Source organism: Burkholderia sp. MSMB1498, from assembly GCF_001526245.1.
Lineage (GTDB): Bacteria > Pseudomonadota > Gammaproteobacteria > Burkholderiales > Burkholderiaceae > Burkholderia > Burkholderia savannae.
On record NZ_LOYJ01000090.1, the window covers coordinates 1 to 108872 of the forward strand.

The window sequence follows — 108872 nt, forward strand, 5'->3', positions numbered from 1 at the left end:
ACCGCCAACCGCCAACCGCCAACCGCCAACCGCCAACCGCCAACCGCCAACCGCCGACCGCCAACCGCCAACCGTCAATCAACTCGCCGACCATCCCCAGCCGACCGACGCGACGAGTGATCGAGCGACCGCCCCGCGCATCGACATCCCCAACGCGAACGCCCGCGCGTTACCCGCCGTTCCTGGCCGTCCCCCGCTCGAGGAGCCGCGAGGCGAGAAACCGGTGCTCGGCGGAGAAGAGCCGCCGGTAAGTGCACAGCACCGCGCCGACGGTGCCGAGCGCGGACGCCGCCGCGATCAGGAACATGATGACGATCTGATAGCGGACCGCTTGCAGCGGCGACTGTCCGGCGAGCACCTGGCCCGTCATCATTCCCGGCAGGCTCACGACGCCGACGACGACCATCTGGTTCAGCGTCGGCAGCATGCCGGCGCGCACCGCCTGCCGCGCGGCGTCCTGCGCGGCCTCCCAGCGCGTCGCGCCGAGCGCGAGCGCCGTCTCGACGCGGTCGCGCCGCGCGGTCAATTCCTCCATCATCCGCTCGATGCCGAGCGACACGCCCGTCAGCGTATTGCCGAGAATCATCCCGAGAATCGGGATCGCATATTGCGGCTCGTACCACGGATGGATGCGGATCACGACGAACAGTCCGATCGCCGCGACGAACCAGCTGCTCGCCCAGATCGACAGGACGCTGTCGGCGCGCTGCCCCGCGTAGGTCCGCTTGCCGCGCGCGGCGCCCGCGAAGCCCGCGATCAGCGTCATCAGCGCGACGAGCGGCAGCACGACGTTCCAGCGCGGATGGCCGAACACCCAGCCGAGTACGTAGCCGATCGCGAGCAGTTGGACGACGGTGCGCGCGGCGGCCCATGCGAGCTTGCGGCCGAGGCCGAGCGACAGCGCGGCCGAGATCGCGCCGTTGATCGCGACGAGCGCTGCCGCGATCCCGACGTCGACGAGGCTCAGATCCTGCAGCGGCGCGTTCATCGGGCACCCTCCGTCGCGGCGGCGCCGAGCACGCCGGCGTGCATCGTCAGGCACCGCCTGCCGACGCGCGCCGCCTGCGCCGGATCGTGCGAGATCCACAGCGACGAGCGCGCATGCGGCGCCGCGTCGAACCACGCGGACACGAGCGCCTCGATTGCGCGGGTCGAATCGGGGTCGAGTGCGGAAGTCGGCTCGTCGAGCAGCAGCACGTCCGGATCGAGCTGCAAGACGCGCAGCAGCGCGGCGATCTGCGCCTCGCCGCCCGACAATTCGCTTGCGGCCTTGCGTAGAAAATCGTCGCCTCGGCCGGCCTGCGCGGCGAGGCGCGCGACGCGGGCGCGATCGAAGCGCGCATCGCGGTAGACGGCGAGCGAGTAAGGGTAGCGCAGCAGATCCTCGACGGTGCCGTCGGCCGTCGCCGGGCGTTGCCGAACGTACGCGACGCTGCGCCGGTAGCGCGGAATCGCCGCGCGCGCGACGCGCTTGCCGCACCAGAGCAGCTCGCCGCCGTCGAGCGGATCGAGGAGGGCCAGCGCGCGCAGGAACACGCTCTTGCCCGAGCCCGACGGGCCGGTGAGCGCGATCCGCTCGCCCGGCGCGAGCACGAAATCGGTCGGGGCCAGGAGCGTTTTGCCGCTCGCCGCGTCGCGGCGGGCGATCCGCCGGGCTTCGATCAGGACATCGGCTGTCATAAATGCAAAAAACGCAAAAAACGGTAAATTGGGGACGGTGGCGCGATATCGTGCGCCATAATAACCGTGAGTGGCAGCGTCGCGCACGCTGCGCGGCGTTGCCGGTTCAGGAAGAACAACGACGGAATCTGGCATGACGCTCACCCGTACCCTCGTCAAAACCGCGGCGTGGATCGTCGGCATCTTCGCGGTGCTCACCGCAGCGCTCGGCGTGTTCGTTTTCACGTTCGACTGGAATCGCGCGAAACCTTGGATCAACGAGCAGGCGAGCGCGTCGATCGGCCGCCCGTTCGAGATTCGCGGCGACATCAAGGTTGGCTGGCGGCGCCCGGACGGCGAGGCCGGCTGGCGCGCGTGGGTGCCGTGGCCGGTGTTCTCGGCGAGCCAGGTCGTCATCGGCAATCCGGCCTGGGCGAAGGCCCCCAATTTCGCGACGCTCGACGAAGCGCGCTTCGAGCTCGCGGTGCTGCCGCTCCTCGCACACGAAGTCGTGATTCCGTCGATCGAGCTCGTCAATCCGGCGCTCGACGTCGAGCGCCTCGCCGACGGCCGCAATAACTGGACGTTCGAATTCAAGAAGTCTTCCGGCCCGTCGCCGTGGAAGGTGCAATTGCGCGACTTCGGCTTCGCGAAGGGCACGGTCGCGTATCGCGACGCGATCACGAAAGCCGATCTGACCGTCGCGATCGACACGCTCGGCCAGCCGATCCCGCTCGGCGACGTGCTCGCGCAGCAGGAGCAGACGTCGCGGGCGGCGTCCGCGCAGCGAGTCGGCAAGAAGGGCGCGGCGCAGCTGACCGCGAAGGCGAAGGCCGAGATCGCGTCCGAGGCTTCGGCTGCATCGGCGGCATCGGTCGCGGCGGCGTCCGGAGCAGGCGGCGCGGCCGCGGCGAGCGGCGCGTCGGGCGCGAATGCCGCGGCGTCGGGCGGTAGCGCTGCCGCCGTCGGACGGTCGGCGCAGGGGGCGGAGCAGGCCAACGCGGCGGGCAAGCGCGTTCCGACGGCCGCATCCGGTTCGTCGAAGGCCGCCGCATCGTCCGGCTCGAGCGCCGCGGGCCGGACGTCCGCGCCGGGCGCGGGCGCATCGTCGACGTCGGCTGGCTCGTCCGCGTCGGCCGTCTCGGCGAGCGCGGCCGCTTCGGGGGCAAACGATGCGGCAAGCGGCGGCGCAAGCCGCGCGAGCGCGGCATCGGCCGCGGCCGCGGCGAAGCCGGCCGGCCCGACCTACGCGTTCGGCCTGACCGTCAAGGGCCGCTACAAGGGCGTGCCGATCGACGGCACGGGCAAGATGGGCGGCGTGCTCGCGCTTCAGGACGCGTCGCGGCCGTTCCCGTTGCAGGCCGACGTGAAGGCGGGCGACACGCGGCTCGCGATCGTCGGCACGCTCACCGATCCCGTCCATCTCGCGGCGGTCGACCTGCGCCTGTGGCTGCAAGGCTCGAGCATGTCGCATCTGTATGCGCTCACGGGCGTGACCTTGCCCGACACGCCGCCGTACGCGACCGAAGGGCGGCTTCTCGGCAATTTCAAGCGGCGCGCGAGCACGTTCCGCTACGAGAACTTCAACGGCCGCGTCGGCGGCAGCGATCTGCGCGGCACGCTTGCGTACCAGCAGCGCGAGCCGCGGCCGCTGCTGTCGGGCGAGCTCGTGTCGAACCTGCTGCAGTTCTCCGACCTCGCGCCGATCGTCGGCGCCGACACGGCCGCGAGCAAGGCGCAGCGCGGCGACACGACGAAGCAGCCGCCCGGCCGCGTGCTGCCCGTCGAGACGTTCCGCACCGACCGCTGGCGCGCGCTCGACGCCGACGTCAAGTTCACGGGCCGCAAGCTGATCAAGGGCGCTGCGCTGCCGATCACCGATCTGTACACGCACATCGTGATGACGGACGGGGTGCTGTCGCTCGAGCCGCTGAAGTTCGGCGTCGCGGGCGGCTCGCTCGCGACCACCGCGCGTCTCGACGGCAGCGCCGCGCCGCTCAAGGGCCGCTTTGCGGTCGCCGCGCGACATCTGAAACTCAGGCAGCTGTTCCCGACGCAGAAGGTCATGCAGTCCGCGCTCGGCGAGATCAACGGCGATGCGGCGCTGTCCGCGACCGGCAACTCGCCCGCCGCGCTCGCGGCGACGTCGAACGGCGAAGTGAAGATGATCATGACCAACGGCGCGATCAGCAGGCTGCTGATGGAAGCCGCGGGCCTGAACGTCGCCAACGTCCTCTACGAGAAGATGTTCGGCGGCCACGACGTGAAGATCAATTGCGCGGCCATTGATTTCGTGGCGACCAACGGCTTGCTCGACACGAAGCTGTTTGCGTTCGACACCGACGACGCGCTGATCAACATCGACGGCCCGATCGACTTGCGCAACGAGTCGATGAACCTGAAGGTCCACCCGCATACGAAGGGGTTCCGCGTGTTTTCGCTGCGCTCGCCGCTGTACGTGAAGGGGACGTTCAAGAATCCGGACGTCGGCGTCGATGCGGGCGCGCTTGCGCTGCGCGCGGGCGCGATGGTCGGCCTCGGGCTGCTGAATCCGCTCGCGGCGCTGATCCCGCTGATCGCGCCGAGCAACAACAGGGACGTGCCGTGCTCGGAGCTGTTTGCGCAATTGAAGGCGCCGCAAAAGGCGGCGAGCGCCGGCAAGTGACGGCGGCGCGTGCGGGCCGGATCGACGCGATCGATGCGATCGATGAGATCGACGAGATCGACGAGATCGACGAGATCGACGAGATCGACGAGATCGATGAGATCGATGAGATCGATGAGATCGATGAGATCGATGAGATCGATGAGATCGATGAGATCGATGAGATCGATGAGATCGATGAGATCGATGAGATCGATGAGATCGGCGCGCGGGCGCTTCATCGCTGTCGACGCAGCGGCGTGGCGCGAACGCCCGCATGACGGATCTCGCGCGCTCGATAAGCCGCGGGTGAAGGGGCTCCGCTGCCGCCGGGGTGGCGGTCGTGGCGGCCCGGCAGGCCGGACGGGGCTCGCTGGGCCGGCATGACGCGCAATCCAACTGGCTTTGCGTCACGAGGCTTTCTCCCCGGAGGACATGGCCGTGCCGCGAGCGCGGCGGGCCGGCGATTCGACGCCAATTTTCATGTCGGCCGCCGAAGGAAAAGCGGGCGTATCGCACGCCCGTTTTCGGGGCAAGAAGGACACGCGGCCCTGCGATTCACCGACTCCTGTTAAAATGCCCGGTTTTCCGTCGATCTATCTCTTAACGGGATCTGCCGTGCTTTCTACCGCCAACATCACGATGCAATTCGGGCCCAAGCCCCTGTTCGAGAACATCTCGGTCAAGTTCGGGGAGGGCAACCGCTACGGCCTCATCGGGGCGAACGGCTGCGGCAAGTCGACCTTCATGAAGATCCTGGGCGGCGATCTCGAGCCGTCCGCGGGCAACGTCGCGCTGGAGCCGAACGTTCGTCTCGGCAAGCTGCGCCAGGACCAGTTCGCGTACGAGGACGTGCGCGTGCTCGACGTCGTGATGATGGGCCACACGGAGATGTGGGCCGCGATGACCGAGCGCGATGCGATCTACGCGAACCCCGAGGCGACCGACGACGACTACATGCACGCGGCCGAGCTCGAGGCGAAGTTCGCCGAGTACGGCGGCTACGACGCCGAGGCGCGCGCGGGCGCGCTGCTGCTCGGCATCGGCATCGAGGAGAAATTCCACAGCGGTCCGATGCGCGACGTCGCGCCGGGCTGGAAGCTGCGCGTGCTGCTCGCGCAGGCGCTGTTCTCGAATCCGGACGTGCTGCTGCTCGACGAGCCGACCAACAACCTCGACATCAACTCGATCCGCTGGCTCGAAGACACGCTCAACAACTACGATTCGACGATGATCATCATCTCGCATGATCGTCACTTCCTGAACTCGGTGTGCACGCACATGGCCGACATGGACTACGGCACGCTGAAGGTGTGGCCGGGCAACTACGACGACTACATGCTCGCGTCCGCGCAGGCGCGCGAGCGCCAGGCCGCCGCGAACGCGCGCGCGAAGGAGCGCGTGGCAGAGCTGCAGGACTTCGTGCGCCGCTTCTCGGCGAACAAGTCGAAGGCCCGCCAGGCGACGAGCCGCGCGAAGCAGATCGACAAGATCAAGATCGAGGAATTCAAGCCTTCTTCGCGGCAGAACCCATTCATCCGTTTCGAATTCGAGAAGAAGCTGCACAACATCGCGGTGGTCGCGGATTCGATCACGAAGCGGTACGAGCGTACGATCTTCGAGCACTTCAACCTGTCGGTGCAGCCGGGCGAGCGCATCGCGATCATCGGCGAGAACGGCGCGGGCAAGACGACGCTGCTGCGCGCGCTCGTCGGCAATCTCGCGCTCGATCACGGCACGGTGAAGTGGGCCGAGAACGCGAACGTCGGCTACATGCCGCAGGACACCTACGAGGAGTTCCCGAACGACGTCACGCTGATGGACTGGATCGACCAGTACCGCAAGGACGGCGACGACGAGACGATGGTGCGCGGCACGCTCGGCCGCCTGCTGTTCTCGGCGGACGACATCAAGAAATCGGTGAAGGTGCTGTCGGGCGGCGAGAAGGGCCGCATGATCTGGGGCAAGCTGATGCTCGGCCGCCACAACGTGCTCTTGATGGACGAGCCGACGAACCACATGGACATGGAGTCGATCGAGTCGCTGCAGATCGCGCTCGAGAAGTTCGAAGGCACGCTGATCTTCGTGTCGCACGACCGCGAATTCGTGAGCGGCCTCGCGAACCGGATCATCGAAGTGACGACGGACGGCAAGCTCGTCGACTTCGGCGGGAATTACGAGGATTTCCTCGGGAGCAAGGGTGTGCAGTAATAGCGTCCGCATGCCGGAGCGACAAGCCCGCTTCCTCGGAAGCGGGCTTTTTTCTTTGCGCGACCGGCGTTGCCGGCCGTCGCCGATGCCGGTCAGAACCGACGCCCGTCAGAACCGATGCCGCATGCCGAGATTGACGATGCTTTGCGTGTCGGTGCCGCCGTGTCCGTACGAGCCGATCGACGCCTGCGCGCGCTGCGTGCCGCCGTCGAGGGTGCGTTGCGTGCCCGTCGCGCGTTGCCACGCGCAGACGAGATACAGATCGGTTCGCTTGGGCAGGACGTAATCGGCGCCCGCCGACACCGGGTGATAGGCCGCGCTCGCATCGCCGCGCGCCTTCGTGTAGCGGTATCCGATGCCGACGAGCAGCGCCTGCGTCGCCTGATAGTTCGCGAATCCGCGCCCGGTGTCGTAACGTTGGGTCGTGCGGAACGTCGAGAGCGCATCGGGCTTGTGGCGTGCATTGCTGTAATCGACGCCGGCCGTGAACGGCCCGAAGCGTATTGCACGGCGGCGCGCGCGGTGTCGATCGATTTGGCCGACGCGTACGCGCCGTTGACGAGCGAGCCGTCGAACGTGCCGTCCGACGTGCCGGCCCATGCGTCGCGCGTCCTGCCCGGCGCTGACGCGCTCTGCGCATGGAAATAGCCGCCCGCGACGCTGAGCGGCCCGTTGCCGTACGACAGGCCGGCCGACCAGGTTTGACCCGCGCCCGCCTCGCCGGCGACGCCGCCGAGCGCACACATGCCGACGAACGTGAAGCCCGCGAGCGTGGGCGACGTGTATTTGATCGCATTGCTCGTGCGCGACGACGTATCGTAGTTGTCGACGTCGCCGGGCGTCGCGTAGACACTGCCGAACGAATAGCTGGCGGTGATGGGCCATGCGACGTCGACGAGCGCGTCGTACTGGCGGCCGATCGTGATCGTGCCGAATCGCGCGCTCGCGAGTCCGACGAACGATTGGCGTCCGAACATGCGCCCGTTTTGTCCGAGCGCGCCGGTGTTCGGATTGAAGCCGTTTTCGATCGTGAAGATCGCCTTCAGGCCGCCGCCGAGATCCTCCGCGCCCGTCATCCGCGCGTCATGCGCGAGGGCGTCGATCGCGTCGTCGACGGGTAGAATGTCCGCATTCCACGGAGACAGGAACACCACGATGAAAACCTACGAGCAGTTCTACATCGGCGGCACGTGGCGCCCGAGCGCGGGCAAGGGCGCGATCGACGTGATCGACTCCGGCACGGAGGCCGTGATCGGCCGCATTCCCGAGGGCACGGCGGAGGACGCGAAGGCGGCCGTCGCCGCCGCGCGCGCCGCGTTCGACGGCTGGGCCGCGACGCCGCCCGCCGAGCGCGCCCGCTATCTGCACAAGATCGCCGACAACCTGAAGGCGCGCAGCGAGGAGCTCGCGCAGTCGATCACGGGCGAAGTCGGCATGCCGATCAAGCTGTCGCGCGCGATTCAGGTCGGCGGCCCGGTCTACAACTGGGGCGCGTATGCGAAGCTCGCCGAGACGTTCGCGTTCGAGGAGCAGGTCGGCAATTCGCTTGTCGTGCGGGAGCCCGTCGGCGTCGTCGCGGCGATCACGCCGTGGAATTACCCGCTCAACCAGATCACGCTGAAGGTCGCGGCCGCGCTCGCGGCGGGCTGCACGGTTGCGCTCAAGCCGTCGGAAGTCGCGCCGCTCAATGCGTTCATCCTCGCCGAAGCGATTCACGACGCCGGACTGCCCGCCGGCGTGTTCAACCTCGTGTGCGGTTACGGTCCCGTCGTCGGCGAAGCGCTCGCGAGCGACGCCGGCGTAGACATGGTGTCGTTCACCGGCTCGACGCGCGCGGGCAAGCGCGTCGCCGAGCTCGCCGCGGCCGGCGTGAAGCGCGTCGCGCTCGAGCTGGGCGGCAAGTCGGCGTCGGTGATTCTCGACGACGCCGATTTCGCGGCCGCGGTGAAGGGCACGGTGTCCGCGTGCTATCTGAACGCGGGCCAGACGTGCTCCGCGCACACGCGAATGCTCGTGCCGGAATCGCGTTACGAGGAGGCGCGCGATCTCGCGAAGGCCGCGGCGGAAACCTACGTGGCGGGCGATCCGCGCGCCGACGCGACGCGCCTCGGCGCGCTCGCGTCGGCGGTTCAGCAAGAGCGCGTGCAGGATTACATCCGGCGCGGCATCGACGAAGGCGCGGAGCTTGTCACGGGCGGCCTCGGCCTGCCGGAGGGAATCGCGCGCGGCTTCTTCGTGAAGCCGACCGTGTTCGGCCGCGTGAAGCCCGATGCGACGATCGCGCAGGAAGAGATCTTCGGCCCCGTGCTGTCGATCATCACCTATCGCGACGACGACGACGCGGTGCGGATCGCGAACGATTCGCCGTACGGCCTCGGCGGCGCGGTGTGGTCGGGCAGCGACGAGCGCGCGTTGCGCGTCGCGCGCCGCATTCGCACGGGCCAGATCGACATCAACGGCGGCGCATGGAACATGGCCGCGCCGTTCGGCGGTTTCAAACAGTCGGGGATCGGCCGCGAGAACGGCGTGTACGGGCTCGAGGAATATCTCGAATACAAATCGATGCAGCTGCGTCCGAATAAGAACGCGTGACGGACGCATAAGCACGCATCGAGCGCACCTCTTTTTGTGACGACACGGCATGCGTCCGCGCGGACGCATGCCGTTTTTCTTGACGACGGTCAAGGCGCTTCGTCGGCAATCGCCGATCATCGAGCTCTTTCTGCCGTATCGAGAGGTTGCGATGACCGGTCCCATTCCTTTTCCGCCGCTCAGGATTCGCGGCCGTTCGCTGTTGCCCATCGTGCAGGGCGGGATGGGCGTCGGCATTTCCGCCCATCGGCTCGCCGGAAGCGTCGCGCGCGAAGGCGCGCTCGGCACGATCGCGAGCATCGACTTGCGCCATCACCATACCGATCTGATCGAGCGCTGCCGGCTGCATCCTGATCGCGAGACGATGGAGGCCGCCAATCTCGAAGCGCTCGCGCGCGAGATCCAGCGCGCGAAGACGTGGAGCGAAGGGCGCGGCATGATCGCGGTCAACGTGATGAAGGCGGTGCGCTCGCATGCGGACTACGTGCGCATCGCGTGCGAATTCGGCGCGGACGCGATCGTGATGGGCGCCGGGCTGCCGCTCGATCTGCCGGACATGACGCAGGGGCACGACATCGCGCTGATTCCGATTCTGTCGGACAGCCGCGGGATCGCGCTCGTGCTGAAGAAGTGGATGAAGAAGGGGCGCCTGCCCGATGCGATCGTGATCGAGCATCCGGCGCATGCGGGCGGCCATCTCGGCGTGACGAGCCTCGATGACATGAGCGATCCGCGCTTCGAGTTCGCGCGCGTCATCGACGAAACGCGGCAGACGTTCGCGTCGCTCGGTCTCGAGCGCGAGCGCATTGCGCTCATTGTCGCGGGCGGCATCAACAGCCACGAGGCAGTGCGCGCGGCGCTCGCGGAAGGCGCGAACGGCGTGCAGGTGGGCACACCGTTCGCGGTCACGGAGGAGGGCGACGCACATCCGAACTTCAAGCGCGTGCTCGCGAATGCGACGCCGGAGGACATCGTCGAATTCGTGAGCGTGACGGGCCTGCCCGCGCGGGCGGTGAAGACGCCGTGGCTCGAGCGCTATCTGCGGCACGAGGCGCGCATCCGCGCGAAGATCGGTGCGCTCAAGCAGCGCTGCCCTTCCGCGCTCGAATGCCTGAGCGTGTGCGGATTGCGCGACGGCATCGAGCGCTTCGGCCACTTCTGCATCGATACGCGTCTTGCCGCCGCATTGCGCGGCGACGTCGCGAATGGGCTCTTCTTCCGCGGTCGCGAGTCGCTGCCGTTCGGGCAGGCGATTCGCAGCGTGCGCGACCTGCTCGAGTTGCTGCTCACGGGCACTGCGCCGGAACCTGCGACAAACCGCCCCACTTTCTCGCTGGCGTGACACTTGATGTCGGTCAATATAAGTGGGGAACCATCCCCTGAGAATGAGGCCTGTTCTTAGGGGGTCCTTATCATGCGTCGTCAAACACTTCGTACTTGCACTACCGCCATCGCCTGCGCAGCCGGCCTTGCGATGATTCCGTCGCTGTCGCATGCGGCTTCGCCCGGGGAGGGCATCAATCAAGGCGATATCATCGCGCGCGTTCGCGGGATCAGCATCATGCCGGACGAGCGCACGAGCAATACGTTGTCGGCGCTGAACGTGGGCGTGAACAATGCGATCGTCCCCGAACTCGACTTCACTTACATGATTCGCGATTACCTGGGCGTCGAGCTGATTCTCGGCACGTCGCGGCATCAGCTCACGTCGTCGCTCGGCGATCTCGGCGGCGTCGGCGTGCTGCCGCCGACGCTCTTGCTGCAGTACCACTTCAACCACGCCGGCAAGGTGCGTCCGTATGTCGGCGCGGGCATCAACTACACGCTGTTCTACAACAACGGGTTGCACGCGGGCGGCGAGGGAATCGGGATCAACAATCACAGCTTCGGTCCCGCGCTGCAGTTCGGCGTCGACGTTCAGGTGACGAAGAAGGTGTTCGTCAACGTCGACGTGAAGAAGATCTGGATGCACACCGACGCGACGCTCGGCGGCCAGCCGCTCGGCCGGCTGAACATCGATCCGCTCGTCGTGGGCGTCGGCGTCGGCATGAAGTTCTAAGTATCGAAAGAATCGAAAAGTGTTGGGGTTGGCGGCACGGCTTCTTGCGTGCCGTCCTTTTTTTGTGTCGATTCGTTTCGGTATGCTGATCGAATGTGTTTGCGCCGCATGTGCGGCGCGGCGTGTGCCTATAGCTTGTCGTACTGGAAGCGCATGGCGGTGCCTTCGCGCGTGATGCGCTCCCAGACCGCCTGTTTCTCGGCTTCGGTCATGAACACCCAGTTCGAGACTTCGAGCGCCGTGCGTCCGCAGCCTTTGCAGACTTCGTCGAAGAGCGTCGAGCAGACGCCGATGCAGGGGCTGTCGGGTTTGTCGTGAAGATTCGAGGCCATCGGAGCGTTGAATTCGGTGATCGCCGCGCGAGCGGCAAGCCGCTATGTTAAAGCATGTGCGCGAAACGTCCGCCGAAGCCGATCCGGGCGGGGCAGGCCCGCGGCCAGACCGAAACGTCCAGCCGATTTCGCCGCGACTTTCGAATCGAGCAACCGAACGCCCCATCGAAGAAGTGCCGCCGGCGGCATGCGAATCGGGCCGAGTCCGAGCGGTGCGAGTCGAGCCGATTTCGCCCGCTCACGCCGCGGCGACGATCTGCCAGACGAGCGCGCCGTTCAGCAACAGGATCACGGCGGCGCACGCCCATGCGGCCGCGAGCGGCAGGCCGCGGACCCGCCAGCCGCCCATCAGCTCGCGGCTCGATGCGAACACGACGAGCGGAACCATCGCGAGCGGCAACTGCAGGCTCAGCACCACCTGGCTCGCGACGAGCAACTGATTCGATCCGTGCTGCCCGAAGAGGCCGACTGCGGCGAGCGCGGGCCCGATCGCGAGCGCGCGGGTGAGGAGCGCGCGTTGCCAGCGCGGCAGCGTGAGCTTCAGGAAGCCTTCCATGACCGCCTGGCCGGCGAGCGTGCCCGTCACCGTCGCCGACAGGCCGCACGCGAGCAACGCGGCGGCGAACAACAGGCCCGCCCAGCGGTTGCCGACGAGCGGCTCGATGAGCCGGTGCGCGTCGGCGAGATCGGTGACGTCGCCGTGGCCGCTTGCGTGGAACACGGCCGCCGCGACGATGAGAAGCGCCGCATTGATCACGAACGCGAAACCGAGCGACACGAACGTGTCGAGATTGACGCCGAACAGCGCGCGCCGGATCGACTGCTCGTCGCGCTCGGTCGCGTGGTGCTTGACGAGCATCGAGTGCAGATAGAGGTTGTGCGGCATCACGGTCGCGCCGAGGATGCCCGCCGCGAGCCACAGCATGCCGGCGTCGCGCAGCAGCCGCGGCGACGGCGCGGTACCCGCGAGCGCCGCTCGCCAGTCGGGCCGCGCGAGCGCGACCTCGATCACGAAGCAGAGGCCGACGAAGAGGATGAGCGACGCGATCGCCGCCTCGAGCGAGCGCCGGCCGCGCCGCTCGAGCGCGAGCATCGCGAGCGTGCCGACCGCCGACATCAGCACGCCCGCGGTCAGCGACACGCCGAAGAGCATCTGCAGCGCGACCGCCGCGCCGACGACCTCGGCGACGTCGCACGCGATGATCGCGATTTCGGCGGCGATCCATAGCAGCACGGTCACGCGCGGATCGAAGCGCTCGCGGCAGAGCTGCGCGAGATCGCGCCCGGACACGACGCCGATCCGGGCGGCGAGCCATTGCAGCAGCATCGCCATCAGGCTCGCGGCGACAACGACGCCGAGAAGCGCGTAGCCGTACCCCGCGCCGCCCGCGAGCGCGGTCGCCCAGTTGCCGGGGTCCATGTAGCCGACGGCGACGAGCACGCCCGCGCCGACGAACGTGGCCCAGCGGCGGCCGCCGCCCGGCCCGCCGGCGGAGGGACGGCGCGACGACGTGCGGCGGGCGGCGAGCGGATGACTGTTCATGTTGGCGGTCCGACGAACGGTTCGCCGCGTGCGGCTTAGCGCGGGCGCGGCGTTCGAACGGGCGGGCGGCCCGTCCTTCTATTCGGAACGACGAACGGGCGCCGCCTGAATTTAGGGTAGGTGATCCGTTCGGCGCGCGCGGGCCATTTTTCAGGATGGACACGCGCCGATAACCCGATAAAATTGCGCCCACCTGCTGCGTCGCGGTGCCCCGCCGTGCAATCGAAAAGTGCAAATGTGTTCCGTTTGTACGACAAGGGCGGGAAACTTTTGTGGCAGGGGCGGATTAGTGGTAGCTTTCGGGGTTTTCAAGGGGCGGCGCGAAACGGCGCGCCGCGACGGCGAGGCTGACGGCGATCGAATCGGTTCGATCAGGGAGATACGGGATGAAGGCAAAGGTGGCGGGCCGGTTGACGGCACTTGCGCTCTGCGCGGGCGCATCGGTGGCGGCGGCGAAGGATGCGCAGCTCAACGTCTATAACTGGTCGGACTACATTGCGAAGGACACGATCCCGAACTTCGAGAAGCAGACGGGCGTCAAGGTCCGCTATGACAACTACGACAGCGACGACACGCTGCAGGCGAAGCTCCTGACCGGCAACTCGGGCTACGACATCGTCGTGCCGACGAGCAACTACGCGGGCAAGCAGATCCAGGCCGGCATCTTCGCGCCGCTCGACAAATCGAAGCTGCCGAACCTCAAGTATCTTGATCCGCAACTGATGGCGCTCGTCGCGGGCGCCGATCCGGGCAACAAGTACGTGGTGCCCTGGGCGTACGGCACGACGGGCCTCGGCTACAACGTCGACAAGGCGCAGAAGATCCTCGGCAAGGTGCCGCTCGACAACTGGGACATCCTGTTCAAGCCGGAGAACCTCTCGAAGCTGAAGGCGTGCGGCGTGTCGGTGCTCGACGCGCCCGACCAGATGTTCGCGGCGACGCTCCACTACATCGGCAAAGATCCGATGAGCACGAACCCGGCCGACTACCAGGCCGCGATGCAGGTGCTCAAGAAGATCCGCCCGTACATCACGCAATTCAACTCGTCGGGCTACATCAACGACATGGTCGGCGGCGACATCTGCTTCGCGTTCGGCTGGTCGGGCGACGTCGTGATCGCGAAGCACCGCGCGCTCGAGGCGAAGAAGCCGTACAAGGTCGAGTACTACGTGCCGAAGGGCGGCGCGCCCGTGTGGTTCGACGTGATGGCGATCCCGAAGGACGCGAAGAACAAGGACGCCGCACTGCAATGGATCAACTACATCGAAGATCCGAAGGTTCACGCGGCGATCACGAACGCGGTCTACTACCCGAGCGCGAACGCGGAAGCGCGCAAGTACGTGCGTGCGGACGTCGCGAACGATCCGGCCGTCTACCCGCATCCGGACGTCGTGAAGACGCTGTTCCTGCTCAAGCCGCTGCCGCCTGAGATCCAGCGCCTGCAAACGCGTCTGTGGACCGAGCTGAAATCGGGACGCTGACGCGAAACGCGCCGTATCGCAGCAACCCTTGAGAAGCCCCTGGTACCCCCGGGGGCTTTGTTCGTCAAACGTAGGAGCACAGCAGCACATCATGAATAGTCAGTCGGGCGCGGCGGTGGCGGGCGCGCCGTCCTATGGGCCGCAGACGGGCGCCGACGAGCGCGCCGAAAACTTTGTCCAGATCATCGACGTCGTCAAGAAGTTCGGCGAGACCTTCGCGGTGCGCAACGTCGAGCTGACCGTGCGAAAGGGCGAGCTGTTCGCGCTCCTCGGCAGCTCCGGGTGCGGCAAGTCCACGCTGCTGCGGATGCTCGCCGGCCTCGAGACGATCACGTCGGGCAAGATCCTGATCGACGGCGAGGACCTCGCGCAGATGCCGCCGTACAAGCGGCCCGTGAACATGATGTTCCAGTCGTACGCGCTGTTCCCGCACATGACGGTCGAGGCGAACGTCGCGTTCGGCCTCAAGCAGGAAGGCGTGCCGAAGGCCGAGCTGAAGGAGCGCGTGCGCGACGCTCTCGAGCTCGTGCAGATGGCCCGCTACGCGAGCCGCAAGCCGCACCAGCTCTCGGGCGGCCAGCAGCAGCGGGCCGCGCTCGCGCGCTCGCTCGTCAAGCGGCCGAAGCTGCTCCTGCTCGACGAGCCGATGTCGGCGCTCGACAAGCAGATCCGTCAGCGCACGCAGATCGAGCTCGTCAACATTCTCGAGAAGGTCGGCGTCACCTGCATCATGGTCACGCACGACCAGGAAGAGGCGATGACGATGGCGAGCCGCCTAGCCGTGATGAGCGAAGGCCAGATCGTGCAGATCGGCACGCCGCACGAAGTCTACGAGTATCCGAACTGCCGCTTCTCCGCCGAGTTCATCGGCTCGACGAACCTGTTCGAGGGCGTGACCGTCGAGGACGAGCCCGATCACGTGTTCATCGAATCGCCGGATCTGCCGTGCCGGCTGTACGTGAACCACGGGATCACGGGCCCGCTCGGGATGCCTGTCACGGTGTCGGTGCGCCCGGAGCGGATCGCGCTCACGCGCAAGCCCGCCGACGGCGCGTACAACTGGGGCCACGGCGTCGTCACGAACGTCGCGTACATGGGCGGCTATTCGCTGTATCACGTGAAGCTCGATTCCGGGAAGACGGTGATCGCAAACGTGTCGAGCCTCGCGATCGCCGATCTCGATTCGCCCGCGTACGGCGACGAAATCTACGTGCGCTGGAGCGCCGCCGCCGGCGTGGTGCTGACGTCATGAACGCGCTTTCGTCCCTGCTTGCGTGGCCGGTCAGGAAGTTCGGCCTGACGGGCAGAACGGCCGTGATCGCGGGCCCGTTCTTCTGGCTCGTGCTGTTTTTCCTCGTGCCGTTCATCCTCGTCGTGAAGATCAGCTTCGCGGAGCTGCGGCTCGGCATTCCGCCGTACACGGAGCTGACGTCGCTCGCGGACGGCGTGCTCGGCATCAAGCTGAACCTGCAGCACTACGCGTTCCTCTTCAGCGACAGCCTGTATTTCGCGACCTACGTGAATTCGGTCGTCGTCGCGGCGGTCACGACGCTGCTGTGCCTGCTGATCGGCTATCCGATGGCGTACTACATCGCGCGCTCGAATCCGGGCACGCGCAACATCCTGATGATGGCGGTGATGCTGCCGTTCTGGACGTCGTTCCTGATCCGCGTGTACGCATGGATCGGCATCCTGAAGAACAACGGGCTGCTCAACAACTTTCTGATGTGGACGGGCCTCATCAGCACGCCGATCGAGCTGTACCGCACGAACGTCGGCGTCTACATCGGGATGGTTTATTCGTACCTGCCGTTCCTCGTGATGCCGCTCTACGCGCACCTCGTGAAGATGGACTTGCGCCTGCTCGAAGCCGCGTACGATCTCGGCGCGAAGCCGTGGAAGGCGTTCGTGCAGATCACGCTGCCGCTGTCGAGGAACGGGATCATCGCGGGCTGCCTGCTCGTGTTCATTCCCGCCGTCGGCGAATACGTGATTCCGGAGCTGCTCGGCGGCGCGAACACGCTGATGATCGGTCGCGTGATGTGGAACGAGTTTTTCAACAACGCGGACTGGCCGATGGCGTCGGCCGTGACGTGCGCGATGGTGCTGCTGCTGCTCGTGCCGATGGCGATGTTCCAGTACTTCCAGGCGAAGGAGCAGGAGGGCCGCCGCCGATGAAGCCGAATCGCTATTTGCAGGTGCTGATGCTTGCCATCGGTTTCGGCTTCCTGTACATCCCGATCGCGAGCCTCGTCGTCTATTCGTTCAACGAGTCGAAGCTCGTCACCGTCTGGTCAGGCTTCTCGACGCGCTGGTACACGGCGCTCCTCGAGGACGACGAGCTCATCGCGGCCGCGTGGCTGTCGCTGAAGATCGCGGCGATGACCGCGTTCGCTTCGGTGTTCATCGGCACGTGGGCGGGCTTCGTGCTCGCGCGGATGGGCCGCTTTCGCGGCTTCGCGCTGTACAGCGGGATGATCAACGCGCCGCTCGTGATTCCCGAGGTGATCCAGGGCATCTCGCTGCTGCTGTTGTTCATCGAGCTCGGCAAGTGGTTCGGGTGGCCCGCCGGCCGCGGGATGTTCACGATCTGGCTCGGCCACGTGATGCTGTGCATCTCGTATGTCGCGATCATCGTGCAGTCGCGCGTGCGCGAGCTGAACCCGTCGCTCGAGGAGGCCGCGCTCGATCTCGGCGCGACGCCGTTCAGGGTGTTCTTCTCGATCACGCTGCCGCTGATCTCGCAGGCGCTCGTGTCCGGCTGGCTGCTGTCGTTCACGCTGTCGATCGACGACCTGGTGCTGTCCGCGTTCCTGTCGGGCCCCGGCTCGACGACGCTGCCGCTCGTCGTGTTCTCGCGCGTGCGCCTCGGCCTCAACCCCGAGATGAACGCGCTCGCGACGCTGTTCATCGTCGCGGTGACGATCGGCGTCGTGGCCGCGAACTACGTGATGCTGCGCCAGGAACGCAAGCGGATGGCCGAGGCCGCCTGACGCGCCGGCGCGCCCGCTGCGCGGATGCGGCGTGTCGGCGTGCCGCGCGCTGCCCGATGCCGGTGGCGTCGGCCTGACGGCGGTCCGGGAAGATGCCTGCGGAAAGGTCCTGAGAAAGTGCCCGTGCGGTGAATGCCGCACGGGCTTTTTTGTCTGCGGCGCGAGCCGGCGTGGCCGCTCCTTCGTCGATCGTCGCGGGCGTGCGCCGCGAACGTCCCGCGCCGCGCGCGTTAGGTCGCGCGCGTCAGGCGCCGAGCGCGGCTTTCGCGAAGAGCCGGGCCGCGACGCACATGAGCGCGACGGCGAACCCCATCTGCACATGCCGGGCGGACACGAGGCGCGACACCCAGCGGCCGGCCGCCATGCCGAGCGCGGTCGTCACGGTGAACCACAGCGTGACGTCGAGCGGCGCGGGCGTGCCGCTTGCAATCGTCGCGATCACGCCGCCCGTGCCGACGAGCGCGATCACCATCAGCGACGTCGCGACGATGCCGTGCATCGTCACGTTCGTGAACTTGCGCAGCATCGGCACGATCACGAAGCCGCCGCCGACGCCGAGAAGGCCCGTCATCAGTCCCGTCAGCGCGCCTGTCGACGCGAGCGCGATGCCGGCGGGCCACGACCAGACGAGGCGCCCCGTGCCGGGATCGATGCGGCCGACGCAGAGCGGCGAGCGGCTCTGCGCGCCCGCCGCATGCGCGAGCGCGTGGCGCAGCAGGCGCACCGCGACGGCCAGCATCACGAGCGCGAACAGCGCGAGCAGCACGCGCTGCGGCAGCGCGTGCGCGAGCCGCACGCCGAGCGTCGTCAGCGGCACGCCGGCCGCCGCCATCAGGAGCGCCGCGCGATAGCGGACGAGGCCGCGCCGAAAGCCCTCGAACGCGCCGAGCGCGGCGCTGCCCGCGACCGCGACGAGCGCGACGGGCGTCGCCTGCTGCATCGGCCAGCCCATTCCGACGACGAGCGCCGGCACGGCGAGAATGCCGCCGCCCGCGCCCGTCAGCCCCAGCACCGCGCCGACGATGCTGCCGAGCACCAGAGAAATCAACATGCTGCGTCGTTCCGGTCGATGGTCATCGAAGCGCGGCCGTCAGCCGACGATCTCGGGCTTGGCGAGCCATTCGCGGCCCTTGAGCATTGCCTGCCAGTAGAGGGGCGGCAGCAGCCGCTCCTTGAGCAGCCACGCGAGCCGCGACGGGCGCTTGCCGTCGATGAGCCACGCGGGGAAGGTCGGCGCGAGCTTGCCGCCGTACAGGAACTCGGCGAGCACGATCTTGCCGCGCTCGACCGTGAGCGGGCACGAGCCGTAGCCGTCGTAGGCGGCGTCGCCTTGGGCCTTGCCGAGCGCGGCGAGCACGTTGTGCGCGACGACGGGCGCCTGCTTGCGCGCGGCGGCCGCGGTTTTCGCGTTGGTCGTGTTCGTCACGTCGCCGAGCGCGAATACGTCGGCGTGGCGCTTGTGCCGCAGCGTCGCCGGATCGACGTCGACCCAGCCGGCCGCGTCGGCGAGCGGGCTCGCGCGGACGAAGTCGGGCGCTTTTTGCGGCGGCACGACGTGGATCATGTCGAATTCGCGCGTGACGGCCTCGACGCCGCCTTCCGGCAGCGTGCGCGCGAACGTCGCGAGCTTGCGTGCGCCGTCGATCGCCGTCAGGTTGTGGCCGAAGTTCAGCGCGATATCGTAGCGCTTCACGTATTCCATCAGCGCGGGCACGTAATCGGCGACGCCGAAGAGCGCCGCTCCCGCGTTGAAGAACTCGATGTCGATGCGCTCGAGGCGATGCGTGCGCCGCCAATGGTCGGCCGACAGGTACATCGCCTTTTGCGGCGCGCCCGCGCACTTGATCGGCATCGGCGGCTGCGTGAAGAGCGCGCGGCGGCCGGCGAATTCGCGCACGAGCTGCCACGTGTACGGCGCGAGGTCGTAGCGGTAGTTCGACGTGACGCCGTTCTTGCCGAGCGTCTCGGGCAGGCCGTCGATGCCGTGCCAGTCGAGCTTCAGCCCCGGGCAGACGACGAGCTGCCGGTAGCGCACGCGCCTGCAGCCGTCGAGCACGACCGTATGCGCATCGGGCTCGAACGCGGCGACGGCGGCCTTGATCCAGTGCACGCCGCGCGGCAGCACGGCCGCCATGTCGCGGGCGGTCGTCTGCGGCTGGAACACGCCCGCGCCGACCATCGTCCAGCCGGGCTGGTAGTAGTGCGTGTCGGCCGGATCGATAACGGCGACGTCGAGCGAGGGCTCGCGCGCGAGCAGGCTCGACGCGACCGCGAGCCCCGCCGCGCCCGCGCCGACGATCACGATGTCGTGGCTCGCCTCGACCGTCTGCGTGATCGCGCCCTGGCTGCGCTGCATGATCCGGCGGCCGAGCGCGGCGAGGTCGTAGCCGGCCGCGCGGCCCGCGGCGACGATGTCGTTCAGCGGCCGCAGGCCGGCCTGCGACAGCCCCCAGAGCGTCGCCGAGCGCATCCCGGTGCGGCAGTACGCGAGCACGGGCGCGCCGAGCGTGCCGAGGAGCGCGCCGAACTGTTCGCCCTGCGAATCGGTGACCTTGCCCGAATCGACGGGCAGATAGCGGACCGCGATGCCGAACGGCCTCGCGGCGGCCTCGATCTCGGCGACGGTCGGCTGGTCCGGGCCTTCGCCGTCGGGCCGGTTGCAGATGATCGTGCGAAAACCGGCTTGCGCGATCGCGGGCAGATCGCCGGCGACGAGCTGGGGGGAGACCGACAGCGTGTCGGTCAGCTTGCGGATGTCCATGGTTGGCGTGTCGTGTGTGTCGTGTCGTCGTTGGGGAAGGCGGGCAGGCTCAGATCGCGTCGAGCGGGATCTTCAGGTAGCGCACGCCGTTGTCCTCGGGCTCCGGCAGGCGTCCCGCGCGCATGTTGACCTGCACCGAAGGCAGCATCAGCACCGGCATGTCGAGCGTCGCGTCGCGCGCGGTGCGCATCGCGACGAAGTCGTCTTCGGTGACGCCTTCGCGGATGTGGACGTTCTCGCTCAGCTCGTCGGCGACGGTGCTCACGTACTGCATCGCGCGGCCGTTCGGCTGGTAGTCGTGGCACATGTAGAGGCGCGTGCCGGGCGGCAGGCTCAGCACCTTGCGGATCGACCGGTAGAGCGTGCGCGCGTCGCCGCCGGGGAAGTCGCAGCGCGCGGTGCCGTAGTCGGGCATGAACAGCGTGTCGCCGACGAAGGCGGCCGCCTCGTGCGCGCCGTTTGCCTCGTGCGCCGCGCGCGCGTCGGTCACGACGTAGGTCATGCACGCGGGCGTGTGGCCCGGCGTGTGCATCGCGCGGATCGTGAGCGCGCCGAGCGCGAGCGCGTCGCCGTCGTCGAGCAGGCGGTCGAACTGGCTGCCGTCGTGCGCGAACGCGACTCCCGCGTTGAACAGCTTGCCGAACACGTGCTGCACGCGCGTCACGTGACGGCCGATCGCGATCTCGCCGCCGACGTGCGCTTTCAGGTACGGCGCGGCCGACAGATGGTCGGCGTGCACGTGCGTCTCGAGCAGCCAGCGCACGCGCGCGCCGAGCGCCTGCACGCGCGCGATCAGCTGGTCCGCGTTCGCCGTGCGCGTGCGGCCGGATTTCGGATCGTAGTCGAGCACGCTGTCGATCAGCGCGCATTCGCCGCTGCCGGGATCGAGCAGCAGGTAGCTGATGGTGCACGTCGCCGGATCGAAAAAGCCTTCGACGGTCATCATGGACGCTGTTGTCACGAGGTTTCTCCTGGAGCCGAATCATCGAGTTGGCGATCATTTGAACAAGAACCGTGCCAAGCAGATAGCATTGCCGATCGCCGCGCGCAGGTACTTGATTCAAATCGTGTTTTGCGCAGACGTCCGGCAAGGCGCGCCGCCGCCGAAGCGGCGTTCGTCGCGGTTCGCTGCCATGGTTGGCAGTCTGATGGCAGAATTGGCAGTCGACGCGGCCGTTGGCCGCGCTGCCGGAGCCCAATGCATGGATCAGCACGACGTCATCCCGATCGTTCCCGCTGCGCCGCCCGACGTGGGCGCGCTCGTCTCTTACCTCGAGCAGGACCCGCAGCCGATGATCGTGCTCGATCCGTCATACCGGATACTTGCCGCGAATACCGCGTATCAGCGGCAATTCGGCGTTGCCGGCGAGGCGCACGTCGGGCGCCGCTGCTACCAGGTCTCGCATCACTACGACGTGCCGTGCGACCAGGCGGGCGAGCACTGCCCGATGAAGCCGGCGAGCGAATCGCGCGGCCTGAACCGCGTGCTGCACATCCATCACACGCCGCGCGGGCCCGAGCACGTCGACGTCGAGCTGCGGCCGATCTTCGACGCGCAGGGCGCGGTGATCGCATACGTCGAGCGCCTGACGACCGTGCGCAGCGCGTCGGCCAAGCCGAGCGGCGAGGGGCTCGTCGGCGGCTCGGAGGCGTTCAACGCGGCGCTGTCCGCGCTGCAGCGCGTCGCGCCGTCGATGCTGCCGGTGCTGTTGCTCGGCGAATCGGGCACCGGCAAGGAGCTGTTCGCGCGCGCGCTGCACGAAGCGAGCGCGCGCCCGACGGAGCCGTTCGTCGTCGTCGATTGCTCGGGGATCGCCGAGACGCTGTTCGAAAGCGAGCTGTTCGGCTATGAGAAGGGCGCGTTCACCGGCGCGACCGCGCGCAAGCCCGGCCTCGTCGAAACCGCGCAGGGCGGCACGCTGTTTCTCGACGAGATCGGAGACGTGCCGCCGCCGATGCAGGTGAAGCTGCTGCGCCTCATCGAATCGGGGACGTTCCGGCGGGTGGGCGGCGTCGAGGTGCTGCGCGCGGATTTCCGGCTCGTCGCGGCGACTCACAAGCCGCTCAAGGAGATGATCGGCGACGGCCGGTTCCGGCAGGACCTGTACTACCGGATCAGCGCGTATCCGATTCCGCTGCCCGCCGTGCGCGAGCGCCCGGGCGACATTCCGCTCCTCGTCGATTCGATCCTGCGCCGGATCGCGGCGCTCGTGCCTGCAGCCGGGCAGCGCTTCGCGGTCGCGCCGGAAGCGCTCGCGCGGCTCGAAGCGTATGCGTGGCCGGGCAACATCCGCGAGCTGCGCAACGTGCTCGATCGCGCGTGCCTGTTCGCCGACGACGGCGTGATTCGCGTCGAGCATCTGCCCGACGAAGTCGCGTGCGCGGGCGAAGCGCCGGCGGGGCCCGGCGCGTCGGCGACGCTGTCCGACGACGAGCTCGCGCGGATCGCGCGCGCGTTCGACGGCACGCGGCGCGCGCTCGCCGAGCGCGTCGGGATGAGCGAGCGCACGTTGTACCGGCGGCTGCGCGCGCTCGGGATCGCGACGCGGGATGCGTGAGACCGGCCGGTCCGCGTGCGGGCGGGGCGCAATGCGGGCGGGGCTCGTTCGCGGGGCGACGGTGGGTCGATCGCGCATCGACGATCGTTCGGCGTGAGCGCGTGAAAGCGCGCGAGAACACGAGAACGCGAGAACACGAGAAAGCGAGAAAGCCCGCACGTCGAATGCGACCGCCGTCGCGCCTCGTCGCCGGTTCCTGCCGCTATCCGCCGCTATCCGCCGCTTTCCGTCGCGTTCAGGCGGCGTCGATGCGCGTGAATTCGACGAGCTTGCCGCCGTCGCCGGCGGTCGCGTCGAACTGGTCGGCATACCAGCGGCTGCGGAAATCGCCGCTTTGCCCGGGCAGCAGCGTGCTCCGGCTGAAGCTCGACGATGCGTCGAACGATGCCGCCATGCTCCACACGGCGCCTTCGATCACGCGCGGGCTGCCGGCATTGAGCGAGACGGTCATTTCGCTGCCGTGCCGCTCGGCGGCCGGGATGTCCGTCCAGCGGCGCAGCGGCCCGAGCGCGGCCGACAGCAGATGCGCGAAGCCGAGCCGGTGGTGCCGGCCCCATGTCGGCCAATCGGCGAGTGCGCGCAGCGATTCGAGCGTGTCGTCGAATGCGGCGGCGACGATCGACCCGACCGCGGCCGGGGCCGGAATCCATGGCGACGGCTCGCCGCGCAGCGCGCGCGAGACGAGGCGCGTCGTCGCCAGCGCGCCGTTCTCGAAATAGGCGCGATACGGCTCGAATCGCGGCCCGTAGATCGCCGTCGCGAGCGCCTTGAAGAAGCGGTGCCAGACGAGCGCGGCGGGCGACGCGGGTTCGTCGCGGCAATCCCACGCGCGAAGCAGCGCCACCGCTTGCGCGACGCGCTCCCCCGCGCGCGCCGCATGTGCGTCGAGGAGCGGCAGCAGCATCGGCAGCAACTGCCGGGCGTGAAGATTGGCCGTGTCGCCGAGCACGGCTTGCATGTCGTCCACGGTCCACGTCGACTTCGCCTTCAGCAGCGCGTCGACGCGCCATGCGCGGAAGCTCGGGTTCCAGAGCAGCGTGAGCGCAGCGTCGTCGCGCTCGTCGGCGATCGGATTGTTGCAGTTGACGATGATGCCGCTCGGCGGATTGAGCACCTCGGGAAGCGCATCGAATTCGATGAAGCCGTCCCAATCGTTGGATGCGAGCGTGTGCGTGAGGCCGGCGCGGCGGCGTGGCACGCGTCCGACCGTCTTGAAGCCGATGTCGCCGCCGCGCGCCGCGAACATGAAATTCAGCGACAGGCTCTGAATGTCGGCGAGCGCATGCCTGAAACTCGACCAGTCGCGCGCCTTCGTCACCCCGAGCAGGCCGCGCACGTCGGGCGCGGCGAGCAGCCCGCTCCACGCGAGCACGACGTGCCGGCGCGCGTCGCGTTCGCCGTCGTGGCGGCAGAACGCGTCGACGCTCGGCCCGAGGCGCGTGAAATGCGCGCTCACGGCAACCGTGCCGCCGCCGCGCACGCGAATCTCGGCTTCGTGCACGCCGGGTTCGAACGCAGGATACAGCCCGGCGGCCGTCGACGAATCGACGACCAGCAAGTCCTGCACGTCGAGCTGCGAGTTCGTGATTCCCCATGCGATGTCCGCGTTGTGCCCGGAAATGAATCCGGGCAGGCCGGGCACGTTGACGCCGGATGCGTCGAAGCGGTTGTCGGGGTCCGTGCAGCGCAGTCGCGCCTGATGGAAGATCGCGGGCAGCATGAAGGGCAGATGCGGGTCGTTGCACAGGATCGGATAGCCGTTTTGCGTGTGCCGGCCGCTCACCACCCATGCGTTCGATCCCGTCGCGCTCGCCTGGCCGAGCACGGGCAGCAGCGCGCTCAGATCGACGGTGTGGCCGCACGCGCGGATCGGCACGTCCGCCGCATCGCGCGCGAGCGCGGCGCCCGTCAGCGTCGCGTAGTCGTGAACCGTCGTCCGGGCGCCGAGCGCGTCGACCGCGTCGGCGCGAAACGCGCGGCCGAGCTCGTGCATGAGCGCCTTGTATTTCGCGTTCATGCCGAGTTGCAGCGCCATCAGCTTCAGGACGGCGAACGTGTCGTCCGGCCGCCACGGTTCGGGCGCATAGCCGAGCAGGTCGAATTCGACCGGGCGACGGACGCGATCGCGCATGAGCCGCTCGATCGCGGCGTTCACGCCGTCGCAAAAAGCCGACAGCGACAGGCTGGCGTCGGCCCCGACGAGCCGTGCCGATTCGGCCGCGTAGTGGTCGAGCCGCAGCGTGCGGTGATAACGGTCGAGCGGCAGCGCGGGCGCGCCGAGGATTTCGGCGAGGCGTCCTGCCGCTTCGCGGCGCAGGATGTCCATTTGCCAGAGGCGATCGAGCGCCATCGCGTAGCCTTGCCCGAAATAGACGGCGGGCTCCGAGCGCGCGACGATGCACGGCACGCCCGACCGGCCGCGCGTGATCGACACGCGCGCGTCGCGATACGCGAGCTCGACGGGACGGCCCTCGGCCAGCCGGTAGAACGGCCGCCGGGCGCGGGCCGATGCGAAGCACAACGCGGCGCGAAGGGTTCTGCTGACGTTCATGATCGACACCGGAAGAGGGGCGGACGAGGCCGCGGACATGCGCTCGAGGCGCGACTTGCGGCGCGGCTCGAGGCGCGACGCGCCGGCGGGCGGGGCCGTCAGCGGTTCTGGACTTCGAGCCGGCCCGCCGGCGCGGGCTTGATCTGCGAGCCGACGGCGAACGTGAGCAGGCTGAGCAGCGCGATGAAGCCCATGCCGTAGAACATGGCGGCGCCGCCGTAGTGCAGCAGCACGAGGCCGCCAAGCCAGGGCCCGAGCAGGTTGCCGACGTTGCTGAGCGAATGCGCGCCGTAATAGATGCCGCGCAGCGGCTCGGGCGTGATGCTGTCGAGGACCGCGTATTCCGATGGGATCAGCAGCACTTCGCCCCACGTGAAGACGACCATCGACACGACGAGCGCGATCATGTTCGGCGAATTCGCGAAGCCGGCCGCGCCGATCGCGAGCAGGATCGCGCCGAGCGTGAGCGACGTGAACGGTCCGCGCCGTTCGCCGATGCGGTTCAGCAACGGCTGGCTCAAGACGACCGTGATCGCGTTCGTGCTCATCAGCCAGGCGAACATCTTGAGCCCGTCGTCGAACGCGCCGATCAGGTATTGCGAGAACGTGACCGACATTTCGCCGTGCACGGCGATCGCGAGCATGCTGCCCGCGGTGAAGAGGACGAGGCGCCGGTCGGTGCCGATGACGCGCAGCTTCGCGGCGAGCGGCAACTCGGAGGCGGCCGCTTCGTGCGGCGCGCGGCCGAACACGAGCCGGGCCGTGATCGCGTAGATCGCGATCGAGAACAGCAGGTAGACGGCGCCCGTGATGAGGAACACGGGGGATTTGTCGAGCAGGCCGAGCGACGCGCCGAGCAGCGGCCCGATCGCGAAGCCGATGTTGATCGCCACGTAGCGCCGCGCGAATGCGCGCAGCCGCTGCTCGGGCGGCAGATTGTCGCTGATGGTCGCTTTCGAGACCGGATCGTAGAACGAGCTCGCGAGATTGATGAAGAGGTTGATCACGAAGACCTGCCACGCGTCGGCCGCGAAATGAAGCGCGGCGAACGACAGGCTCGATACGAGCAGGCAGCCGGTCAGCACCTTGCGCCGGCCGAGCACGTCGGACAGATGGCCGCCGAAGAAGCCGCCGAACGTGCCGACGAGCGCGCCCGTGCCGAGCAGCAGGCCGATCGTCGCCGCGTCGAGCCCCATCCGTTCGTGCAGGTAGATCGCCAGAAACGGCAGGCTCATCGCGCGCGCCATCACGACGAAGCCGGTGCCGACGATCAGCAGCCAGACGAGGAGCGGGTGTCTTGCCTTTGCTTGACTCATGTATGTCTCATCGAAAACCGTTGAGGACCGGCCGTGCCGTACCGAGGCGGCGCACGCTCGCGCGATGCGGCGCATGCGCCGTCGCGCGAGCGTGCGCCGTGGGCCGTGCCGCAGGTCCGGTATTGTACTCAGCGTTTTTGTGGTTGCGTAAGCTTGGCGTCGGCGAAGCGTCAGCTTTCGCCCGACAGGATTTCACGCACGATCGCGAGCGTGCGGTCGATGTCGTGCGCCGAATGGTGGTAGTGCGTCACGGCGCGGATGTTGCCGTGGCCGAGCTCCGCCATTCGAACGCCGCGCGCCGCGAGCGCGCCGAGAAAGCCGCGCTGGTCGAGCGACGCGTGCCGGACCTTGAAGAACACCATGTTGGTCTGCACGCGCTCGTGCGCGAGCTCGATGCCGTCGATCGCGGCCAGGCCGTCGGCGAGGCGCCGCGCGTGCGCGTGATCGTCGGCGAGGCGCTCGACCATCGTGCGCAGCGCGACGTCGCCGGCGGCCGTGACGACGCCGATCTGCCGCATGCCGCCGCCGAGCAGCTTGCGCCAGCGGCGCACGCGCGCGATCGTGTCGCGATCGGACACGACGATCGAGCCCGCGGGCGCGGCGAGACTTTTCGATAGGCAGAATTGCAGCGTGTCGCCGTATGCGGCGATGCGCTTCGCGTCGACGCCAAGCGCGATCGCCGCATTGAACACGCGCGCGCCGTCGATATGGAGCGCAAGGCAGTGCGCGTCGCAGAACGCGCGCAGCGCGTGCAGATAGTCGAGCGACAGCGGGGTGCCCCCCGTGCGCACGTGAGGCGTTTCGATCGCCACGATGCCGGGCGGCGCGCACTGCGTGTCGTCGGCGTCGCGCAGCGCGCCTTGCAGCGCGTCGAGCGGAATTTCGCCGCGCGCGTTCGTCGCGAGCGGGTGCAGGACGATGCCGCCGACCACGGACACTCCCCCCGCCTCGTAGTTGTAAAGGTCGGAATCGTCGCCGACGAACAGTTCCCTGCCGCGCTCGCACTGCGCGAGAATCGCGCTCAGATTGGCCATCGTGCCCGACGGCAGCCAGCAGGCGGCCTCCTTGCCGAGCAGGTCGGCCGCATACGATTCGAGCCGGTTGGTGCTGGGGTCTTCGCCATAGACGTCGTCGCCGACGTCGGCCTCGTACATCGCCTGGCGCATGGCTGCCGTGGGCAGGGTGACGGTGTCGCTCAGGAAGTCGAATTGGATGGGCTTGCCGCTCATGCTGGAATCAGCTCCTCGAGTTTTAGCGTGACGAGCCGCGCGATCGCTTGCGCGTGCCGGCTCTTGACGATGGAAAAATGGTCCGCGTCGACGTCGGTGACGGCGAGCTCGGGCAGCCGCGTGCGCCAGACGTCGGCGGATCGGCGCGCGGCTGCCGCTTGGGCGTCCCGCGCGGCCAGAAAGTAGTCGGCGGGGCCTTGCCACGCGGGCCGCGGCAGGTAGCCGGCGAGCCGGCGCAGGTTCGCCGCCGTGATCCGGTAGCGTTCGGTCAGCTCGTCGAGCGTGATCGCGGCCGGCAGGCGGCCGGTGTCGCGGCCGATCGTCCACAGGTGCCGCAGCGCGTCGCTTTCTTCGCCGTCGATGTCGCCGTCGGGCACGAGATGCTTCCATTGCGCGAGCTCGTCGGCGGCGAAGCCGAGATCGAGCGCGAAGGTCGCGAGCGCCTGGCGGCCGAGCGTTTCGCCGCCGGGCACGGACAGGTGCGTGTCGATGAGTCCGAGCCAGCGCACCTTCACGCCGTGCTTCTCGAGTTCGCCCGCCATCTCGAAGCCGACGACGCCGCCGAACGACCAGCCGAGCAGGCAAACCTCCGCGTGCTCGGCGCGCTCGAGCCATGCGCGCGCGTAGAGCGCGGCGAGCCCGGCCGCGCTGCCCGTCGTTTCCGCGGCGACGATCTCGCGCGTCTGCTGACAGCCCCAGACGACGCCGGGATAGTCGAGTGCGTTGACGAGGTCGCCGTAGCAGAGCGACGAGCCCCCGATGGGCGGCACGAGCAGCAGCGGCGCGACGGCGGCGGCGCCGTCGCGGAACCGCTCGACGGGCGGCTCGACGTCGTGCCCGGTGCGGGCGGCGTCGATTTCGCGCGCGAGCTGCTCGATGCTCGGGCTGCGAAACAGCATCGCCGCCGTCAACGGCACGGCGAAGCGCTTCGCCAGGTGGTCGAGCAGCTTGAGCGCCGTCAGCGAATGGCCGCCCATTTCGAAGAAGTGATCGTGCCGGCCGACGGGCGCGTAATCGAGCAGCGTCTGCCACACGGCGGCGACGGCCGTTTCGGTCGGGCCGCGAGGCGGTTCGCTGTCGCGCGACGACGCGCGCGCATCGTCAGGCACGGGAAGCCGCTTGCGATCGAGCTTGCCGTTGGGGGTGAGGGGAAGGGCGTCGAGGAAGACGAACGCGGCGGGGATCATGTAGGCGGGGAGGAAGGCGGCGAGCGCGGCGCGCAGGTTGGCGGCGGAGGCGGCCTGGGGGTCGTGCGGGACGACGTAGGCGACGAGCTGGGCATCGCCGGCGCGCTCGAGGGCGATGACGGCGGCTTCGCGAACGCCGTCGCAGGCGCCGAGGCGCGCGTCGATCTCGCCGAGCTCGATGCGAAAGCCGCGGATCTTGACCTGATGGTCGAGTCGGCCGAGGAATTCGAGCTGTCCGTCGGGGAGCCATCGCACGAGGTCGCCGGTGCGGTAGAGGCGGCGCACGGGGGAGTCGTGGAGGGGGTTGTCGACGAAGCGCTCGGCGGTGAGCTCGGGCCGGCCGAGGTAGCCGCGCGCGAGGCCGGCGCCGCCGAGGAAGAGCTCGCCGGGCACGCCGACGGGCTGCAGTTGCCCGGCGGCGGAGAGGACGAAGGCCTGGGTGTTGGAGATGGGGGAGCCGATGGAGGGCCGGCCGCGCGGGGTGCGCAGGGCGCAGGTCGAATAGGTGGTGTCCTCGGAGGGGCCGTAGAGGTCGTAGACGCGCTCGACGCCGGCGTCGTAGAGGGCGTCGACGAGGCTCTGGCGCAGGGGTTCGCCGGCGAGGTTGACGGTGCGCACGGAGGCGGGGAGGCGGCCGGTCTGCAAGAGCGCGTGAATGGCGGAGGGGACGGAGTTGACGAGGCGGACGAGTCCGTCGGGGAGCTCGGGCAGGGCGAGGACGTCGCGCACGAGGACGATGCGACCGGCGGCGGCGAGGGTGGCGAAGATCTCGAAGACGGACAGGTCGAAGCAGACCGAGGTGGAGGCGAGGACGCCGTCGAACGACTCGGGGGGGAAGGCGCGGCGGGCCCAGTCGATGAAGGAGACGGCGTTGCGGTGCTCGATCATCACGCCCTTGGGGGAGCCGGTGGAGCCGGAGGTGTAGATGAGATAGGCGAGATGATGGGGGGCGAGGCCGACGTCGGCGGGGTCGGGGTTGTGATCCGGGGCGCGGCCGAGGCGGTCGACCAGGCCGGGATCGTCGAGGTGGACGACGTGGCGGACGGTGGAGCCGTCGTCGAGGGCGAAGGAGCGGGAGGCGATGACGCACTGTGCGCGGGAGTCGCGCAGCATGTAGTCGATGCGCTCGCGGGGGTAGGCGGGATCGAGGGGGAGATAGGCGGAGCCGGCCTTGAGGACGGCGAGCAGCGAGACGACGAGTTCGGTCGAGCGCTCGAGGCAGACGCCGACGAGGGAGTCTGGGGCGAGGCCGAGCGGCCGCAGCAGATGGGCGAGGCGGTTGGCGCGCGCGTTGAGCTCGCGGTAGGTGAGCGCGACGCCGTTGCAGTGGAGCGCGATGCGCTGGGGAAAGCGGTCGGCCTGCTCCTCGAAGAGGCGGTGGATGCAGGCGAGTTCGGGATAGGGGGCGGCGGTGCGGTTCCAGCGCTGGAGGAGCCGGCGTTCGTCGTCGGGGAGGAGGTCGAGCTGTGCGACGGGGGTGTCGGGTCGGCGCAGGGCGTCGGCGACGAGGCTGTCGAAGCGCTCGGCGAAGCGTGAGACGGTGTCGTGCTCGAAGAGCGCGCATGCATACTCCCAGACGAGGCGGAGGCGGCCGTCGGGCAGGGAGTCGATCTGGAGGCTGAGGTCGAACTTGGCGGGGATGACGGGGTTGCCGAGCGAGCGGGCGTGGAGGCCGGCGAGGTGCAGCGGGGGCGAGTCGTTGTTGTTCAGGGAGAGCATGACCTGAAACAACGGGGCATGGGCGAGGCTGCGCGCGGGGTTGATGGCGTCGACGAGCTGCTCGAAGGGGAGCTGCTGGTGCTCGTAGGCGTCGAGCAGGCGCTGCCGGGACTGCAGGAGCAGGGCGTGAAAGGAGAGGTCCGGGTCGACGCGGCTGCGCAGGACGAGGGTGTTGACGAAGAAGCCGACGATCGGGGCGAGCTCGGGGCGCGGGCGGTTGGCGACGGGGGAGCCGACGACGACGTCGGCGGTGCCGGAGAGCCTGGAGAGGAAAGCGGCGAAGGCGGCCTGGAGGACCATGAAGAGGGTGGCCTGCCGGGAGGAGGCGAACTGGAGGAGATCGCGGTGCCGGGAGGCGTCGAGGTGCCGGACGATCTGCCCGCTGCGATGATCGGCGAGGGCGGGCCGGGGGCGATCGAGGGGCAGGTTGTGGACGGTGGGCAGATCGTGCAGCGCCGCCGTCCAGTAGGCGAGATCGCGTTCGCGCGTCGGCGAGCGCGCGTCGCGGCGCTGCCAGCTTGCGTAGTCCTTGTACTGAATCCGCAGCGGCTCGAGCGGATTCGGCAGGCCTTGGACATAGGCGTTGTAGAGCTCGCCGATTTCGCGCGTCAGGACCCCCATCGACCAGCCGTCCGAGGCGATGTGATGGAGCGTGACCAGCAGCACGTGCGTGCGCGGAGCGAGCCGCAGCAATGTCGCGCGCAGCATCCGGTCCGTGCTCAGATCGAACGGCGCTGCGGCTTCCTCGCGCGCGAGCTGCTCGGCGCGTGCAACGCGCGCGTCTTCCGCCTCGTCGCTCAGGTCGATGTGCGCAAGCTCGACGGCGCTCGCGCGCCGCACGATCTGCACGCAGTCGCCGTCGTCGTCGGTTCCGTAGACCGTGCGCAGCACTTCATGCCGCTCGAGCAGCGTGTCGAGCGTTCGCTCGAGCGCGCCCACGTTCAGATCGCCGTCGAGATGCAGCGCGACGGGCATGTTGTATTGTCCGCTCGCGGATTCGATCCGCTCCAGCATCCACAGGCGCTGCTGCGCGAACGACGCATGGCGCACGTCCCGGTTCGAATCGATGCCGAGACGTTCGAGCAAGTCGAGAATCCGGCTCTTGTGCGTCTTCAGGTAGAGCTTGAGATCTTCCGGCAAGCCGTCGCGGCGAAACGCGATCTTCAGGTTGCCGTCGACGCGGTCGAGTTCGATGCCGCGATCGTGCAGGTCGATGAGGGTATTCAACAGATTCATAGGATGAGCTCGTCTTTTTCGGTGTCGTCGAGGGGCGACGGCCGCAGGGGCGTGTGCGCGACGGGCGCGGCCGGCGCGAGCGTGTCGAGCGCGCGGGCGAGTTCGCGAATCGTCGGGTGATTGAACGCGGTCATCACGGGCAGCGTCACCTTCAGGCGATCGGCGACGGTCGCGATCATCCGGGTGGCCAGCAGCGAATGTCCGCCGAGTTCGAAGAAGTTTTCCGTCACGCCGATCGGCACGCGCTGCAGCAGCGTTTGCCAGACGTCGCGCAGCATCGCTTCGGTGTCGTTCGCGGGCGGCGCGAGATGCGCGGCGGCGTGCGAGCGGTCGGCATCGTCAGGCACGGGAAGCCGCTTGCGATCGAGCTTGCCGTTGGGAGTGAGGGGAAGGGCGTCGAGGAAGACGAACGCGGCGGGGATCATGTAGGCGGGGAGGAAGGCGGCGAGCGCGGCGCGCAGGTTGGCGGCGGAGGCGGCCTGGGGGTCGTGCGGGACGACGTAGGCGACGAGCTGGGCATCGCCGGCGCGCTCGAGGGCGATGACGGCGGCTTCGCGAACGCCGTCGCAGGCGCCGAGGCGCGCGTCGATCTCGCCGAGCTCGATGCGAAAGCCGCGGATCTTGACCTGATGGTCGAGTCGGCCGAGGAATTCGAGCTGTCCGTCGGGGAGCCATCGCACGAGGTCGCCGGTGCGGTAGAGGCGGCGCACGGGGGAGTCGTGGAGGGGGTTGTCGACGAAGCGCTCGGCGGTGAGCTCGGGCCGGCCGAGGTAGCCGCGCGCGAGGCCGGCGCCGCCGAGGAAGAGCTCGCCGGGCACGCCGACGGGCTGCAGTTGCCCGGCGGCGGAGAGGACGAAGGCCTGGGTGTTGGAGATGGGGGAGCCGATGGAGGGTCGGCCGCGCGGGGTGCGCAGGGCGCAGGTCGAATAGGTGGTGTCCTCGGAGGGGCCGTAGAGGTCGTAGACGCGCTCGACGCCGGCGTCGTAGAGGGCGTCGACGAGGCTCTGGCGCAGGGGTTCGCCGGCGAGGTTGACGGTGCGCACGGAGGCGGGGAGGCGGCCGGTCTGCAAGAGCGCGTGAATGGCGGAGGGGACGGAGTTGACGAGGCGGACGAGTCCGTCGGGGAGCTCGGGCAGGGCGAGGACGTCGCGCACGAGGACGATGCGACCGGCGGCGGCGAGGGTGGCGAAGATCTCGAAGACGGACAGGTCGAAGCAGACCGAGGTGGAGGCGAGAACGCCGTCGAACGACTCGGGGGGGAAGGCGCGGCGGGCCCAGTCGATGAAGGAGACGGCGTTGCGGTGCTCGATCATCACGCCCTTGGGGGAGCCGGTGGAGCCGGAGGTGTAGATGAGATAGGCGAGATGATGGGGGGCGAGGCCGACGTCGGCGGGGTCGGGGTTGTGATCCGGGGCGCGGCCGAGGCGGTCGACCAGGCCGGGATCGTCGAGGTGGACGACGTGGCGGACGGTGGAGCCGTCGTCGAGGGCGAAGGAGCGGGAGGCGATGACGCACTGTGCGCGGGAGTCGCGCAGCATGTAGTCGATGCGCTCGCGGGGGTAGGCGGGATCGAGGGGGAGATAGGCGGAGCCGGCCTTGAGGACGGCGAGCAGCGAGACGACGAGTTCGGTCGAGCGCTCGAGGCAGACGCCGACGAGGGAGTCTGGGGCGAGGCCGAGCGGCCGCAGCAGATGGGCGAGGCGGTTGGCGCGCGCGTTGAGCTCGCGGTAGGTGAGCGCGACGCCGTTGCAGTGGAGCGCGATGCGCTGGGGAAAGCGGTCGGCCTGCTCCTCGAAGAGGCGGTGGATGCAGGCGAGTTCGGGATAGGGGGCGGCGGTGCGGTTCCAGCGCTGGAGGAGCCGGCGTTCGTCGTCGGGGAGGAGGTCGAGCTGCGCGACGGGGGTGTCGGGTCGGCGCAGGGCGTCGGCGACGAGGCTGTCGAAGCGCTCGGCGAAGCGTGAGACGGTGTCGTGCTCGAAGAGCGCGCATGCATACTCCCAGACGAGGCGGAGGCGGCCGTCGGGCAGGGAGTCGATCTGGAGGCTGAGGTCGAACTTGGCGGGGATGACGGGGTTGCCGAGCGAGCGGGCGTGGAGGCCGGCGAGGTGCAGCGGGGGCGAGTCGTTGTTGTTCAGGGAGAGCATGACCTGAAACAACGGGGCATGGGCGAGGCTGCGCGCGGGGTTGATGGCGTCGACGAGCTGCTCGAAGGGGAGCTGCTGGTGCTCGTAGGCGTCGAGCAGGCGCTGCCGGGACTGCAGGAGCAGGGCGTGAAAGGAGAGATCCGGGTCGACGCGGCTGCGCAGGACGAGGGTGTTGACGAAGAAGCCGACGATCGGGGCGAGCTCGGGGCGCGGGCGGTTGGCGACGGGGGAGCCGACGACGACGTCGGCGGTGCCGGAGAGCCTGGAGAGGAAAGCGGCGAAGGCGGCCTGGAGGACCATGAAGAGGGTGGCCTGCCGGGAGGCGGCGAACTGGAGGAGATCGCGGTGCCGGGAGGCGTCGAGGTGCCGGACGATCTGCCCGCTGCGATGATCGGCGAGGGCGGGCCGGGGGCGATCGAGGGGCAGGTTGTGGACGGTGGGCAGATCGTGCAGCGCCGCCGTCCAATAGGCGAGATCGCGTTCGCGCGTCGGCGAATCATCGTCGCGGGCGGCGGCCGCGCCGGCCGATGCCGGCGCCGACAGGCGCGCGCGGTCGAGCGTGCCGTCGAGCGCGAGCGGCAGCGCGGGCAGCACGACGATCGCGTCGGGCGTGAGCTCGGCGGGCAAGGCCGCACCTGCGTCACGCAACAAGTCGGGCGTCGACAGGATCGCGCCCGCGCGCGGCGTGACGTAAGCGACGCGCTCGTGACCGGTGTCGCCCGCGGTGCGCCGAAGGATCGCGATTGCGTCGCTTACGCCGTCTTGCGCCGACAGCCAGGCTTCGACGTGCCGCGCGCCGGCCCAGGAACCGTAGCCGCGCGTCGGCGCGTCGGCGCGTCCGAGATATTCGACGACGCCGTCGGCGCGCCAGCGCGCGAGGTCGCCGGTATCGCGCGGCCCGCGGCGCTCGTCGACGTCGGGGTGCTCGCCGACGTCGGGGCGAACGGAGTCGACGTGCGGCGCGTTCGCATCCCGCCGCGCCGATGCGGGCGTGCGCGCATCGCCGACGTACACGCGCCCGGCGATCCCGGGCGGCACGGGCCGCTTGCGCGCATCCAGTATCTGCAGCGTGACGCCGTCCGCCGGACAGCCGAGCACGCACGTTTCGTCGCTCGACGGCTCCGTCGCCGCGCCAAGCGTCCACGCGGCGACGGGACCGGCGAACGCGTTCGCGTCATGGAGCGCGACGACGCGCAAGTGCGGATATTTGTCGAGCCATGGCGCGATACGGCGCGCACTCGCCGGCTCGCCTTCCAGGAATACGTGCCGCACGCCCGACAATTCCCGATGCCGCTCGGCGTCGACGAGTGCGTGGAAGAAGCTCGGCGCGACGTTCAACACGGTGATGCCGCGCGCGGCGATCTCGCGGAGCACGGCGTCGGGATCGAAGCGCGCGTCGCTGAAATGCACCTGCGCGCCGATCAGCAGCGGCGTCAGGATGTGCTTTTGCGCGGCCGCCGTATCGAAGCTCGTCGTCACGAGGAAGCGGTCCGCTGCGTCGAGCGAGAACGCCCGGGCGTACCAGCGCGCGACGTCGCGCAGGTCGCGATGAGTCGCGACGACGGCGTGCGCAACGCCGCCTGACGGGCGGGTGACGAAGGCCGGAAGGCCGGAATCGAAAGCGCCTGCGCCTGCGTCGGATTCGGCGGATTCGACGTCTCGCGAGCTCGCCGCGTGGTGCGGCACGCTTTGCGCCAGGTCTTGCGCCGCGTCCGCGTCGAGCTTCAGCACCGGCGTGTCCGAGCCGTCGAGATACGCGGAGAGCGCCGCCTGCACGAGCGTCGCGCCGGGCGCGAAATCGCGCAGCCGCGCGCTCAGCTCCGCGGGCGGCCTCGCCGGGTCGAGGATCGTATAGGCGGCGCCCGTTTCCAGCACGCCGAGGATGCCGGCGACCAGATCGGCCCCCGGGCCGGCGTAAATCGCGACGCGATCGAGCGGTCCGATGCCGAGCGCTCGCAGTCGTCGCGCGACGTCGGCCGCGCGAGACGCGAGCTCGGCGTACCGCATCGGCGCCTCGCCGGACTGGACGGCCGGCGCGTCGGGCTCGGCTGCCGCGCGCGCGAAGAAGGCCTGATGCGCGAGCGGACCTGTCGCGTCGATCGCGGCGCCGCGCTCCCATTGTTCGAACACGCGTGCGCGTTGCGCGGGCGGGAGCGGGTCGAGCTCGTCGAGCGCAGCGTCGGCGGCGCTCGCGCCGAGCTGCGACACGACGTGAAGCCACTGTTCGACGAACGCGTCGAGCGCCTGCCGGGAAAAGAGTCCGGCCGCCGCGCGCGCGGCGACGCATGCACCCTCGCCCGAGATCGCGAACGCGATGGCGAGTTGCGCATCCGGAAGCGCGTGCGGGTCGGGGGGCGTCTGCGTCGCCGCGATCACGACATGCGGCCAGGCGTCGACCGGGCCGCCGGGATGCGCGAGCCAGCCGTCGCTGTCCGCGAGCAATTCGCCGACCGTCTGCCGGCCGGGCGGCGTCGTCGACAGCGCCGAGTACGTCGCCGCGCGCACGTCGTGCGTGAGTGCAAGCGCGAGCGCCGTTGCGCTTGCGGCATGTTCGGTGATGCGCGCCACCAGCACGCGCGCCGCCGAGACGAAAAGCGCCCGCGGATCGACCGACAGGCGTTGCGCCTGCTCGGCGAGTCGCGCGAGCCAGTCGCCGTCGAGCGGGCGGCGGCAGTGCGCTTGCTCCGCGCCCGCCGCGCGCGGCAGCGTGTGGGTGAGGTCGAGCCACGCGGGCCGTGCGGCGGGGGGCTTGCCGAGTCTCGAGATCAACGCGCGCTTGAAGTTCGGCGCGCCCGTTCGAATGGTCGTGCTCATAGGTGTTCTCTTTCGCGAATGGGGCGGACTAATGGCTGGCGAGTTGCTGCACGGCGAGCCGTCGCATCTGTTCCGCTTCGCGCCAGATGTCCTGTCTGCGGCGCAAAGCGGCTTCGTCGTCGGCGAGCGCGTGGCATGCCCGCGCGACGCCGTGGTTCAGGTCCGCGGCGCCGGGGCCGCCGCCGAACCGGTGGCTTTGCGCCCAATGGAGCGGACGGCTCGACATGAAGTCGGGCTCGAGCGCGGCGAGCGCGTCGTAGCTCGACCGCCCGTGCGCGACGCTGTCGCGCACCGCCTGCGCGACTTGCGTGTGCGCGGTGCGGAAATCGAGCGACTGGCGCGCGACGAGCGATTCCGACACGGCCATCGCGGCGACCGCGGTCTCCTTCAGATGGTCGTCGATTCGTTCGCTCGCGGCGTCGAGCCCGTCGATTAGCAGCGCGGCGATCGTCGCCGCTTCCACGATCGCCGTGCATGCTTGCGCGATGAGGCCGTTCATCGGCGAGCCCGCTTCGAACGAATTCGTATACGGCGTTTTGCCGAGCGTCGCGGTGCAGCTCGCGAGCGCGCCGAGCGGAACGCCCGCGCGGCTCTTGACGAATTCGACGAGGAATGGATTCTTCTTTTGCGGCAGCATCGACGAGCCGCCCGTCAGCCCGTCGGGGAGCGACACCAGTGCGAACTCGGCGGTGGTCCAGATCTGCAGGTCCTGCGCGATGCGCGAGAGCATCACGCCGATCGCGTTCGCGGCCGACAGGAAATGCAGCACGCCGCTGCGGTTGGCCACGGCGTCGAGACTGTTCGACGCCGGCTGCTCGAAGCCGAGCAGCTTGCACACGAGCTCCGGATCGATCGGCAAGGTCGTGCCGCCGCCCGCGCCTGCGCCGAGCGGGCACACGTCGACGTGCCGATAGAGCGCGAGAAGCGCGCGGCATTCGTTCGCGAGCGCTTCGTCGTAGGCGAGAAGCTGATGCGCGAACGTGCCCGGCAGCGCCGGCTGGTACTGGCTGTAGATCGGAAACGCCCGGTCGACGTTCGCCGACGCCTTGAAGACGAGGCTGCGCCGCAGGTGCCACAGCGCGTCGAACACGCGCGATGTCGCGTCGCGCAGATGCAGCTTCGTCGTGGCCGCGTTGATGTCGTTGCGCGACCGGCCCGTTTGCAGCACGCCGCCGACTTCCTCGCCGAGCGTGTCGATCAGGTAGCGCTCGACGAGCATGTAGAGGCCGCGCGGCCGCGGTCGCGCGAGAAGCGGCGCATAGCGTTGCGCTCTCAGGCTCTGATGCGCGAGCAGAAGCGGCTTGATCCTGTCGAGTCCGACGACGTGCGTCGCGCCGAGCATCACGAGATGCGCCTCGTTCAGATCGAACAGGTAGTCGAGCTCGGCGAGCGGCGCGTCCTCGTCCGCGCCGCCGTAGACGATCGCCTGCACGTGCGCGGGCAGGCCGGGTTTCACGGCATCGGCGGCATGCGGCGCGGCCGCGTTCGCCGACGCGTCGGCGTCGATGTCGACGCGCAGTTCGGCGACCGCGCGATCGGCGAGCGCCTCGACCGATTCGCGATCGTCGCCCGCGCAGACGACGGCCGCGATGCGGTCGCGGAAGCTGCCTTCGAGCCGCAGCGCGTCGCCCGGCCGCGCGATCGGGTGGAAGTGCCTGAGCTCGGGGGCCGCGGCGACGTCGGGCGGCAGCGCGAGCGGGCTGCGCAGCACGCCTTCGCGCGCCGGCAGCGCGAAGCGGATCGCGCCGTAGCGTTTCGCGGTGAGATCGGCAAAGGCGGTGGCGCCCAGCCACATGTCGAGGATGTGGTCGAGCAGATCGGCGTCGAATACCTCGCCGAGGAGGACGGGAATGAGCCCGCCCGCGAGCCGCGGATTGATCTCGATGATCGTCACCGCGTCGTCGCGCACGCGCAGCTCGGTATGGGCGGGGCCGAACGCGTAGCCGACCGCGTCGAGCGCACGCAGCACGGTGCTCTCGATGCGCTCCCGTTGCCGGCTCGACAGCGGCGCCGGGTAGTCGTGGCCGATCTCGACGAAGAGCGGCTCGGGCCCGAGCCGCTTCCTGACGACGCCGACGATTTGCGTCTTGCCGCCGATCGTCAGCGTTTCGACCGAATACTCGTCGCCTTCGACGTAGGCTTGCGCGAGGGCCGCGTGGGTGCCGGCGCGGCGCAGGCTGTCGCAGTGCTCGAATACTTCGTCCGCGTTTTCGCAACGGCGCACGCCGACGCTGCCCGATCCCATTCTCGGCTTGACGACGGCCGGATAGGCGAGGCCGTCGAGCCGGGGCGCGGCGGCCTCGTCGAGCGTCAGCGCGAGCGTGCGCGGCGCGTCGATGCCGCGTTCGGCGAGCACGTCCGCGAGCCGCTTCTTGTCGCGGCAGATGCGCGTCGCATCGGTGTTCGCGGTCGGCAGCCCGAGCCGCCGCGCGACTTCGCCCGCGACCTCGATGTAAAACTCGGACGACGAAAAAACGGCGACGACGCCGCCGAGCGAGGATACGAAACGGTGAACGGCGTCGGCGTCGCTCGTATCGATCGAGACCGTCACGACTCGGGTCGTGTCGAGAAACGGATACTTGTCGCGGTTCGCCGTGAGGAAGTAGGGCGTGAGGCCGCGATGCAGCGCCTTGCGGATGAAGAGCTCGCCCGTGCCGGTCGTGTTGCTCTCGATGAAGACAAAGATGCCCGTCATGTTGTGTACAGAACGTCGGTGGAAGGGGAGGAGCGAGCGCGCGGCCCGCGCGTCACGCGCCGGGCGCTTGCAGGTTTTGCCGCTCGGCGAGCGGCTTGCGCTGCCAGTCGATGCAGCTCCATTCGTCCGCGGCGATCACCTGATCGAGCCGGTCGACGGCGACGGGCGCGTCGCGCGGCACGTCGGCGATCTCGTCGTGCTCTTTCAGCCACCGCTCGTCGAAGATCGTGTCCTGGTAGCGATAGCCGGTATCGGGCGCGATGAACAGGATCTTGCGATCGGGCTGGCGGGCGGCCTTGTAGTGCGCGACCCGGTAGGCGGCGCCGCTCGTCGGGCCGCAGAAGAGGCCGTGGCGCGCATGCAGCTCGATTGCCGCGCGGTTCGCCTGCGGGCTCGTCAGCCAATGGATCTCGTCGAACTGCGAGTGATCGAGAATCTTCGGCATGATGCTGTTGCCGAGGCCCCGTAGCGTGCGCTTGCCGTCCGGCAAGCCGAACAGCACGCTGTTGAACGTGTCGACGCCCGTCACGCGGATTGCGTCGCTGTGGCGGCGCAGGTGCGTCGCGAGGCCGACCGACGAGCCGCCGGAGCCGACGCATGCAACGAGGTCGAACGCCGGTCCCGCCTCCGCGAGCAGCGTGTCGGCGAGCGCGCGGTACGCGTCGGGATTCTGCGGATTGTCGTACTGGCGAACCCAGAACGCGTTCGGATGCGCTTCGAGCAGTTGCGCGATGCGTGCGAGCCGCAGGCGCTGGAATGCGCCGAACGCGTCCGGCTTCTCGATGATGTCGACTTCCGCGCCGAGGTTGCGCAGCATGCCGCGCAATTTCGGGTCGATCGCCGGATCGCCGACGATCCGCAGCTTCAGCCCGTGCTCACGGCACACGACGGCGAGGCCGAGCGCGAAATTGCCGCTCGACGATTCGATGACGAGCGAATCGCGGTTGATGCGCCCGTCGCGCAGCGCCTGCTCGATGATGTGCTTGGCCGGAATCACTTTCATGACTTCGAGCGCGACGGCGTAGAGATTGGGCGAGATCCGGACGATGCGCGGTTCCGCCATCGCATCGGACACCTTCTCCTGCGTTTTCCTGATCGATGCTGCGTCGTATGTCATGAGCTCACCTGGTGAAAAATCGCGAAATGGGTTGTCTTAGGGTTTCCCGGAGCGTGCGTTCCGCCCGGGCGATCGTGTCGAGCGCATCCGGGCGCGCCGCGTCGAAACACAGGCCGATGAAGGTGCCGCTGTGGCAGTTGACGATGCCGTCGGCGCCGACGTCGGCCATCAGCGCCTCCAGTTGCCGCAGGCTGCGCTTCGGATTGCGCTTCTGATGAAGCTGCGTGCTGAGCGTCGCCGCGCGGCCGATCTCGCGGACGTCGCGGCTGGAAATCGCGGCGTCGACGACGGCGAGCAGCGCGGCGTACTGGCTCGTTTCCTCGTCGGAGAAATCGAAGCGATGCCGGTTGTAGGCGACCGTGTCGATGATTCCGCCTTCGTCGATCGCGAGGATGCAGATTTTCGGCAGCCTGCCCATCACCTTGCCCAGTTCGACCTTGCGATGGAAGAACGCGACCGATTCGTCGAACATCACGCCGTCGGTCGGCTCGATCTCGCGGATGATCGCGCACATGTCGGCCACCGCGAGCTCGATGTCGAAGTGGGCGGCGAGCGCGCGCAGCGTCGCGACGATGTCGGCGGACGAGCTCGCGAGCCCCTTGCCCTCCGACACCGCGCTGCAGATCTGCAGGATGCCGCCCGTGCGGATGCCGAATTTCTCGAGGAAGAGCTGCGCCGCCTTCAGCGATTTCTTCTTGCTCGCCGGAAAGACGTAAAGGCGATCGGAATGCCGGAACCGGCAGAATCTCGCCGTCGTCGTCAGCGTGATCGGAAACGTCACCAGGAAATCGTTTCCCGATATCGGCTCGCGCCCCTGGACCAGCTCGCCGAACGTGGCGGGCGCGTTGCCGGTCGAGAAAAAACGCTCGGCCAGCGAGCCCGCCTTTCGGGTTCTCGCCTTGCCGGAGTGGCCGGAATTGGAGGAAAACCGATTTCCGTATTTATTGATAAGCGCATTGGCAATGCCGATCGACCGATCGCCGTTGATTTCCTCTCGGGCGAGCGGCGAATGAACAGAGCGCTTGACCGGTTCTGTTACGTACATTTTGGCTCGTCAATCCAGAAAAAGGACGTGCATGATCCGCCACATCGATAAATGTGGTTGAAAAGTCAAACACTCGTTTTAATTTGTTCGAGCTACCCGGGTAATAAAATTTCAGAACGACGGGTATCGAAATTGAAGAACATCGATATGAGTGAATCGGGAATATGGATTCCGCGTGCGGTGGCAAATGCGGCCGGCATGCCGCCGTGACTTCGTTTGCGGCGGCATTCGCTCAGCGTGGATATTTCATCCAGTGAACCGCATGCCATGCGCTTGCCCGGGGTAGACAAATTCCGATTCATCCGGCGACCGTCCTTCAAAGTATGCAGACATATTCAGGGAAATCCGGTGAAGCCTAGATACTCGTGCTCGCGGATGCGGCGAGCGGGCGATGCAAACAGCGAATCGTCTTCGATGGCGGCGACGCGGTGCGCGCGGGCGCGGTGATGCCGGCCGCCCCGCCCGACAGGCGGGACGGTCGGCGCCGAGCGTCGGCCCGGATATCCATGGAGCGCCGGCGCAATCGAGGCAGCGCAGACGGGCTCCGCGGATCAAAAACAGTTTCGAACGCCGGGACGATGCGATACCGAATTCACTGCGCCGCTGCGTAGTCGAGAGCATAAGCTCAGCCGGGAGAAAAATACTCGGCGAGCGAAGATTGCTTCAGAGTAGACGAGCGTCGCAATTCACTCTGGTAGCGAAACGTACATGTAAAGCAATCGTTAGTCAAGCCGTTAAATGAAAGCCATCGGAATTGATTGATAACAAGCAGTTCGTCGCTCAATCTTTCGTTTCGAACGAGATTGGGTCGGCGAAATTCTCAATCGATCGGTGGAATTTGGTCGCAAAAAACACAAAAAGAAACAAGAAAACAAAACTGCGAGCCGCATTGAATCTAAATATCGTCACAAACATGCCGGCCGCTATGAATTCATGTCGTTCACGATCCGCGCATCCTTCGTAAATCGTGTTTTCCGAATCGAAGTATTACGCTATGCTTGCGACCTGAGATTCATGGTGCGATTAGAAAAATACTCAGTGCGTTCGTTTAAATCTGTCGTCAAAGCAAATTTGATGTTTCGGTAGACGGTTGTAAACGGAAAAGAATCAATGTCGCCCGATCGAGAATCACGGATCACGGCGATGCGCGGAGGTCGGCGAACACGGCGTGCGTGATCCGCATCGGATCTCGTGCGCATCGTCGCTTCGCTGCCGCGCGTTCGTCGCGGGGAGCATCCTCTCCGCGTTCTGCGGTGCCTGGCAGGACCGTCCCACCTTCACCACGGAGCTGAAGCCCGTCATGTGTGGAATCGTTTCAATCTTCGATCGGAGCGCGCCGATCGACGCGTCGACGCTGCAGCGCGCAGTGGATACGCTCGACCATCGCGGCCCGGAAAAAACGGGGCTGTGGCTGTCGCCCGACGCGCGCGTCGGCCTCGCGCACGCGCGCCTCGGCCTTGTCGATCTCGTAACGGGCGACCAGCCGATCGTCAGCGCGCGAGGCAACGTGATCGTCGCGAACGGCGAGATCTACGGTCATCACGAATGGCGCCGCGCATTGCGGCGCGAAGGCTGGCAGTTCAAGACCGACAGCGATTCCGAGGTGGCGCTCGCGCTGTACGAGCGATACGGCATCGATTTCGTCGAGCGGCTGCGAGGCGAGTTCGCGCTGGCCATCTGGGACCGCGAGGCGAACCAGCTCCTGTGCGTGCGCGACCGGTTCGGCATCAAGCCGCTCTACTATCACGAGAGCGGCGAGCGGGTCCTGCTCGCCTCCGAGGTCAAGGCGCTGCTCGCGGCGGGCGTCGCGGGCAGGCTGAGCCGCGAGCAATACGTGCAGCATCTGCTTCTCATCAAGCCGCACGACGCGACGCTGTTCGAGGGCATCCGGCAGGTTCCGCCGGGGTGCATGCTGATCTGCTCGGACGGCAAGACCGTCGTCAGGCGCTATTGGGATCTCGACTACCCGCGCCATCCGCAATGGCGCGACGACGCGCGCTCGCGCGCATGCGCCGCCGAGGCGCTCGCCGAGCATATCGCCGACGCGGTCGAGACGCGCCTGCACGCGGACGTGCCGATGGGCCACTACCTGAGCGGCGGGCTCGATTCGTCGGCGGTGCTCGGCGTCGCGGCGAAGCGGCTCGGCCACCGGCTCACCGCCTTCAACGTGCAGTTCGACCACGCGGATTACGACGAGAGCGCCGTGGCGCGCGACACAGCGGAGTCGTTCGGCGCGGCGTTCCGGACGGTCGCCGTCGATTCGGCCGATTTCGCGGACCATCTCGAGCAGGTCGTCTGGCACGCGGAGAGCATCGGCATCAACTCGAACGCGGTCGCGCGCTATCTGCAAAGTCGCGCGGTGCGGGACGCGGGGTTCAAGGCGGTGCTGTCGGGCGACGGCGCCGACGAGCTGTTCTACGGCTACAACTTTCATCAGATCGACTATCTGCTGTCCGGTTATGCGGGCGACGAGACGGCGCGCCTCGCGACGTTCGCCGACGTGCAGGCGGCCGGCAAGCTGAGCGCGGCGATTCCGCCGTGGTTCCGGCCGGCGCGCAACGGCTTCGCGAGCCGGTTGATCGGCTTCACGCCGGCGTGGCTGTCGATCGTGCTCAACAGCCGCACGCCGCTCAGAGACACGCTGCTGCATGCCGACCTGAAGCGCGACGTCACGCCCGATCTGCTCGTGTCGAGCCTGATCGATCGCCTGCCGATCCACGATCAGCTTCGCGACCGGCATCCGGTGCAGCAGTCGATGTATCTGTGGTGCAAGTCCATTCTGTGCAATCAGATCCTGTTCGCGGATCGCCTCGACATGGCGCATTCGGTCGAAGTGCGCATGCCGCTTCTCGACCATCGCCTGTTCGAATTCGCGCGGACCCTTCCCGTGTCGTGGTTCTTCCGCGACGGCGAGGAGAAAAGCCTCTTCCGCGACGCGATGAAGCCCTATCTGACCGAGCGGGTCCATCGGCGCGTGAAGCAGCCGTTCCTCGCGCCGCCTTCGACGCTGCAGCGCAACGGCAAGCTGTTCGCGCTGATCCAGGACATCGTCCACTCGCCGCGCCTCGCGCAATTGGGGCTCTTCGATCCCGCGCAGCTCGCGCGCCTGTCGAAGCTCCTGTCGGACGGCAACGAGGCCGACCTGTCGAAGCTGGAGATTCCGCTGATGCTGATCGCGACGTCGTATTTCCTTTGCAAGCGCTTCGATCTTTCGATCGTCGACTAGACGCCGTTCGCCGTTCGCCGCTCGATGTGCGCCGCGGCGCGAATGCCGGCGGCGCACGAAGAATGCGCCGCCGCGCGCCGCGGCTCGCATCCGTTCCAATCCCTCATTCTTTTTAGCCTGACCGACTGACATGACGACCACCGATCTCGACAAAATGCAGCAGGCCGGCACGATCGTTCACGTACTTCAGCGACATGCCGGCGAGCGTCCCGACGCGCTCGCGTATCACTTCATCGAAAGCCCGGAAACGGGGGCGGGGCCGCAGCTGACCTATCGGCAGCTCGACGAGCGCGCGCGGCGGGTCGCCGCCTACTTGCGGCAGCATGCGAGCGAGAACGATCGCGTGCTGCTGTTCTTCCCGCCGGGGCTCGAATACATCGCCGCGTTCCTCGGCTGCCTGTATGCGGGCGTGATCGCGGTGCCGCTCTATCCGCCGCGGCGCGGAGAAAAGCTCGACCGCATCGCGCACGTGGTGCGCGATTGCGGCGCACGGTTCGCGTTCGGCGACGGCGAGGCGGTGGCGAAGGCGAGCGAGTGGTTCTCGGGCGAGATGGGCCGCGCGCTGTCGGCGGCGATCCGCCTGCTGTCGATCGACGCGGCGGCGGACGTCCCGCCGATTCCGGCGAGCGACTATCGGCGCACGCCGGCGGACGTGGCGTTTCTCCAGTACACGTCCGGGTCGACGGGCGAGCCGAAGGGCGTCGCGGTGAGTCACGGCAATCTGATCGCGAATCAGATCGCGATCGCGGCGGGCTTCGGATCGCGCGACGACGACGTCTGCCTGAACTGGCTGCCGCTGTACCACGACATGGGGCTGATCGGCACGACCTTGCATCCGCTCTTTTACGGATACCCGTCGCACATCATGTCGCCGACCGCGTTCATCAAGGACCCGCTGTCGTGGCTCGAGAACATCACGCGGTTTCGCGCGACGGTCGCGGGCGGGCCGGACTTCGGCTATCGCCTCTGCGCCGAGCATGCGGCTCGCAGCCCGGAGCGGGTGGCCGCGCTCGATCTGTCGAGCTGGCGCATCGCGTTCAACGGCGCCGAGCCGGTACAGGCGGAATCGATGCGGCGTTTCGCGCAGATCTACGCGCGCGCGCGGTTCGATCCGCGCGCATTCTATCCGTGCTATGGCCTTGCCGAAGCAACGCTTTTCGTCACGGGCGGCGCGCCCGGCGGAGCGTTTCACGCACGGGCGGCCGACCGTTTCGCGCTGACGCTCGGCCGCCTCGAGCCGCAGGGCGGCGCCGCGAGCGTCGAACTGGTGTCGTCCGGCCGCTGCGCGGCGGGGCACGAACTGCGCATCGTCAACGACTTGCGCGAGGCGGCGCAAGGCGAGATCGGCGAGATCTGGGTGCGCGGCCCGAGCATTCCGTCCGGATACTGGAACAAGGACGCGGTGAACGCCGACGTGTTTCGCGCGCGCCTCGCCGCCCCGGACCCGGCCTCGTCGGGCTTCCTGCGCACGGGCGATCTCGGTTGCGTCGTCGACGGCGAACTGTTCGTGACCGGGCGCAGCAAGGACGTCGTCATCGTCAACGGGCGCAATTACTATCCGCAGGACCTGGAAGCCGCCGCGGGCGCGAGCGATCCGGCCTTGCGCGAAGGTTGCACGGCCGCGTTCTCGATCGACGGCGAGGGCGATGCGCGCGTCGTCGTCGTGCAGGAGGTGGACCGGCGCTTCGCGAAGACGATCGACGTCGACGCCGCCGCCCGGGCGATCCGCACGGCGATTTCGCGCGCCTGCGACGTCGCCGTCGACGAGATCGTATTCATTCAGCCGGCGAGCATTCCGAAGACGTCGAGCGGCAAGATCCGCCGCCGGGAGACGCGCGCGCGTTACCTCGACGGCACGCTGCCGCTCGTCGGCCGCGACGTGCGTTCGGCGAGCGGCGCCGGTGCGGCGTCCGATCAGGATCTCGATGCGCTCTGGCCGCAAACGGCGCGCTCCGGCGCGGTGCCCGCCGACGAGCATGCGGCTCGGATCGTGCTTGCGCTGCGGCGCGCGGTCGCGGCGCTGACCGGGCAGACGCCCGAGGCGATCGGCGCCGATCTGCCGCTTGCGGGCGCGGGGCTGAATTCGATCGGCGTCGTGCGGCTGCAGGGCTTGATCGAGAAGCATCTGGGCGCGCAGGTCGGGCTCGACGACCTGTTCGGCGCGTCGAGCATCGCGGAGCTGGGCGCGCAGATCGCCCGAACGGACACTGCGGCGCCCGCCGCGCCGCGCGCGACGGCGGGTGCGAAAGAACGCGAGTTCGCGCTGTCGCCGAACCAGCAGCAGCTCTGGTTCCTGCATCAATTCGACCCGGATCGGCATGACTACAACCTGGCGCTCCTGATCGAATGCCGGCCGGCGCTCGCGTCCGACGCGCTCGAGGCGAGCGTCGCGCGCGCGTGCGCGCGGCACCCGATCCTGCGTACGCGTTATCGCGCGGAGGACAGCCGCAACGTGCAGACGGTCGAGCCGACGCCATGCGTCGATTTCGCCGAAATCGATCCGCAAGGGCTCGACGACGCCGCGTTGATCGAGCGTTTCGGCGACGAAGCGCTGCGGCCGTTCGACCTGGAGCGGGGATCGGCGTTGCGCATTCGCGTCGCGCAGCGCGACGGCGGGCGGACCTGGCTGCTCGTCAACCTGCATCACATCGCCTCCGATTTCTGGTCGATGTCGCAACTCGTCGAGGAAATCGTGTCGGACGCGTCGGGCGGCGAGCCGATTGCCGATCCCGAGCGCGACTACCAGGACTGGTGCCGGGAGCGCGACGCGTACACGGGCAGCGCCGCCGCGCTGGCGGACCGCCAGTACTGGCGCACCGTCCTGGGCGAGAACCGTGCGGATTCGGCGCTCGCCTCGGTGTTCGAGCCAAGCGCGCAACGCGCGGAAGGCGCCGCGGACGGCGCGCCGCGGCCCGTCAATTTCCGGATCGGCGAGACGCTCGCGAAACGGGTCGAGGCATTCGCGCGGCGCTCGGGCCGCACGCTCAACGCGGTCTATCTGGCCGCGTTCCAGTTGCTGCTGCATCGCCGCGGCGCCGCCGAGCACCTCGCGATCGGCACGCTCGCCGCCGGCCGGACGCACTGGGCGTATGCGCGCACGCAGGGCTATTTCGTCAATCCGCTCGCGTTGCACACCGCGTATCGCGACGACACGACGTTCGCGGCGTTCCTGTCGCAGTCGGCCGACAATCTCACCGCCGCGATCGCCCACCAGGCGTATCCGTTCGCGCACCTCGTCAACGAGCATGCGTCGAAGAGCCGCGCCGGCCGGCATCCGTTCTTCCAGGCGCTGTTCGTGATGCAGCAGTCGAGCGGCCGCCGCGGCACCGAAGCGTTCGCGATCAAGGGCGTCGCCGCCGAAATCGAAATCGGTTCGATCACCGCGCGTTCGCTGCCGTTGCGCTCCGCGCCGTCCCAGTTCGATCTCGCGTTGACGATGGCGCCTGCCGCGCGCGGGATCGAAGCGATGCTCGAATATGGCGAGACGCTCGCGACGCGCGATCAGGTCGCCGCGTTCGCCGACGAATACCTGCAACTGCTCGATGCGGTGCTCGACGCGGCCGACGCGCCGTTGCACACGATCGAGCCCAAGGCGGCGCCGGCCGCGATCGACGCGCCGGCGGCCGAGCGCGCCGCCGATCTCCCGGCGGCAGCCGTGCCGCTCGCGCAATGCGATTCGTTGATCGAAGGATTCGAGCAGCAGGTGCGCAGCGGCCCGCAGCGAGTCGCGCTCACCTACGGCGAATCGTCGCTCACGTATCGCGAACTGGACGAACGCGCGACGCAGCTCGCGGGCGCGCTCGCGCCGCGGATGCGGGCCGACGGGCCGACCACCGTCGCGATTCTGCTGCATCGCGGCGTGGACGTCGTCGTGAGCATCCTCGCCATTCTGAAGGCGGGAGGCACGTACGTGCCGCTCGACCCGCACTCTCCGGCCGAGCGGCTCGGCTTCATTCTCGAGGACGCGCAACCGAGCGTGCTCGTCACGTCGACGGCGTTCGGCGACTTGCTGGGCAAGCTGCCGTCCGTCGAGGGCCGCACCGTCCTGCTCGTCGACGCGCGCGCCGAGCCGGCGCGCGTCGGGGCGCACGCAGCGGATCGCGCGCCGCAGGCGGCGCGCGCGTTGCGCCGCGACGATTGCGCGTACGTGATCTTCACGTCCGGCACGACCGGGCGGCCGAAGGGCGTGCAGGTCACGCACGACAACGTGCTGCGCCTGTTCACGTCGTCCGAGCCGGAATACCAGTTCGACGAGCGCGACGTGTGGACGCTGTTCCATTCGATCGCGTTCGACATCTCGGTCTGGGAAATGTGGGGTGCGCTGCTCTACGGCGGCCGGATCGTCGGGGTGCCGTACGAAATCTCGCGCTCGCCGGACGAGTTCCGCGCGCTGTGCGCACGCGAGCGCGTGACGGTGCTCAACCAGACGCCGAGCGCGTTCAAGTATTTCATCGCTGCCGATCTGCGGCGCGACGACCGCCTGAGCGCGCTGCGCCTCGTGATCTTCGGCGGCGAGACGCTCGTGTTCGGCAGCCTCAAGGATTGGTTCCGCAAGTACGGCGACGCGCAGCCGCTGCTCGTCAACATGTACGGGATCACCGAGATCACCGTGCACGGAACCTACCGGCCCGTCACGCTCGCGGATCTCGACGCGCCGGGCAGCATGATCGGCCTGCCGCTGCGCGACCTGTCGATCGTGCTGCTCGACGAGGATCGCAAGCCGGTGGTGGACGGCGAGGTCGGCGAGATCTATGTCGGGGGCCGGGGCGTGGCGCTCGGCTATCTGCGAAACGAGACGCTCACGCGCGAGCGCTTCGTCGATCTCGACATCGAGCCGGGCGTGGGCGTGGGGCGCTACTACAAGAGCGGCGACCTCGCGCGCAAGGTCGGCGACGCGGATTACGAGTATCTGGGCCGCAAGGATCAGCAGGTCAAGATCAACGGCTTTCGGATCGAGCTCGGCGAAATCGAGGCGGCGCTCACGCGCTTCGACGGCATTCGCGACGCCGTCACGCTCGCGAGCAAGCCGCACAAGCCGCGCAACGTCGTTGCACCGGCGTCGGCGGGCGGCGGGGCCGGCGCGATCACCGAGATCCGGCAGTTGATCCGCGCCGCGTCGACGCCGCAACCGGACGACGAACAGATCAGGCTCGTGTCGTACATCGTCTGCGATGCGCTGCCGGACGTTCAGGCGCTGTATCGCCACTTGTCGGAGCGCATACCCGATTACATGATGCCGTCGGCCGTGCTGCCGATCGATGCGATTCCGCTGAACCAGAACGGCAAGGTCGACGCGAAGGCGCTCATGCAGCGGGCGGACGGCGCGATTCCGTTGCGCGCGGCCTACGTCGCGCCGCGCACCGACGAGGAGAAGCTGCTGTGCAAGCTGTACGCCGACGTGCTGGAAAAACCGCGCGTGGGCGCCAACGACGGCTTCTTCGAGCTCGGCGGCGATTCGATCCGCATCATCCAGTTGCGCAGCCGCGCGTTGAAGGCGGGTTTGCAGATCAGCGTCCAGGACGTGTTTCGGCTCCAGACGCCCGCCGCGCTCGCCGCCGTCACGAAGATTTCGGCCCAGCTGGCCGAGCGGCCTCGCGTCGCCGCGTTCGCGCAAACGAGCGACGCCGAGCGTCGCCAGCTGCCTGAGGATGCGGTCGATGCCTATCCGCTCGCGCGTCTTCAGGAAGGGCTGCTGTTCCACTCGCAATTCGGCGACGACATCGCGATGTATTGCGACATCTTCGAATTCCGGCTGCGCGCGCTCTACGATCTGCGCGCGTTCGAGCAAGCGCTCGCCGCGTTGATCGAGCGCCATCCGATTTTCCGGACGTCGTTCCATCTCGGCGAGTTCGAGCGGCCGCTGCAGATCGTTCACGCGCATTCGGCCCCGGTCGTCGACGTGTTCGACTATCGCGACGTCGACGACGCGCGCCGCAAGCAGCGCTACGAGGCGTGGCTCGACGGCGAAAAGCGCCGTCCGTACGACGTCGCGCGCGCGCCGCTGTTGCGCTTCTCGCTGCACCGCTGGACGGATGACGAGTTCGTGTTCACGATGTCGTTCCACGACGCGCTGCTCGACGGCTGGAGCGAATCGTCGGCCGTGTCGGAGATCCTGCGCAACTATGTGAGCCTCGTCGGCGACGGCGCGCTGCCGCAGCTTCCCGAACTGCATACGCGCTTTTCCGATTACGTCTCGCTGGAACAGGAGACCGTCGCCGATCCGGCGGTGCGCGCATTCTGGGAAGCGGAGCTCGAGGATTTCCGGCCGACGCGGCTCGCGTACCTGCAGGAAACGCACGCGGACGCCGGGCGCAATCCAATGCGCTTTTACGCGGTCGATGTGCCGGCGGCGCTGTCGAACGACCTGAAGGCGCTGGCCGCGCGGCTCGGCGTGTCGCTCAAGCACGTGCTGCTGGCGGCGCATGCGAGCGTCATGAGTTTCGTGAGCGGCGAGTCCGACGTCGTTCTCGCCGTCGAGTCGAACGGCCGGCTCGAGGACGGCGACGGCGAGCGCGTGCTCGGCACGCATCTGAACGTCGTGCCGTGGCGCGTGCAGCTCGGCGGCGACACCTGGTCCGAGCTCGTCAAGCGCATCCATGACAAGGAATCCGCGCTGCAGGCGTATCGCCGCTATCCGTATCAGGAAATCCAGCACCTGAAGGGCAACGAGCCGCTCTTCGACGTGAGCTTCAATTACACGCACTTCCATGTGTACGAGGAGCTGGAGCAACTGGCGGGGGTGAGCGTCGTCGATGCGAAGGCGTATATCCAGACGCACTTCGCGCTGCGCGTCGAATTCAACCAAGACCCGTTCACGAAGCATCTGACGCTCGATCTCGAGGCGAATCTCGACGCGTTGCCGCTCGAGCGCCTCGTCGCGATCGGCGGCTATTTCCGCCGCGCGCTCGAGGCGATCGTCGCGTCGCCCGACGAGCATTTCGCCCCGCGCACGCTGCTCGGCGACGACGAGGCCGCCGTCGAGCGCCGCGCCGCCGCGGGCGCCCTGGTCGAACGGCCGGCGGGCGCGCCGGGGCTATATGTCGCGACGTTCGAGCGGCGCGCGAGCGAATGGCCGGATCGCATCGCGGCCGTCGACGCGTCGCGCTCGATCGGCTATCGCGCGCTGCTCGACGCAAGCCGCACGGCCGCCGCGCAGCTGCGCGCGCGCGGCGTGCGTCCGGGCGACATCGTGGCGTTGCTCGCGGATCGCTCGATCGACTATCTGACGGCGATCCTCGGGCTCTGGCGGGTCGGGGCGGCGTTCGTGCCGCTGCCGGACGGGCCGGCCGAGCGGATCGACGCGCTGCTCGAGCGCGCGCGGGCCGCGCATCTCGTCGTCGCGCGCGGGCATACGAGCGTCGCCGAGCGCCTGCGCAGCGGCGCGGCCAGGATCGCGCTCGACGCGCTCGCCGAGCCGGCCGACGCGGCCGCGCTGCGAGCGCCCGCGTTCGAGGCGTCCGCCGACACGCTCGCTTACGTGATCTTCACGTCCGGTTCGACGGGCGAGCCCAAGGGCGTGATGATCGACCACGGCGGGATGATCAATCACATCGAGGCGAAGATCGAGGATCTCGGGATCGGCGCGGCGGACATCGTGTCGCAGGACGCCGCCGCGACGTTCGACATCTGCGTGTGGCAATTCTGCGCGCCGTTGATCGCGGGCGCGCAGGTCAGGATCTACGACGACGCCGTCGCGAAAGATCCGGCGCGGCTCCTGGAGCGCGTCGTCGCCGACGGCGTGTCGATTCTCGAAGTGTCGCCCTCCGTGCTGAGCACGATGCTGCTCGTGCACGCCGCGCAGCCGGACGCGCCGGCGCTCGCGCTCGGCGCGTCGGCGCTGCGCTGGGTCGTGTCGAGCGGCGAGACGCTGCAGCCGTCGCTCGTGCATCAGCTGCGCGCGGTGCACCCTCGCGTCGGCATCCTGAACATGTGGGGCGCGACGGAAACCTCCGACGACTGCACGCATTACAAGGTGCCGTTCGACCTCGACGCGCGCGCGCCGAAGATCTCGATCGGGCGGCCGATCAAGAACGCGGCCGTCTACGTGCTCGATCCGTGGGGGCGCACGGTGCCGGCCGGCACGCCCGGCGAGCTGTACGTCGGCGGCGTGTGCGTCGGGCTCGGGTATCTGAACGATCCGCAGCGCACCGCGGCCGCCTATTCGTCGCGAGAGGCCGCGTTCGCCGGCTCGCATCGCCTCTATCGCAGCGGCGATCGCGGATGGCGCGCCGCGAACGGCGAGCTGTTCTTCATCGGCCGGCGCGACAACCAGGTGAAGATCCGCGGCCATCGCATCGAGATCGGTGAAGTGGAGGCCGCGCTCAATCGCGAGCCGTCGGTGCAGGAAGCGGTCGTCCTCGCGCTGCCGGACGCGACGGGGCAACTGTCGCTCGCGGCGTGGGCCGTTCCTGCGGATCTTCGCGCGCTGGAGGGCGCGGGCGCGACGAGCGCGTGGGTGTCGGCGCTGCGCAAGCAGGTGAAGCTCGGGCTGCCCGCGTACATGATTCCCGACGTGATCGTCGCGCTCGACCGTCTGCCGAAGAACGTCAACGGCAAGGTGGACCGCAAGGCGCTCGCGTTGCCGGACGATGCGCAGACGTGCGCGCAGCTCGAGGTGGTCGCGCCGGGCAACGACGTCGAGGCCTTCGTCGTCGATCTGTTCCGGCAGATTCTCAAGCGCCCGGCGGTCAGCGCCGACTGGAGCTTCTTCGACATCGGCGGCAACTCGCTGCTCGCGACGCAGGTCGTGTCTCGCGCGCGCCGGCATTTTCGGATCGATTTGCCGATCCGCGCGCTGTTCGAGCACGACACGGCGATCTCGTTCGCCGCGGCGATCGCGGCCGCCCAGGCCGAGGCGTTGCGGGAGGACACGATCGCGCCGCAGGGGCGCCCCGAGCACATTCCGCTGTCGTTCAACCAGGAGCGTCTCTGGTTCCTCGACAAGATCGACGCCTCGCAGCGCGCCTATGGCTCGCACTTCGCGCTGCGGATCGACGGGCCGCTCGATGTCGACACGCTCGCCTGGGTGCTCCAGCGGATGACGGATCGCCACGAGATCCTGCGAACCCGCTTCGCGACGCTCGACAATCAGCCCTGTCAGGTGGTGGCGCCCGAGATGACGTTCCCGCTCGCCGTGAAGGACCTGTCCGGCGAGCACGCCTCGAGCGCGCGCGAAGCGCTCGACAGCGCGATCGAATCCGAGCTGAGCCGGCCGTTCAGGCTCGACGCGCTGCCGCTGTGCTCGGCGACGATCTACCGGCTGTCCGACAACGAGCACGTGCTGCTTTGGCGCAATCATCACATCATCGGAGACGGGTGGTCGGCGGGCGTGATCCTGCGCGAGATCGAGCAGTTGTATCCGGCGCGGCGCGACGGGCGGGCGGCGGAGCTGCCGCCGCTGCCGATCCAGTTCGCCGATTACGCGATCTGGCAGCGGCGTTTTGCGCAGTCCGAGCCGTTCAAGCGCCAGCTCGACTTCTGGCGCGGCTACCTCGACGGCTACGCCGGCGTGCTGCAATTGCCGACCGATTTCGAGCGCCCGGACCAGCCGACGTTCGACGGGCGGCGGATCGCGGTGGCGTTGCCCGCCGCGCTCGTCGAGCGCGTGCATGCGTTCTCCCGGGCGTCGAAGTCGACGGTGTTCGTGTTCCTGCAGACCGCGCTGGGCTTGCTGCTGTCGCGCTACGCGAAGCAGGGCGATCTCGTGCTCGGCACGGCCGTCGCGAACCGCTCGCGCATCGAGACCGAGCCGCTCATCGGCTTCCTGACGAACACGTTGCCGGTGCGGCAGCGCTTCGATCCGGCTGCGAGCTTCGCCGCGCATCTCGCGCGCGTGCGCGACGACGTGCTGAACGTGTTCGACAATCAGGACGTGACGTTCACGCATCTCGTGCAGATGGCGCTCAGGGAGCGCGACCCGCGCGTGAATCCGCTCGTGCAGGTGATGTTCGTGCTGCAGAACGAGGATCTGTCGATGCCGCAGGTCGACGGGCTGCGCATCGCGCCCGTCGAGCTCGACCGGGCCGCGTCGATTCTCGATCTGCTGTTCGATCTGCGCGAGGAGGGCGGCGCGATCGTCGGCCACGTCGAATACAACGTCAATCTGTTCCGGGAATCGACGATCCGCCTGCTGTGGGCGCATCTGTCGAACCTGATCGGGGCGATCGTCGACGGGGGCGACGTGCCGGTCTCGCAGCTGAGCTCGCTCGGCGACGAGGAGCGGCGCTTGCTGACGCAAGCGTGGCGCAGCCTGCAGCACGGCCGCAGCGAGATCGAGTTCTGGCATCGCGACGCCGCGCAAACGCCGCATTGGGACGCTTACCTCGAAGCGGCCGAGCGCGACGAGATGCTGATGAGCGCATACATGGCGATCTCGGAATATTGAGTCGCCGATCGCATCCGGCCCGCGCGGGCCGGATGCGCACGCTCAGCCGCCGCCGGGCCGGATCGCCCGGCGCGCGGCTTGTCAGCGCGCCTGCGTCAAAGATTGCATCGCCTCGCGCACGAAGCCGAGCAGCGCGTCGTCGGCGTACGTGCCCGTCATCAGCTCGGGCTCGTTCGCGAGCGCCTCGCGGAATTTGAGCTGCGTCGCCGGATCGTCGCCCGCGTAGCTCCTGAACAGCTCGAGCCAGCGCCGAGCGAGCGCGTGGCCTTCAGGCGAGGCGGGCGCGACGCCCGCTTCGATCGCGTCGCGGGCGTCCGCCATCAACTGCGGCCATTCCATCGCGCGCTTGCCATAGTTCGCGCGCATGAAACGCGTTTCCTCGGGCGACAGATAGCGCTCGTAGATGCGCATCTTGGTTTCCGAAAACGCGCGCAGCACGTAGTCGCGCAGGGCGAGCGAGATGCCGACGTGCGCCTGCATCGACGGCTCCCGGTCGTGCATCAGGTTCAGCTTCGCGAGGAAGCGCGGGTCGCCGTTCGTGTCGCGCACGAGCATCGTCATCCAGCGGACCGACAGCGCGCGCACGCGCTCGTCCTCGGGCGCGACGCCCGCGTCCATCAGCGCGCGCGCCTCGTCGACGAGCGCGGCCCACTCCGGGGCGGGCACCTGGCTGTTGCGATACATCGGCAGGCGCGCGAGCTCTTCTTCGGAAAAGTACTTGTCGTACATGGTCATCAACTCCAGGGTCTTGAGCCAATCGGCCAGCTCGGGTTGCGCGCCGTCGACGAGCTCGCGGTGCAGTTGCGCGAGACGTTCGCGCAGACGCGCCGCCTGCTCGATCTGCCGGTCGAGCATCGCGATCTGCCGCGCGACGATCGACGTGAGCGGCGTGCCGGGCTGGGCCAGGTAGGCGCCGACGTCGGCGAGCGTCAGGCCGAAACGACGCAGCGCCTGGATCTGGTGGAGCCGGGCGATGTCGTTGCGGTCGTACAGCCGGTAGCCGTTGTCGGCGCGCGCCGAAGGCTTGAGCAGGCCGATCGCGTCGTAGTGGTGCAGCGCGCGGACCGTCAGCCCGCTGCGTTTCGCCAGCTCTCCGATCTTGAGCAGCATTCTTGCCTCCGTTTCATGCGCACCGTGGAGGATGAAACCTGACGTTGCGTGAGGGTCAAGCGGAATCGGCCGGCGCGGCGGCCGGCACCGGTCGAGGGCGGGACGCCGGGCAGCGCGGGCGTGGCGGGCCGACGTGGTGGGCCGCACGGCACGCCACTGCGTGCGCGATGCATTCGACGCGCGCTGCGGATGGTAACTGCTTGCCGCGCTTGCGTGAACGTATGCGCTCGGTGCGGGGCGTGCGCGCGACGCGCGAGTGGCGGCGCGGGCTTCGCGCGTCGTTCGGCGCGCGAGCGGGTGGGGCTCCGGTGGCGTTGCCGTCAATCGTCGTCGTTCGGCGCGTTCATCGTTTCTAGCGCGTTCAGCGACTGACGCGGCTGACGCGGCCGTTGTCTCGGCAACGGGGGCCGGAGCCAGCGGCCGCGCCGTCGGCCGCGCGCGGGCGGCGCGTCACGTCAGATGTCAAGCGCCCGACGTGTCCCCGGACGTGACCGATGCGCTCGCCCGGCCCGGCGAATTCGCCGGGCTCGAATCGGCCGTCGTGCCGCGCGCGCCCGTCGGCCCTGCTGCGTTCATCGCGTTCATCGCGTTCATCGGGGGCCGTCGGCCGGCTGCGTACCTGGCGCGTTTTCGCTGTTTGTTTCGCCGTTTGTTTCGCCGTTTGTCGCGACCATTGCGCCGGCGGCAGCGCCCGCCGCGCCGGACGCTCCCGCCGCGTCGACCTCGCCTACCGTGCCGGGCACGCGCGCATCGCCGGCGTCGCCGGTCCGCTTGGCGTTGTTCGCGCGCTGCGTCGCGCCCACATCGTTCGCCCCGTCCGCGCCGCTCGCGCTCTTCGTGTCTTTCGCGTCCTTGCCGCCGTCCGTCGGCGTGCCCATTGCCTGAAAGAGCCGCGCGGTGTCGACGAGCCGCGTGCCCGTCGCGCGGATTTCGTCGAGCCGCGCGTTGCGGTACTGCTGCTCGCTCGCGCGCGCGGCCGAAGGCGGCAGCGCGCCGAGCCGCACGCGCGCCGCGGTGTCGTCGAACGCGCCGCGCGCGGCGACGGCCGAGCGGTTCGAAGCGTCGAGCGCGCTCGCGTCGTTGTCGAGCGCGGCGAGCTTGTCCGCGACGTCCTGGAACGCGGCGAGCACGGTCTGCTTGTACTGGTCGACGGCCGCCTCGTAGGTCGCGCGCGCCGCGCGGCGCTGCGCGAGCAGCGCGCCGCCGTGGAAGAGCGGCTGCGTGAGCGATGCGCCGACGCTCCAGATCGCCCCCGCGCCCGACAGCATCGCGGGCCAGTTGAAGCCCGCATGGCCCATCGACGCCGACAGCGACAGCTGCGGGAACAATTGCGCGGTCGCGACGCCGACCTCGGCCGCGGCCGCCTGCAGCCCGGCCTCGGCGGCGCGGATGTCGGGCCGCGCCTGCAGCAGCGTCGACGGCACGACGACGGGCACGTCCTGCGGCAGATGCAGATCGGCGAGCGCGAGATCGGCGCTCGCCTGATCCGGCGTGCGGCCGAGCAGCACGGCGAGCGCGTGGCGCGTCGTCTGCCATTGCTGGCGCAGCGCGGGCAGGCTCGCCTCGAGCGCCGCCGCGCTTTGCTGCGCGTTCAGCATGTCGGTGCGCGACGCCGCGCCGAGCCGATGGCGCGCGGCCGTGTCGTTCGCCTGCTCGCGCGCGAGCGCGACGAGCCGCTCGGTCGTCGCCACCTGCTCGGCGAGCGCGGCCGACGTCACGGCCGCCGTCACGATGTTCGCGGCGAGCGCGCGCCGAGTGGATTCGAGCTGGTACGCGGTTACGTCGACGCGCTTCGACAGCGCGCGGTTCGCGAAGTGCGCGGCGCCGAACAGGTCGAGCGTGTAGCTCGCCTGCAACTGGCCCGCGAACACGTTGTAGAGCACCGTCTGCGGGCCGAACGTCGGCACGCCGAGCGCGCGCTCGCGCGTCGCCTGGCCGCCCGCGTCGATCGACGGCAGCAGCGAGCTGCCGATCTGCGCGCGCAACTGCTCGCGCGCGGCGGTCAGGCTCTTGTCGGCGGCGGCGAGCGTCGGGCTGTTGCGCAGGCCCTCGTCGACGAGCGCATCGAGCGCGGGCGACCGGTAGCGCTTCCACCAGTCGGGCACGGGCTGCGCGCCGACGTCGAAGCGCTGCGCGAGCCCTTGCGCCGCGGCCGTGCGCTCGGGCAGCGGCGTCGCGCCGTAATGCGCGGGCGACGGCATCGCGGGCGGCGTATCGCTCGGCGCGAACAGCGAGCAGCCGGCAAGCGAGGCGGTGAGCGCGGCCGCGGCGGCCGCGGCCGTCGCGCGCGGCGCGAGGCGGGCCGCGAACGGGAACGGAGAGATCGAGGCGCGCATGGTCAGGCTCCCGTGGGCGTGGCGGGCGGCTCCGGATCGCGCTCGTCAGGCTTCACGCGGAACCAAGTGGCGTAGAGCGCCGGCAGGAAGAAGAGCGTCAGCACGGTCGCGCTCGTGATGCCGCCCATCAGCGCGGTCGCCATCGGGCCGAAGAAGTTCGAGCGCAACAGCGGAATCAGCGCGAGCACCGCGGCCGCGGCCGTCAGCGTGATCGGCCGGAAACGCCGCACGGTCGCGCCGACGATCGCGTCGAAACGGCCGTGGCCGGCCGCGATGTCCTGCTCGATCTGATCGACGAGAATCACCGAGTTGCGCATGATGATCCCGAACATCGCGATCACGCCGAGCATCGCGACGAAGCCGAACGGCTTGCCGAACAACAGCAGCGTGCCGACGACGCCGATCAACCCGAGCGGCGCGGTCAACACGACCATCAGCACGCGCGAGAAGCTTTGCAGCTGGATCATCAGCAGCGTCAGCACGGCGATCGCCATGAGCGGCATCTGCGCGTTGATCGACGTCTGGCCCTTCGCGCTTTCCTCGACGGAGCCGCCGATTTCGATCCGGTAGCCGACGGGCAGCTGCGCGCGCAGCGCGTTCAGCTTCGCGTCGATCGCGTGCGTCACGTCGATGCCTTGCGCGCCCGCCGCCACGTCGGACTGCACGGTGATCGTCGGCTGGCGGTCGCGTTCCCAGACGACGCCGTATTCGAGCGTGTTGTGGAAGCGCCCGAGCGAGCCGAGCGGCACCGGGCCGTTCGGCGTCGGCATCGCGAGGCCCGCGAGGCTTGCCGGATCGACGCGCTGCGCGCGCGGCGCACGCAGATCGACCGCGATCAGCTTGTCGCGCTCGCGATACTGCGTGACCGTCGTGCCGGACAGCGTCATCGCCAGGAAGCTCGCGACGTCCTGCGACGTGACGTTCAGCTCGCGCGCCTTGTGCTGGTCGAGCTCGAAGCGCACCGAGCGCTCCGCGGGCTCGTCCCAGTCGAACTGGACGTTGACCGCGCGCGCATCGGCGCGCATCGTCGCCGCGACCTTCTCCGAGATCGCGCGCACGGTCGCGATGCTGTCGCCGCTCACGCGGAACTGCACCGGATAGCCGACGGGCGGGCCGTTCTCGAGCCGCGAGATCCGCGTGCGCGCCGCCGGGAACTGCTCGCGCAGCACGGGCGCGAGCCACGCCGCGAGCTTCTCGCGTTCCTCGACCGACTTCGTGGTGATCACGAACTGCGCGAAGTTCGGCAATTGCAGTTGCTGGTCGAGCGGCAGGTAGAAGCGCGGCGCGCCGGAGCCGACGAAGTTCACCGCATGGTCGATCTCGGGGCGCTTGTCGATCAACTTCTCGAGGCGCCGCGCCTGCGCGAGCGTCGCGTCGAACGATGCGCCTTCGGGCAGCCGCAGATCGACGAGCAGCTCGGGGCGGTCGGAGCTCGGGAAGAACTGCTGCGGCACGAGCGAGAAGCCAGCGAGCGCGACGACGAACAGCGCGCCCGTGATCGCGAGCACGACGAAGCGCCGCTCGATGCACCACTTGATCCACACGCGCAGCCGCGTGTAGAAGCGCGTGTCGTAGATGTCGTGGCCGTGCTCGTGGTCGTGCGCGGCGTCCGGGTGCGGCGCGCCGCTCGCGGCGTTTTTCGGCGGCGGCTTGCGCTCGGGCAGCATGTGATAGCCGAGCAGGGGAATCAGCACGACTGCCGCGAACCACGACGCGATCAGCGCGATCGCCGACACCTCGAAGATCGAGCGCGTGTATTCGCCCGTGCTCGACTTCGCGAGCGCGATCGGCAGGAAGCCGGACACGGTGACGAGCGTGCCCGTGAGCATCGGGAACGCCGTGCTCGTGTACGCGAACGCGGCGGCGCGCGCGCGGCTGAAGCCCTGCTCGAGCTTCACGGCCATCATCTCGACCGCGATGATCGCGTCGTCGACGAGCAGGCCGAGCGCGAGCACGAGCGTGCCGAGCGACACCTTGTGCAGCCCGATGTCGAACAGATACATGAACAGCGCGGTGACGGCGAGCACGACGGGAATCGAAATCACGACGACCATCCCGGTGCGCAGGCCGAGCGACACGAGGCTCACGATCAGCACGATCGCGATCGCTTCCGCGACCGCCTCGAGGAAGTCGTCGACCGAACGCGCGACCGCGTGCGGCATGCTCGACACTTCGGTGAGCCGGAGGCCCGCCGGCAGCTGCGCCTGCAACGCCTTCGAGCTTGCGTCGAGCGCCTTACCGAGCCGGATCACGTCGCCGCCCGGCTGCATCGTGATGCCGATGCCGAGCACGGCTTTGCCGCTCGTGCCTTTACCGACCGTGCGCATCTGCGTGACGGGCGGATCGTCGTAGCCGCGCTTGATCGTCGCGAGGTCGCCGAGGCGGAACGTGCGGCCGTTGACGCGCACGAGCGTGTCGGCGATCGCGTCGACGCTTTCGTACTGGCCGCTCGGGCGGATGAACACGCGGTCGTGCGCGGCCGTCAGCACGCCCGGCGACGACACGTCGTTCTGCGCGTTGATCGCCTGCGCGATCTGTTGCGGCGAGATGCCGAGCCGCGCGATGCGCGTGTTGTCGATCTCGACGAAGATCCGCTGGTCGGGATCGCCGAAATAGTCGACCTTCGCGACGCCCGGCACGCGCAGCAGCACGACGCGCAGCTGGTCCGCGTAGTCGTGCAGCTGCGCGGGCGAGAAGCCGTCGCCTTCGAGCGTGTAGATGTTCGTGTAGACGTCGCCGAACTCGTCGTTGAAGAACGGGCCCTGAACGCCGGGCGGCAGCGTCACCGAAATGTCGCCCACTTTCTTGCGCACCTGGTACCACGTTTCCGGCACGTCCTTGACGGGCGCGGAATCCTTCATCGCGAAGAACAGCAGCGATTCGCCGGGGCGCGAATAGCTGCGCAGATAGTCGATCGCGGGCATCTCCTGCAGCTTGCGGCCGATGCGGTCGGTGACCTGTTCCTGCACCTGGCGCGCGGTCGCGCCGGGCCAGAACGTGCGGATCACCATCACGCGGAACGTGAACGGCGGGTCTTCCGATTGCGCGAGCCGCGAGTAGGCGAGGATGCCGGCGATCGTCGAGAGCGCGATCAGGTAGATGACGAGCGCCTGATGGCGCAGCGCCCATGCGGACAGATTGAAGCGCCCGCCTTCTTCTCGGCCAGCCGTCATGACGCGACGTCCTCCGGATGAAGCGGCGGCACCGCGCGCACCTTCTCGCCCGCGCTCACCGTGTGCACGCCTTGCAGCACGATGCGCTCGCCGGGCGCAATTCCGTTCGACACGGTCACCGTGCGCTCGTTGTAGCGGACGACGTCGACGCGGCGCAGCTCGAGCGTGTCGTCCTGCTTGCGCACGACCCACAGCGCGGGCGCGTTGCCCGCATGGAAGAGGGCCGTCGACGGCAGCGTGAAGAGCGTCTGCGCGCGCGCGTTGCCGGTGGCGTCGGGCGTGAACGCGACGTTCGCGGTCATGCCGAGCCGCACGGCCGGATCGGGCTGCGCGAGCGTGAGCTTCACGCGGTACGTGCGGCTTTGCGGATCGGCGGCGGGCGCGATCTCGCGCACGCGCGCGTCGAACGTGCGGCCGGGCAGCGCGGGCAGCGTGACGCTCGCCGCGTGTCCCGGCGTGAGGCGCGGCAGCTCGCTTTCCGGCGCGTCGGTGACGACGTCGACGTCGCCCGACCACGCGAGCTGGTAGACGGGCTGGCCGGCGGACACGTTCTGACCGGTGTCGGCCTGCTCGGCGGTGATGTAGCCCGCGTGATCGGCGACGAGCGTCGCGTACTGAAGCTGGTTCTTCGCGAGCGCGAGCTGTTGCGCCGCCTGGTCGCGCTGCGCGCGCGCGGACGCATGCGCGTTCTCGGTCTGCTCGAGCTGCGCGGGCGCGATCAGGTTCTCGCGCGCTTGCGCGCGGTCGCGCTCGAGCTGCTGCTGCGCGAACGTCAGCGCATGCGTCGCGGCGTCGAGCTGCGCCTGCGCGCTCGCCGCGTTCTTCGCGACGTCGGACGTGTCGAGCAGCGCGACGACCTGCCCCTTCTTCACGGCGTCGCCGAGGCGCACCTTGCGCTCGACGATCTTGCCGGCGATCCGGAACGACAGCGGCGTCGCATAGCGCGGCTGGATCTCGCCGGGCAGCGACACGGCGGCGGCGACGCCGTCCGCCTGGGCCGGCACCGCGACCACGGGGCGCGGCGCGCTCGGCGCGGCTTCCTTGCGGTGGCAGGCGGCAACGATGAGCGCGACGCCGATCATCAGCGCGGCGCGAGAACCGGAACGATTCACGGTGACCCCTCGGAACAGGAGAAAACGGAAAAACCGGCAAGCCGGATACGCTTGCCCGGCGTCGCGCGCGGCAAAAACAAAACAATCCGCGCGCACGTTGCCAACTTGCTTACAAAAACTTGGCTGAATTCTAATACAGGGTTGTATCTGGATGCAAAGGTGTTTCGATTCGCGAGAAGATGCTAGACTTCCCGGCCATGAAGCCGACCCGCCTGACTCGAGAACAAAGCAAGGATTTGACGCGCGAGCGTCTGCTGAGCGCTGCCCACGCCACTTTCACGAAGAAGGGGTATGTGGCCGCGAGCGTCGAGGACATCGCTTCGGCGGCGGGTTACACGCGCGGCGCGTTCTATTCGAACTTCCGCAGCAAGGCCGAGCTGCTGCTCGAGCTGCTCAGGCGCGATCACGAAGAGGCGGAAGCGGATATGCAGAAGATCTTCGAGAGCGGCGGCACGCGCGAGCAGATGGAGGCGCACGCGCTCGAGTACTACAGCCAGTTCTTCCGCAACAGCCCGGCGTTCCTGCTGTGGGGCGAGGCGAAGCTGCAGGCGACGCGCGACGCGAAGTTCCGCGCGCGCTTCAACGAGTTCGTGAAGGAAAAGCGCGACCGCTTCACGCATTACATCCTGACGTTCGCCGAGCGCGTGGGTACGCCGCTCTTGCTGCCCGCCGACGTGCTGGCGCTCGGGCTGATGAGCCTTTGCGACGGCGTGCAGTCCTATCACGCGGCCGACCCGCGGCACGTGACGGGCGATACCGCGCAGGAGGTGCTTGCCGGCTTCTTCGCGCGCGTCGTGCTCGGGCGCGCGCCGGACTGACGATGGCGGCGCGGCATTCGCGCGCGTGTCCGGCCGCCGCGTTTCGCACGGGCGTTTGACTTCGCCCGCCTCGACTTTTTTCAGGCGATTTTTCGCGCGAATCGCGTGCGATCGTCGCGCGTGGCGATCGCGCGCCGGCGGGCCTGCGTGGGGCGAATGAGCGATCGCGCCAACCGCCAACCGCCAACCGCCAACCGCCAACCGCCAACCGCCAACCGCCAACCGCCAACCGCCAACCGCCAACCGCCAACCGCCAACCGCCAACCGCCAACCGCCAACCGCCAACCTTTGATCAGCGTTCCAGGTCCGTGTTCATCCGACGATACGCGTCGAGCAGCGACGTCTTGTAGACGACGCCCGCGAGCGTCGGCTCGTCCTCGCGCTCGACGACGGGCAGCCGCTCGCCCTGGAACCGCATGAAGTGCTCGAGCGCCGTGCCGATCGGCATGTCGGGCGTGAGCAGCGGAAACGGCGTGTGCAAGTAGTTCGCCGCGCGCTTGTGCGTCGTGTCGCGCTTCTCGAGCAGATCGGACGTGATGTCCTTCAGCGCGACCGCGCCGCGAAAGCGCCCGGCGTCGTCCGTCACGTACAGGTACTTGACCGGGTATTCGAGGAACACGCGCGTCATGTCGGCGACGCTCGCCGTGAGCGGCACGACGGTCGCGGCCGGCTGGATCAGGTCGCGCATCTGCGCGGCGCGCAGCCGCGTGCGCTCCTCGTCGTCGCGGTGCCGGTGCAGCGTGATCTCGTACATCGACGTCCTGCCGAGCGCGCGCGCCGCGAAATACGCAACGACGCACGACACCATCAGCGGCAGCACGACCTGATAGCTGAGCGTCATCTCGAAGATCATCAGGATCGCCATCAGCGGCGCTTGCGTCGCGCCCGCGAGGAACGCGCCCATGCCGACGATCGCGTACGCGTACCACGCGGACACGTGCTCGGGCAAAAGCGCGTGCAGCGCGATGCCGAACAGCGAGCCGGCCACGGCGCCGACGAAGAGCGTCGGCGTGAAAATGCCGCCGACCGCGCCCGAGCCCGCCGTCGCCGCGGTCGCGATCAGCTTGAAGACGAGCACCGCGACGAGCGCCTGCCAGGTCCACGGCGAATGCAGGATCGCGTTGACGACGCTGTAGCCGTTGCCCCAGACGTCGGGCACCCACACCGAGATCACGCCGACGACGAGGCCGCCTGCCGCGAGCCGCACCGGCAGCGGCGCGGGCAGGCGCCTGAACTGCGTCTTCGACAGCTCGAGCAGGCGCAGGAACTGCGGCGCGGCCGCGCCGCACAGGAGGCCGAGCGCGACGAAGAACAGCACCTCCCAGCCGGCCACGGCGGGAAACACGGGCATCTCGTAAGGCGGCTTGTAGCCGGCGAACTCGCGCATCACGATGTTCGCGACGACCGACGCGACGACGACGGGCCCGAAGCTTTCCATCGCGATCGAGCCGAGCACGATCTCGCAGACGAAGAACGCGCCCGCGATCGGCGCGTTATACGCGGACGTGATCCCCGCCGCCGCGCCGCACGCGACGAGCAGGCGCAGCCGCGGCGGATCGAAGTGCGTGAAGCGCCCGACGAGCGACGCGGCGAGCGCGGCCAGCTGCACCATCGGGCCTTCGCGGCCGATCGAGCCGCCGCTGCCGATCGTGAGGAGCGACGACGCGCTGCGCCATAAGCTCTGCCGCACGGGCACGACGCCGTCGCCGAGCGCGACGGCTTCCATGTAGTCGGTCTTGCTCTGCTTGCGTGCGCCGTGCTGCGCGACGAGCAGCACGCAGCCCGCGAGGAAGCCGCCCGCGGCCGGCAGCCAGAAGCGGATCTGCCACGGCAGGCGCTTCGCCATCTCGGTGAAGCTGCCGCTCGTGCCGGAAACCGCGCGCTGGATCAGCTCGATCCCTTCGCGGAACGCAACCGTCGCGAGCGCGCCGCCGATGCCGACGATCACCGACCACACGAGCATCGTGTGCGCGTCGGACAGCCGAAACAGGGTTTGCGCGCGGGTGCGCAGCTTGAGCAGGAACGAGAGCACGGCGGCAGTGGCCCGGCGGATGAAATCGAGCGGAAGAATAGCACCGCGCCGCGTGCGCGGGGCGAACCCGGCGGACGCGGCGCGGCGGCGCGGCGAGGAGGGCGGGCGGTCAGCCAAGCCAGCGCTCCGTCGCCCAGACGATCGCATAGCCGCCGAAAATCAGCCACGCGTAGAGGATGAGGCCCGTCATCAGCGCGCGGGGGCCGGCCGCGCGGATCTGCGACATCCGCGTCTCGATGCCGAGCGCCGTCATCGCCATCGTGAGCGCGAACGTGTCGAGCGCGTTGAGCGTGCCGATCGCGGCGGCGGGCAGCATCTGCAGCGAATTCACGACGACGAAGCCGAGGAAGCCGAGTGCGAACCACGGCACCGCGAGCTTGCGCGGCGCGCCGTCGCCGGCCGCTGGCGAGCGGCGCGCCGAGCGGGCGAGCCACGCGCCGAGCACGAGCAGCACGGGCACGAGCAGCATCACGCGGGTCATCTTGACGATCGTCGCGACGCGCGTGACCTCCGGGCCGGCGTCGCTCGCCGCGCCGACCACCTGCGCGACCTCGTGGATCGTGCCGCCGAAGAAGAGGCCGAGGCCCGTGGCGTCGAGATGCAGCCAGCCGGCGCGGTATGCGAGCGGATACGCGAACATCGACAGCGTGCCGAACAGCACGACGCTGCCGACCGCCATCGCGCTCTGGTGCGGCTTCGAGCGCAGCGTCGATTCGAACGCGAGCACCGCGGCCGCGCCGCAGATCGCGCTGCCCGCGGCGGTCAGGAGCGCGGTGTCGCGGTCGAGCTTCATCAGCTTGATGCCGGCCCAGGTGCCGACGGCGAGCGTGCTCGCGACGACGAGCGCCGACACGGTGAGCCCCGGCAGGCCGACCTGCGCGATTTCCTGCAGGCTCACGCGCAGCCCGAAGAACGCCACCGCGATCCGCAGCAGCTTGCGCGCGGAGAAATCGATGCCGGCCGCCCAGCTCGCGGGCATGCCGTCGCGCAGCAGATTGCCGTACAGCGCGCCCGCGACGATCCCGACGATGAGCGGGCTCAAGCCGAAGCGCGCGACGGCGGGCAGTTGCGCGACGCTCGTGACGGCGAGCGCGAACAGGCCGACGAACAGGATGCCGTTGAGCCGCCCGCGCAGTGACGGCGCGGCGGCGCTGAGCTGGGGAGAGGTGAGCGTGGACATGGCTTCGTTCGTTTCGTTCTCTGTGACGATGGGGCTAATCCTAAATTGGTTATATCGATATGAAAAATCGTGATTTGTAACGTAAAATATCCAAAAATCCGATATTTTCGACCGATGACCCCAGATCAACTGATAACGTTCGCGGCGGTCGCCGAGCACCTGAACATCAGCCGCGCGGCGCTCGCGCTGCATCTGTCGCAGCCCGCGGTGTCCGGCCAGTTGCGCCAGCTGCAGGACGAGTTCGGCGAGCCGCTGTACCAGCGCGACGGGCGCGGCGTGCGTCTCACGCCGGTCGGCGAGGCGCTCGCGCGGCACGCGACGCAACTGCGCGATACGTTCGCGCAGGCGCGCGCGTACCGCGACGCGGTGCGCGGGCTCGAGCGCGGGACGCTGCGGATCGGCGCGAGCACGACGCCCGCGAGCTACCTGCTGCCGTACCTGCTCGCCGCGTTCCATCCGCTCGCGCCGGACGTCGCGATCCAGACGATGAGCGGCAACACGTCCGACGTCGTCGCGGCGCTGGCGTCGCTCGACATCGCGCTGATCGAGGGCCCGCCCGGCGACGCGCTGCCGACGGGCACGTCGGTGCACGAATGGCGCGAGGACGAGATCGTCGCGATCGTGCCGTCGTCGCATCCGCTCGCCGCGCGCCGCGAGCAAGGCCGCGCGCGGGCGACGCTCGACGAGCTCGCCGCGTATCCGCTCGTGCTGCGCGAGGCGGGCTCGGGCGTGCGGCAGCTTGTCGAGCGCGCGTTCGCGCGCGCGGCGGCGCCGCTTGCGGTCGCGTTCGAAATCGCGGGCGTCGAGGCGGTGAAGGAGGCGGTGCGCGCCGGAATGGGCGTCGGCTTCGTGTCCGCGATGTCGCTCAGGCATGACGATGCGGCGCTCGCGATGGTGTCGATCGCGCCCGAGCCGCTCACGCGCCATTTCTCGATCCTCGTGCCGCATGGCGCGACGCCGTCGCGCGTCGCCAAGCGTTTTCTCGCGCTGTGCGTCGCGCAGGCCGATCCGGCCTGACGGGCGGCGCGGCGACGGCAGTCGCGCTGTCGGCGGCTCATCGGCCGCTCATCGGCGAGTGGCCGGTGAGTGACCGGCGAGTGATTGACGCGTTAGCGGCGGCCGCCGTCCGGACGGTCGCCCGGCGGGCCGGGCGCGGCGAAGCAGAGCGCGGCCGGCACCGCGATTTCGACGACGAACGCCGCCAGCAGGGCGGCGTTCGGCACGCGCACGCCGCGCAGCCGGCAATATTCGACGGCGGCGATGAAGGCCGCGCTCGTGCCCATCAGCGCGACGCCGAAGATCGCGTTGCGGCGATACCAGAGCGCCGGGTCGCGCAGCGTCGCGCGCGTTCTGACGCCGTAGAAGCGATTGGGGCCGACCCGCTTCGCCGCGAGCGGGATGGCGAGCAGGAAGAAGAGCGCGCTCACGAGCAGGTACGGGGCGCCATCGGAAAAATCGAGCATGCCGTTTGCTCCTGGGGGCGGACAGGCGAACGAAGCGCCACGAAGTACAACGAAGTACAACGAAGCACAACGAAGCACAACGAAGCACAACGAAGCACAACGAAGCACAACGAAGCACAACGAAGCGGCGCGATCGGCTCGTTGCCGCGGCGTCCGGGCGGTTTGCCGCTGCTTATTCTGCACCGTCGGCGCGCCGCCTGCGCGCGGTCAACGCCGCAGGTTCACCGTCCGCCGCGCCTAGGGATTTCCACTATGGTTCGCCTCGAACGCTCGGCGCACTATTCGTCCGTTGATGAATGGAACCGGTTCCATTCATACGGTTTCGACAATATCCCGATCGAGAAGGAGGCGACCAAGCATGGTCGACATCGTGATCGTCGCGAGCGCGTTCGGCGCGGACGCGGTGCGCCGCGCGGGCCATCGCGCATTCGTCGCGGCGGCGGCCGACGCGGGCGCCGCGGGGTTCGAGGTGCGGCGCGAGCTGTTCGCGTCGGACGACGACGCGGCCGCCCCCGCGCTCGCGCGGCTCGGCGACGCGATCGCCGCGACCGGGCTGTGGTCGGTGTATTCGACCCCCGCGACGCTCTACACGGACGGCGGCGATCTGAACCGCGACGCGCTCGCCGCGACGCTCGCCGAGGCCGACGCGCTCGGCGCGCGCTTCGTCAAGTTTCAGCTCGGCGGCTTCGCCGCGCGTCCGCACGCGGCCGAGATCGCCGCCGCGACGCGCGGCGCGCGCGCCCGCGCGCTCGTCGAGAACGGCCAGTTGCGGCAGGGCGGCGCGCTCGCGCAGTTCGAGTCGCTGTTCGCCGCGCTGCGCGACGAGCGATGCCCGACGCTCATCGGCATGACGTTCGACATCGGCAACTGGCTGTGGGCGGGCGACGCGCCGCTCGCCGCCGCGCGCGCGCTCGCCGCGCACGTGGAATACGTCCATTGCAAGGCGGTCGACGGCGAGGGCGCGCGCCGCTTCGCGGTCGCGCCGAGGCCGGGCGAGCGCTTCTGCGACGACGTGCTCGCGCTGCTGCCGCGCACGGCGCCGCGCGGGATCGAGTTTCCGCTCGATGCGGCGCGCGTGGCCGACGACGCGTCGACGCGCGTCGCATGGCTCGCGGCCGCATGAGATCCACCCACTCGCGCCGGAGTCGGCCAAGCTCGACGCTTGCGCCGGCGCCAGGCCGTTGACCGAAGGAGTAAGCCAACACCATGCAAGCCCCGCTCGACGTTCTCACCTATGGCGAAGCGATGGCGATGTTCGTCGCCGCCGAGCCCGGCCCGCTCGACAGCGCGACGCAGTTCACGAAGCGCATCGCGGGCGCCGATCTGAACGTCGCGATCGGCCTTGCGCGCCTCGGCTTTCGGGTCGGCTGGATCAGCCGCGTCGGTGCCGATTCGTTCGGCCGCTACGTGCTCGACACGCTCGCGCGCGAGCGCGTCGACGCGTCGTGCGTGACGATCGACGCGCGCTATCCGACGGGCTTCCAGCTGAAGTCGCGCGCGACCGACGGCGCGGACCCGGCAGTCGAATATTTCCGCAAGGGCTCGGCCGCGAGCCGCCTGTCGCTCGACGACTACGCGCCCGGTTACGCGCTCGGCGCGCGCCACCTGCACCTGACGGGCGTCGCGCCGGCGCTGTCCGATTCGTCGCGCGAGCTCGCGTTCCACCTCGCGCGCACGATGCGCGCGGCGGGCAAGACGGTGTCGTTCGATCCGAACCTGCGGCCGACGCTGTGGCCGTCCGCGCACGAAATGGCGCGCACGCTGAACGCGCTCGCCGAGCAGGCGGACTGGGTGCTGCCGGGCCTCGCCGAGGGGCGTCAGCTGACGGGCCTCGACACGCCCGCGGATATCGCGGGCTTCTACATCGAGCGGGGCGCGCGCGGCGTGGTCGTCAAGCTCGGCGCGGCGGGCGCGTACTTCCGCACGGACGACGGCCGCGAAGGCACGGTCGCGGCCGAGCGCGTCGAGCACGTCGTCGACACGGTCGGCGCGGGCGACGGCTTCGCGGTCGGCGTGGTGAGCGCGTTGCTCGAAGGCCGCGCGATCGACGACGCGGTGGCGCGCGGCAACCGGATCGGCGCGCTCGCGATCCAGGTAATCGGCGACTCGGAAGGATTGCCTTTGCGCGCGCAGCTCGATCGGATCGAAAATCTGAGCAATGCGCCGGATCGGCTAGAGGCGCCGCTCGTCCGATAAGCCGCCCGTCCCGACGCAGGACGGGCACAATCGCGGCGAATCCCCGCGTTTCATACGGCGCCGCACGACACTGGAGACTCACATCATGCCCGCAACGCTCGCGCTTCGCCGCTGGTGGACGATCATGCCGATCGTCTTCGTCACGTACAGCCTCGCTTATCTCGACCGCGCGAACTACGGCTTCGCCGCCGCGGCCGGGATCAATCAGGATCTCGGCATCAGCAAGGGGCTGTCGTCGCTGATCGGCGCGCTGTTCTTCCTCGGCTATTTCTTCTTCCAGATTCCGGGGGCGATCTACGCGGAGCGCCGCAGCGTGAAGACGCTCGTGTTCTGGAGCCTCGTGCTGTGGGGCGGCTGCGCGGCGCTCACGGGCATCGTGAGCAACATCCCGTCGCTGATGGCGATCCGTTTCCTGCTCGGCGTCGTCGAGGCGGCCGTGATGCCCGCGATGCTGATCTTCATCAGCAACTGGTTCACGAAGCGCGAGCGCTCGCGCGCGAACACCTTCCTGATCCTCGGCAACCCGGTGACGGTGCTGTGGATGTCGGTCGTATCGGGCTATCTCGTCCACGAGTTCGGCTGGCGCCACATGTTCGTCGCCGAAGGGCTGCCCGCCGTCGTGTGGGCGGTGTGCTGGTGGTTCCTCGTGCAGGACAAGCCCGCGCAGGCGAAGTGGCTCACCGACCAGGAAAAGCGCGATCTCGACGCCGCGCTCGCCGCCGAGCAGGCGGCGCTCAAGCCGGTGCGCAACTATCGCGAGGCGTTCCGCTCGCCCGCCGTCGTCAAGCTGTGCGCACAGTACTTCTGCTGGAGCATCGGCGTATACGGCTTCGTGCTGTGGCTGCCGTCGATCGTGAAGAACGGCTCGGCGCTCGGCATGGTCGCAACGGGGTGGCTGTCCGCGCTGCCGTATCTCGCGGCGACGATCGCGATGCTCGCCGCGTCCTGGGCGTCCGACAAGCTCGGCTCGCGCAAGGGCTTCGTGTGGCCGTTCCTGCTGATCGGCGCGGCCGCGTTCGCCGCGTCGTACGCGCTCGGCTCGGCGCACTTCTGGCTGTCGTACGCGCTGCTCGTCGTCGCGGGCGCGGCGATGTACGCGCCGTACGGGCCGTTTTTCGCGATCGTGCCGGAACTGCTGCCGAAGAACGTCGCGGGCGGCGCGATGGCGCTCATCAACAGCATGGGCGCGCTCGGCTCGTTCGTCGGCTCGTACGTGGTCGGCTATCTGAACGGCGCGACGGGCTCGCCCGCCGCGTCCTACGCGTTCATGAGCGCCGCGCTCGTCGCGGCCGTCGTGCTCACGCTGTCGGTGAGGCAGGCGGGCGCGACGCCGCCGCTCGCCCATCCGTTGCAAGGAAAGTGAATCGATGAAGCATCGCATCGTCGTCTACAAGCCGCTCCCCGACGACGTGCTCGCGTATCTGCGCGAGCGCGCCGACCTAACCATCGTCGACGGCGCCGACGCGCTCGCGCGCGCGCTCGACACCGCCGACGGCGCGCTCGGCGCGAGCCTCGAGATCACGCCCGAGCTGCTCGATCGCGCGCCGCGGCTGCGCGCATGGTCGACGATCTCGGTCGGCTTCGACAATTTCGACGTCGCCGACCTGACGCGCCGCGGGATCGTGCTCGCGCACACGCCAGACGTGCTGACCGAATCGACGGCCGACACCGTGTTCGCGCTGATCCTCGCGAGCGCGCGGCGCGTCGTCGAGCTCGCCGAATTCGTGAAGGCGGGGCAGTGGCGGCAGAGCATCGGCGAGCCGCTATACGGCACCGACGTGAACGGCAAGACGCTCGGCATCATCGGGCTCGGGCGCATCGGCGCGGCGCTCGCGCGCCGCGCCGCGCTCGGCTTCCGGATGCCGGTGCTCTACACGAACCGCAGCGCGAATCCGCAGGCCGAGGCGCAGTTCGGCGCACGCCGCGTCGCGCTCGACGAATTGCTCGCGACAGCCGACTTCGTGTGCGTGCAAGTGCCGCTCACGCCGCAGACGCGGCATCTGATCGGCGCGCGCGAATTCGCGAAGATGAAGCGAAGCGCGATCCTCGTGAACGCGTCGCGCGGGCCCGTCGTCGACGAGGCCGCGCTGATCGACGCGCTGCGCGCGGGCACGATCCGGGCGGCGGGGCTCGACGTGTTCGAGCACGAGCCGCTCGCGGCGGATTCGCCGCTGCTGTCGATGAGCAACGTCGTCGCGCTGCCGCACATCGGCTCGGCGACGCGCGAGACGCGCCACGCGATGGCGCGCTGCGCGGCGGAGAACCTGATCGCGGCGCTCGACGGCACGCTGGCGCGCAACGTCGTCAACCGCGATGTGCTGCAGCGCGCGCAATCGGTGTCGTAAAGGTGGCGCGAACGTCCGGCGGATCGCGCGCGGCATGTTCGCCGCTCGCGATGGCGACGGACGCAAGCAGGGCGGAAGAAGGGAGCGGTTCGTCATGCGCGCCGCGGCGCGTTTGGCGGACTTTTAGGAATGTTCCGAATCGGCTCCCCGCATCGTATCCGATGCGGCGAGCCGCGTGCGCGGCGTCGGGCGCGGCCCGTTTCGCGTCGAGGCCGATGCCGAGCCCGGCGCCGGGATTCGGTTGCCGAATCGTCAGCAGTCCGACAGCATGCGGGCTTGCCCGCGTACGCAGGATTCGATGCCGAGAACGCGATGATGCGCAACGCAGCGACCGTTCATTCGATTTGCGCCGCGCCCGGACGCCGGCGCCGCGCGGCCGCGCGACGCGCATCCGGCGCGCGCGCCGCGCGTCCCTCCACGCTAGAGGAGGCCGTCTTGGTACGGTCCGATCGCCTGCGTTATGATCGCCCGCTAATTGTCGCGCAGCCGTCGCGGCAAGATGGGCGCTCGTGCGCCGTCCGTAGCTTTGCCGGGCCGGAATCGGCCGACAGGAGACATCGTCAGTTGGCCTTTCCATCCAACAACAATGACCCGCCCGTTTGCGAGGCGGCGCGGGCCGCTCGTTACGAGGCGCCACTGTGAGCGATCCACGAACTCTACCGTCGCGTCCCGCGACGATCAGCGATGTCGCCCGCGAAGCGGGCACCGGCAAGACCAGCGTCTCGCGCTATCTGAACGGCGAGACGAACGTGCTGTCCGCCGACCTGCGCCAGCGCATCGAGGATGCGATCGCGCGCCTGAACTACCGTCCGAACCAGATGGCCCGCGGCCTGAAGCGCGGCCGCAACCGGTTGCTCGGCCTGCTCGCCGCGGACCTGACGAATCCCTATACGGTCGAAGTGTTGCGTGGCGTCGAGGCCGCGTGCCACGCGCTCGGCTACATGCCGCTCATCTGCCACGCGGCGAACGAGCTCGAGATGGAGCGCCGCTATCTGCAGTTGCTGACCACCTACCGCGTCGAAGGGATGATCGTCAACGCGCTCGGGGCCGACGAGAACGCGCTGAGATCGCTGCGCGGCGGCGGCATTCCGACCGTGCTCGTCGATCGCAGCGTCGAAGGCTTCGCGACCGACATGATCGGCCTCGACAACGAGGCCGCGATCGAGATGGGCTTGCAGCATCTGTTCGCGCAGGGCTTCCGGTCGATTCATTTCGTCGTGCAGCCTTTCGAGCACGTCAGTTCGCGGCGGCTGCGCGAGGCCGCGTTCCGCGCGCAGGTTGGCGCATCGGGGCGCACCGTCCATCCGACGATCGTGCTCGAGCCGAAGGGTCCGGAGTCGACGCAGCGCGCACTCGCCGAGCTCGACGCGCGCATCGAAGCGGCCGCGGGCGAGCCGGTGCGGCCCGCGATCTTCGCGGCGAACGCGCCCGTCGCGCTCGTGATCGCGCGGCATCTGCACGCGCGGTACGGCGACGCGTGGCAAAAGCGCGCCGCGCTGATCGCGATCGACGATCCCGATTGGGCGGAGCTCATCGGCGTGACGACGATCCGCCAGCCGACTTACGACATCGGCTATCGCGCGGTCGAATTCGTTCACGAGCGGATCGACGGCGGCACGGGCGGCTTCCACGAGGCGCTGCTGCCGGGCGAACTTTGCGTGCGCGCGTCGACGGCGAGCTGAGTTGAGTATCATTCGGGGCACGCATCGCACCGGTGCGGGTTCCGAACAAGGATTGTCATGACCGTTGCTCCCGTCACGCTGGCGGCGCTCGTCATCGCCACGCTCGTCGTGGCGTTGCTGCCGATCGGCCTTCATCGATTCCTCCGCAAGCCGCTGGCGCTCGACCGGCGCGACGCGATCGTCGGCGTCGCCGTCTACACGGTGTTCGCGACGCTGCTCGAACGCGGCCTCTACGCGATTCTGCTGAGCCAGCCGTCGGCCGTGCTGTGGCTGTCGAAGCCCGTCACGTTCGCCGTGTTCGGCACCGTCGTCGCCGCGCTCTTCGAGGAAATCGGCCGCTATCTCGGGCTGCGCTTTCTCGCGAAACGCTACGGCCCGTCGGACGGCGACGCGCGCGGCTTGTCGAACGGCATCGGCCACGGCGGCGCGCAGGCGTGGTTCGTCGGCGTCGTCGTGCTCGCGCAATGGGTTTATCTCGCGTGGCTCGCGAACCGCGGCGAGCTGAACGCGCAGTTGTCGACGATGCCCGCCGACCTGGCGCTGCGCATCCAGGTGATGCTCGCGACGATGTCGCCCGTGTCGGTCGCGGTGTCGGCGCTCGAGCGCGTCGCGGCGTTCGTCGTGCAGCTCGCGCTGTCCGTGCTGATGTGGCGCGGCATGCGCGCGAACAAGCGCTGGATTCTGCCCGCGATGATCGTGCTGCATCCCGTCATCGATCTGCCGTCGATCCTGTATAACGGCGGCGGCGTGCCGTTCGAATGGATGGTCGCGCTGTATCTGCTGCTGACGGCGGGCTTCGCCGGCGCGCTGATGAAACTGTGCCGGCCCGCGCGCGCCGCACGCTGAACCGAAACGCGACGATGGACGATTATCAATACGACTGCGCGAGCGCCGAATTCGACGAGCTCGCGCGGGTGATCTGCGATCTCTTTCCCGAGCAGACGCGCTTTGCCGAACGCGCCGACGAAGCGGGGCGCTTTCTATCCGTGCACTGGCTCGCGATGCGCTTCGGCGCGACGCCGCGCAAGACGACGCTCGACGTGCGCTTCGCGGGCGCCGCGCTGCGGCGCTATCTCGCGCTCAGGCCGATGCAGCGCGCGCGCAGCCACGCGGTGCTGCGCGCGTACGTCGAGGCGACGCTCGGCTCGCTCGAGGAACGGCATGCGGCGGGCGAGGCGGTGCCGCGCGAGACGACGCTCGAGCTCGGCGACGAGTTCGCGTGACGGGGGTTGCGTAACGGGCGTGCGGCGTGCGTGATCGCCGCGCGCACGATGGCGGCGGCGCGCGCGCAAACGGGCGATCGGCGGGCGCCGCGACGCATCGCCCGGGGCGCCGTTCCGATCCTGCCTGCCTGACTGCCTGCCTGACATCCCGGCGCAACGTCCCGCTCGAACCGCTTGCCTTGCTTCGCGACGTCGCTCTTCTCACGGGCCGAATCGACGTCCGGCTTCGATCGGTTCGACGGCCGGCCGTTTCTCGACTCGGCGCGCTTTCCTTCCATTCGTCTTTTTCGCGACATGCGCGCGCGATCGCGAGCCGCGATGCATTTCGTTTCGCCTCATCTCATTTCGTCTCGCTTCACCTCGCGGCGCATTCGCGCGCGACGTTTCATGCAGGCAGCGATGCGCTCGACGCGGCGTCAGGCATCGGGATCGTTGCGAAGGCCGGCATCTTTCGGCCCGATCGCATCGGGGCGCGCGGAAAAAGACGCGTCGCGCCGGCTTGAAACCGGACCCGCACGGGCATCGCGCTTGCCGAGCTTGCCGCGATGCGCTCAAGATGCCCGCATCGCGGCCCGAGGGGCCGACCGGTTGTGCCAACCGGCCGATCGACTCCGATCGCATCCGACGGTCGATCGGCATGACGAAAAGGGGGAATCCATGCAGATACGTCACGTTGCGTCGCGTGCGATGTCGGCCGCCGCGCTCACGCTCACGCTCGCGCTCGCGGCCGCTGCGTCGTCGAACGCGCGAGCTTCCGCGTCGTTGCCCGCGCTACGGGCCGACGCCCGTCAGGTGTCGGTGTCCGGGCTGTCGTCGGGCGCGTTCATGGCGGTGCAGTACCAGGTCGCGTATTCGGCGTCGGTGATCGGCGCGGGCGTGGTCGCGGGCGGCCCGTATTACTGCGCGAAGGGCAAGCTCGCGAACACGAAGAACTGCATGCAAGGCATGCCGGATACCGAGCAACTGATGACCAGGGCGCGCGACTTCGAGGCGAGCGGCCAGATCGATCCGCTCGCGAACCTGAAGCATGCGAAGGTCTATCTCTTCAGCGGCACGAAAGACGCGGTCGTGAGTCAGCCTGTCGTCGACGCGACGTGGTCGTTTTTCTGGCTGGCGGGCGTGCCTGCGGCAAATCTCGCGTACGTCGTCGACGTGCCGGCCGGACACGCGTTCGTCACGCCTGCCGCTGGCGGCGTGTGCAGCGCGAACGCGACGCCCTTCATCAATCATTGCACCGTCTCGCAAGCGGGTTACGACCAGGCGGGAGCGCTCCTTCAGGCGATCTACGGGCCGCTGTCGCCGCCCGTCGCGCAACCGGCGGGGCGCGCGATCACGTTCAATCAGCGTGAGTTCGCGCCCGTGGCGAGCGGGCTTGCGAAAGACGGCTACGCATACGTGCCGCGCGCGTGCGACGCGAACGCCGGCTGCAAGGTGCACGTGGTGTTCCACGGTTGCCTGCAATCGGCGGACGTCGTGCGCGACATGACGACCTACCGGAACTGGGCGGATGCGAACGATATCGTCGTGCTGTATCCGCAGGTGGCGGCGGATTTGCCCGTCAATCCGCAGGGATGCTGGGACTGGTTCGCTTATACGGGGCAGGAGTATGCGTTGAAGTCGGGGGCGCAGATGCGCGCGGTGCGCAAGATGATCGAACGGGTGACGTCGTCGCATTGACGCGCAGACGCGCAGACGCGCAGACGCGCTCGCGCGTGAAGCCGCGGCGACGCGGCGCGGGAGGGAGCAGGAAGGCGGCGGCGCGCATGCGGCGTGGCGTGCATGACGCTTCGCCGCCGCCCGCCGCATGGGGAGAGCAGCGGAGGTGCGCGCGGCGCGCACGCGGAGTGTTCACGGCCGGCGCGGGCGGCGTCGTACCGCCGGCGCCGGCGTCAGTCCGCCTCGCGGTACACCTGCGCGAAGCGCTGCGCCTGCACGACGCCGTAGTCGCCCGGCGCGTATTGCATCACCCAGTCGCCCGCGTCGCCATGCAGTGTGTCGCCGCCCGCCGAGCGCGCGATCGAGAACGGCGCGTCCATCCGCTTCGCGAGCACGACGGCGGGACGGTTGCGGTACGCGCCCGGCGCGCCGTGCACGACGCTGTCGGCGGCGGGCAGGTACTTCGCGTCGAAGCGCTCGCGCGACACCACCCAGCGGTCGCCCGTCGAACCGGTGACGAGCGCGTCGCCCGCCGCATAGCGGTTCGGCCCTTCGAGGCTCATCAGCTCGCCTGCCTGCGCGGCGAATTTGACCTGGACCGTCTCGTTCTTGACGACGCGCAAGGCGTCCGGATCATTGCGGAGGTCGACGTTTTTCAATTCGATCATGTTGATTTTGTCAATAAAAGCGCATCACTTTAGCGCGAATCCAGGCGCGCGTGAACGCCGACCTTGCGGGCAACGGAGGCAGCGACGAATATGAAGTGATCGCGTCTCGATTTGCCGTCCGACTGTGTCGACCTGTCCGGGCGACGCCGGCCGTCGTTGCCGTCGCCCGGCGGGATCAAGGGGAAATCCATGCAGATGCGCCACGCCGCCGCGCGCGCGATCCTCGCCGCCGCGTTGACCATCGCGCTCGCCGCCGTGTCCGCGAGCGCGCAAGCTTCGCCGCCGCTGCCCGCGCTGCGCGCGGACCCGAACCAGGTGTCGGTGTCCGGGCTGTCGTCGGGCGCGTACATGGCGGTGCAGTATCAGGTCGCGTATTCGGCGTCGGTGATCGGCGCGGGCGTGATCGCGGGCGGCCCGTACTACTGCGCGGCGGGCAGCCTCACGAACACGGGCATCTGCATGGGACTCTTGCCGAACACGGTGCCCGATTCCGGGCTGCTGCTGACCGCCGCGCTGGGCTTCGCGGCGAGCGGCCAGATCGATCCGCTCGCGAACCTGCAGCGCGCGAAGATCTATCTGTTCAGCGGCACGAAGGACACGATCGTCCGCGAGCCCGCCGTCGATGCGACGTGGTCGTTTTTCTGGCTGGCCGGCGTGCCCGTGACGAACATCGTCTACGTCGCCGACATTCCGGCCGGGCATGCATTCATCACGCCGTCGGCAGGCAACGCGTGCGATGCGAACGCCGCGCCGTACATCAGCCATTGCAGGGTCGGTCAGTCGGGCTACGACCAGGCGGGCGCGCTGCTCGAGACGATCTACGGGCCGCTTGCGCCGCCCGTCGCGCAGCCGACGGGGCGCGCGATCACGTTCGACCAGCGCGAGTTCGCGCCGGCGTCGAGCGGGCTCGCGGCGGACGGCTACGCGTACGTGCCGAGCGCATGCGGCGCGAGCGCCGGCTGCAAGGTCCACGTCGTGTTCCATGGCTGCCTGCAGTCGGCGGACGTCGTGCGCGACATGACGACCTACCGGAACTGGGCGGATGCGAACAATATCGTGGTGCTGTATCCGCAGGTCGCGAAGGCCGGCACGCCGGGCAATCCGCAGGGATGCTGGGATTGGTTCGCGTATACCGGGCAGAACTATGCGCTGAAGTCGGGCGCGCAGATGCGCGCGGTGCGGGCGATGATCGATCGGGTGACGTCCGCGCGGTGACGCGCGTGTGCCGTAGGGGCGGGGTTCGGGCGGCTCGGGCGCGCGTGCGAGGGGCGCGCGAATCGGCGAGCTAGCGGCGGGCCGGTGAACGCGTGATGACCGAGCGAGCGTGTGCCGTAGGGGACGGTTATGGGGCGACGCGTCGGAGATTGGTTCGCGGTGCGTTCGCGAGGTTGCGCGCTCGCCCAACGCGCCGCAAGCGGGCGTGAGCTGACGGGAGCGTGTCGCGCGGGCCCGCGCGACACGCCGCGCGACACGCTTTTCATGCCGTTACTGCGCGGCGCCCGAGCTCGCGGCGGCCTGGCCGTCCGCCTTGCCCGGATGCTTGCGCGCGCGCGCCTTGCCCGGCTCCGGGTGCAGCCACTTGCGGAACGTCGAATCGGCGAGCGTCTTCTGCTCGGCCGGGAAGCTCGCGTACAGCGGCGCGAAGGCGTCGGAGAGCTTCTTCGCGCCGTCGGCGTTCGCCTGCGTCAGCTCGGCGTATTGCTTCATGTCGTCGAGCGCGGACGCGTTCTTGTTTTCCATCCGCTCGCGATAGAGCCGCGCCATCGTCGCGCCGTTGTCGCGCATCGTGTCGGCGAACGTCTTCCATTGCGCTTCCTGCTCCGGCGTGATCTTCAACTGGTTGTGCAGGTACGTGATGCGCTCCTCGACGCGCGCTTCATGACGCGCGGCGGCGGCAGGGGCGGAGGCCGGCGCGGCCGGCGCCGACGCGCTCGTCTGCGCGTGCGCGAGCGTGGCCGCCAGCGCGAGCGCGGCAGCAAAAGTCAGCGAGATCTTTTTCATTGGAGCTCCTGTGTGGTCGTCGGACGGGAATTCGGATGCGGGCGCGGCGCGTTCGACCGCCTGCGCGGCGCGCGTCCCGCGCTATTAGTAGCACGGTATCGGGCCGTTGGGCGACGATGCGACATCTGCTTACAACCGAAACGAATCGAAATCACGCCTGTGCGGGGGAGGTTTCGGCAGGCGTGCGCGTCGGCGTGCGGCGGGTGGATCAGGGCGTGCGCGCGGTGGCGGGGCCGCGATCGGCGACGCCTTCGTCGAGTCGGCGCGCCGTGGCGCGAATCGGATCGCTTGCGGTGCGTGTCGGCAAGCTGCGAAAGCGCGGCGCCGATGTCTGGAATCCGGACGGCGGCGAAGGATGTGCGCAACGCGCTTCGGTGAATGGATGTCTCAACCGACCAACCGACCAACCGACCAACCGACCAACCGACCAACCGACCAACCGACCAACCGACCAACCGACCAACCGACCAACCGACCAACCGACCAACCGACCAACCGACCAACCGACCAACCGACCAACCGACCAACCGACCAACCGACCAACCGACCAAGTGACCAAGTGACCAAGTGACCAAGTGACCAAGTGACCAAGCCGGACCGACATCGACCGACACCGGCGCACGAGCGCGGCGTCCATCTTGCTCTCGCGCCCGCGCGCAGCGTCCCCGTCGCTTGCACGACAGCTCGGTACGGCGGATTCGGTCGAAAAGCCGATCGGTCTGTCGATCGAACGCGAGGTTGGGCGCGCGGCCGTTCGGCGCTATCATCGCGGCACTTCCATTTGCCGATTCGCCATGCGTCCACCCCGACTCGATCAACTCGACGAACTCGACCGCAACCTCGTCGCGCTATTGCAGGCGAACGCCCGCGCGAGCGTCGCGGATCTCGCGCGGCAACTGGACGTCGCGCGCACGACCGTGCTCGCGCGGATCGCGCGGCTCGAGCGCACGCAGGTGATCGCGGGCTACAGCGTGCGGCTCGGGCAGGACGTGCTCGACGCGAGCATCTACGCGTACGTCGGCATCATCCTCGCGCCGAAGTACGGCAAGGACGTGCTCAAGCGCCTCGATCGCATGCCGGAGGTGCAACTGCTGTGCGCGGTGAGCGGCGAGTACGACTACGTCGCGTGGCTGCGCGCCGATTCGCCCGAGCGCCTGAACGATCTGCTCGATCAGATCGGCGCGCTCGAAGGCGTCGAGCGGACGACGACGTCGATCATCCTCGCGCGCAAGATCGACCGCGGGACGATCGGCTGACGCGCCGCGTCGCCCGAGCGCGCGACGGGCGAGGACGAATGAGACAACCTTGACGAGAGGCCGGGATCATGACGACGAGCCAAACCTATTCGCGCCCCGAGCGGCTGCTGCAGATCGCGTCGTGGGGCATCGCCGTGGCGTTCGCGCTGTTCCTCAACATGCTGGGCAGCCTCGTGATCCGCGACATGGCGTTCGCGCCGCGCGGCGGGCCGCCGACGCTCGCGCGCTACGCCGACACGCAGGCGGACGCCGCGCTGCGCGCGTCGCAGCGGGAACTGCAGCGCGAGCAGGGCGCGCTGACGGATAAGGCCGACGCGTTCGCGACCGCCCGCAATCGCGCGCAGCAGGACTACGACCAGGCGAAGGAGAGCTTTCGCAACTGGATCGCGACGCGCAGCGCGACGGGCGACGCGAGCCGCAACCCGGAGGTGCTCGCGCGCACGCGCCAGCTCGACGAGCTGCAGGCAGCCGTGGCCGGATGGCAGCGCCGGCACGATCAGATCGCCGATCAGCTCGACGCGCTGCGCAAGCGCCAGGACGACGTGAGCGCGCAGCTCGCGCAATCGCGGACGCAGGCCGAGCAGCGCTTCGAGCAGGCGAGCCGGCGCTACGAGCTCGTCGTGTTCGCGTGGCGGCTCGCATTCACGCTGCCGATCCTCGTGCTCGCGGTCTGGCTGTTCGTCCGTTACCGGAAAGTGCGCTACTGGCCGTTCGTCTATGGCTTCGGGATGTTCGCGCTGACGGCGTTCTTCGTCGAGCTCGTGCCGTATCTGCCGAGCTTCGGCGGCTACGTGCGCGTCATCGTCGGCATCGTGCTGACGGTGTTCGCGGGCGTCTACATGCTTCGCGCGTTCCAGCGGTACGTGGAGCGCAAGCGCGAGGAGATGCGGCGCAGCCAGCGCGAACGCGCACAGGCGATCGGTTACGACAAGGCGATCGCCGCGTATCAGAAGAAGCTGTGCCCGTCGTGCGACAAGCCATGGAACCTGGGCGGCGACGGCGCGACGTTCTGCATCCACTGCGGGCTCAAGCTGTTCGAGCCGTGCGGGTGCGGCACGCGCAACTTCGCGTTTTTCCCGTTTTGCAGCGGCTGCGGGGCGTCGGTGAGCCGTGCGGAAGACGAGCGGCGGCGCGCGGACGACGCGTGACGCATCACGCATCACGCATCACGCATGACGCGCGGCCGGCGCGTCATGGGTCGTCATGGGTGTGTCATGGGTGTGTGGCGGGCGGCCGTTTGCGCGCGCGGCCGGGTTACGGCGATTCGATCACTTTGCAGGGCTTGTTGCAGTCCGTGTACCTCATGCACGTCTTGTTCGAGACGAGCCGTTGCAGGTTTTCCCGCGCGAGCTTCTTGGCTGCCGTGCACGCGTCGTGGCTGTTGCCCGGGACGACGCCCGTGGCCGACCGCCCGCGGTCGGCCTTGCACGGGTCGGCGGGCGCGCCTTCCTTGATCGAGCAACGCCCCTCCTGACTGACTTTTGCCGCGTGAGCGGCAGGCGCGGCGGCGAGCGACGCGAAGCCTGCGACGACGGCAAGACGGATCAGACGGCCTGCGTTCCGGGTGACGATTGTCATTGTTCTTCTTTCCAGCGAATGCGTCCGAGACCGGCCGGCCTCGGACGAGCCGGCCGCCCGTAGGGGCGCGGCGATGGGCCGGCGGCGCGCCGGAGCCGGGCGGGATCGATGCGTCACGGCGCGATGCGGCGCGACGATGCCCGCGATCGAGCCTAAGAAAGCCGAAAGCGTGCCGTCAAGCTGCGAAATCTGGTGGGCGGGCAACGCGCGTCGAATGGCGGCCGATGCCTTGCGGCGCGTCGCGGCGACATGGTGGCGATATGGTGGCCACGCGGCGGCAATATCGCGGAGCAGCACAGGCGGGCGGTCCGCTCGAATCGGCCGCCCGCCGATCGTTTTCGACGAATCGTCGAAAACGATCGGCAATCCGTCGAAAATTCGCGTCGATCCGCATCAGTTTTCGTCTACAAAGTGTTTTTGCACATCCCTACACTTTCCGACAGGGCAACACGCCACTTACAACAATCACCTTGTCAGGAGAGAACGACATGAAAATCGCCATCGTCGGCGCGGGTCTCATCGGTCACACCATCGCTCATCTGTTGCGCGAAACCGGCGACTACGAAGTCGTCGCGTTCGACCGCGATCCGGACGCGCTCGCGAAGCTCGCGAACGAAGGGATCGCGACGCTGCGTGTCGATTCCGCCGATGCGACCGCGATCCGCGAAGCGGTGAAGGGCTTCGACGCGCTCGTCAACGCGCTGCCGTACTACCTGGCCGTCAACGTCGCCGCCGCCGCGAAGGCCGCGGGCGTCCATTACTTCGATCTGACCGAGGACGTGCGCGCGACGGGCGCGATCCGCGAGCTCGCCGAAGGCGCGAACCGCGCGTTCATGCCGCAGTGCGGCCTCGCGCCCGGCTTCATCGGCATCGCCGCGCACGAGCTCGTGAACGGCTTCTCCGAGGTGCGCGACGTGAAGATGCGCGTCGGCGCGTTGCCCGAGTATCCGACCAACGCGCTGAAGTACAACCTGACGTGGAGCGTCGACGGCCTCATCAACGAATACTGCCAGCCGTGCGAAGCGGTTCGCGACGGCCGCCGCCAATGGGTGCAGCCGCTCGAGGGGCTCGAGCATTTCTCGCTCGACGGCATCGAATACGAGGCGTTCAACACGTCGGGCGGCCTCGGCACGCTGTGCGAGACGCTCGAAGGCAAGGTCGAGACGCTCGATTACAAGTCGGTCCGCTACCCGGGCCACCGCGAGCTGATCCAGTTCCTGCTCGAGGATCTGCGCCTGTCGACCGATCGCGACACGCTGAAGGCGATCATGCGCCGCGCGGTGCCGTCGACGAAGCAGGACGTCGTGCTCGTGTTCGTCACGGTGACGGGCATGAAGCACGGCCAGCTCGTGCAGGACGTGTTCACGCGCAAGATCTTCGCGAAGGAAGTTTGCGCAATGCCGATGAGCGCGATCCAGATCACGACGGCGGGCGCGATGTGCGCGGTGCTCGATCTGTTCCGCGAAAAGAAGCTGCCGCAGAGCGGCTTCGTGCGCCAGGAGCAGGTGCCGCTGCATGCGTTCCTCGCGAACCGCTTCGGCAAGCTGTACGAGGGCGGCACGCTCGAGAGGATGCACGCGCTCGCGTAATGCTTGCGCCGCGCGCGACGCTTGTTGCGCGCGGCGAGCGGTGCCGACCGGAGCGCGGCGCGTCAACGTGAATCGCGGCGCGTCGATGCAAAGACCGCAAAGACCGCAAAGACCCCGCGAAACGACGCCGGGCCGGCCGTAGGGCCGCCCGGCGTTTTTTGCAAGCCGTGTCGGAAACGGAAATGGGACAGCCGTCGCGATTCGCCGCGTCAGGCGGGCAGCGGCGGCACGGTCGACGCGCCGCGCGCGGGCGGCGGCGCGATGTGATCGAGGAGCGCGCCGACGTCGGCATCCGACGGCGCGGTGTTGTCGAACATCAGGAGGCCTTCGCACTGCTCGCCCGTCGGGATGAAGCGGCGCTGCCGGTATTCGTCCCAGTGCGCGAGCTTGTAGGCGTCATTCGGGTTGCCGCGCGCGACGATCCGCGTGTGCGCGGTCTCCTCCGCCGTGTGGACCCAGACGATGCGCAGCTCGACGTCGGGCCCGATGCCGAGCCACGCGCGGTCCAGGAGGCGCCTGTCGCGCACTTCGCGCGACATCGGGCCGACGACGATCACGCTGATGCCGAGCTCGAGGTTCTCGCGCGCGGTGTCGAGGAGCCCCTGATATTCGGGATCGCGCAGATGCTGAAGATAAAGCGGGCTGTCGCGGTCGTTCGGGTCGTGCGTCAGCGCGCCCATCGCGGCCGAGCTGTAGCGGCCGTACAGCGTGTCCTTGTCGAGCAGGCAAAACGCTTCGCCCGTCGTCTTCATCAGCGGCCGGATCAGCCGCTTCGCGAGCGTCGTCTTGCCCGTGCCGGCATGGCCGCAGAAAAACACCAGATACGTCACGAACGGCTGCCCTCCGGGGCGGCGGGCTCGCTCGCCCGGTGTGCGTCGTCGGGCGAGCCCGTCGGGAAATTGCCGTTCGCTTCGAGCCACATCGCGTTGATGATGCCGAAGCCGAGCGCGACGCCGATGCCGAGAATCCATGCGAAGTACCACATCGCTGCCTCCTTGACGCTCAGGGCGGCGGCATGGGCCGCCGGACGATTCGAGGGAGCGCCGCTTCGCGCGAGGGCGGGCGGCGACGCGTACACGACGCCGATCATGACCAATATCGGCGGCCCGCGCAAGCGACGCGTCGCCGCCGCTTCGCGCGAGAGCGGCTAAACTGTGCGCCGGAATCGCTTCGAACCTAGCAACAGCATGCTGATCAATTGCGCCGCATACCAGGATGGCCGCAAGCTGGCCGACATCGACATCGACGACATCAGCGACTACGTCGCGAAGCCCGAGTGCTTCGTCTGGGTCGCGCTGAAGGACCCCGAGCCGGAAGAAATCGAACGGATGGGCGAGGAGTTCGATCTGCACGAACTCGCGCTCGAGGACGCACGCAAGGGCCATCAGCGCCCGAAGATCGAGGAATACGGCGATTCGCTGTTCGCGGTGCTGCATACGCTGGAGATCGACGGGCAAGGCGAGCTTCGGTTGGGCGAGCTGAACGTGTTCGTCGGCCCGAACTACGTGCTGTCGATCCGCAATCACACCGAGCAGGACTTCCGCGCGGTGCGCGCGCGCTGCGAGCGCGAGCCGCATCTGCTGAGGGAGGGCGCCGCGTTCGTGTTCTACGCGTTGATGGACCAGGTCGTCGACCGCTATTTCCCGATCCTCGAGGCGCTCGGCGCGGAGCTGGAGGCGCTCGAGGACCGGATCTTCGAGAAGACGGGCACGGCCGCCGCCCGCGCGCTGATCGAGGATCTGTACACGCTCAAGCGCCGGCTCGTGATGCTGCACCAGCACACGGCGCCCCTCGTCGAGCCGCTCGCGAAGCTCGTCGGCGGGCGGATTCCGCAGGTCTGCGCGGGCATGGACCACTATTTCCGCGACGTCTACGACCATCTGCTGCGGATCGTGCGGACGATCGAAGGGCGGCGCGAGATGCTCGTGACCGCGCTCCAGGTGAACCTCGGGATGATCTCGCTCGCGGAAAGCGAGGTGACGAAGCGGCTCGGTTCGTTCGCCGCGCTGTTCGCGATCCCGACGATGATCGCCGGGATCTACGGGATGAACTTCAACAACATGCCGGAGTTGCACTGGCGCTACGGCTTCTATGTGTGCCTCGGCGTGATGGCGGCCGCCGACCTGTTCCTGTGGAAACGCTTCAGGAAGGCCGGATGGCTGTGAGCCGCCGTGCTCACGCGGGCGTCGCGAGCTTGCCGACGACGACGCTCCACGGCCGCACCCGCCAGCGCTTGACGAGGCCGTTCGCGACGTAAGGATCGGCTTGCGCGAACGCCTCGGCGGCGGCGGGCGACGGCGCGTCGAACACGAGCACCGCTTCGTCGGTCGGATCGGCGAGCGCGCCCGCGAGCAGCAGCTCGCCGCGCGCGGTGGCCGCCTTCGCGAGCTCGAGATGCTCGGCGCGGTACGTGCCGCGCCGCTCGAGATAGTCGTCGACGAGTTCGTAGGTCAGCAGGTAGTACATGGAGCGCTCCTCACAGGATGGGGCATGCCGGCCCGTCGGCGCGAACCCGCGGCGGGCGGTTATACGGGCAACGGCCACGGGCAACGGCCAGTAAACGGCCAGTATAGGCTGGGCTTCGCGGGCGCCGCATCGTGTAACAATCGGTCGCGGGCGAACACCTCGCATCGACCGCGCGGCCGCCCCTGAACGTTCGCGTCGGCGCGCCCGGCGGGCTTGAGCGCCGAATCTCGTCGGCGGCGCGGCGGTTGCCGCGCGTCGCGGCGAACACGCCGTTACAAATCGATACGGACCGTGGCGTCCGCACGCGTCAGACTGGCGCGCAATGCGCACGTTCGTCCGCATGTTCATCCATCGGGCGGACGCTGCGGACGCATCGCGCGACGGCAGACGCACGAGCGTACGCGAGCGCTCACGACCGTCGCGCGGCATGCCTTTGCGATACGCAGGCGGCGCGATCGCGACGCCGCACCGAATCACACGACACCACACGAATCGATGAAGCTCCGAACACTGTTGCTACTGGGAATGTCGTCCGCCATGCTCGCCGCGTGCGGCTGGTTCCATGCGGGCCCCGGCGAGCGCGACATCGACGCGGCCGTGCGCCGCGCGCTCGACGCGGAGAATCGCGGGCCGCTCAACTCGATGCTCGGCCAGCCGCTGCCGGTGGCGGCCGACGTCGCGTCGGTGAAGCCCGTCGGCGATTGCACGAAGGTGGCCGAGCGCACGTATTCGTGCAACGTCGCGATCACCTGGCACGACGGGCGGCCGGACGAAGGCGACGCGTCGTTGCGCACGACGCTCACGTTCACCGAGGGCAGCGACGGCGCGTGGCAGACGTCGCACGTCGATGCGGCGCTCGCCGCCGGTGCGGCGAAGTCGCTGATCGACCGCATCAGCGGTGCGATCGCGGCGAGCGGCGCGTCGCAGCCGCAGTGAGCCGGCCGTTCGCGGCCGGTGGTCGGCGGGAGTGCTGCGTATTTCGGCGTGCGGCGGCGATCGGCTTCATGCAATTGAGCCGCCGCCGAAGCGGCGCGTGGCGTGTCGCTCATCGCTCGAAGCCGATGTGAGCGCACGGCGACCGGCTTCGGGCGGGGCCCCCGCGCGTTGCAACGACCGATCGCGGCGGTGGGCGCCGTGGTGCGCGCGGCATGTGCTCGGTCGCGCCGATTGGAGGCGGGCTGGGCGGTAAATGGTCGCCGCGACAGCGAACTCGCGCGCGAGCGCGACGCCCGATCGCATTCGGCGATCGGCCGCTGCACGGAAAGATTGTGGCGCGAGAAGGTTGGGAAAGGCGGGGAACCGGGCCGCGAAGAAGCGCTCGCGCAAGCCCTAAGCCCTAAGCCCTAAGCCCTAAGCCCTAAGCCCTAAGCCCTAAGCCCTAACAGAGGCCGTTGAAATTCTCTCCTGCAAGGTGTCGGAGAAAATCGTCGACCTCTCTGAATGCGCGACAAACCGCTTGTTCGGCTTCGGTATGGGGGAGGCTCCCCCAAAAACCTTGTGCGAGGAGCACCTCGCAAACCAGTTTTTCAATGGCCTGGTCAGCCCAACGCCGCGAGCCGTAACCTACCGCGCGCGGCCCGCGGCCCGCGCGTCACGCGACGTCAGTGATGCGCGTACGTGCGCGGCGCGCGCACGGCACGCCGCACGTGGTGTCGGCGCTGCTTGTGATGATGCGTCGTTTTCACGGCGTGCCGTGTCGGCGTGGCCTGCGCGCCGCCGGACATGCCCGTCTGACCTTCGCCGAAGTGATAGGTCTGCGCGTGGGCGACCGGCGTCAGCGCGGTCAGCGCGAATGCGGCGCAGGCGGCCGCGATGAGAATCGAAAGCTTCAAGAGAATGTGCTCCGGTCGGATAAGGCGAACGAGCATAGCGCGACTGCGGGCCGTGTGCCTTTCGTTTGCCTGCGCCGAATGATCTTTGACAATCGCGCGACGCGCTCGATGCCGGCGCGTCGCGCGGACGGGGCGACGCGCGCGGCCCGTCTCGCATCGACGCGGACGGCCGGCGCCGCGCATTGGCTTGTTACGCCGCCGTCGGTCGGCTCAGTACTGGCGATTGTCGTCGCCGCGTCGGTCGTCGCGCCCGCGGTCGCCGTCGCGATAGCCGCCGCGATCGTCACGCCGGTCGTCGCGCCGGTTGTCGTCACGGCGATAGTATTGCGGCGGATGCGAGCGTTCCCATTCAGCGCGTTCCCAGTAGCGCTGGCCGTCCCAATAACGGTCGCCGTGCCAGCCGATGCCGACGTTCACGCCGACGGCGGGTTCGGCCGGATACACAGCGCAGCCTGCGAGCATTGCGCTCGCGAGGAGCGGCAGAAGCATCAGTTTTTTCATGACTTTCAACCCCATGAAGTCGGTTCGTAACCCGAATCATAGAGAGTTGGCGGACCGCCGCGTGTATAGGATTGCAACGGTATATGACGATGACGGCCGCCGCGCCGCGCGATGCGGCGCCGCGTGTCGTCACGGGCGGCGGACCGCCGCTCGGGAAAGGCACGACGCTCGTGCAGCCGCCGAAGGCCGTTCATCGCGACCGGGGTGCGCATGCCGTGCGCCGCCGCGCGCCCATTCGCATCGGCTCGCGCCGCAAGTGAATCGACGCGGCGCGATCGCATCACTCGCTTCGCGGCGGCGGCAGGTTCTGCACCATCAGCGTCTGCGGATTCGACAGAGGAATGCCCGCCGCGCGCAGCCGCTTGAGGATCTCGAACAGCAGATCGCTCTTCGTCGTCCCGGCGATGCGCGGACTGCCGACGTAGCCCGTCACGCTGAGCGTGATCCCGTCCGGCGTGAGCTGGCTGAACGTGACGGACGGCGCGGGCTTCTCGAGGATCGCCGCGTGCTCGCGGTACGCGCCGAGCAGCAGGTCGCGCACCTGCTCGGGATCGGTGTTGAGCGGGAACGTGAGCATCAGCGTCGCGACGCCTTGCGTGCTGTTGCCCATCGTCACGTTGCGCAGGTTCTGCGAGATCAGCTGCGAGTTCGGCACGATCACGGTCGAGCGGTCGGACAGCTGGATCTCGGTCGCGCGCACGTTGATCCGGCGGATGTCGCCTTCGACGCCCGAGATGCTGATCATGTCGCCGACCTTCACCGGCCGCTCGGTCAAGAGGATCAGCCCGGACACGAAGTTCTTCACGATTTCCTGCAGGCCGAAGCCGATGCCGACGGACAGCGCGCTCACGATCCACGCGAGGTTGTCCCACTTGACGCCGAGCAGCGACAGCGTAAGCAGCACGATCGCGACGTAGCCGACATTGCTGAAGAGCGTGATGAGCGACGCGCGCATGCCGGGGTCCATGCCGATCGCCGGCAGCAGCTCGTTGTCGAGCCAACGGCGCACCGAACGCAGCAGATAGAGGCCGACCGCGAGCGCGAGCGCCGCGTTCAGGATGCGGTCGGGCACGATGTTCAGGCGCTGCAGCTTGTCGCCGCCGAACATCGAGATCACGCTCACGAGCAGGTCGTTCGGCGTCGTGCCGAAGCCGCCCGTCAGCAGAGCGACCACGGCGACGAGCAGCAGCATGCTCGTGCCGAACCCGGACAGCACGGTCTTCGCCTGATCGAGATGGCTGTCGTTCAGCCCGAACAGATGCTTGATCAGCTTGCCGCTCGACAGGTTCGCGGAAAACGCGCTCGCGCACACGTCGCGCGTGAGACGGGTCAGCAGGTACAGGCTGCCGAGCACGATCTCGAACCAGACGAGCTCGTAGGTCAGAAAGCGGGCGACGGAGATATAGCCGACGAGCAGCGCGACGAGCGCCGCGACGACGGTCAGCGTGACGCCTGCGTGGATCAGCCCGGCGAGCGTCGAGCGCGCCTCGGGCGGCTCGCCCGCCGCGGCGAGCGCGGTGCGCACGCGGTTCGCGCGCAGCAGCGACGCGCCGATCGTCACGACGACGACGAGCGACACGATCCCGCGGCCGAACAGCGTGACCTGCACGCTCGTGTCGGCCGTGCGGTTCAGTTGCTCGAGCGCGCCCGCGACGAGCAGCAGCGTCGCGAGGATCGCCGGAAACGGCCGCATCGCGAGCGCGACTTCGTCGGCGAGCGCGGGCAGGCGCCAGCTCGGATGGCGCGTGCACAAGAGCGCGCGGCCGAGGCCCGCGATCAGCGCGCAGGTCAGCGCGAGCTTCGCGAGCTCGTCGGCGAAATCCTGCAGTGCGCTCGGCAGCGCGTAGTCGCGCGTGAGCGCGAGGTAGACGAGCTGCACCGTGACGCCCGTCGTCACGACGCTCGCCAGCACGACCGACGTCGCGAGCGCGCTGCGCCGCACGCGGGTTTCCGGCAGCTTCGTCAGGCTGAACCAGGCGAGCGCGCGCTCGGCGAGCCGCCTGCCGATCGTCCACACGGCGAGCGCGGCGGCGATGAGGAGCGCGGTGCCGAGCCGCCGGCCCGGCTCCCACGCCGCGCGCAGCATTTGCCCGATCTGCGCGCCGAACGCGTCGAGCTCCTGCCGGTCGTCGTCCGACGGATGGAAGAGGGGCGCCCAGAACTGCGCGCCGAGGATACTGCCCGAGCGCAGCACGAGCTGGTCGCGCAGCAGGCTGCGACGCAGCTTCGAGTATTGCTGGGTCAGGTTGACGAGGCTGTCCTTCTCGTCGGCGGCCTGCTTGAGCGCGGCGTCGAACTGCGTCTTGCGCGCGTTCAGGTCCGCGCGCTGCCGCGCGACGGCGGCCGTCTCGGGCGCGGCGCCCGGCGCGGGCGGCGGGCCTAGCACGTCGAGCTGCGCCTGGAGCTGCGCGCGCGCGGGCACGAGCGCGGCCGTCAGCTTCTCGACGTCCGTCGCGAGCGCTTGCGTCGCTTCGTCGAGCGCGTTCAGCTGCTTGTACGTCGTCGCGGTCGACGCCTGCTGCTTGATGCGGTCGAGCGTGACCTGCACGCGCTTGAGCTCGGCGACGGCCTCGTCGCGCGAGATCGTCGGCGCGGGCGGCACGGTCGCGCCGGACGCGAGGTCGACGGCCGCGACGGCGGGCAGCGCCACACAGAACAGATGAAATAGACAAACGAGCGCGACATGGCGCGCAAATTTCGGAAAACGGACCATCGGGAAACCTTACAGATCGGTTGCGCGAACGGACAACCGGAATGCGCTGTAGATTGCCACGGTTTTTCGGCTCGCGTATCGCCGACGACAATCCGAAACAACTGAAAGGAAAACGAAATATTCAGGTTCTTGACAGCGCATGCCGCGCGCCGCCGCGCGCCGGTGCCGCGCGCGGCTCCGGTCGCGATGCGCGGCGGCGCGCGGCGGACCTCAGATCCGCTCGATCGGTATGTATCGGCCGTCCTTGCCGATGGGCGTCACCGGCAGGCCGGTCTTCTCGCGGCGCTTTCGTTCCTTCGCGAGCGGCGGGCAGCTGTGCGCGTCGTAGTACATGACCATGCAGTCGAGGCACAGCAGGCATTCCATCGGATCGATCCGGCCGGCGGCGTCGATCGCCTGCGAGCCGCAGCCGACCGCGCACGCATGGCAGCTCGTGCATTCGGGCTTGCGGCGCAGCTTGAGGAGCCGCAAGCGCCCGGGCAGCGCGAGGCTCGCGCCGAGCGGGCACAGATACTTGCAGAACGGCCGCTCGATGAAGATCGACGCGCCGACGACGAGCGTCCAGAACAGCATGAAAGGCCACGAGCGGTTGAGGACGCCGACGAGGAAGGTCGTCTTGAACGGCTCGATCTCGGCGAGCTTCTCGGCCCACGGCATCGAAAAGAACGACACGACGAGCAGCACGGCGAACACCGCGTACTTCAGCATGCGCAGCCGGCCGTGCCAGCGCGGCGGCAGCTTGCGCTGCAGGCGCGCGAGGCCTGTTGCGCGCGCGGTCTTGTAGAGCAGCTCGGACAACGAGCCGAACGGGCACAGCCAGCCGCAGAAGAGGCCGCGGCCCCAGACGATCGCGGTGATCGCGATCGCGATCCAGAACAGGAAGACGAACGGATCGGACAGGAAAAGCCCCCAGTTCCAGCCGCCCGCGAGCGAATGGACGAGCGTGAGTACCTGCGTGATCGACGGCTGCGCCATCTCGTGCCAGCCGGCGAAGCCGATCGCGATCAGCCAGCTCGCGGTCTTCGGCCACGACACCCAGCGCTTGTCCGCGCGCGTCGCGCGGCGCACCCAGCGCTCGCGCGTTGCGAAGAAGAGCGTGACGGCCGCGATCCAGGCGACGAACAGGCCGATCTCGAGATGCTTGGCCGTCCAGGCCTTGCGCCACGCGGGCACGTCTTCGTCGACGCGCGGGCGGCCGCCCGCGAGGAATTCGCCCGGCAGCCAGTACCGGGAGCCGAACGCGGAGAACGTCTTCGCGCCCGTCTCCTCGTCGGACCGGTGGCCGAGGAACACGAACTGCCACGGATACGCGGCGCTGAACCGCGTGCTGCGCACGATGAAAATGCCCGTCTCGTCGAAGGCCGGCGCGCCGGCCGCCTGCATCGCGTACAGATTCAGGTAGTCGGAATCCTTGAACGTGAACGCGTTGATGCCTTGCCGGACCTGGATGCGATCGTAGATGCCGCCGCGCACGAAGCCCGAGCCCTTGAACGACTCGGTGCCGTTCGCGACGACGAACAGCGCGTGCTCGCCCGGTTTCAGCCGGCTCATCAGTTGCGCGTATTCGTAGTCGCCGAGGATGCTCTTGCCGATCGCGGGCGCGTTCAGATAGCCGTAGTAGAGATCGAGATAGGGCGCGCCCGTGTCCGGCGCGCCGACGTCGGCCGGCCGGATCGCGAGATGCGCGAGCGCGCCGCGCTCGACGAGCGTCCGCCACGCATAGCGCGTGTTCGACGGCAGCAGCCTCGCCTGCGGCAGCACTGTTTCCTTCACGATGCCGACCTGGCTCGCGATCGCGACCGCGCAGCGCGAGATCAACTGATTCTCGGCGATCACGGTGACGGTCGCGCCCGCGAACTTGCCGACGTACTGACGCAGGAACGCGAGCAGCTTGCTTTCAGGAATCCCGACGAGCAGGATCGGCTCGCTGTGCTTGAGCACGCGCACGCCGGTGATCGTGCCTTTCGTGTCCATCCCGATCAGCGTGACGATCGGCTTGCCCGAATAGCCCTGGATGTCGACGATGTCGGTCGACAGGAACACGTAGCCCTTCAGCGTGCGTGTGCGCCCGTCGTCCGCGTAAGCGTCGACGTACGGCGGGCTGCCCTTGCGCGCCGAGAACGCGTTGGCGCCCGGCAGCACGGACGCGCAATCGGTCCACTTGCACATCTCGGGCTGGCTGAAGAGTTCGGGCGGCAGCTCCTGCTCGTAGATCGACGCGACGCCGGGGCGGGCCGCCGCGACGAGGAGCGCGAACAGGATGATCCGGAACAGTGCTTTCATGTTGGTCACTTTGACGAAGGCGCGGGCGCGGGCGCGACGTCGATCGCGCCCGCGTCGCCGGCGGCGGTGCGGTCAGTGCGCCTTGGCGACCATGAAGTCGACCGCGGCCTCGACCTCGTTGTCCTTCAGGCTCGGATTGCCGCCGCGCGGCGGCATCGTGCCCTTGCCGCCGGTGAAGCCTTCGAGCGCGTGCTTGTACAGCGTCGGCTTGCCTTGCGCGATGCGCGGCGCCCAGTCGTCCTTGTTGCCGGCGATCGGCGCGCCGGCCGCACCCGTCTGGTGGCACATGAAGCACACGCTCTTGAACACTTTCTCGCCAGCGGGGTTCGGCGCGTCCGCGGCGGTGGTCGGGGCCGCCGCGGCTGCATTGGCCGCGGGCGCCGGGTCGCTCGAAGGCGCGGGCGCGGCCGGCGCGGCGGACGGCGCGGAAGCGGCCCCGGCGCTCGCGCCGGCAGACGCGTCGACCGTGACCGAAGCGGCGGGCGCGATCGATGCCGACGACGCGGCGGGCGGCGCGCCGCCGTCGCGCTTGCCGCAGCCCACAGGCCGAGCGCAAGCGCGAATCCGACGGCGGCGATCGACAGGTTTCGAATCTTCATGGTTTTTCCTCGTATCAGGGGAGTCAGGATGTAACGGCCCGCGCATCGGACGAGCCGTGCGCGGACGGGGGTTCGTGGCCGAGCAGCGGCGCGTCGGCAAGCCGTTCGATCAGCACGCGGACGTTGCGCCACGGCTCGGCGCCGATCTCGGTGACGGGATCGGCGACGACGCGCCCGTCCGGCGTGTGCAGATGATTCGGGTGCGCGGCGTCCGACGGCGCGCGGGCGTCGACGCCCGCGGGGCGCGGCGCGGTGTCGATGCGCATCTCGGCGTCGCCCCGGCGCCAGGCGATCGCGTATTCGTGCGGGCCCGCGATGCGCAGCGTCAGCTCGACGCCGTTCGCGAGGCTCACGTCGAGCGCGTCGCGGCGCAGCGTGACGGACGCGACGCGCGTCGCGTCGAACGTGGTCTCGATGCGCTCCTTCAGTTCGATGTGCAGCATCGTCATGCTCCTTGCGCGAGCAGCAGCGCGCGCAGTTGCTCGCGGATCGTCTCGCGCGTGTGGGTGAGCGTCTTCGCGGCGACGTAGTGCTCGTACGCCGGGTGTTCGTCGACTTCGCCCGCCGCGATCCGCGCGAGCAGCGCCGCTTCGTCGGCCGCGCCGAATTCGGCGAGGAGGCGCTTGCGATCCTCGCGCAGGTCGTAGAGCAGGCGGCTCAGCGCGTTGATCTGCTGCGCCGCCTCGTTGGGCAGGTTGCGGAAGAAATGCGTCATCTCGTCGTCCTCACATCGTCTGGTCCTTGACGACGCCGCCATCCGTCGTCGCCATCTCGGGGGTGATCTCGTCGAAGCGGTAGAGCTTGCCGCCCTCGGTTTGCGCGAAGCGCGCGGCGTCGGCTTCGGAGGCGAACGACGCGAATGTCTGGCCCATCGCGCCGAGCTTCTTCGAGCCGATCACGTAGATCGCGCGCTTGGCGTCGATCCAGTGGCCGACCGGGTGCCGCCAGTCGGCCGCGGCCATGTCCTGCACGTAGAGCGCGCGGACCTTGCGGTCGTGCTCGGGGCGCAGATAGACGGAGAAGAGGCCGAGCGTGTCGCAGAAGAAGTCCGGCTGGCCGTCCGCGTAGACGATCTGCGCCTTCGGGCCCGGGTAATCCTTCAGGCTCATGCCGTCGAGCACGCTGACGGTCGCGTCGGTGATTTCGCGCGGCGCGGGCGGCGTTTGCGCATCGTGGCCGCAGGCGGCGACGAGGACAGCGGCGGCGAGCGCGGCGACGGCCGTCCTCACGGCGGCGGGGATGCGGCGGTGTTTCATCGATTGAATCTCCAGGCGGCGAGGCCGAGCGGCGCCGCGATCCACGCGAGCATGACCGGGCCGAGAAAGAGCGGCGACGCGAGCGCGGCGGGAAATGCGCTGACGGCGCCGAACATCGTATGCAGATCGCCCGGGCCGAAGATGTTCAGGATGCGGAACACGTCGGCGGGATTGAGCAGCAGCAGCGGCGGCAGCAGCGGGCCGATCCCCGCGCCGCCCGTGAGCACGAGCGCGCCGAGCAGCAGCAGGTCGTAGACGAGCACGAAGAAGAACCACAGCGCGATCGCGACGCCGCTCGCCGACGTGCGGCTCGCGCAGAACGCCGACGCGCACACGGCGATGCTCAGGAACACCCAGCCGAGCAGCACCGCGCTCACGACGAAGCCCGCGTACTGATACCAGTCGGCGACGGGCACGCGCGCGGCGATCACCGCGCCCGCCGCGCCGAAGCCCGCGAGCGTCGCGCAGGTGAGGGCGGCCGCGAGGCCGGCGTACTTGCCGACGAGCAGCTCGGTGCGGGTGAGCGGATACGACAGGAGCAGGTTCAGCGTGCCGCGCTCGCGCTCGCCGACCAGCGCGTCGAAGCCGAGGATGAGCGCGATGAGCGGCAGCAGGTAGATCGTGAGGCTCACGAGGCTCGCGATCAGCGGCTCGATGCCGTGAAAAGCCGACGGCGCCTTGCGCGGCCGCGCCGAAATACGAGATCGCGAGCGTGAATGCGGCGAACACGAGCGAGACCGCGAGCACCCAGCGGTTGCGGATGCGGTCGTGGAACTCCTTGCCCGCGATCACGCGGATTTGCGCCCACGGCGGGCGAGCGGGCGTGCTCATGCGTTCACCTCGTATCCGGCGTAGCCGAGGAACACGTCTTCGAGCGACGGTTCGTGAATGTGCAGGTCGACGATGCGCGCGGCGAGCGGCGACAGCGCGGCGATCGCCGCCATCTTTGCGTGTTGCGGGCAGGCGAACGCGATCCGGCGGCCGCGGATCGTCGGTTCGCCGAACGGCGCGCGGCGCAGCGCGGCCTCGACGGCGCGCGTGTCGTCGTCGCGCAGCACGAGCTCGATCGTGAGCGGCAGGTTGGTCTCGCCGCGCAGCGCGTCGACGCTGCCCACCGCCTGCAGCCGGCCCGCGCGCACGATCGCGAGGCGATCGACGCGCTGCTGGATCTCGGCGAGGATGTGCGACGTGATGACGATCGTCGCTCCCGCACGCTGCCGCTCGCGAAGAATCCGGTAGAACGCGCGGATGCCTTCCGGATCGAGGCCGTTCGTCGGCTCGTCGAGGAACAGCAGGCGCGGATCGCCGAGCAGCGCCTGCGCGAAGCCGAGCCGCTGCTTCATGCCTTTCGAGTATTCGCGAACCTTGCGCGCGGCCGCGCGGGCGAGCCCCACTTCTTCCAGGAGCGGCGCGCACGCGGCCGGCTCGACGCCTTTGAGCCGCGCGAAGAAGCGCAGCGTCTCGAGCCCCGTCAGGTTGTCGTAGAGCACGACGTTTTCCGGCAGATAGCCGAGCGTGCGCCGGATCGCGAGAAACCGCGCGTCGCGCGCGGACACGCCTTCGATCCGCACGTCGCCCGCGTCGGCGGCGACGAGGCCGAGCATCAGCTGGAACAGCGTGCTCTTGCCCGCGCCGTTGCGGCCGATGAGGCCGAACAGCTCGCCCGGCGCGATCGAGAGATCGACGCCGTCGATCGCGCGCACCGCGCCGAATGTCTTGACGACGCCTGTCAGCTCGATCATCGCTTGCCCGCCCATTGTTGCCAGCCGGCGTGCGCGGCGCGCATGCGCGGCGCGTCGTCGACGACGCTCGGCACCGCGAGCAGCGGAAATTGCCGCGCGACGACGCGCAGCGCCTGCACGGCCGGGCTGTTCATCAGCACCTTGACCGACGGCACGCGCCAGGTCAGCCGGTCGACGAGATCGTTCGCCTTGTACGGCACGTCGCCGACGCCGCGGCCGCGTGGGTCCCAGCCGATGTAGTTGCTCCAGTAGTTGCCGGGCCACGCGACGTCGGCCGCGGCGACGTAGCGGATCTGCTCGCGGTTGCCGGCGAAATCGTTGCCCGTCACGTCGTTGTGGATCGAGCCGCCCCACAGATGCACGCCGACCTTGTTGTCGACGACGAGGTTGCCGCGGATCGTGTTGTACTCGGCGTCATAGACGAAAAAGCCGCGCTGGTTGCCGGCGACGACGTTGTTCTCGATCAGCGAATCCTGGATCGTGCGCAGCATGATGCCGTGATCGGTGTTGCCCCAGACTGTGTTGTTCCGCACGATCTGATTGCGCGCCTCCATGATCGCGAGGCCGCCTCGGTTGTGATACACGTCGTTGCCGTCCCAGACGTTGTAGTAGGAGTTCATGTAGTGCGTGCCGTAGCGCACGTCGTGGATCGTGTTGCGCTCGAAGCGCGCGTGATGCGACACGTCGACGTAGATGCCGTCGCGCGCGTAGCTGATCGTGTTGCCGACGATGCGCGCGCCCGTCGTGTTGTAGAGCTGGATGCCGTTGCCGCGCTTCGGCGACAGGAAATCGCGCTTGCCGACGATCACGTTGTCGGTGACTTGCACGTCGGCCGAGCGCTCGATCCACATGCCGAACAGGTTGTAGACGAGCTCGCAGTGCTCGATGCGCGCGCGGTCGGAGCCCGGTTGCACGTAGACGCCCGCGTTCTGCGCGGTCAGGTCGGCGCCGCTGTCGACGATCGACAGGCCGCTGATCGTCACGTCCGGCGCGGCCACGCGGATCACGTCGCCGGAAAGGCGCCCGTCGATCGTCGGGCGGCCGACGCCGCGCAGCGTGAGGCGCTTGTCGATCGTCAGGTTCTCCGCGTAGCGGCCGGGATGCACGAGCACCGTATCCCCCGGCCGCGCGGCGGCGAGCGCCGCGCCGATGCGCTCGCCGGGATGCACGGCGAGCGTCGCCGCGAACGCGGCGTGCATCAGCAGCGGCGCGGCGGCGAGCGTCGCGAGAACGTGGGGAGTGGGCATTGTTTTCCGTTTCGTCAGGGCGTCGGCGTTTTTCGCTTCGTTTGCTTCGTTCGCTTCGTTCGCTTCGCGCTCGGGCCGCCGGCGGCCCGCGTCGTCCCGGACGGCGGCGTGCTCGCCCGGGCGCGAAGCCCCGGTTCCCGTCGCCGCCGCCCGTGCGGCACCTGCCGCCGGCGTGCGAGCGCGCTATGCTTCGACGAGCATTCGCGAGCGCATCTCGAGGTGCAGCGCGTGACAGAAGTTCGTGCAGAAGCACCAGAACACGCCGGGCTTGTCCGCGACGAACGTCACCGACTGCGTTTGCTGCGGATGCACGACGAAGTTGATGTTGTAGAACGGGATCGCGAAGCCGTGCGTCAGGTCTTCGACCTTGTCGAGATTGGTCAGGATGATCGTGACCTCGTCGCCTTTCTTCACGGTCCATTCGCGCAGCCCGAAAGTCGGCGCCTGCGACGTCAGGTAGACGGTGACCTTCCTGCCGTGCCGCTCGACGCGGCTGTCCTTCGCGTTCTTCACCGCGAGCGGGAACTCGTCGAGGTTGTAGATCTGCCGCGTCTTGATGATGTCGCGGCGCACGACGATCGAATCGTGCGGCTCGGGATACGTCGGATGATCGGCGACGAGCTGCATCTTCTCGCCGCTGATGTCGATCAGTTGCGCGCTGTCCGGATGCAGCGGGCCGACGGGCAGGTAGCGGTCCTTCGAGAACTTGTTGTCCGAGATGAAGAATTTGCCGTCCGGCTCCTTCGTCTCGCCCATCGACGTGAAGCCGTGGCCCGGCTGATAGTGGACGTCGATCCGGTCGACGACCACCTTCGCCGCCTTGTCGCCCTTGTACGCCTTGATCGCCTCGTCGAGACTCCACTTGACGATCTGGCTGTCGAGAAAGAGCGTCGTGTACGCGTAGCCCTTGCCGTCGAAGCCTGTGTGCAGCGGCCCGAGCCCGATCTCGGGCTCCGCGACGACCGCGTCGCGCGGCTCCTTCAGCTCGCCCGCGAACCACTTGAGCATCAGCTCGTGCGAGATCAGCGTCGCGGTCGGCGAGAGCTTGCCCGCGCACGCATAGTACTTGCCGTCGGGCGAGACGTTCACGCCGTGCGGGTTCTTCGGCACGGGCACGTAGCAGGTGAGGGCGGTTTTCGGATCGGCGTTCGCCGCATGCGTGCCGTCGACGACGGGAACGGGCGAATTGCCGATGCGAAACGTCTTGCCGTTCTTCACCGCTTCCTCGATGCGCGCGACGTTGAAGAACACGCACGCGTCGCGTTCGGCCGCCATCATGTCCTCGTAATGGACGCCGTTCTCGGTGTTGTACTGGTTCGAGCACGCGAGCTTGCCGTCGTACGACGTCGCGACGAGATCCATGTTGCCGTCGATCTTCACCTGCCAGCGCGGCTGCATCGTCTTCGCGTCGACGCACGTGAAGAGGCAGTAGTACTTCTTCGGATCGTTCAGGTCGCGGCCGTCGTTCGGATGCGGAATGTGGAACTCGTTGCCGCAGAACACGCGCGTCGTGTAGTTGATCTTGTCGTCGAGCGGGTCGCGCTTGTCCGGGAAGATGCCGTGGAAGCCCTGCACGTTCGGCAACGGCGTGATCGCGTCGCATTCCATCGTGTCGAGGCGCACGCGCGCGATCCGCGCGTTGATCTTGTCGTTGACGAAGATGTACTTGCCGTCGTACGTGCCGTCCGCATACGACATGTGCACGTGGTGCGTGTCGCCCGTGAAGTAGTCGAGCTGGCCGTTGGCCTTCGTGCCGATGATCTTGCGCGATTCGTTCGTGATGCCCCAGCCGGACATGCAGTCGATGTTGTAGACGGGAATGCGCCGTATCTCGCGGCCGGACGGCAGGCCGTGCACGCGGATGTCGCCCGAGTGGCCGCCGCTCGAGAACACGTAGTACGTGTCGAGCTTGCCCGGATGCACTTCGTACTTGCCGAAGTCGATCGCGGCGGCGGGGCTCGCGCCGCTCGCCGCGCTCGCGCTCGTGCCGCCCGCGGCGGCGGGCGCGTCGCCGCCCTTGTTGCAGCCGGCGAGGCCGAGCGACAGGCTCGCGCCCGCGAGCCCGGCGACCGCCGACGACGCGAGGAACTTGCGCCGCCGCGCGTCCTGCGGCGCCGCCGCGTCTTCAGTGTTTGCCTTGGTATTAGCCATCACATTCTCACTTATCGTTTCGATTCAGCGCCAAGCAACCGGTAGCTTTACTTCGATTTCAGAAATACGGGTTTCCTGGTGACTGGATATGCACCGCATTGCGGCAAAATGTCACTCAATAGCCTCAATCTCCTTTCATCTCAAGGGCAAATGCAAGTAAAACAAAAAGTAAGGATTATGAAATTTATTTATTCATCTTGATTTGAACGGAAAGATTTCCGTCGCTAGTGTCGTAGCTCGCCTATTCATGAGAAATGATCTGGATCAAGAAGGGGTATTGGAGATGAATGTTTTCTGGCATCGTCGCGGGTGTGCTTGAACGGCGTCAAACCGGATGCGCGAAACACGGCCGGAGGGAGGAGGCGAAGTGCGGGTTCGACGCAACTTGACGCGGTTTTACGGCACTTTAAACGTCTGATGAATGATGCGAAAAGACGCTGCCGACATGCGGCACCCGGACGCAGCGGACCGCCGGCCAAGAAATCGCTGTCGGACCTTTCGCCGGCCCAATTTGATTTGAATCAAACCAAAAAGTAACCGGGAAAAATAATAATTCGCCATTGGCCGGATGAAATTCGGTCATCGAGCTTCATGGTGAAAAACTGATTCGAGTGCATTTAAATTGTCTGCTTTTAGGAAAACCATTGGCCTGTCGCTGACGGCCATTATCGGTATCGCCTTTGCGCTCTGGCTGACGCTCAGAGCGCCGGAGGTTTATGTCCAGGGCGCTTATGTATTCGGCACGCGCGTGCAATTGGCGCTCTACGGCGTGCCGCTCGATCGCGCGCAGCAGGCGACGAACGCGGTGTTCGCGCATTTCCAGGCGATGCATCGCGGGCTGCACGCGTGGCAGCCGTCGGACGTCACGCGGCTCAATCGAAGCCTCGCGGCGGGCGAGCCGTTTCACGCGCCCCCCCAGCTCGCCGCGATCCTGCGCGCGGCGCGCCGTTTGTCGATCGACACACAGGGGCTTTTCGAGCCGGGCATCGGACGGCTGATCCGGCTCTGGGGCTTCCAGTCCGATCAGTTCGACGTGAAGCCGCCGTCGCGCGACGCGGTGCAACGCGAAACGGCGCGGCATGCGCGCATCGAGGATCTCGTCATTTCGCCGTCCGGCGTCGTTACGAGCGCGAACCGCGCGATCGCGATCGATCTCGGCGGCTACGCGAAAGGCTGGGCGCTCGACGACGCGGCCGCGATGCTCAAGGCGCAGGGCATCGACAACGCGCTGATCGACGTCGGCGGCAATCTGCTCGCGCTCGGCAGCAAGGGCGGCGAGGCGTGGCGCGTCGGCATTCAGGACCCGCGCAAGCCCGGCACGCTCGCGACGCTCGAGCTGCGCGACGGCGAGGCGATCGGCACGAGCGGCGATTACGAGCGCTTCTTCCAGGCGAACGGCGTTCGCTATTGCCACATCATCGATCCGCGCAGCGGCTTTCCCGCGACGCAAAGCGAATCGGTGACCGTGCTCGTCGCGCCCGGCCCGCACGCCGGCGCGCTTTCCGACGGCGCGAGCAAGCCGCCCTTCATCGCGGGACGAGCGGCGATGCCGCTCACGCGCGGGCTCGGCGTCGACGCCGTGCTGATCGTCGATGCGCAAGGGCGCGTGTGGGCGACGGACGCGATGGCCGCGCGCGTGCGCTTCGCCGATCCGGCGCTGCGCGCCGCTCGCCTCGATTGAGCGACGGGAGCGCCGCCGCGATGTCGCACGGGCCGAGCATCGATTTGCAGGACGTGAGCCTCCATCGCGGCGGCCGGGCGATTCTGCGGCGCGTGAGCCTGTCGATCGGATACGGCGAGCTCGTCGCGATGGTGGGGCTGAACGGCGCGGGCAAGACGTCGCTGCTGTCGCTCGTCGCGACGCTCGCCGCGCCGAGCGGCGGGCGGATCTTCGTCGACGGTGTCGACGCGCTCGCGCAGCCGGCCAGGGTGCGCGAGCGAATCGGCGTCGTGTTTCAGGAGTCCGCGCTCGAGCCGCGCCTGTCCGCGCGCGACAACCTGTGGTTCATCGCGCATTGCCAGGGCGTAAGAGGGCGCGCCGCGCGGGCGCGCACGGGCGAGCTGCTCGCGATGCTCGGCCTCGACGCACACGCGGCGACGCCGGTGCGCTGGCTGTCGGGCGGCCAGCGCCGGCGGCTCGAGCTTGCGCGCGCGCTTGTCGCGAAGCCTCGCGTGCTGCTGCTCGACGAGCCGACGCTCGGCCTCGACGTGGCCGCGCGCGATGCGTTCTGGGCGGAGATCAAGCGGCTCGTCGCCGACGGCTGCGCGGTGCTGTGCTCGACGCATTACACGGAAGAGGCGCGCGACGCCGATCGCATCGTCGTGCTCGATCGCGGCGAGCGGGTCGCGCTCGGCTCGTGGCGTGCGATGCGCGCGCCCGTGCCCGGCGTGATCCGCCTGCGCGTGCCGGATATCGACGCCGCGCGCCGCTGGCTCGCCGAGCACGGCTATCCGGTCGAAGTCGACGAAGACAATGTCGTCGTCGCGGGCGCCGATCCGCAGGCCGTGCTGCCGGCGCTGCTGCGACGGATGCCGTGCCGCGTGCTCGGCGCGGATATCGCGGCCCCCGGCCTGAAGGACGTCGTCGGCCACTGGATCGCCGCGCGGCGGCGCGAAGACGCGGCGGCGCCGCGCGCCGGGGAGCGCGCATGAGCGACGTTCTCGCGATCGTCTGGTTCGATCTGAAGCGCTTCTGGGCGTCGCCGCTGCGGATACTGTTCGGGCTCACGCAGCCGCTCCTGTATCTGTTCGTGCTGGGCGCGGCGCTGCGAAGCGGCACCTATGCGGAGATCGGCGGTTACCAGGCGTACATTTTTCCGGGCGTGGTCGGATTGTCGCTGATGTTCACGGCGATCTCGGCCGCAGTCGGCATCGTGCACGACCGCCAGACCGGTTTTCTGAACGCGCTCCTGGTGTCGCCCGTGCGCCGCGTCGACATCGCCCTCGGCAAGATCGGCTCGGGCGCGCTGCTCGCGTGGATGCAGGCGCTGCTGCTGCTGCCGTTCTCGCCGGCGATCGGGATCGGCCTCACGGCGCCGCGCCTCGCGCTCCTCGTCGCGGCGATGGCGTTCGCCGCGCTCGTGTTCTCGGCGCTCGGACTCGCGCTCGCGTTGCCGTTCCGTTCGGTGATTGTGTTTCCGGTCGTGTCGAACACGCTGCTGCTGCCGATGTTTTTCCTGTCGGGCGGCCTGTATCCGCTCGACCTCGCGCCGGACTGGATTCGCGCGGCGGCCGCGTTCGATCCCGCCGCTTACGGGGTCGACCTGATGCGCGGTGTGTTGACGACGCAGTTCGCGATCGCGCCGTCCCGCTCGATCGCGGCGCTCGCCGCGTGCCTCGCCGCCGCGGGCTGGTTCGTCGTGCGTCGCATCGGGCGGCGGGACGCTTAGCGCGCGATCCGGGCCCGTCGAGCGGCACGCGTCGGGACGGCGCACGACAGTCATGCAACGTTCGTTTATTCAGAGGTGCAACTAACGGTCTGGCTTCCCATTCGGCCACGTCACACGACTTCGCCCCGTCGATGCGGCGACCTTCCAAAGCTGCCAACAGAGCAGGGCTATGCGACGATTATTCCAAGTCGCCCATATTCACCAGCTCAGATTGTGAATCGATATCCTCGATTAAATGAATCGGCGTTTGAAATTTCACATCCTCGTGCGGAATTGAAGTTTCTATGTTTTCGTTGAAAACGATCTATCGTTCATGAAGGCATGGAGGGATTTAAAAAATTAAATCCGCATTGATTAAACGGGGTTGAAAACGAAGTGAAATTTCGATGAAACCGGTTTGGCGTCGAGTGTCGCGCGGCCGCTTCGATGGAGGCTGTAAAGAGAAATCGTTTCCATGCCGCGCATTTCTGATCATTCGTTGTCGGGTGTTTAATTGGGGGCAAAAATGAATGCAATGCTTTGGAGGCGCCGTTTGGATCACGTCATGTCGGCAATGTTGACCGCCGGAGTCGCGCTGCTCCCGGCTCTCGCCTTCGCGGACGGGGAATCCGCGCCCGGGATGCGGAGTTTGTCGAGCGTGATTGCCGCGCCTGCGGTGCGCAACGCGGTTGGTCCGGCGTGCACGCAAAATGTGTCCATCACGTCGCTCGCCAATCACGACCTCGTATCGACCGAGTTGGGATATGCGGGGAGCGAATATGCGATGTTGCGCGCCCGTGCGACCGCGGCGGGCCCCTGGGAGCAGTACACCGTGTGCAACTACACGAGCGACGGGTATTGGACGATTCAATCGCAAGCGAACGGACTATACGTTTCCGCGGAGCTCGGCTACTCGGGTGGCCAGTACGGGATGCTGCGCGCACGCGCGTCCGTTGTCGGGCCGTGGGAGAAATTCACGTTCGGCGCCTGCGGCCTCGGCTGCACGACCATCCAGTCGCAGGCGAATGGACTATTCGTCTCGGCGGAACTCGGTTACACCGGTGATCAGTACGGGATGCTGCGCGCACGCGCTTCCGTTGCAGGTCCTTGGGAACAGTTCCGCTAGAGCGATCCGTTTCGCGAGAGGAAGCGCTCGAGTTCGAAGAACTGAGCGTAAAAGGGGAATACACGGGGATATCCGTGGCTAGCGATGCGACGCCCAGGTCGCCCCGACATCCCGACTCGATTGCGACTGGGCGGCACGGTGTCGAAGGGGATGGGGTGGCTTGCCCGAATGCCGTGCCGCCGTGAAATCGTCTATGTGAGGGCGCGGAGCCAGCGCAGATCTCGACGTGCGCCGGTCGACGTGACGTAACACTCCGGCGAGGGCGATGGGGAGCCTGCCCGGCGGATGACGCCGCTGTCGCACGGCGCGCCGCGGCTCGCCGGACGGATGAATCGAGCTCGCCGCGCAAAACCGAAGCGCCGCGCGCGTGCATGTTGTCTCATGCCGCGATCCCGCGCAGAACCATCCCGGCCGGCTGTACGACGCTCGCGAACGCCGGATGCCGACACTACCATTTCTCTCAGGGGGAATTACTAAAAATAATAACCGTTATGAAATAATATGATATCGCAGGCAGAAAATAAAATGTAAAGTGGATCTACGCCATCTTTCATCTGGACAAAAGACATCTCACATCGATGTCGAAAATCAAAATAAAGTCAACGCTTAAAAGGCAATTCAAATCGACATTCCATCGTGTCCTGTCGGACGACAGGTATTAAATATACTGATAAATCAAAAACCGGCCGTCCAATCGAATTGATCGATCAATAACAAAAAAGAGGCTCGCCCGTGAGCGATGTCGCTCGCGACGGCCTCGCAAAGCGTCTAATTCGCCTGACATTGATCCAAATGTGTGCCGAGGGGCGTTTTAACATTCGAACAAAATTTCGAATCTCGGAAAAAATCATTCAAAAATGCGCCAGGAGATTCAAATGAAACGTTTGATCAAGCAAGTCGCTTTTGCCGCGCTCGGTTCGCTGATCGCGACCAGCGCTGTTGCCCAGCAGATCAAGACGCATGGAGGCGTGACACAGCTCACGTTGCCGGAGCGCGCCGTGCAAGTGGCCGCGATCGATTTCAAGAACGCATTGCCGATGCCGTTGCCGAAGCCGATCGCTGCGCCGCCCACCATGCTGGAATCGCTGATGTACAACGCCAAGCCGACTCTCGGCTTGCCCGGCTACGCGCGAGGCGGCGCGGGCGACGGCAAGCAAAGACCGGTGCAATTGGTGGCGCCCGTCGATTTGAGCCAGACCGGGGTCCAGCCGCAGGAATTCGGCACGTCGAATCAGCCGTACAACACCAGCCAGGTGAAGGCATACGGCGACAACACGCAGTATTACTATCCGTTCCGCCCGGCCGGGAAGCTGTTTTTCAACATCGGCTCCGCAACCTATCTGTGCTCCGCATCCCTCATCAAGCCGGGAGTGGTCGTCACGGCGGCGCATTGCGTAGCGAATTTCGGCCAGCGGCAGTTCTATTCGAACTGGGTATTCGTTCCCGACTATAGCAATGGGTCGGCGCCCTATGGGGTATGGAGCGGGGCGTCCGCCACCATCATGACGTCCTACTTCGACGGCTCCGATCCGTGCGCCGTCGCCGGCGTCGTTTGCCAAGACGACGTGGCCGTGATCGTGCTGACGCCGCAAGGCGGAGCGTACGCGGGCAATAGCGCCGGATGGTATGGCTATGGTTGGAACGGATATAGCTACAACTCGTCAGGGCTCGCTCAGATCGACCAGCTCGGTTACCCGGTGGCGCTGGATAACGGCGTCTTCATGGAGCGCAACGGATCGCAAGGTTTCGTGTCCGCCGGCTATTCGAACAACACGATCATCGGATCGCTGATGACCGGAGGTTCGAGCGGCGGCCCGTGGCTCGTCAATCTCGGCATGCCGCCCGCGCTCAACGGCACGGGTTTCGGCAACGCGGCCTCGCACAATGTCGTGGTCGGCGTGACGAGCTGGGGCTATACGGATACGACGGTGAAGCAGCAGGGCGCTTCTCCGTTCACGAGCGGCAACATCGTGGTGCTCGTGAATACCGTATGCGGCAGCACGCCGGCGGCTTGTTGACGGCGATCTGAGGGAGTGCGCCGCGTGCGGCGTTGCGCTCGTCGTGCCGATGCGGCACGACGGCGCGAACGCTGCGCCGCGGCGCATCTTCTCGACTGTTCGGAGTCGAGATCAATACGATGGTTTGACTCGACGAACGGCCGGAAGGGGCGCGTGGCGCGTCTTCGATCCGAGGATAGGGAAATGTGCGGGCCGCATGTGCCGCGCGTGTCGTTGCTCACGTCTTCATCGCGCAGCGGCCGCCGCAATTGAACGCATCGCCGCTGCAGCGGGCCGCTTGCGGTGGAAGTCACGCGCTGGGGCCGGTCGGCCCGAGGGCGCGTGCCGGCTCAGCGCGTCGCGCGCGTGCGCGCGGCGTCGGGCGTCATGCCCGTCCATGTGCTGAACGCCCGGAAGAACGAGTTCGGATCTTGGTAGCCGAGCAGGAACGCGATCTGGCTGTAGGGCAAATCGGAGCGATCGAGGTAGTGCCACGCGAGCCGCTCGCGCACGTCGGCCAGCACGGCCTTGAAGCTCGCGCCTTCTTCGCCGAGCCGGCGCTGCAGCGTGCGCTTGCTGATCGCAAGCGAGCGCGCGACGTCCTCGGCGGTCGCGAGGCCGCCGGGGATCAGTTCCAGCAGCGCTGCCCGGACCCGCTCGACGATGCCGGCTTCGAT

At 68.4% G+C, this 108872-nt stretch carries 75 protein-coding genes and 5 pseudogenes; 37 read left to right on the forward strand and 43 right to left on the reverse strand.

The features are described from left to right. Nucleotides 1–169 precede the first annotated feature (169 nt). A complete protein-coding gene (locus WS91_RS19515; protein WP_059670815.1) occupies nucleotides 170–988 on the reverse strand; it encodes an ABC transporter permease in 819 nt (272 codons plus the stop codon). Then, nucleotides 985–1680: an ABC transporter ATP-binding protein gene (locus WS91_RS19520; RefSeq protein WP_059670816.1), complete on the reverse strand. Its 696-nt coding sequence runs from the start codon at nucleotides 1678–1680 to the stop codon at nucleotides 985–987. Before WS91_RS19520 ends, WS91_RS19515 begins: the two co-directional genes overlap by 4 nt. Before the next feature lie 133 nt (nucleotides 1681–1813). Between WS91_RS19520 and WS91_RS19525 the strand changes: the two genes are divergently transcribed. From WS91_RS19525 to WS91_RS19535, 3 genes are all read left to right on the forward strand, one after another. Next, nucleotides 1814–4324 (forward strand): AsmA family protein, encoded by a 2511-nt coding sequence (locus tag WS91_RS19525; RefSeq protein WP_059670817.1) that lies wholly within the window; start codon nucleotides 1814–1816, stop codon nucleotides 4322–4324. Then, entirely contained in the window at nucleotides 4264–4584 is a 321-nt protein-coding gene (locus WS91_RS36055) for a hypothetical protein (protein ID WP_156432400.1), read from the forward strand. Before WS91_RS19525 ends, WS91_RS36055 begins: the two co-directional genes overlap by 61 nt. Before the next feature lie 337 nt (nucleotides 4585–4921). Further along, nucleotides 4922–6514 (forward strand): ABC-F family ATPase, encoded by a 1593-nt coding sequence (locus WS91_RS19535; protein WP_082758246.1) that lies wholly within the window; start codon nucleotides 4922–4924, stop codon nucleotides 6512–6514. A gap of 108 nt (nucleotides 6515–6622) precedes the next feature. Here WS91_RS19535 and WS91_RS19540 read toward each other — a convergent pair. Then, nucleotides 6623–7584: pseudogene (locus WS91_RS19540) on the reverse strand (porin); the annotation flags it as partial. Nucleotides 7585–7669: 85 nt separating this feature from the next. Here WS91_RS19540 and WS91_RS19545 point away from each other — a divergent pair. The 3 genes from WS91_RS19545 (at nucleotide 7670) to WS91_RS19555 (ending at nucleotide 11165) form a co-directional block, all read left to right on the forward strand. Next, nucleotides 7670–9106, forward strand: coding sequence for an aldehyde dehydrogenase family protein (locus tag WS91_RS19545; RefSeq protein ID WP_038753999.1), 1437 nt, complete (start codon nucleotides 7670–7672; stop codon nucleotides 9104–9106). A 151-nt stretch (nucleotides 9107–9257) separates the two neighbouring features. Then, nucleotides 9258–10448 (forward strand): NAD(P)H-dependent flavin oxidoreductase, encoded by a 1191-nt coding sequence (locus tag WS91_RS19550; RefSeq protein WP_038754043.1) that lies wholly within the window; start codon nucleotides 9258–9260, stop codon nucleotides 10446–10448. Nucleotides 10449–10520: 72 nt separating this feature from the next. Then, the gene (locus WS91_RS19555; RefSeq protein WP_038754002.1) at nucleotides 10521–11165 is read left to right on the forward strand and encodes an OmpW/AlkL family protein; all 645 of its coding nucleotides are present in this window, start codon (nucleotides 10521–10523) and stop codon (nucleotides 11163–11165) included. Between the two features lie 128 nt (nucleotides 11166–11293). Here WS91_RS19555 and WS91_RS19560 read toward each other — a convergent pair whose 3' ends face one another. After that, the gene (locus WS91_RS19560) at nucleotides 11294–11497 is read right to left on the reverse strand and encodes a DUF1289 domain-containing protein (RefSeq protein WP_038754004.1); all 204 of its coding nucleotides are present in this window, start codon (nucleotides 11495–11497) and stop codon (nucleotides 11294–11296) included. 238 nt (nucleotides 11498–11735) lie between these two features. Next, the gene (locus tag WS91_RS19565) at nucleotides 11736–13040 is read right to left on the reverse strand and encodes an Nramp family divalent metal transporter (RefSeq protein WP_038754007.1); all 1305 of its coding nucleotides are present in this window, start codon (nucleotides 13038–13040) and stop codon (nucleotides 11736–11738) included. 386 nt (nucleotides 13041–13426) lie between these two features. Between WS91_RS19565 and WS91_RS19570 the strand changes: the two genes are divergently transcribed. The 4 genes from WS91_RS19570 to WS91_RS19585 all read left to right on the forward strand — a co-directional run bounded on the left by WS91_RS19570 (nucleotide 13427) and on the right by WS91_RS19585 (nucleotide 17514). Continuing rightward, nucleotides 13427–14521 carry a polyamine ABC transporter substrate-binding protein gene (locus WS91_RS19570; protein ID WP_038754011.1) on the forward strand — a complete coding sequence of 365 codons (1095 nt, stop codon included), beginning with the start codon at nucleotides 13427–13429 and terminating at the stop codon, nucleotides 14519–14521. A 91-nt stretch (nucleotides 14522–14612) separates the two neighbouring features. After that, complete coding sequence (locus tag WS91_RS19575; RefSeq protein WP_038754014.1) at nucleotides 14613–15773, forward strand: ABC transporter ATP-binding protein; 1161 nt, start codon at nucleotides 14613–14615, stop codon at nucleotides 15771–15773. Then, a complete protein-coding gene (locus WS91_RS19580; protein WP_038754017.1) occupies nucleotides 15770–16699 on the forward strand; it encodes an ABC transporter permease subunit in 930 nt (309 codons plus the stop codon). The genes WS91_RS19575 and WS91_RS19580 overlap by 4 nt, the downstream gene beginning before the upstream one ends. Beyond that, nucleotides 16696–17514 carry an ABC transporter permease subunit gene (locus WS91_RS19585; RefSeq protein ID WP_038754020.1) on the forward strand — a complete coding sequence of 273 codons (819 nt, stop codon included), beginning with the start codon at nucleotides 16696–16698 and terminating at the stop codon, nucleotides 17512–17514. The genes WS91_RS19580 and WS91_RS19585 overlap by 4 nt, the downstream gene beginning before the upstream one ends. A gap of 244 nt (nucleotides 17515–17758) precedes the next feature. On the opposite strand, the gene WS91_RS19590 is transcribed toward WS91_RS19585, so the two are convergent. The 3 genes from WS91_RS19590 to WS91_RS19600 are packed head-to-tail and all read right to left on the reverse strand — an operon-like array spanning nucleotide 17759 to nucleotide 21218. Beyond that, nucleotides 17759–18565 (reverse strand): sulfite exporter TauE/SafE family protein, encoded by an 807-nt coding sequence (locus WS91_RS19590; RefSeq protein ID WP_059670820.1) that lies wholly within the window; start codon nucleotides 18563–18565, stop codon nucleotides 17759–17761. A gap of 39 nt (nucleotides 18566–18604) precedes the next feature. Next, nucleotides 18605–20275: a bifunctional protein tyrosine phosphatase family protein/NAD(P)/FAD-dependent oxidoreductase gene (locus WS91_RS19595; RefSeq protein WP_038754026.1), complete on the reverse strand. Its 1671-nt coding sequence runs from the start codon at nucleotides 20273–20275 to the stop codon at nucleotides 18605–18607. Between the two features lie 49 nt (nucleotides 20276–20324). Then, nucleotides 20325–21218: an MBL fold metallo-hydrolase gene (locus WS91_RS19600; RefSeq protein ID WP_059577545.1), complete on the reverse strand. Its 894-nt coding sequence runs from the start codon at nucleotides 21216–21218 to the stop codon at nucleotides 20325–20327. Between the two features lie 259 nt (nucleotides 21219–21477). Here WS91_RS19600 and WS91_RS19605 point away from each other — a divergent pair, with 259 nt between their 5' ends. Next, nucleotides 21478–22833, forward strand: a complete 1356-nt coding sequence (locus WS91_RS19605) for a sigma-54 interaction domain-containing protein (RefSeq protein WP_059670821.1) — start codon at nucleotides 21478–21480, stop codon at nucleotides 22831–22833. A gap of 235 nt (nucleotides 22834–23068) precedes the next feature. Here the strand turns inward: WS91_RS19605 and WS91_RS19610 are convergent, their stop codons facing one another. From WS91_RS19610 to WS91_RS19645, 8 genes and pseudogenes are all read right to left on the reverse strand, one after another. Beyond that, nucleotides 23069–25384 (reverse strand): penicillin acylase family protein, encoded by a 2316-nt coding sequence (locus WS91_RS19610; protein WP_197422253.1) that lies wholly within the window; start codon nucleotides 25382–25384, stop codon nucleotides 23069–23071. A gap of 98 nt (nucleotides 25385–25482) precedes the next feature. Continuing rightward, nucleotides 25483–26700 (reverse strand): MDR family MFS transporter, encoded by a 1218-nt coding sequence (locus tag WS91_RS19615; protein WP_009927591.1) that lies wholly within the window; start codon nucleotides 26698–26700, stop codon nucleotides 25483–25485. 170 nt (nucleotides 26701–26870) lie between these two features. Continuing rightward, nucleotides 26871–27929, reverse strand: coding sequence for a GntG family PLP-dependent aldolase (locus WS91_RS19620; protein ID WP_059577427.1), 1059 nt, complete (start codon nucleotides 27927–27929; stop codon nucleotides 26871–26873). Next, complete coding sequence (locus WS91_RS19625; RefSeq protein ID WP_059627733.1) at nucleotides 27926–32071, reverse strand: non-ribosomal peptide synthetase; 4146 nt, start codon at nucleotides 32069–32071, stop codon at nucleotides 27926–27928. The genes WS91_RS19620 and WS91_RS19625 overlap by 4 nt, the downstream gene beginning before the upstream one ends. Next, nucleotides 32068–37029, reverse strand: a complete 4962-nt coding sequence (locus WS91_RS19630; RefSeq protein WP_059670823.1) for a non-ribosomal peptide synthetase — start codon at nucleotides 37027–37029, stop codon at nucleotides 32068–32070. The genes WS91_RS19625 and WS91_RS19630 overlap by 4 nt, the downstream gene beginning before the upstream one ends. Before the next feature lie 28 nt (nucleotides 37030–37057). Beyond that, nucleotides 37058–39724: a lyase family protein gene (locus WS91_RS19635; RefSeq protein ID WP_059670824.1), complete on the reverse strand. Its 2667-nt coding sequence runs from the start codon at nucleotides 39722–39724 to the stop codon at nucleotides 37058–37060. A 52-nt stretch (nucleotides 39725–39776) separates the two neighbouring features. Next, nucleotides 39777–40841: a cysteine synthase family protein gene (locus tag WS91_RS19640; RefSeq protein ID WP_059670825.1), complete on the reverse strand. Its 1065-nt coding sequence runs from the start codon at nucleotides 40839–40841 to the stop codon at nucleotides 39777–39779. Nucleotides 40842–40845: 4 nt separating this feature from the next. Continuing rightward, nucleotides 40846–41709, reverse strand: a pseudogene (locus WS91_RS19645) (GHMP family kinase ATP-binding protein); the annotation flags it as partial. Here WS91_RS19645 and WS91_RS38205 point away from each other — a divergent pair. After that, nucleotides 41606–41854 (forward strand): hypothetical protein, encoded by a 249-nt coding sequence (locus WS91_RS38205; RefSeq protein WP_394364280.1) that lies wholly within the window; start codon nucleotides 41606–41608, stop codon nucleotides 41852–41854. The pseudogene WS91_RS19645 and the gene WS91_RS38205 overlap by 104 nt on opposite strands. 124 nt (nucleotides 41855–41978) lie before the next feature. On the opposite strand, the gene WS91_RS36060 is transcribed toward WS91_RS38205, so the two are convergent. Beyond that, on the reverse strand, nucleotides 41979–42188 hold the full coding sequence (locus WS91_RS36060; protein ID WP_156432401.1) for a hypothetical protein: 210 nt from the start codon (nucleotides 42186–42188) through the stop codon (nucleotides 41979–41981). Between the two features lie 998 nt (nucleotides 42189–43186). Between WS91_RS36060 and asnB the strand changes: the two genes are divergently transcribed. Both asnB and WS91_RS19655 read left to right on the forward strand, forming a co-directional pair. Further along, nucleotides 43187–45112, forward strand: coding sequence for an asparagine synthase (glutamine-hydrolyzing) (gene asnB / locus WS91_RS19650; RefSeq protein WP_038742858.1), 1926 nt, complete (start codon nucleotides 43187–43189; stop codon nucleotides 45110–45112). Nucleotides 45113–45242: 130 nt separating this feature from the next. Beyond that, entirely contained in the window at nucleotides 45243–55496 is a 10254-nt protein-coding gene (locus WS91_RS19655; RefSeq protein ID WP_059670827.1) for a non-ribosomal peptide synthetase, read from the forward strand. 81 nt (nucleotides 55497–55577) lie between these two features. Here WS91_RS19655 and WS91_RS19660 read toward each other — a convergent pair whose 3' ends face one another. The 4 genes from WS91_RS19660 to WS91_RS19675 all read right to left on the reverse strand — a co-directional run bounded on the left by WS91_RS19660 (nucleotide 55578) and on the right by WS91_RS19675 (nucleotide 63227). Beyond that, nucleotides 55578–56606: a MerR family transcriptional regulator gene (locus WS91_RS19660; protein ID WP_059670828.1), complete on the reverse strand. Its 1029-nt coding sequence runs from the start codon at nucleotides 56604–56606 to the stop codon at nucleotides 55578–55580. 590 nt (nucleotides 56607–57196) lie between these two features. Next, nucleotides 57197–58942, reverse strand: coding sequence for an efflux transporter outer membrane subunit (locus WS91_RS19665; protein WP_156432402.1), 1746 nt, complete (start codon nucleotides 58940–58942; stop codon nucleotides 57197–57199). 2 nt (nucleotides 58943–58944) lie between these two features. Continuing rightward, nucleotides 58945–62115, reverse strand: a complete 3171-nt coding sequence (locus WS91_RS19670; protein ID WP_038742861.1) for an efflux RND transporter permease subunit — start codon at nucleotides 62113–62115, stop codon at nucleotides 58945–58947. Continuing rightward, nucleotides 62112–63227, reverse strand: coding sequence for an efflux RND transporter periplasmic adaptor subunit (locus WS91_RS19675; RefSeq protein ID WP_038742863.1), 1116 nt, complete (start codon nucleotides 63225–63227; stop codon nucleotides 62112–62114). Before WS91_RS19675 ends, WS91_RS19670 begins: the two co-directional genes overlap by 4 nt. A 197-nt stretch (nucleotides 63228–63424) precedes the next feature. Here WS91_RS19675 and WS91_RS19680 point away from each other — a divergent pair, with 197 nt between their 5' ends. After that, the gene (locus tag WS91_RS19680) at nucleotides 63425–64045 is read left to right on the forward strand and encodes a TetR/AcrR family transcriptional regulator (protein WP_038742865.1); all 621 of its coding nucleotides are present in this window, start codon (nucleotides 63425–63427) and stop codon (nucleotides 64043–64045) included. A gap of 292 nt (nucleotides 64046–64337) precedes the next feature. On the opposite strand, the gene WS91_RS19685 is transcribed toward WS91_RS19680, so the two are convergent. Beyond that, nucleotides 64338–66077, reverse strand: coding sequence for a ClcB-like voltage-gated chloride channel protein (locus WS91_RS19685; protein ID WP_082758243.1), 1740 nt, complete (start codon nucleotides 66075–66077; stop codon nucleotides 64338–64340). A gap of 109 nt (nucleotides 66078–66186) precedes the next feature. Continuing rightward, nucleotides 66187–67257 (reverse strand): YeiH family protein, encoded by a 1071-nt coding sequence (locus WS91_RS19690; RefSeq protein ID WP_038742867.1) that lies wholly within the window; start codon nucleotides 67255–67257, stop codon nucleotides 66187–66189. A gap of 114 nt (nucleotides 67258–67371) precedes the next feature. Between WS91_RS19690 and WS91_RS19695 the strand changes: the two genes are divergently transcribed. Continuing rightward, on the forward strand, nucleotides 67372–68274 hold the full coding sequence (locus tag WS91_RS19695) for a LysR family transcriptional regulator (protein WP_038742869.1): 903 nt from the start codon (nucleotides 67372–67374) through the stop codon (nucleotides 68272–68274). A gap of 92 nt (nucleotides 68275–68366) precedes the next feature. Here WS91_RS19695 and WS91_RS19700 read toward each other — a convergent pair whose 3' ends face one another. Further along, nucleotides 68367–68720, reverse strand: coding sequence for an SdpI family protein (locus tag WS91_RS19700; RefSeq protein ID WP_059577450.1), 354 nt, complete (start codon nucleotides 68718–68720; stop codon nucleotides 68367–68369). A 358-nt stretch (nucleotides 68721–69078) separates the two neighbouring features. On the opposite strand from WS91_RS19700, the gene WS91_RS19705 reads away from it, so the two are divergent. From WS91_RS19705 to WS91_RS19745, 9 genes are all read left to right on the forward strand, one after another. Continuing rightward, entirely contained in the window at nucleotides 69079–69843 is a 765-nt protein-coding gene (locus WS91_RS19705) for a TIM barrel protein (protein WP_059670829.1), read from the forward strand. An 83-nt stretch (nucleotides 69844–69926) separates the two neighbouring features. Next, a complete protein-coding gene (locus WS91_RS19710) occupies nucleotides 69927–70916 on the forward strand; it encodes a sugar kinase (protein ID WP_059577456.1) in 990 nt (329 codons plus the stop codon). An 85-nt stretch (nucleotides 70917–71001) separates the two neighbouring features. Continuing rightward, on the forward strand, nucleotides 71002–72279 hold the full coding sequence (locus WS91_RS19715; protein ID WP_038742877.1) for an MFS transporter: 1278 nt from the start codon (nucleotides 71002–71004) through the stop codon (nucleotides 72277–72279). Between the two features lie 4 nt (nucleotides 72280–72283). Continuing rightward, nucleotides 72284–73261, forward strand: coding sequence for a 2-hydroxyacid dehydrogenase (locus WS91_RS19720; RefSeq protein WP_038742879.1), 978 nt, complete (start codon nucleotides 72284–72286; stop codon nucleotides 73259–73261). 638 nt (nucleotides 73262–73899) lie between these two features. Beyond that, complete coding sequence (locus tag WS91_RS19725; protein WP_038742881.1) at nucleotides 73900–74943, forward strand: LacI family DNA-binding transcriptional regulator; 1044 nt, start codon at nucleotides 73900–73902, stop codon at nucleotides 74941–74943. A gap of 57 nt (nucleotides 74944–75000) precedes the next feature. Further along, on the forward strand, nucleotides 75001–75789 hold the full coding sequence (locus WS91_RS19730; protein WP_059577459.1) for a YhfC family intramembrane metalloprotease: 789 nt from the start codon (nucleotides 75001–75003) through the stop codon (nucleotides 75787–75789). Nucleotides 75790–75803: 14 nt separating this feature from the next. After that, complete coding sequence (locus WS91_RS19735) at nucleotides 75804–76166, forward strand: DUF3022 domain-containing protein (RefSeq protein WP_059577551.1); 363 nt, start codon at nucleotides 75804–75806, stop codon at nucleotides 76164–76166. Nucleotides 76167–76192: 26 nt separating this feature from the next. After that, nucleotides 76193–76669, forward strand: coding sequence for a hypothetical protein (locus WS91_RS19740; protein ID WP_156432403.1), 477 nt, complete (start codon nucleotides 76193–76195; stop codon nucleotides 76667–76669). 154 nt (nucleotides 76670–76823) lie between these two features. Further along, nucleotides 76824–77843, forward strand: a complete 1020-nt coding sequence (locus tag WS91_RS19745) for an extracellular catalytic domain type 2 short-chain-length polyhydroxyalkanoate depolymerase (RefSeq protein ID WP_059577465.1) — start codon at nucleotides 76824–76826, stop codon at nucleotides 77841–77843. Nucleotides 77844–78055: 212 nt separating this feature from the next. On the opposite strand, the gene WS91_RS19750 is transcribed toward WS91_RS19745, so the two are convergent. Beyond that, nucleotides 78056–78490, reverse strand: coding sequence for a PGDYG domain-containing protein (locus tag WS91_RS19750; RefSeq protein WP_038742889.1), 435 nt, complete (start codon nucleotides 78488–78490; stop codon nucleotides 78056–78058). Nucleotides 78491–78679: 189 nt separating this feature from the next. Here WS91_RS19750 and WS91_RS19755 point away from each other — a divergent pair, with 189 nt between their 5' ends. Next, nucleotides 78680–79705, forward strand: coding sequence for an extracellular catalytic domain type 2 short-chain-length polyhydroxyalkanoate depolymerase (locus tag WS91_RS19755; protein ID WP_038742891.1), 1026 nt, complete (start codon nucleotides 78680–78682; stop codon nucleotides 79703–79705). A gap of 270 nt (nucleotides 79706–79975) precedes the next feature. Here the strand turns inward: WS91_RS19755 and WS91_RS19760 are convergent, their stop codons facing one another. Next, the gene (locus tag WS91_RS19760) at nucleotides 79976–80491 is read right to left on the reverse strand and encodes a Spy/CpxP family protein refolding chaperone (RefSeq protein ID WP_038742893.1); all 516 of its coding nucleotides are present in this window, start codon (nucleotides 80489–80491) and stop codon (nucleotides 79976–79978) included. A gap of 794 nt (nucleotides 80492–81285) precedes the next feature. Here WS91_RS19760 and WS91_RS19765 point away from each other — a divergent pair. Beyond that, a complete protein-coding gene (locus WS91_RS19765) occupies nucleotides 81286–81747 on the forward strand; it encodes an Lrp/AsnC family transcriptional regulator (RefSeq protein ID WP_038743294.1) in 462 nt (153 codons plus the stop codon). A gap of 68 nt (nucleotides 81748–81815) precedes the next feature. Continuing rightward, entirely contained in the window at nucleotides 81816–82895 is a 1080-nt protein-coding gene (locus tag WS91_RS19770; protein ID WP_059577472.1) for a zinc ribbon domain-containing protein, read from the forward strand. 106 nt (nucleotides 82896–83001) lie between these two features. Here the strand turns inward: WS91_RS19770 and WS91_RS19775 are convergent, their stop codons facing one another. After that, entirely contained in the window at nucleotides 83002–83325 is a 324-nt protein-coding gene (locus tag WS91_RS19775) for a hypothetical protein (RefSeq protein ID WP_059577475.1), read from the reverse strand. A 488-nt stretch (nucleotides 83326–83813) separates the two neighbouring features. On the opposite strand from WS91_RS19775, the gene WS91_RS19780 reads away from it, so the two are divergent. After that, nucleotides 83814–84914, forward strand: a complete 1101-nt coding sequence (locus tag WS91_RS19780) for a saccharopine dehydrogenase family protein (protein ID WP_038742899.1) — start codon at nucleotides 83814–83816, stop codon at nucleotides 84912–84914. A gap of 209 nt (nucleotides 84915–85123) precedes the next feature. Here WS91_RS19780 and WS91_RS19785 read toward each other — a convergent pair whose 3' ends face one another. Next, nucleotides 85124–85744 (reverse strand): AAA family ATPase, encoded by a 621-nt coding sequence (locus WS91_RS19785; RefSeq protein WP_038742900.1) that lies wholly within the window; start codon nucleotides 85742–85744, stop codon nucleotides 85124–85126. Beyond that, nucleotides 85741–85899 (reverse strand): cytochrome bd-I oxidase subunit CydX, encoded by a 159-nt coding sequence (gene cydX / locus WS91_RS19790; RefSeq protein WP_059670842.1) that lies wholly within the window; start codon nucleotides 85897–85899, stop codon nucleotides 85741–85743. The genes WS91_RS19785 and cydX overlap by 4 nt, the downstream gene beginning before the upstream one ends. Before the next feature lie 202 nt (nucleotides 85900–86101). Between cydX and corA the strand changes: the two genes are divergently transcribed. Continuing rightward, complete coding sequence (corA, locus tag WS91_RS19795; RefSeq protein WP_038742902.1) at nucleotides 86102–87079, forward strand: magnesium/cobalt transporter CorA; 978 nt, start codon at nucleotides 86102–86104, stop codon at nucleotides 87077–87079. Between the two features lie 10 nt (nucleotides 87080–87089). Here the strand turns inward: corA and WS91_RS19800 are convergent, their stop codons facing one another. Continuing rightward, complete coding sequence (locus WS91_RS19800) at nucleotides 87090–87380, reverse strand: YciI-like protein (RefSeq protein WP_059577482.1); 291 nt, start codon at nucleotides 87378–87380, stop codon at nucleotides 87090–87092. Between the two features lie 495 nt (nucleotides 87381–87875). Between WS91_RS19800 and WS91_RS19805 the strand changes: the two genes are divergently transcribed. Next, a complete protein-coding gene (locus WS91_RS19805; protein ID WP_038742906.1) occupies nucleotides 87876–88316 on the forward strand; it encodes a hypothetical protein in 441 nt (146 codons plus the stop codon). A gap of 665 nt (nucleotides 88317–88981) precedes the next feature. Here WS91_RS19805 and WS91_RS19810 read toward each other — a convergent pair. Together WS91_RS19810 and WS91_RS19815 are read right to left on the reverse strand one after the other, a co-directional pair. Continuing rightward, nucleotides 88982–89212 (reverse strand): hypothetical protein, encoded by a 231-nt coding sequence (locus tag WS91_RS19810; protein ID WP_059670831.1) that lies wholly within the window; start codon nucleotides 89210–89212, stop codon nucleotides 88982–88984. 210 nt (nucleotides 89213–89422) lie between these two features. Further along, nucleotides 89423–89728 (reverse strand): hypothetical protein, encoded by a 306-nt coding sequence (locus WS91_RS19815; RefSeq protein WP_063889441.1) that lies wholly within the window; start codon nucleotides 89726–89728, stop codon nucleotides 89423–89425. 68 nt (nucleotides 89729–89796) lie between these two features. Here WS91_RS19815 and WS91_RS36065 point away from each other — a divergent pair, with 68 nt between their 5' ends. Further along, nucleotides 89797–89973: a hypothetical protein gene (locus WS91_RS36065; RefSeq protein ID WP_156432406.1), complete on the forward strand. Its 177-nt coding sequence runs from the start codon at nucleotides 89797–89799 to the stop codon at nucleotides 89971–89973. A gap of 20 nt (nucleotides 89974–89993) precedes the next feature. On the opposite strand, the gene WS91_RS19820 is transcribed toward WS91_RS36065, so the two are convergent. The 10 genes and pseudogenes from WS91_RS19820 to nosZ form a co-directional block, all read right to left on the reverse strand. Further along, entirely contained in the window at nucleotides 89994–92426 is a 2433-nt protein-coding gene (locus WS91_RS19820; protein WP_059670832.1) for a DUF3772 domain-containing protein, read from the reverse strand. Between the two features lie 210 nt (nucleotides 92427–92636). Then, complete coding sequence (locus tag WS91_RS19825) at nucleotides 92637–94709, reverse strand: 4Fe-4S binding protein (RefSeq protein WP_059670833.1); 2073 nt, start codon at nucleotides 94707–94709, stop codon at nucleotides 92637–92639. Between the two features lie 72 nt (nucleotides 94710–94781). Then, nucleotides 94782–95308: pseudogene (locus WS91_RS19830) on the reverse strand (c-type cytochrome). Between the two features lie 23 nt (nucleotides 95309–95331). Beyond that, nucleotides 95332–95751 (reverse strand): hypothetical protein, encoded by a 420-nt coding sequence (locus WS91_RS19835; RefSeq protein WP_059670844.1) that lies wholly within the window; start codon nucleotides 95749–95751, stop codon nucleotides 95332–95334. A 2-nt stretch (nucleotides 95752–95753) separates the two neighbouring features. Beyond that, entirely contained in the window at nucleotides 95754–96023 is a 270-nt protein-coding gene (locus WS91_RS19840; RefSeq protein ID WP_059670834.1) for a hypothetical protein, read from the reverse strand. A 10-nt stretch (nucleotides 96024–96033) separates the two neighbouring features. After that, nucleotides 96034–96564: a nitrous oxide reductase accessory protein NosL gene (locus tag WS91_RS19845; protein ID WP_059577497.1), complete on the reverse strand. Its 531-nt coding sequence runs from the start codon at nucleotides 96562–96564 to the stop codon at nucleotides 96034–96036. Further along, nucleotides 96561–97395, reverse strand: a pseudogene (locus tag WS91_RS19850) (ABC transporter permease). Before WS91_RS19850 ends, WS91_RS19845 begins: the two are co-directional and overlap by 4 nt. Further along, the gene (locus WS91_RS19855; RefSeq protein ID WP_059647735.1) at nucleotides 97392–98306 is read right to left on the reverse strand and encodes an ABC transporter ATP-binding protein; all 915 of its coding nucleotides are present in this window, start codon (nucleotides 98304–98306) and stop codon (nucleotides 97392–97394) included. The pseudogene WS91_RS19850 and the gene WS91_RS19855 overlap by 4 nt, the downstream one beginning before the upstream one ends. Then, on the reverse strand, nucleotides 98303–99553 hold the full coding sequence (locus tag WS91_RS19860; RefSeq protein WP_059670835.1) for a nitrous oxide reductase family maturation protein NosD: 1251 nt from the start codon (nucleotides 99551–99553) through the stop codon (nucleotides 98303–98305). The genes WS91_RS19855 and WS91_RS19860 overlap by 4 nt, the downstream gene beginning before the upstream one ends. Nucleotides 99554–99736: 183 nt before the next feature. Beyond that, nucleotides 99737–101704 (reverse strand): TAT-dependent nitrous-oxide reductase, encoded by a 1968-nt coding sequence (nosZ, locus tag WS91_RS19865; protein ID WP_038742928.1) that lies wholly within the window; start codon nucleotides 101702–101704, stop codon nucleotides 99737–99739. 643 nt (nucleotides 101705–102347) lie between these two features. On the opposite strand from nosZ, the gene WS91_RS19870 reads away from it, so the two are divergent. The 5 genes and pseudogenes from WS91_RS19870 to WS91_RS19890 all read left to right on the forward strand — a co-directional run bounded on the left by WS91_RS19870 (nucleotide 102348) and on the right by WS91_RS19890 (nucleotide 108216). Further along, nucleotides 102348–103385 carry an FAD:protein FMN transferase gene (locus WS91_RS19870; protein WP_231752051.1) on the forward strand — a complete coding sequence of 346 codons (1038 nt, stop codon included), beginning with the start codon at nucleotides 102348–102350 and terminating at the stop codon, nucleotides 103383–103385. A gap of 20 nt (nucleotides 103386–103405) precedes the next feature. Further along, the gene (locus WS91_RS19875) at nucleotides 103406–104356 is read left to right on the forward strand and encodes an ABC transporter ATP-binding protein (RefSeq protein ID WP_059670845.1); all 951 of its coding nucleotides are present in this window, start codon (nucleotides 103406–103408) and stop codon (nucleotides 104354–104356) included. Next, on the forward strand, nucleotides 104353–105093 hold the full coding sequence (locus tag WS91_RS19880; protein WP_059670837.1) for an ABC transporter permease: 741 nt from the start codon (nucleotides 104353–104355) through the stop codon (nucleotides 105091–105093). The genes WS91_RS19875 and WS91_RS19880 overlap by 4 nt, the downstream gene beginning before the upstream one ends. 532 nt (nucleotides 105094–105625) lie before the next feature. Continuing rightward, the gene (locus WS91_RS19885; protein ID WP_156432407.1) at nucleotides 105626–106198 is read left to right on the forward strand and encodes a fascin domain-containing protein; all 573 of its coding nucleotides are present in this window, start codon (nucleotides 105626–105628) and stop codon (nucleotides 106196–106198) included. 792 nt (nucleotides 106199–106990) lie between these two features. Beyond that, a pseudogene (locus WS91_RS19890) lies at nucleotides 106991–108216 on the forward strand (trypsin-like serine peptidase). Nucleotides 108217–108545: 329 nt separating this feature from the next. On the opposite strand, the gene WS91_RS19895 reads toward WS91_RS19890, so the two are convergent. Further along, on the reverse strand, nucleotides 108546–108872 hold a 327-nt coding region (locus WS91_RS19895), incomplete at its 5' end, for a helix-turn-helix transcriptional regulator (protein WP_156432408.1).

What these genes read in the sequence shown, in the direction of transcription:
- WS91_RS19580 (WP_038754017.1), top strand. Translation starts at nt 15,770, where the DNA reads ATGAACGCGCTTTCGTCCCTGCTTGCGTGGCCGGTCAGGAAGTTCGGC.
- WS91_RS19875 (WP_059670845.1), top strand. Translation starts at nt 103,406, where the DNA reads ATGTCGCACGGGCCGAGCATCGATTTGCAGGACGTGAGCCTCCATCGC.
- WS91_RS19835 (WP_059670844.1), bottom strand. Translation starts at nt 95,751, where the DNA reads ATGCTGCACATCGAACTGAAGGAGCGCATCGAGACCACGTTCGACGCG.
- WS91_RS19555 (WP_038754002.1), top strand. Translation starts at nt 10,521, where the DNA reads ATGCGTCGTCAAACACTTCGTACTTGCACTACCGCCATCGCCTGCGCA.
- asnB (WP_038742858.1), top strand. Translation starts at nt 43,187, where the DNA reads ATGTGTGGAATCGTTTCAATCTTCGATCGGAGCGCGCCGATCGACGCG.
- WS91_RS19575 (WP_038754014.1), top strand. Translation starts at nt 14,613, where the DNA reads ATGAATAGTCAGTCGGGCGCGGCGGTGGCGGGCGCGCCGTCCTATGGG.
- WS91_RS19615 (WP_009927591.1), bottom strand. Translation starts at nt 26,700, where the DNA reads ATGAGTCAAGCAAAGGCAAGACACCCGCTCCTCGTCTGGCTGCTGATC.
- WS91_RS19780 (WP_038742899.1), top strand. Translation starts at nt 83,814, where the DNA reads ATGAAAATCGCCATCGTCGGCGCGGGTCTCATCGGTCACACCATCGCT.
- WS91_RS19750 (WP_038742889.1), bottom strand. Translation starts at nt 78,490, where the DNA reads ATGATCGAATTGAAAAACGTCGACCTCCGCAATGATCCGGACGCCTTG.
- WS91_RS19695 (WP_038742869.1), top strand. Translation starts at nt 67,372, where the DNA reads ATGACCCCAGATCAACTGATAACGTTCGCGGCGGTCGCCGAGCACCTG.
- WS91_RS19720 (WP_038742879.1), top strand. Translation starts at nt 72,284, where the DNA reads ATGAAGCATCGCATCGTCGTCTACAAGCCGCTCCCCGACGACGTGCTC.
- WS91_RS19775 (WP_059577475.1), bottom strand. Translation starts at nt 83,325, where the DNA reads ATGACAATCGTCACCCGGAACGCAGGCCGTCTGATCCGTCTTGCCGTC.
- WS91_RS19600 (WP_059577545.1), bottom strand. Translation starts at nt 21,218, where the DNA reads ATGACCGTCGAAGGCTTTTTCGATCCGGCGACGTGCACCATCAGCTAC.
- WS91_RS19610 (WP_197422253.1), bottom strand. Translation starts at nt 25,384, where the DNA reads ATGAACGTCAGCAGAACCCTTCGCGCCGCGTTGTGCTTCGCATCGGCC.
- WS91_RS19630 (WP_059670823.1), bottom strand. Translation starts at nt 37,029, where the DNA reads ATGAGCACGACCATTCGAACGGGCGCGCCGAACTTCAAGCGCGCGTTG.
- WS91_RS19735 (WP_059577551.1), top strand. Translation starts at nt 75,804, where the DNA reads ATGGACGATTATCAATACGACTGCGCGAGCGCCGAATTCGACGAGCTC.
- WS91_RS19800 (WP_059577482.1), bottom strand. Translation starts at nt 87,380, where the DNA reads ATGTACTACCTGCTGACCTACGAACTCGTCGACGACTATCTCGAGCGG.
- WS91_RS19525 (WP_059670817.1), top strand. Translation starts at nt 1,814, where the DNA reads ATGACGCTCACCCGTACCCTCGTCAAAACCGCGGCGTGGATCGTCGGC.
- WS91_RS19805 (WP_038742906.1), top strand. Translation starts at nt 87,876, where the DNA reads ATGAAGCTCCGAACACTGTTGCTACTGGGAATGTCGTCCGCCATGCTC.
- WS91_RS19820 (WP_059670832.1), bottom strand. Translation starts at nt 92,426, where the DNA reads ATGGTCCGTTTTCCGAAATTTGCGCGCCATGTCGCGCTCGTTTGTCTA.
- WS91_RS19715 (WP_038742877.1), top strand. Translation starts at nt 71,002, where the DNA reads ATGCCCGCAACGCTCGCGCTTCGCCGCTGGTGGACGATCATGCCGATC.
- WS91_RS19590 (WP_059670820.1), bottom strand. Translation starts at nt 18,565, where the DNA reads ATGTTGATTTCTCTGGTGCTCGGCAGCATCGTCGGCGCGGTGCTGGGG.
- WS91_RS19520 (WP_059670816.1), bottom strand. Translation starts at nt 1,680, where the DNA reads ATGACAGCCGATGTCCTGATCGAAGCCCGGCGGATCGCCCGCCGCGAC.
- WS91_RS19760 (WP_038742893.1), bottom strand. Translation starts at nt 80,491, where the DNA reads ATGAAAAAGATCTCGCTGACTTTTGCTGCCGCGCTCGCGCTGGCGGCC.
- WS91_RS19730 (WP_059577459.1), top strand. Translation starts at nt 75,001, where the DNA reads ATGACCGTTGCTCCCGTCACGCTGGCGGCGCTCGTCATCGCCACGCTC.
- WS91_RS19660 (WP_059670828.1), bottom strand. Translation starts at nt 56,606, where the DNA reads ATGCTGCTCAAGATCGGAGAGCTGGCGAAACGCAGCGGGCTGACGGTC.
- WS91_RS19620 (WP_059577427.1), bottom strand. Translation starts at nt 27,929, where the DNA reads ATGAGCGGCAAGCCCATCCAATTCGACTTCCTGAGCGACACCGTCACC.
- WS91_RS19545 (WP_038753999.1), top strand. Translation starts at nt 7,670, where the DNA reads ATGAAAACCTACGAGCAGTTCTACATCGGCGGCACGTGGCGCCCGAGC.
- WS91_RS19825 (WP_059670833.1), bottom strand. Translation starts at nt 94,709, where the DNA reads ATGAAAGCACTGTTCCGGATCATCCTGTTCGCGCTCCTCGTCGCGGCG.
- WS91_RS19550 (WP_038754043.1), top strand. Translation starts at nt 9,258, where the DNA reads ATGACCGGTCCCATTCCTTTTCCGCCGCTCAGGATTCGCGGCCGTTCG.
- WS91_RS19880 (WP_059670837.1), top strand. Translation starts at nt 104,353, where the DNA reads ATGAGCGACGTTCTCGCGATCGTCTGGTTCGATCTGAAGCGCTTCTGG.
- WS91_RS19665 (WP_156432402.1), bottom strand. Translation starts at nt 58,942, where the DNA reads ATGCGCGCCTCGATCTCTCCGTTCCCGTTCGCGGCCCGCCTCGCGCCG.
- WS91_RS19515 (WP_059670815.1), bottom strand. Translation starts at nt 988, where the DNA reads ATGAACGCGCCGCTGCAGGATCTGAGCCTCGTCGACGTCGGGATCGCG.
- WS91_RS19565 (WP_038754007.1), bottom strand. Translation starts at nt 13,040, where the DNA reads ATGAACAGTCATCCGCTCGCCGCCCGCCGCACGTCGTCGCGCCGTCCC.
- WS91_RS19680 (WP_038742865.1), top strand. Translation starts at nt 63,425, where the DNA reads ATGAAGCCGACCCGCCTGACTCGAGAACAAAGCAAGGATTTGACGCGC.
- WS91_RS19570 (WP_038754011.1), top strand. Translation starts at nt 13,427, where the DNA reads ATGAAGGCAAAGGTGGCGGGCCGGTTGACGGCACTTGCGCTCTGCGCG.
- WS91_RS19770 (WP_059577472.1), top strand. Translation starts at nt 81,816, where the DNA reads ATGACGACGAGCCAAACCTATTCGCGCCCCGAGCGGCTGCTGCAGATC.
- WS91_RS19635 (WP_059670824.1), bottom strand. Translation starts at nt 39,724, where the DNA reads ATGACGGGCATCTTTGTCTTCATCGAGAGCAACACGACCGGCACGGGC.
- WS91_RS19860 (WP_059670835.1), bottom strand. Translation starts at nt 99,553, where the DNA reads ATGCCCACTCCCCACGTTCTCGCGACGCTCGCCGCCGCGCCGCTGCTG.
- WS91_RS19815 (WP_063889441.1), bottom strand. Translation starts at nt 89,728, where the DNA reads ATGGGGTTGAAAGTCATGAAAAAACTGATGCTTCTGCCGCTCCTCGCG.
- WS91_RS19840 (WP_059670834.1), bottom strand. Translation starts at nt 96,023, where the DNA reads ATGACGCATTTCTTCCGCAACCTGCCCAACGAGGCGGCGCAGCAGATC.
- WS91_RS19670 (WP_038742861.1), bottom strand. Translation starts at nt 62,115, where the DNA reads ATGACGGCTGGCCGAGAAGAAGGCGGGCGCTTCAATCTGTCCGCATGG.
- WS91_RS19640 (WP_059670825.1), bottom strand. Translation starts at nt 40,841, where the DNA reads ATGACATACGACGCAGCATCGATCAGGAAAACGCAGGAGAAGGTGTCC.
- WS91_RS19705 (WP_059670829.1), top strand. Translation starts at nt 69,079, where the DNA reads ATGGTCGACATCGTGATCGTCGCGAGCGCGTTCGGCGCGGACGCGGTG.
- WS91_RS36065 (WP_156432406.1), top strand. Translation starts at nt 89,797, where the DNA reads ATGACGATGACGGCCGCCGCGCCGCGCGATGCGGCGCCGCGTGTCGTC.
- nosZ (WP_038742928.1), bottom strand. Translation starts at nt 101,704, where the DNA reads ATGGCTAATACCAAGGCAAACACTGAAGACGCGGCGGCGCCGCAGGAC.
- WS91_RS19690 (WP_038742867.1), bottom strand. Translation starts at nt 67,257, where the DNA reads ATGTCCACGCTCACCTCTCCCCAGCTCAGCGCCGCCGCGCCGTCACTG.
- WS91_RS19595 (WP_038754026.1), bottom strand. Translation starts at nt 20,275, where the DNA reads ATGGACATCCGCAAGCTGACCGACACGCTGTCGGTCTCCCCCCAGCTC.
- WS91_RS19745 (WP_059577465.1), top strand. Translation starts at nt 76,824, where the DNA reads ATGCAGATACGTCACGTTGCGTCGCGTGCGATGTCGGCCGCCGCGCTC.
- corA (WP_038742902.1), top strand. Translation starts at nt 86,102, where the DNA reads ATGCTGATCAATTGCGCCGCATACCAGGATGGCCGCAAGCTGGCCGAC.
- WS91_RS19655 (WP_059670827.1), top strand. Translation starts at nt 45,243, where the DNA reads ATGACGACCACCGATCTCGACAAAATGCAGCAGGCCGGCACGATCGTT.
- WS91_RS19755 (WP_038742891.1), top strand. Translation starts at nt 78,680, where the DNA reads ATGCAGATGCGCCACGCCGCCGCGCGCGCGATCCTCGCCGCCGCGTTG.
- WS91_RS36060 (WP_156432401.1), bottom strand. Translation starts at nt 42,188, where the DNA reads ATGAATCGGAATTTGTCTACCCCGGGCAAGCGCATGGCATGCGGTTCA.
- cydX (WP_059670842.1), bottom strand. Translation starts at nt 85,899, where the DNA reads ATGTGGTACTTCGCATGGATTCTCGGCATCGGCGTCGCGCTCGGCTTC.
- WS91_RS19765 (WP_038743294.1), top strand. Translation starts at nt 81,286, where the DNA reads ATGCGTCCACCCCGACTCGATCAACTCGACGAACTCGACCGCAACCTC.
- WS91_RS19585 (WP_038754020.1), top strand. Translation starts at nt 16,696, where the DNA reads ATGAAGCCGAATCGCTATTTGCAGGTGCTGATGCTTGCCATCGGTTTC.
- WS91_RS19560 (WP_038754004.1), bottom strand. Translation starts at nt 11,497, where the DNA reads ATGGCCTCGAATCTTCACGACAAACCCGACAGCCCCTGCATCGGCGTC.
- WS91_RS19845 (WP_059577497.1), bottom strand. Translation starts at nt 96,564, where the DNA reads ATGAAACACCGCCGCATCCCCGCCGCCGTGAGGACGGCCGTCGCCGCG.
- WS91_RS19625 (WP_059627733.1), bottom strand. Translation starts at nt 32,071, where the DNA reads ATGAATCTGTTGAATACCCTCATCGACCTGCACGATCGCGGCATCGAA.
- WS91_RS19710 (WP_059577456.1), top strand. Translation starts at nt 69,927, where the DNA reads ATGCAAGCCCCGCTCGACGTTCTCACCTATGGCGAAGCGATGGCGATG.
- WS91_RS19855 (WP_059647735.1), bottom strand. Translation starts at nt 98,306, where the DNA reads ATGATCGAGCTGACAGGCGTCGTCAAGACATTCGGCGCGGTGCGCGCG.
- WS91_RS19700 (WP_059577450.1), bottom strand. Translation starts at nt 68,720, where the DNA reads ATGCTCGATTTTTCCGATGGCGCCCCGTACCTGCTCGTGAGCGCGCTC.
- WS91_RS19605 (WP_059670821.1), top strand. Translation starts at nt 21,478, where the DNA reads ATGGATCAGCACGACGTCATCCCGATCGTTCCCGCTGCGCCGCCCGAC.